Annotated in this window: 89 protein-coding genes, 6 tRNA genes and 1 riboswitch; of the genes, 24 read left to right on the forward strand and 71 right to left on the reverse strand. The window is 49.6% G+C overall.

Going from position 1 to position 106,624, the window contains the following annotated elements:
• Positions 1-435: 435 nt before the first annotated feature.
• The 4 genes from DW817_RS07300 to DW817_RS07315 form a co-directional block, all read right to left on the reverse strand.
• Entirely contained in the window at positions 436-1,119 is a 684-nt protein-coding gene (locus tag DW817_RS07300; RefSeq protein ID WP_207802113.1) for a ComF family protein, read from the reverse strand.
• An 83-nt stretch (positions 1,120-1,202) separates the two neighbouring features.
• The gene (locus DW817_RS07305) at positions 1,203-1,895 is read right to left on the reverse strand and encodes an FAD-dependent oxidoreductase (RefSeq protein WP_009014581.1); all 693 of its coding nucleotides are present in this window, start codon (positions 1,893-1,895) and stop codon (positions 1,203-1,205) included.
• 136 nt (positions 1,896-2,031) lie between these two features.
• Positions 2,032-4,200 carry an ATP-dependent RecD-like DNA helicase gene (locus DW817_RS07310; protein ID WP_022227459.1) on the reverse strand — a complete coding sequence of 723 codons (2,169 nt, stop codon included), beginning with the start codon at positions 4,198-4,200 and terminating at the stop codon, positions 2,032-2,034.
• Between the two features lie 87 nt (positions 4,201-4,287).
• Positions 4,288-4,632 (reverse strand): helix-turn-helix domain-containing protein, encoded by a 345-nt coding sequence (locus tag DW817_RS07315; protein ID WP_009014583.1) that lies wholly within the window; start codon positions 4,630-4,632, stop codon positions 4,288-4,290.
• A 146-nt stretch (positions 4,633-4,778) separates the two neighbouring features.
• Here DW817_RS07315 and DW817_RS07320 point away from each other — a divergent pair, with 146 nt between their 5' ends.
• Positions 4,779-5,408: an NAD(P)-dependent oxidoreductase gene (locus DW817_RS07320; RefSeq protein WP_021736605.1), complete on the forward strand. Its 630-nt coding sequence runs from the start codon at positions 4,779-4,781 to the stop codon at positions 5,406-5,408.
• A gap of 381 nt (positions 5,409-5,789) precedes the next feature.
• Here the strand turns inward: DW817_RS07320 and DW817_RS07325 are convergent, their stop codons facing one another.
• Positions 5,790-6,338, reverse strand: coding sequence for a hypothetical protein (locus DW817_RS07325; RefSeq protein ID WP_014128999.1), 549 nt, complete (start codon positions 6,336-6,338; stop codon positions 5,790-5,792).
• A gap of 123 nt (positions 6,339-6,461) precedes the next feature.
• Between DW817_RS07325 and DW817_RS07330 the strand changes: the two genes are divergently transcribed.
• Positions 6,462-7,130 carry an HAD family hydrolase gene (locus DW817_RS07330; RefSeq protein ID WP_009014586.1) on the forward strand — a complete coding sequence of 223 codons (669 nt, stop codon included), beginning with the start codon at positions 6,462-6,464 and terminating at the stop codon, positions 7,128-7,130.
• A 315-nt stretch (positions 7,131-7,445) separates the two neighbouring features.
• Here DW817_RS07330 and DW817_RS07335 read toward each other — a convergent pair whose 3' ends face one another.
• From DW817_RS07335 to DW817_RS07350, 4 genes are all read right to left on the reverse strand, one after another.
• Complete coding sequence (locus tag DW817_RS07335; protein ID WP_009014587.1) at positions 7,446-8,198, reverse strand: pentapeptide repeat-containing protein; 753 nt, start codon at positions 8,196-8,198, stop codon at positions 7,446-7,448.
• A gap of 5 nt (positions 8,199-8,203) precedes the next feature.
• A complete protein-coding gene (locus DW817_RS07340) occupies positions 8,204-8,890 on the reverse strand; it encodes an HAD family hydrolase (RefSeq protein WP_035224193.1) in 687 nt (228 codons plus the stop codon).
• 93 nt (positions 8,891-8,983) lie between these two features.
• Positions 8,984-9,436, reverse strand: a complete 453-nt coding sequence (locus DW817_RS07345; protein ID WP_120111890.1) for an S-adenosylmethionine decarboxylase family protein — start codon at positions 9,434-9,436, stop codon at positions 8,984-8,986.
• A gap of 196 nt (positions 9,437-9,632) precedes the next feature.
• Complete coding sequence (locus DW817_RS07350) at positions 9,633-10,592, reverse strand: tetratricopeptide repeat protein (protein ID WP_009014590.1); 960 nt, start codon at positions 10,590-10,592, stop codon at positions 9,633-9,635.
• A gap of 224 nt (positions 10,593-10,816) precedes the next feature.
• Here DW817_RS07350 and DW817_RS07355 point away from each other — a divergent pair, with 224 nt between their 5' ends.
• Positions 10,817-12,004 carry an iron-containing alcohol dehydrogenase gene (locus DW817_RS07355; RefSeq protein ID WP_026385733.1) on the forward strand — a complete coding sequence of 396 codons (1,188 nt, stop codon included), beginning with the start codon at positions 10,817-10,819 and terminating at the stop codon, positions 12,002-12,004.
• Positions 12,005-12,326: 322 nt separating this feature from the next.
• Here the strand turns inward: DW817_RS07355 and DW817_RS07360 are convergent, their stop codons facing one another.
• From DW817_RS07360 to DW817_RS07410, 11 genes are all read right to left on the reverse strand, one after another.
• Positions 12,327-14,054 (reverse strand): sigma-54-dependent Fis family transcriptional regulator, encoded by a 1,728-nt coding sequence (locus DW817_RS07360; RefSeq protein ID WP_016459408.1) that lies wholly within the window; start codon positions 14,052-14,054, stop codon positions 12,327-12,329.
• 169 nt (positions 14,055-14,223) lie between these two features.
• On the reverse strand, positions 14,224-15,168 hold the full coding sequence (locus DW817_RS07365) for a sugar phosphate isomerase/epimerase (protein ID WP_014129005.1): 945 nt from the start codon (positions 15,166-15,168) through the stop codon (positions 14,224-14,226).
• Positions 15,169-15,192: 24 nt separating this feature from the next.
• A complete protein-coding gene (locus DW817_RS07370; RefSeq protein WP_014129006.1) occupies positions 15,193-15,909 on the reverse strand; it encodes an AraC family transcriptional regulator in 717 nt (238 codons plus the stop codon).
• A gap of 23 nt (positions 15,910-15,932) precedes the next feature.
• Positions 15,933-17,570, reverse strand: coding sequence for a BCCT family transporter (locus DW817_RS07375; RefSeq protein ID WP_120111894.1), 1,638 nt, complete (start codon positions 17,568-17,570; stop codon positions 15,933-15,935).
• A gap of 29 nt (positions 17,571-17,599) precedes the next feature.
• The gene (locus DW817_RS07380) at positions 17,600-18,376 is read right to left on the reverse strand and encodes a glycyl-radical enzyme activating protein (protein ID WP_009014596.1); all 777 of its coding nucleotides are present in this window, start codon (positions 18,374-18,376) and stop codon (positions 17,600-17,602) included.
• Positions 18,377-18,416: 40 nt separating this feature from the next.
• Positions 18,417-20,810: a pyruvate formate lyase family protein gene (locus tag DW817_RS07385; RefSeq protein WP_016459407.1), complete on the reverse strand. Its 2,394-nt coding sequence runs from the start codon at positions 20,808-20,810 to the stop codon at positions 18,417-18,419.
• A 326-nt stretch (positions 20,811-21,136) separates the two neighbouring features.
• The gene (locus DW817_RS07390; RefSeq protein ID WP_120111898.1) at positions 21,137-21,745 is read right to left on the reverse strand and encodes a DUF4125 family protein; all 609 of its coding nucleotides are present in this window, start codon (positions 21,743-21,745) and stop codon (positions 21,137-21,139) included.
• Positions 21,733-22,677 (reverse strand): DUF4037 domain-containing protein, encoded by a 945-nt coding sequence (locus DW817_RS07395; protein WP_009014599.1) that lies wholly within the window; start codon positions 22,675-22,677, stop codon positions 21,733-21,735. The genes DW817_RS07390 and DW817_RS07395 overlap by 13 nt, the downstream gene beginning before the upstream one ends.
• Entirely contained in the window at positions 22,674-23,603 is a 930-nt protein-coding gene (locus tag DW817_RS07400) for a lipopolysaccharide assembly protein LapB (RefSeq protein ID WP_009014600.1), read from the reverse strand. The genes DW817_RS07395 and DW817_RS07400 overlap by 4 nt, the downstream gene beginning before the upstream one ends.
• Before the next feature lie 83 nt (positions 23,604-23,686).
• Positions 23,687-25,216 carry a sodium:alanine symporter family protein gene (locus tag DW817_RS07405; RefSeq protein ID WP_009014601.1) on the reverse strand — a complete coding sequence of 510 codons (1,530 nt, stop codon included), beginning with the start codon at positions 25,214-25,216 and terminating at the stop codon, positions 23,687-23,689.
• Between the two features lie 523 nt (positions 25,217-25,739).
• On the reverse strand, positions 25,740-27,008 hold the full coding sequence (locus tag DW817_RS07410; RefSeq protein ID WP_009014602.1) for an NAD/NADP-dependent octopine/nopaline dehydrogenase family protein: 1,269 nt from the start codon (positions 27,006-27,008) through the stop codon (positions 25,740-25,742).
• Positions 27,009-27,395: 387 nt separating this feature from the next.
• Here DW817_RS07410 and nifJ point away from each other — a divergent pair, with 387 nt between their 5' ends.
• The 4 genes from nifJ (at position 27,396) to gltA (ending at position 34,861) form a co-directional block, all read left to right on the forward strand.
• On the forward strand, positions 27,396-30,902 hold the full coding sequence (nifJ, locus tag DW817_RS07415) for a pyruvate:ferredoxin (flavodoxin) oxidoreductase (protein WP_016459405.1): 3,507 nt from the start codon (positions 27,396-27,398) through the stop codon (positions 30,900-30,902).
• Between the two features lie 81 nt (positions 30,903-30,983).
• Positions 30,984-32,468, forward strand: a complete 1,485-nt coding sequence (locus tag DW817_RS07420) for a 4-hydroxyphenylacetate 3-hydroxylase family protein (RefSeq protein ID WP_022227449.1) — start codon at positions 30,984-30,986, stop codon at positions 32,466-32,468.
• Positions 32,469-32,615: 147 nt separating this feature from the next.
• Positions 32,616-33,473, forward strand: coding sequence for a sulfide/dihydroorotate dehydrogenase-like FAD/NAD-binding protein (locus tag DW817_RS07425; RefSeq protein WP_009014605.1), 858 nt, complete (start codon positions 32,616-32,618; stop codon positions 33,471-33,473).
• Positions 33,470-34,861: an NADPH-dependent glutamate synthase gene (gltA, locus tag DW817_RS07430; RefSeq protein ID WP_009014606.1), complete on the forward strand. Its 1,392-nt coding sequence runs from the start codon at positions 33,470-33,472 to the stop codon at positions 34,859-34,861. The genes DW817_RS07425 and gltA overlap by 4 nt, the downstream gene beginning before the upstream one ends.
• A gap of 120 nt (positions 34,862-34,981) precedes the next feature.
• Here the strand turns inward: gltA and DW817_RS07435 are convergent, their stop codons facing one another.
• Both DW817_RS07435 and DW817_RS07440 read right to left on the reverse strand, forming a co-directional pair.
• The gene (locus DW817_RS07435; RefSeq protein WP_120111903.1) at positions 34,982-36,070 is read right to left on the reverse strand and encodes a PTS transporter subunit IIC; all 1,089 of its coding nucleotides are present in this window, start codon (positions 36,068-36,070) and stop codon (positions 34,982-34,984) included.
• 136 nt (positions 36,071-36,206) lie between these two features.
• Positions 36,207-36,506, reverse strand: a complete 300-nt coding sequence (locus tag DW817_RS07440; RefSeq protein WP_243634093.1) for a GNAT family N-acetyltransferase — start codon at positions 36,504-36,506, stop codon at positions 36,207-36,209.
• 275 nt (positions 36,507-36,781) lie between these two features.
• On the opposite strand from DW817_RS07440, the gene rpoN reads away from it, so the two are divergent.
• Complete coding sequence (gene rpoN / locus DW817_RS07445; RefSeq protein ID WP_243634094.1) at positions 36,782-38,140, forward strand: RNA polymerase factor sigma-54; 1,359 nt, start codon at positions 36,782-36,784, stop codon at positions 38,138-38,140.
• A gap of 171 nt (positions 38,141-38,311) precedes the next feature.
• A complete protein-coding gene (locus DW817_RS11085; RefSeq protein ID WP_367401162.1) occupies positions 38,312-38,515 on the forward strand; it encodes a hypothetical protein in 204 nt (67 codons plus the stop codon).
• Between the two features lie 66 nt (positions 38,516-38,581).
• On the opposite strand, the gene DW817_RS07450 is transcribed toward DW817_RS11085, so the two are convergent.
• The 11 genes from DW817_RS07450 to DW817_RS07500 all read right to left on the reverse strand — a co-directional run bounded on the left by DW817_RS07450 (position 38,582) and on the right by DW817_RS07500 (position 49,177).
• The gene (locus DW817_RS07450) at positions 38,582-40,045 is read right to left on the reverse strand and encodes a cell wall metabolism sensor histidine kinase WalK (RefSeq protein WP_120111914.1); all 1,464 of its coding nucleotides are present in this window, start codon (positions 40,043-40,045) and stop codon (positions 38,582-38,584) included.
• A complete protein-coding gene (locus DW817_RS07455; RefSeq protein WP_035224156.1) occupies positions 40,042-40,728 on the reverse strand; it encodes a response regulator transcription factor in 687 nt (228 codons plus the stop codon). Before DW817_RS07455 ends, DW817_RS07450 begins: the two co-directional genes overlap by 4 nt.
• 171 nt (positions 40,729-40,899) lie before the next feature.
• Positions 40,900-41,913 carry a phosphate acetyltransferase gene (gene pta / locus DW817_RS07460; RefSeq protein WP_009014612.1) on the reverse strand — a complete coding sequence of 338 codons (1,014 nt, stop codon included), beginning with the start codon at positions 41,911-41,913 and terminating at the stop codon, positions 40,900-40,902.
• A gap of 117 nt (positions 41,914-42,030) precedes the next feature.
• On the reverse strand, positions 42,031-42,555 hold the full coding sequence (locus DW817_RS07465) for a cysteine hydrolase family protein (protein WP_021736559.1): 525 nt from the start codon (positions 42,553-42,555) through the stop codon (positions 42,031-42,033).
• 85 nt (positions 42,556-42,640) lie between these two features.
• Positions 42,641-43,792 carry an aldo/keto reductase gene (locus DW817_RS07470; protein ID WP_120112005.1) on the reverse strand — a complete coding sequence of 384 codons (1,152 nt, stop codon included), beginning with the start codon at positions 43,790-43,792 and terminating at the stop codon, positions 42,641-42,643.
• 256 nt (positions 43,793-44,048) lie between these two features.
• Positions 44,049-44,537: a GNAT family N-acetyltransferase gene (locus tag DW817_RS07475; RefSeq protein WP_120111917.1), complete on the reverse strand. Its 489-nt coding sequence runs from the start codon at positions 44,535-44,537 to the stop codon at positions 44,049-44,051.
• Between the two features lie 23 nt (positions 44,538-44,560).
• On the reverse strand, positions 44,561-45,847 hold the full coding sequence (locus DW817_RS07480) for a serine dehydratase subunit alpha family protein (protein ID WP_120111921.1): 1,287 nt from the start codon (positions 45,845-45,847) through the stop codon (positions 44,561-44,563).
• Positions 45,848-45,952: 105 nt separating this feature from the next.
• On the reverse strand, positions 45,953-46,204 hold the full coding sequence (locus tag DW817_RS07485; RefSeq protein WP_009014617.1) for a glutaredoxin: 252 nt from the start codon (positions 46,202-46,204) through the stop codon (positions 45,953-45,955).
• A 30-nt stretch (positions 46,205-46,234) separates the two neighbouring features.
• Positions 46,235-47,488, reverse strand: a complete 1,254-nt coding sequence (locus DW817_RS07490; protein WP_009014618.1) for a dicarboxylate/amino acid:cation symporter — start codon at positions 47,486-47,488, stop codon at positions 46,235-46,237.
• A gap of 117 nt (positions 47,489-47,605) precedes the next feature.
• Positions 47,606-48,781, reverse strand: a complete 1,176-nt coding sequence (locus DW817_RS07495) for a MalY/PatB family protein (RefSeq protein ID WP_009014619.1) — start codon at positions 48,779-48,781, stop codon at positions 47,606-47,608.
• A 12-nt stretch (positions 48,782-48,793) separates the two neighbouring features.
• On the reverse strand, positions 48,794-49,177 hold the full coding sequence (locus DW817_RS07500) for a RidA family protein (RefSeq protein ID WP_009014620.1): 384 nt from the start codon (positions 49,175-49,177) through the stop codon (positions 48,794-48,796).
• Between the two features lie 203 nt (positions 49,178-49,380).
• Between DW817_RS07500 and DW817_RS07505 the strand changes: the two genes are divergently transcribed.
• A complete protein-coding gene (locus DW817_RS07505; RefSeq protein WP_120111924.1) occupies positions 49,381-50,130 on the forward strand; it encodes a helix-turn-helix domain-containing protein in 750 nt (249 codons plus the stop codon).
• Between the two features lie 142 nt (positions 50,131-50,272).
• On the opposite strand, the gene DW817_RS07510 is transcribed toward DW817_RS07505, so the two are convergent.
• The 5 genes from DW817_RS07510 to DW817_RS07530 all read right to left on the reverse strand — a co-directional run bounded on the left by DW817_RS07510 (position 50,273) and on the right by DW817_RS07530 (position 53,184).
• Positions 50,273-50,464 carry a helix-turn-helix domain-containing protein gene (locus DW817_RS07510; protein WP_021736523.1) on the reverse strand — a complete coding sequence of 64 codons (192 nt, stop codon included), beginning with the start codon at positions 50,462-50,464 and terminating at the stop codon, positions 50,273-50,275.
• Positions 50,465-51,087: 623 nt separating this feature from the next.
• Positions 51,088-51,279: a helix-turn-helix domain-containing protein gene (locus DW817_RS07515; RefSeq protein WP_009014623.1), complete on the reverse strand. Its 192-nt coding sequence runs from the start codon at positions 51,277-51,279 to the stop codon at positions 51,088-51,090.
• A gap of 484 nt (positions 51,280-51,763) precedes the next feature.
• Entirely contained in the window at positions 51,764-51,952 is a 189-nt protein-coding gene (locus tag DW817_RS07520; protein ID WP_009014624.1) for a helix-turn-helix domain-containing protein, read from the reverse strand.
• Positions 51,953-52,277: 325 nt separating this feature from the next.
• Positions 52,278-52,502 (reverse strand): excisionase family DNA-binding protein, encoded by a 225-nt coding sequence (locus DW817_RS07525; protein ID WP_120111928.1) that lies wholly within the window; start codon positions 52,500-52,502, stop codon positions 52,278-52,280.
• A 487-nt stretch (positions 52,503-52,989) separates the two neighbouring features.
• Entirely contained in the window at positions 52,990-53,184 is a 195-nt protein-coding gene (locus DW817_RS07530; protein WP_009014626.1) for a helix-turn-helix domain-containing protein, read from the reverse strand.
• Between the two features lie 427 nt (positions 53,185-53,611).
• On the opposite strand from DW817_RS07530, the gene DW817_RS07535 reads away from it, so the two are divergent.
• A tRNA-Leu gene (locus DW817_RS07535) sits at positions 53,612-53,695 on the forward strand.
• A 46-nt stretch (positions 53,696-53,741) separates the two neighbouring features.
• Here the strand turns inward: DW817_RS07535 and DW817_RS07540 are convergent.
• The 6 genes from DW817_RS07540 to DW817_RS07565 form a co-directional block, all read right to left on the reverse strand.
• A complete protein-coding gene (locus DW817_RS07540) occupies positions 53,742-54,218 on the reverse strand; it encodes an S-ribosylhomocysteine lyase (RefSeq protein ID WP_009014627.1) in 477 nt (158 codons plus the stop codon).
• A 94-nt stretch (positions 54,219-54,312) separates the two neighbouring features.
• A tRNA-Lys gene (locus DW817_RS07545) sits at positions 54,313-54,388 on the reverse strand.
• A 3-nt stretch (positions 54,389-54,391) separates the two neighbouring features.
• A tRNA-Gln gene (locus DW817_RS07550) sits at positions 54,392-54,467 on the reverse strand.
• Positions 54,468-54,483: 16 nt separating this feature from the next.
• Positions 54,484-54,559: transfer RNA gene (locus DW817_RS07555), tRNA-His, on the reverse strand.
• 127 nt (positions 54,560-54,686) lie between these two features.
• Complete coding sequence (locus DW817_RS07560) at positions 54,687-55,115, reverse strand: HutP family protein (protein WP_009014628.1); 429 nt, start codon at positions 55,113-55,115, stop codon at positions 54,687-54,689.
• Positions 55,116-55,143: 28 nt separating this feature from the next.
• Positions 55,144-55,374: a hypothetical protein gene (locus tag DW817_RS07565; RefSeq protein ID WP_009014629.1), complete on the reverse strand. Its 231-nt coding sequence runs from the start codon at positions 55,372-55,374 to the stop codon at positions 55,144-55,146.
• A gap of 156 nt (positions 55,375-55,530) precedes the next feature.
• Here DW817_RS07565 and DW817_RS07570 point away from each other — a divergent pair, with 156 nt between their 5' ends.
• Positions 55,531-58,722, forward strand: a complete 3,192-nt coding sequence (locus DW817_RS07570; protein ID WP_120111932.1) for a DUF3427 domain-containing protein — start codon at positions 55,531-55,533, stop codon at positions 58,720-58,722.
• Between the two features lie 68 nt (positions 58,723-58,790).
• On the opposite strand, the gene DW817_RS07575 is transcribed toward DW817_RS07570, so the two are convergent.
• From DW817_RS07575 to argB, 13 genes are all read right to left on the reverse strand, one after another.
• Positions 58,791-59,819 carry a ribonucleotide-diphosphate reductase subunit beta gene (locus DW817_RS07575; protein WP_120111936.1) on the reverse strand — a complete coding sequence of 343 codons (1,029 nt, stop codon included), beginning with the start codon at positions 59,817-59,819 and terminating at the stop codon, positions 58,791-58,793.
• Positions 59,820-59,840: 21 nt separating this feature from the next.
• Positions 59,841-62,123 (reverse strand): ribonucleoside-diphosphate reductase subunit alpha, encoded by a 2,283-nt coding sequence (locus DW817_RS07580; RefSeq protein ID WP_021736583.1) that lies wholly within the window; start codon positions 62,121-62,123, stop codon positions 59,841-59,843.
• Between the two features lie 159 nt (positions 62,124-62,282).
• Positions 62,283-63,383: a glycosyl hydrolase family 18 protein gene (locus DW817_RS07585; RefSeq protein WP_243634097.1), complete on the reverse strand. Its 1,101-nt coding sequence runs from the start codon at positions 63,381-63,383 to the stop codon at positions 62,283-62,285.
• A 105-nt stretch (positions 63,384-63,488) separates the two neighbouring features.
• Entirely contained in the window at positions 63,489-64,421 is a 933-nt protein-coding gene (locus DW817_RS07590) for a manganese-dependent inorganic pyrophosphatase (protein ID WP_009014634.1), read from the reverse strand.
• Between the two features lie 46 nt (positions 64,422-64,467).
• The gene (locus DW817_RS07595; RefSeq protein ID WP_120111943.1) at positions 64,468-66,066 is read right to left on the reverse strand and encodes an NAD(P)/FAD-dependent oxidoreductase; all 1,599 of its coding nucleotides are present in this window, start codon (positions 66,064-66,066) and stop codon (positions 64,468-64,470) included.
• 3 nt (positions 66,067-66,069) lie between these two features.
• Positions 66,070-67,002, reverse strand: a complete 933-nt coding sequence (locus DW817_RS07600; protein WP_016460014.1) for a YbbR-like domain-containing protein — start codon at positions 67,000-67,002, stop codon at positions 66,070-66,072.
• Complete coding sequence (gene cdaA / locus DW817_RS07605) at positions 66,989-67,849, reverse strand: diadenylate cyclase CdaA (RefSeq protein ID WP_014129023.1); 861 nt, start codon at positions 67,847-67,849, stop codon at positions 66,989-66,991. The genes DW817_RS07600 and cdaA overlap by 14 nt, the downstream gene beginning before the upstream one ends.
• A gap of 30 nt (positions 67,850-67,879) precedes the next feature.
• Positions 67,880-69,151 carry a M20 family metallopeptidase gene (locus tag DW817_RS07610; protein WP_243634098.1) on the reverse strand — a complete coding sequence of 424 codons (1,272 nt, stop codon included), beginning with the start codon at positions 69,149-69,151 and terminating at the stop codon, positions 67,880-67,882.
• A gap of 303 nt (positions 69,152-69,454) precedes the next feature.
• Positions 69,455-70,867, reverse strand: a complete 1,413-nt coding sequence (gene argH / locus DW817_RS07615; protein WP_120111947.1) for an argininosuccinate lyase — start codon at positions 70,865-70,867, stop codon at positions 69,455-69,457.
• A gap of 1 nt (position 70,868) precedes the next feature.
• On the reverse strand, positions 70,869-72,092 hold the full coding sequence (locus DW817_RS07620; RefSeq protein WP_009016377.1) for an argininosuccinate synthase: 1,224 nt from the start codon (positions 72,090-72,092) through the stop codon (positions 70,869-70,871).
• Positions 72,093-72,118: 26 nt separating this feature from the next.
• Complete coding sequence (gene argF / locus DW817_RS07625) at positions 72,119-73,060, reverse strand: ornithine carbamoyltransferase (RefSeq protein ID WP_009016376.1); 942 nt, start codon at positions 73,058-73,060, stop codon at positions 72,119-72,121.
• Positions 73,061-73,080: 20 nt separating this feature from the next.
• Complete coding sequence (locus DW817_RS07630; RefSeq protein ID WP_009016375.1) at positions 73,081-74,271, reverse strand: aspartate aminotransferase family protein; 1,191 nt, start codon at positions 74,269-74,271, stop codon at positions 73,081-73,083.
• 15 nt (positions 74,272-74,286) lie between these two features.
• Positions 74,287-75,174 carry an acetylglutamate kinase gene (gene argB, locus DW817_RS07635; RefSeq protein ID WP_009016374.1) on the reverse strand — a complete coding sequence of 296 codons (888 nt, stop codon included), beginning with the start codon at positions 75,172-75,174 and terminating at the stop codon, positions 74,287-74,289.
• Positions 75,175-75,573: 399 nt separating this feature from the next.
• Between argB and DW817_RS07640 the strand changes: the two genes are divergently transcribed.
• Positions 75,574-76,344 (forward strand): transglycosylase domain-containing protein, encoded by a 771-nt coding sequence (locus tag DW817_RS07640; RefSeq protein WP_120111951.1) that lies wholly within the window; start codon positions 75,574-75,576, stop codon positions 76,342-76,344.
• Between the two features lie 432 nt (positions 76,345-76,776).
• Here DW817_RS07640 and DW817_RS07645 read toward each other — a convergent pair whose 3' ends face one another.
• Positions 76,777-78,216 (reverse strand): glucose-6-phosphate isomerase, encoded by a 1,440-nt coding sequence (locus tag DW817_RS07645; protein ID WP_120111955.1) that lies wholly within the window; start codon positions 78,214-78,216, stop codon positions 76,777-76,779.
• Positions 78,217-78,701: 485 nt separating this feature from the next.
• On the opposite strand from DW817_RS07645, the gene DW817_RS07650 reads away from it, so the two are divergent.
• Positions 78,702-79,715, forward strand: coding sequence for a YafY family protein (locus DW817_RS07650; RefSeq protein WP_120111959.1), 1,014 nt, complete (start codon positions 78,702-78,704; stop codon positions 79,713-79,715).
• 44 nt (positions 79,716-79,759) lie between these two features.
• On the opposite strand, the gene DW817_RS07655 is transcribed toward DW817_RS07650, so the two are convergent.
• The 9 genes from DW817_RS07655 to polA form a co-directional block, all read right to left on the reverse strand.
• A complete protein-coding gene (locus tag DW817_RS07655; protein ID WP_014129030.1) occupies positions 79,760-80,065 on the reverse strand; it encodes an HIRAN domain-containing protein in 306 nt (101 codons plus the stop codon).
• An 80-nt stretch (positions 80,066-80,145) separates the two neighbouring features.
• The gene (locus DW817_RS07660) at positions 80,146-81,330 is read right to left on the reverse strand and encodes a Zn-dependent hydrolase (RefSeq protein ID WP_120111963.1); all 1,185 of its coding nucleotides are present in this window, start codon (positions 81,328-81,330) and stop codon (positions 80,146-80,148) included.
• A gap of 197 nt (positions 81,331-81,527) precedes the next feature.
• A complete protein-coding gene (locus DW817_RS07665) occupies positions 81,528-82,742 on the reverse strand; it encodes an NADP-dependent isocitrate dehydrogenase (protein WP_120111967.1) in 1,215 nt (404 codons plus the stop codon).
• A gap of 391 nt (positions 82,743-83,133) precedes the next feature.
• A tRNA-Leu gene (locus DW817_RS07670) sits at positions 83,134-83,219 on the reverse strand.
• Positions 83,220-83,235: 16 nt separating this feature from the next.
• Positions 83,236-83,322 (reverse strand) — tRNA-Leu (locus tag DW817_RS07675).
• 101 nt (positions 83,323-83,423) lie between these two features.
• Positions 83,424-84,020 (reverse strand): lytic transglycosylase domain-containing protein, encoded by a 597-nt coding sequence (locus tag DW817_RS07680; RefSeq protein ID WP_009014915.1) that lies wholly within the window; start codon positions 84,018-84,020, stop codon positions 83,424-83,426.
• A gap of 258 nt (positions 84,021-84,278) precedes the next feature.
• Entirely contained in the window at positions 84,279-84,896 is a 618-nt protein-coding gene (coaE, locus tag DW817_RS07685; protein ID WP_021736565.1) for a dephospho-CoA kinase, read from the reverse strand.
• Positions 84,897-84,905: 9 nt separating this feature from the next.
• Positions 84,906-85,730 (reverse strand): bifunctional DNA-formamidopyrimidine glycosylase/DNA-(apurinic or apyrimidinic site) lyase, encoded by an 825-nt coding sequence (mutM, locus tag DW817_RS07690; RefSeq protein WP_120111971.1) that lies wholly within the window; start codon positions 85,728-85,730, stop codon positions 84,906-84,908.
• A 50-nt stretch (positions 85,731-85,780) separates the two neighbouring features.
• Positions 85,781-88,402, reverse strand: a complete 2,622-nt coding sequence (gene polA / locus DW817_RS07695) for a DNA polymerase I (RefSeq protein WP_120111975.1) — start codon at positions 88,400-88,402, stop codon at positions 85,781-85,783.
• Positions 88,403-88,716: 314 nt separating this feature from the next.
• Here polA and DW817_RS07700 point away from each other — a divergent pair, with 314 nt between their 5' ends.
• On the forward strand, positions 88,717-89,910 hold the full coding sequence (locus tag DW817_RS07700) for a PLP-dependent aminotransferase family protein (RefSeq protein WP_009014919.1): 1,194 nt from the start codon (positions 88,717-88,719) through the stop codon (positions 89,908-89,910).
• A gap of 885 nt (positions 89,911-90,795) precedes the next feature.
• Here DW817_RS07700 and DW817_RS07710 read toward each other — a convergent pair.
• Together DW817_RS07710 and DW817_RS07715 are read right to left on the reverse strand one after the other, a co-directional pair.
• On the reverse strand, positions 90,796-91,551 hold the full coding sequence (locus DW817_RS07710) for a heparan-alpha-glucosaminide N-acetyltransferase domain-containing protein (protein ID WP_120111979.1): 756 nt from the start codon (positions 91,549-91,551) through the stop codon (positions 90,796-90,798).
• A gap of 11 nt (positions 91,552-91,562) precedes the next feature.
• Positions 91,563-93,095, reverse strand: a complete 1,533-nt coding sequence (locus tag DW817_RS07715) for a sodium:alanine symporter family protein (RefSeq protein ID WP_120111983.1) — start codon at positions 93,093-93,095, stop codon at positions 91,563-91,565.
• A 178-nt stretch (positions 93,096-93,273) separates the two neighbouring features.
• Here DW817_RS07715 and DW817_RS07720 point away from each other — a divergent pair, with 178 nt between their 5' ends.
• The gene (locus tag DW817_RS07720; protein WP_009014922.1) at positions 93,274-94,812 is read left to right on the forward strand and encodes a Na+/H+ antiporter NhaC family protein; all 1,539 of its coding nucleotides are present in this window, start codon (positions 93,274-93,276) and stop codon (positions 94,810-94,812) included.
• Between the two features lie 39 nt (positions 94,813-94,851).
• On the opposite strand, the gene arsB is transcribed toward DW817_RS07720, so the two are convergent.
• On the reverse strand, positions 94,852-95,886 hold the full coding sequence (gene arsB, locus DW817_RS07725; RefSeq protein WP_243634099.1) for an ACR3 family arsenite efflux transporter: 1,035 nt from the start codon (positions 95,884-95,886) through the stop codon (positions 94,852-94,854).
• 19 nt (positions 95,887-95,905) lie between these two features.
• Complete coding sequence (locus DW817_RS07730; RefSeq protein ID WP_009014924.1) at positions 95,906-96,238, reverse strand: helix-turn-helix transcriptional regulator; 333 nt, start codon at positions 96,236-96,238, stop codon at positions 95,906-95,908.
• A 155-nt stretch (positions 96,239-96,393) separates the two neighbouring features.
• On the opposite strand from DW817_RS07730, the gene DW817_RS07735 reads away from it, so the two are divergent.
• The 8 genes from DW817_RS07735 to DW817_RS07770 all read left to right on the forward strand — a co-directional run bounded on the left by DW817_RS07735 (position 96,394) and on the right by DW817_RS07770 (position 106,549).
• Entirely contained in the window at positions 96,394-97,314 is a 921-nt protein-coding gene (locus DW817_RS07735) for an AAA family ATPase (RefSeq protein ID WP_009014925.1), read from the forward strand.
• A gap of 11 nt (positions 97,315-97,325) precedes the next feature.
• Positions 97,326-99,056 carry a hypothetical protein gene (locus tag DW817_RS07740; RefSeq protein ID WP_009014926.1) on the forward strand — a complete coding sequence of 577 codons (1,731 nt, stop codon included), beginning with the start codon at positions 97,326-97,328 and terminating at the stop codon, positions 99,054-99,056.
• A 52-nt stretch (positions 99,057-99,108) separates the two neighbouring features.
• Positions 99,109-99,207: riboswitch (TPP riboswitch) on the forward strand.
• A 144-nt stretch (positions 99,208-99,351) separates the two neighbouring features.
• On the forward strand, positions 99,352-99,552 hold the full coding sequence (thiS, locus tag DW817_RS07745) for a sulfur carrier protein ThiS (protein ID WP_009014927.1): 201 nt from the start codon (positions 99,352-99,354) through the stop codon (positions 99,550-99,552).
• Positions 99,536-100,222: a sulfur carrier protein ThiS adenylyltransferase ThiF gene (gene thiF / locus DW817_RS07750; protein ID WP_120111990.1), complete on the forward strand. Its 687-nt coding sequence runs from the start codon at positions 99,536-99,538 to the stop codon at positions 100,220-100,222. The genes thiS and thiF overlap by 17 nt, the downstream gene beginning before the upstream one ends.
• Positions 100,223-100,259: 37 nt before the next feature.
• The gene (locus tag DW817_RS07755) at positions 100,260-101,039 is read left to right on the forward strand and encodes a thiazole synthase (protein WP_120111994.1); all 780 of its coding nucleotides are present in this window, start codon (positions 100,260-100,262) and stop codon (positions 101,037-101,039) included.
• Positions 101,040-101,045: 6 nt separating this feature from the next.
• Complete coding sequence (gene thiH / locus DW817_RS07760) at positions 101,046-102,263, forward strand: 2-iminoacetate synthase ThiH (protein ID WP_120111998.1); 1,218 nt, start codon at positions 101,046-101,048, stop codon at positions 102,261-102,263.
• Positions 102,260-102,877, forward strand: coding sequence for a thiamine phosphate synthase (locus DW817_RS07765; RefSeq protein WP_009014931.1), 618 nt, complete (start codon positions 102,260-102,262; stop codon positions 102,875-102,877). The genes thiH and DW817_RS07765 overlap by 4 nt, the downstream gene beginning before the upstream one ends.
• Before the next feature lie 180 nt (positions 102,878-103,057).
• Positions 103,058-106,549 (forward strand): autotransporter outer membrane beta-barrel domain-containing protein, encoded by a 3,492-nt coding sequence (locus DW817_RS07770; protein ID WP_120112002.1) that lies wholly within the window; start codon positions 103,058-103,060, stop codon positions 106,547-106,549.
• Positions 106,550-106,624: the final 75 nt, after the last annotated feature.

Genomic DNA, 106,624 nt, shown 5'->3' on the forward strand with positions numbered 1-106,624 from the left:
CCTAAAAGGCGATTTAGTTGTGGGGCACCCCAACATTTGACAAAGAACCAAAATTTGTCCCTTACAAAAACGATAAGAGCCAGCCTTAGAACTGCATTTCCTTCAGGAACTCGTCTTGTTTTTCAAAAATATCTTTCAAGGCAGCATCGCGCTTTTTGCATACCTCGTCTTCAGATAGAGTTTCTTCAACATGAACCCTTACAGCCCGAAGAATCGTCCTCCCCTCCCATTTATCGAAAGATGTTTCCGTGTTGGAAGATTGGATTGCCTTCCCATAAAAAATAGAGTCATATCAATCTGATAGGGTTCTATTTTTAAATGGATGACACGACGCCCTAGCGGAACGGACCCGTTTTGAAGAAATCGAGTTCCAAGGCAACGTGCGTAAAGGCGTAGCGAGAACTTAGAGACCCAATGATTTTAAATTCTTTCCCATCAGTCCAAATTGGAAACGGACGCCATGGGCGCATTACTGGCAAGGACGAGTCCCACCACCTTTTCCGCCCCGCCTTCTTTGAGGAGGCGGGCCGCTTCTTCAAGGGATGCGCCCGTCGTTGCAATATCATCGATGACGATAACCGTCCCATCAAGCTTCACCGGATGGAAGGCAAAGGAACCCAATAGATTTTCCCGCCGTTCCGCACGGCTGAGCCCATGCTGCGGTTTTGTGGCCTTCTGCCGCCAAAGGGCCTGCGTCAGGATCATCGCATGTTTTTTCAGGTAAGGTCCAAAAATAGCGGGCGGGATTTCATAACCCCGCGTCTTTCGGCGTTTGGGGTCTGTCGGAAGGGCTACGACAAAAGGATTTCCTGTAAATAAAGGCTCAAGATCCGCCTCGTGGTGCAGGACTTCCTCCCCCATGCGGTCCAGATAGTCCCGGCGCTTTTCATATTTGAGACCATGAAGGGCCCGTTTGACGCCCCCTTCATAGCGATAGAGACGGTAAACAGCGTCAAGGTGAGGCACCGTTTCTTTTTTAAGTTCCAAATAGCCTGGTGCATAGGTGCTGCGGCGGCAGGCCTCACATAAAAGGCCCGGGCCTTCTACTTCTTCATGGCAGGCAGGACAGTAATGGGGATAAAAAATAGCGAGAATGAGTTCTTTCAGTACTTGCCACATAGTCATCCTTTCAAAAAAGAGCGGGGGCAAAACATGCCCCCGCCCATGAAAAAGTGCCGCCCGAAGGCAGCACGCTTTTCTTTTTAGTAACCAATAAAGACGTCGGTCTTGATATTTTCCTTCTTGATGCCAAGGCCTTCGAGACGTTCCGTAAAGGCATTGTTCATCCCCGGGGACCCAGCGATGAGGTATTCGGCATCATTTTGTACGTCTTTGGCATAAGTGTCCGTATCCTTCATAAAGATTTCCCTGTCCGAAATGAGCCGCACTTCCACACCCGGAACCGTTTCAAGGTCTTTCCAGAAGTCCTTATAGCAAAATTCGCCGCGATCATCGGAATAAAGAACTGTAATGGCATGGCCTTCTACAGGGTGATCCTTGTAGGCCCGCAAGAGAGCACGGATCGGCGTAATGCCAATACCGCCGGCAACGATGAGGGTCTTCTTGAAGCCTTCCGCATCCAGGGCGAAGGTCCCCAAGGGGCGCGCGACACCAATCTTATCACCAGGTTTGATTTTACGGAGCAGGGCTTCCTTGAAACTTGTGTGCTTGTCGGCAATACGGGTCGTAAACATGAGATATCCGTCAGCCATGGTTGAGGCAATGGTAAAAACGCGTGTGTTGCGGTCCTCAGCATCAAGTTCAAAGCCGTTTATCTGCCAGGCAACATGCTGGCCAGCTTTCCACGTAAAGCCTTCGGGGATGGTCATGATAAAGCTGTAGGAATCACTGGTTTCTTGTACGATCTTGGTCAGGGTTGCTTCTAAAAATTCCATAGTACACCTCCACGTATTGAAAAACTGATATGATTTATTACAGGTTACTTACTTTATCTTATTCGCTGTAAAAGGCGGGATTCCTCTTTTTAATAATCATTTTCCATTATGAAATTTTTAAATTGATTTTTCCATGTCAATCAATACCAAGTTCCCCATGCAGCCGTTCGGCAAGAAGGGAATAGCGCTTGCGCGTCCGGTCGTTCGTGACGGCCATCTGCATCGCTTTCTTGCTGCCGGCAAGATAAACCTGTTTTTTGGCCCTTGTAATGGCCGTATAAAAAAGGTTCCGCTGAAGCATGATATAGTGTCCAGGCACTAGAGGCATGATGACAACAGCGTATTCACTGCCTTGGGCCTTATGGACACTCATCGCATAAGCAAGGCGTAAGTCGTCCACTTCGCCGCCTTCATAGGTCACATTGCCCCCTTCGGGACGGTCCGGAAAGGATACAAAGACCGTCTTGCCGCGAATGAGGTCAATTTGTCCGATGTCCCCATTAAAAACGTTCTTTTCATAGTTGTTGCGGATCTGCATGACCTTGTCCCCTTCACGATAGACCGTGTTCCCCGCCTTATGTTCTGCTTTATCGGGACTTGGCGGATTGACGCGGGCCTGGAGCAGGCGATTCAGGTTTTCTACACCGCAGGGATTGCGGTGCATGGGAGAAAGGACCTGTACATTCTGCCAGGAAAGGGTTCTAACCATACGGGCATACGTATCAACGACGTAACGCACGGTCTCTTCTTCGTTCATGAACTGGCGGAACGTAAAATCCGTTTCTCCATCAACAAGTGGCATAAGGCCTTGGTTGATGCGGTGGGCATTTCGCACAATGGGGCTTAGTTGGGCCTGCCGAAAAACATTTTCGAGCCGTACGACAGGCATGGCGCCGCTGCGGATAATATCCTTGAGGACACTGCCCGGACCTACGGACGGCAGCTGGTCAACGTCGCCAACAAGGACCAGGCGGCAGCCAATGGGCAGGGCCCGTAGGAGATGGTACATGAGGACAATATCCATCATGGACGCTTCATCGACGATAACGGCATCCGCTTCAAGGGGCGTATCCTCGTTGCGCCCCCACAAGGCCTCGTCGCCATTTGGCGTATATTCGAGCATGCGGTGAACCGTCAGGGCCGGCTCGCCGGCTGATTCAGCAAGGCGTTTGGCTGCCCGTCCTGTCGGTGCCGAAAGAAGGATCTTGCAGCCTGCTTCCTTAAGAACGGACAGGATGCCCTTGATGACGGTCGTTTTCCCTGTGCCCGGTCCGCCCGTAAGGACAAAGACGCCGTGATCAACGCTCGTCTTAATGGCTTCTATCTGTTCCGGTGCCAGCGTCAGGTTCTCATCTTTTTCCCACGCTTCGATGATCTTTTGGTAGTCCACCTGCCACAGTTGGTTCACACGGTCACGCAGGACCATGAGGCGTTTAGCAACGCCCACTTCGGCCTGGTAGAGATATTCTGCGTACACGCAGGTTTCCCCGCCCACTTCTTCCGTGCGCAGCCTATTTTCATCAATCAGATGCTGGAAAATCGTCCGCACGTCGACAGGGTCCACAGAAAGAAGGGACGCCGCGCTTTTTACAAGCCATTCATCAGGGACACAGGTATGCCCTTGAGTCCCGCTCTGCATGAGGGCAAACCGGATGCCTGCCTGGATGCGCTCCTCGCCGTCAAGGTCCACGCCTAGGCTGACGGCAAGCCGGTCCGCCGTTTTGAAACCGATTCCCTCTACATCTTCGGCAAGACAATAAGGATTATTGGCAATCCGCGTAAGCGCCGTTGACCCATACAGGGATTGGATACGGGGCGCATAGTTGCCGCTGATACCGTGACTTTCAAGGAAAAAGACCAGTTCCCGCGTATCCGTCATCTCACTGTAGGAACTGATGATATCCTCAGCCTTTTTCTTGCCAATACCGGGCACTTCCCGCAGTCGTTCAGGATGCTCATCAATGATGCGGAACGTATCCTCCCCAAAACAATCGACAATGCGCTGCGCCATGGCAGGCCCTACGCCCTTGATGGCGCCGCTGCCGAGCATTTTGACGATGGCGGCTTCTCCGGTAGGCTTGAGGGCTTCCCATGTGCGGCAGTCAAATTGGCGGCCAAAACGAGGATGTTCAGTCCACGACCCAGTAAGGCGCACTTTTTCGCCGGCAAAAGGAGCTATGCCCTTATAGACAACAGACACTGCACCGAGATCCCGATTTTCTCCTCGAAAAACGCAAAATGTCCCCTGATCGGATTGAAAGACAATATTTTGGATGGTGACTTCAAGGGTCTGTTCTTCTGCCATGGTCGCTGCTCCTTTTTCGCATCGCTTCAACAATGATTCGCTCTATTATAGCATAGAATAGAGGATGATTGGGGAGTTAGCATAAGGTCAGAGACTTTCCATTACTTTATGGGCCGCTTTTTGATACCCTCTGCCCCAATGATCAAGGGCGTCAAGGATGGGCTTTAGGCTCATGCCAAGGTCTGTCAGAGCATATTCAACGCGAGGCGGTACTTCAGCATAGACGGTACGGGTCAATAGTCCGCAGGCTTCCATGTCCCGAAGGTTTGAGGTCAGAACCTTTTGGGATATATGGCCAACAGAATGACGCAATTCACCAAAACGCTTTTTGCCAGGCAGGAGATCACGCAAAATGAGGACTTTCCATTTATCTCCAATCAGCATAAGGGTGGTTTCCACTGGACAGGCAGGCAGTGATTCAATGAATTTCATAGCATTCCTCCGCAATAGTTTCTTTTAGGTACTTATAGCACTTTATTGTGCCTACTTCACAAAAGTTACTTCTATGAAGTATGATAAATCCATCGAAAGAAAAACACAAGCCCCTAAAGGGCTCCATCTTAAAGGAGGATCTCATCATGAAAATTGCCGTTGTTGCCGCTAATGGAAAAGCCGGTCAGCTGATTGTAAAGGAAGCCCTTGCCCAGGGCCTTGACGTAACGGCCATCGTTCGTCACACCAATCATTCCCTTGCCCAAAGGGTCATTGAAAAGGACCTCTTCGACCTCACACGGGACGATCTTGCCGGGTTCGATGCTGTCGTCGACGCCTTTGGTGCCTGGACGCCGGAAACACTGCCGCTTCATAGCTCATCCTTGAAGCATCTCTGCGATACCTTGAGTGGTACGAAGGTCCGTCTCCTTGTTGTAGGCGGTGCTGGAAGCCTTTACACGGATAAGACCCATACCCTGCAGCTTGTTGATACGCCGGACTTTCCAAGCGCCTTTAAGCCCCTTGCAACGGCCATGGGAAAAGCCCTCACCGAGCTGCGCAGCCGCTCCGACGTCAATTGGACCTACATCAGCCCGGCCGCGGATTTTCAGGCAGATGGAGGGCGCACAGGAAGCTACATACTTGCTGGCGAAGAACTGACGCTAAATAGCCGCGGCGAAAGTGTCATCAGCTACGCTGACTTTGCCCTTGCCATGATTGATGAAATCGTCAAAGGCAGTCACATCAAGGAACGGATTTCTGTGGTTCGTAAGTAATGCTGCTGTCCTAGGTCAGGCATAAAAGTAAACTCATTTGAGGAAGAACGTGAACCCCTTGCTTTAATCTAAAGCAAGGGGTTCACGGCTTATTGTATGATACCTGTATCACGGTTGGGAATAGGGACTGTTGTGAATTGTGAGTTGTGGGTCTTGAGTTGTGTAACCGATACCCAAGGTCGTTGACACTCTGATTTTTTAAAACCCTTCATTTTTGACAACCTTTTTTGACTATACCCAGCGTTGTTGACACCTTAACTGATTGAAATCGCTGGGAGAAAACTTTATAAAGAGGTTTGCTCTAACGCAGGGAAAGCTAGAAAACATAAAAAGGAGACTGCGAAGAAATGAATGACTCATTTTCTCACAGTCTCTTTTTTATCATTTCAGCGATTCAAAATAGGAGAAGCGCCAGCCCTTGGCAGTCTTTACGTACGGGAAATCGACGGATTCCGTTTTGACAAGGGTCTTATGTTCCTTATCGGCATAGACCGGGGTCTTTGCCGTCACAACAATCCGGTCGCTTGACGGACGGCTCAAGCTGTAGGTCGGTGTACCCTTGAGAGGGTTTGCTTTTTTGGCGGCAGGTGCCACAAAAAGTTTGTTATCAGCCTGGCGATACATCTTATTGCCGCTGATGATGAAGCTTGCCAGGGAATCCGTAAAGATGTCATGGACGGCAGCTTTTAGATCCAACATGTTGTGAATGGTCGGGTCCGATACGGAATAATAGAGCATGTAGCCACTGTCAAAGCGTTCCTTTCCATCCGTCGGCAGGGGGTTATGTTCGAACCACTCAAAGACCGTCGTTGCACGTGTAAGGGCGGTCATCACTTCTTCATTGGTCGGATTTTCAGGGGAAGCAAAGGCCGTCATGGCACCCATGATCAGTGCGAGGGCCGTCAGCATCAAAGTGCGGATTTTTTTCATAACTAGCACTCTCCTTTGTTAGACTGCCTCCATTTTACCATATTCTGAAGTCATAGTATAATAAAAACCTGAAAAAGAATCGATTTCCTCTGGGAAATCAATACAATAAAGGATGGAGAAAATATGAAACCATACAAAGCGGTCATCTTTGACCTTGACGGAACGCTCCTTGATACCTTGGCGGACCTTGCGGCCTCCCTGAACGCCGTCCTCACGCGGCACGGTTACGGGCCCCAGCCCCTTCACGCGGTGCGGCGCTATTTAGGAAACGGAGCAGAACGCCTCTGCCGTCTGGCCCTGCCAAAAAGCGTCAAAGAGGAAGAATTCCAGACCATTTTCAATGAGTTCAAGGCCTACTACAAGGATCACTGCCACATCGCCACAAAACCATATGATGGCATTCTTGGCCTTCTTAAGGGCCTTCAGGCGCAAGGCATCAAGACGGCCATCGTCTCCAATAAACCCGATGAATCTGTCCGCGCCCTGCGGGATGATTTCTTTCCTGCCGTGACCCTTGCCGTGGGGCAAACGGAGGGCATTCCCCGCAAACCGTCCCCCACCATGGTAGAAAAAGCCCTGCATGACCTAGGCATCAAAAAGGATGACGCTGTCTACATTGGCGATTCAGAAGTTGATTTTGAAACCGCCCGGCGCGCCGCCATGGATGTCATCCTTGTAAGCTGGGGATTCCGGGACCGTGCCGAGCTGAAAGCCTTGGGAAAAGCGGTCATTGTCGATACACGGGAGGCATTATCTGCCTATCTTTTGGGATCAGTCCAAAAATCGGACTGATCTGATACAAGTAAGGGTCCCTTTGCTCTATGAAAAAGGGAGAAGAACCATGAGGCAGGCCTACCAGACAACAGCCCATTTGAAGATGGTTATCGTCTAGGCACTTTTAGAGGAGCTTTTGCCCTTTTCTGCCTGTATAGGCCCGCCGCCTTGTCCCCCACTCCTCAACTTTCTTTAGCATACACGAACGATTGCTCTGTCGCAGGTTCTATTCGGAGGACAAGAGGCCCCCATTGTTATAGCATGTTTCGTCTCTCAAAACGCAAAAAGGAGCTGTCAGGCAATGAACAAGCCATTGCTTTACAACTCCCTCTTTTATTTTTTATAGGCTTCTCGGATACTATCTGCAGTAAACTTAGCATCTTCCATATCTGTACCTGCAAGATTTGCATCGTCAAGATTGGCACTTGTTAGTTCCGCTTTTGTCAGGTTTGACCCCACGACCGTGGCGCTTGTCAAATTGGCGCTGCGCAGGAGGGCTTCTGAGAGGTTGGCTCTCCGGAAACGTGCATCATAGAGGTTTGCCGATGTAAAGTTGGCACTCATGAAGTTGGACCGGAAGAACCAGCTCCTAGCAAGGTTCGCCGAATAAAAATTGGCCATGGCCCCAGAAGCATAGTCAAAATTGCTTTCCCGCAGGTCTGCCGTATAAAGGTTTGCAAAAGTAAGCGATGCATGGGCAAAGCTCGTGCGATACGCCGTTACGCCGATCAGGGAGCCTCGGTTCAAGACCGCGTAAGAAAGGTTGGCGTGGGTAAGGTCTGCCCCATCCAGCTTTGCCTTCACAAGATAGGCTTTGCGCAAATTGGCCTTTTGAAGGTTTGCCTTAGAAAGGTCAGCGCCTTCCAGGACGGCACCGGAAAGATCAGCATAACTGAGATCGGCTCCCGTAAGATCTGCCCCTGTGAGGTCCTTGTTTTTAAGGGTCGCCCCCCGAAGGTCCCCGCCTGGACAGGATCGGGTCTCCACAAGACGCGCCACATCTCCCGCATCAAACGCAAGGACCGGCGACATCACAAGGCACGAAAGGGCCAGCAGGGCCGCGATTTTCCATTTTTTCTTACTCATTCCACTCATTCCTTTATTAGCTGCAGCAGCGTTTCCGGTGCTTTGGGCAAAGTCTCAATGATTTTCCAAGGCGTGTATTTTTTTAAATCTTCCGCCTTGTAGGTCGAACCGCCCTTTACAATCAAGGCCCGCACCCCGATGGCATCAGCGCAGGTGATATCATGGGGCGTATCGCCGATCACAACGGCATCACTCGGCGTTACCTCTGGATCAAGGGCTGTCAGTTTTTTCCACAGGGCCCTTGAAAGATCATCGCGAAGCTCACTGATTTCTCCAAAGGCACTGACACGGCGGTCAAAATAGTTATCAATCCCAAAATGGGCAAGTTTTGCCAAAGCGGCCTTTTCACAATTTCCTGTCAAAAGAAGGTTTGTTACATCCGGTGCGGCCTGCGTATAAGCAAGGGTTTCCTTGACAAAAGGCAACAAATGACCATGCCGTTCGGCAAGGGTTTCTGGCAAGCGCTTGGCATAAGCTTCGATGAAGGTCTCTACATCGGATTTTGTGCAGCTTCCTTTGATTTGTTCAATGGCCCGGCGCGCAATATAAGTATCGGTACGTCCGCTCATGCTGTAGGAAAAATTGAAACCATCGACGCCATACAGGTCGCGGATGGTCTCTTTCATAGCCGTAACCCCGGCAAAATTAGTCAGCATCAGCGTTCCATCAATATCCCAAAGTAAATAGTTCATCTTTTTTCCCCATGTCACAAAATCGAGGCGTTCCAGCAAGAAGCTTCTTGCTGGAAAAAAGGCACTGAGCCAATGATTCTTAGCATACTGGGATCATTTTTTCAGCATGAAATTCTTGAGTTTCACTCCAGCGTTTTTAGCCCGCCGCATAGGTTTTACCATCTTCTGGCGCCGCGGTTTCATATCCTCTATATTGCCAAAATCACCGCGTTTGATGACTGTCATCTTTGACTGATCCGGTCCCATTTCCTTACGGATGGCAATGCCCAGTTCCTCAGGAATGAAGTCCCCATTCATGTTCATGATATCGAGGCCAGCATAACCAAAGTCTTCGCAGACTCGCAGAATGACGTGCCCACCCTTTACGGGAACCGTAAAGATAAGACTGCCTTCGTCCGGATCTTCATCCAAATAAAAATGAAGGGCCTTGACGGAAAACCGTTCCATACATTCTTTCAAAATGGTTTCGATTTGAATGGGGTCCTGGATGACCGTTTCTAGGCAGCGATACATATCGAGCGCAATTTGTGTTCCTTCTCCAATCACAGGGTTCACATCCTTGTGGGTTTATTTTAAATCTCTTCATTATATCCCACGAATGGATGGACTGTCAAAAAATAAGGAACAGGGTTAGTCTGCTCTCAATAAAATCAAAGGGCCTGCAGCACAAAGCACGCGGCCTTTTACCGCAACATCTGTCAGCTATTGATGGCATTTTAGGAGCAGGAAGGGATACGTGGTCTCAAATCGGTGCGCTAGTTGCGCGTTCCCTATGTTCAGCAAGCTCTTTATCAATCATCGCCAGTTCATCATAAACGGCCCGCACTTTTTCGTTTTCCTTTCCGTATAGCCCTTTGCAAACTATTCCTGCTTCCAAAAGGGCTTCACGGGCGTCTTGGATCCTTCCCATGCCACGCAAGGCCCAAGCCTCATGCTGCCTGTTAATGGCATACTCATGAGTCTTGCCGTAAAATTTCAACAAATAGGCCGCTGCTTCATGATAGACCTGGGCGGCCTTTTCGTATGCCGCTTTTTGGTAGAGAATGCCTCCCAGCCCATTTAGTGCTGCCGCATAATAGGGATTTTTCCTATCTCCATGAAGTCGAAACTCTGATAAAGCCTTTTCGATGTACTGGTCTGTCTTATCCCCTTCATCCATACGGTAATAGAGAAAGGCAAGCTGGTAATAGACCCGGCCAACATCTTTTTGTCGGCCCGAAAGGAGAAAATAACGCAGGCTTTCTTCCAGCCGTTTCGCCGCTTTTTCAAGTTCTCCCTTTTCCTGATAGACCTGACTGAGATTGAGGTAAAGACTGGCACAGACGGAGACATTCAGCCGTGCTTGGGCCTTATAGATGGCAAGACTTTCTTCAAAAAGGGCAATGGCCGTGTCCTTATCACCCATCTTTCGATATGTTCCGCCCAAATTGTTCAGAAGGGATGCGTATTCCGGCGAATGCCGTCCCCGCTCCTTAAGAAGAGCCTTCCGAAGGCTTTCCATGACACTGATGGATTCTTCAAATAATCCGATTTTCCGATAAAACAGACCTTTTTCATTGGTCACACTGGCCCAATCCAAAAAATTTCCTTTTGTTTCCATCTTTTGCTGCCACTGCGTCAGGAACGTTTCCATTCGTTCCACTGATCCCGTTCTCATCAGGCGGTCCCGAGTTTCCCAAAACTGCTGCATTTCAGTTGTCATCAGGGATTCCTCCTTTACTTATTTCCTATTGTAGCAAAGGTTCAGGCCCCATACTTTGCCCGTTCTATCCCTTCCTGTGCTGGAGCTCTTCTTTTTTGCACAAAAGATGGTGAGATTCAGCAAAAGAATGATGAGAATAGGCACATCATGGAAGACAGCCTTTTTTTATAATAAAGTCAACAAGATAAGCCACGGCAAAGTGGAAATTCATAGGAGGTTACAACATGGATAACTTTACTTTTTACAGTCCGACCTACTTTGTTTTTGGGAAAGAAACGGAAAAGGAAACCGGCAAATACGTCAAAAAGTATGGCGGCACCAAAGTCCTGATCCACTATGGCGGCGGCAGTGCTGTCCGTTCCGGCCTCATTGCCCGCATTGAAGCATCCCTTGATGCAGAAGGCATTGGCTACGTGGAACTGGGCGGTGTCAAGGCATCCCCTCACGCCGACCTCATCTACAAAGGCATCGATCTTGCCAAGAAAGAAAAAGTGGACTTCATTCTTGCTGTTGGCGGCGGCTCCGTCATGGACTCGGCAAAAGGGATTGCTTTGGGCGTCCCCTATGATGGAGATTTCTGGGATTTTTACTGCGGCAAGAAGGGCCCTGTTACGGAAGCCCTTCCTGTTGGCTGCGTTGTGACCATCGCCGCTTCCGGGTCCGAAGGATCCACGGATTCCGTGGTCACCCTTGATACGGAAGATGGTCATGAATACAAACGCTGCGCTGACGGCGATATCCTGCGTCCGCTCTTTGCCATCATGAATCCAGAATTGATGATGACCCTGCCGCCTTATCAGACGGCAAGCGGCATTTCCGACATCATGGCCCACTGCATGGAACGGTATTTCTCCCACACCAAAGAATGTGAACTGACGGACCGTCTCCTTGAAGCCGTCATGCTCACCATGATCAAAGAAGCCCGCCGAGTCATGAAAGATCCGATGAACTACGACGCTCGTGCCAACATCATGTGGGCTGCCATGGTAGCCCAAAACAACTCCACCGGTGTCGGCCGCGCCCAGGATTGGGGCACCCACCACATGGACAACGAAATTGGCATCCTTTATGGAGCCAGCCACGGTGCCGGTCTTGCCCTTCTCTTCCCGTACTGGATGATGTATGCCATGAAGACCCAGGGGCCAACTCTCTTTGCCAAATACGCAAGCCGCGTCTGGGGCATTCCCATGGACTTCGAACATCCGGAACTGACTGCCATGGAAGGCATCAAAGCCTTCCAGCGCTTTGTCAAAGAAGACCTGGGCATGCCGACCACCATCAGTGAACTGGGCGGCAAAGAAGAAGACATTCCCAAGATGGTCGAAAATATGTTCTACGAAGCACCTAACCATGGGAACTTTGTCAAACTGACGCCGGAAATTGCAGCGGAAATCTACAAGATGGCCCTGTAAGAACGCGTCTCATTGCACTCTCGCGTAATACCTCCTTCTAGATAAGTCAACCCTTCTACGCAAAAATGCGGACCGTACTCCCCCTCTCACGGTTCGCATTTTTGTCATTTTTATTTGGTGCACAAATCGCGCCAATTTGATGTAGTTTCGCACCGTCATACGTCTCGTTTTGGTGCCCATTAAGCGGGGATGGCTGCAGCGCAGCAGCTATGTTGTCACAATGCCGTTTTTGTCCATGGATGAGCAAATGCATAAAGAAAGAGAGACTGTAAAAAAATTAAGAGGATTCATTTTTTCACAGTCTCTTTTTTGCGTACCCGCACTAGATTTTTTCCAGATCAATCTCATCCCGCTTGATATGGTACTGTAGGTTCTGCCGGCTCATGCCAAGTTCCCTGGCGGCGGCAGAAATATTGCCGCCCGTCCGTTTGAGGGCCTGCACAAGGGCGGCACGCTCCACATCGCGAAGGGTCTTGCGGCTCCGTCCCAGCTTTTTACCCATTCCTTGGGATAACGACTGCAGTGAGCTTACCGGTACTTCCATATTCACAAAATGCTCGGGCAGGCATTCCACCGTAAGGGTCGCCCGTTTTTCCGGCAGCATGTTCATAGCATATTCGATGGCGTGCTGCAATTCCCGCACATTGCCTGGCCAATCGTAATGGGTAAAGATATCAAGGACGTGGGGATCGACAGTCTGGACATTCCGTTCCAGCTGCTTATTGTAGCGGGCAATGAAACTTTGGACCAAAAGAGGAATATCTTCTTTACGTTCCCGCAGGGGCGGGATGCGGATTCCAACAACACCTAAGCGGAAATACAGGTCCTGCCGCAGCTTATGGGCGGCAAGAGCTTCTTCAGGAGGGATATTGATGTTTGATAGGACGCGGACATCCACTTTCCGTTCCCGCGTGCTTCCTACGCGCCGCACCGTACCTTCCTGGAGGACGCGCAGCAGCTTAGGCTGAAGATTGATGTTCATAGAGTTGATTTCATCAAGGAGCAGGCTGCCGCCATTTGCCTGTTCAAAGAGTCCTGGATGGGATTCGGCGCCTGTATAGGCACCCTTTTCTGTTCCAAAAAGCAGCCCTTCAAGAAGGTTTTCCGGGATGGCCGCACAGTTGATGGCAAGAAAGGGTCCCTGTGCCCGTCTGCTGGCGTTGTGGATACTCTGGGCAAAAAGTTCCTTGCCGGTTCCTGTTTCACCGTAGATCATGACAGATGAAGAGGACTTTGCTACCTGCTTGCAGCGGTCCACAAGAACGCGCATGGAATGGCTTGATGAAATGATATCTTCAAAATGGTATTTTGCATGGAGCACACTATCGTGACTTTTTTTCCCCTTGATCTGGGCATCCTGGCGGAGTAGTTCATCCTGCAATTCAAGGATCTTGCGGTGCAGGGAATCAAGCTGACTGAAGTCTTCCATGACGCTGTACGCGCCTAGGACCTGGCTGTTTTTAAAGATGGGATAGTTATCCGATACGATATCAACTTCTTTCCCATTGAAGGTCTCGTATTGCTGGCGCTGGTTAAGGTAAGGTTTTTCCGCTTTAAGGACTTTGGGAAGCAGGAGCGGCATATCACTTTCACTCTTATAGACTTCATCCATACTCTTACCAACAACAGTTTCATTGAGCAGACTATCCATGCGAACGGCAGCATCGTTCAAAAAGAGGATCTGTTCTTTTTCGTCGCATAAAATGACGGACTCGCTGATCCGGTTCAGGACGTTTTGAAACATCTCCCGGTACACGTCGCAGGCAGCATCCCGAAAGACGATGAGTTCCATGCCTTCCGGGATTCCCTGCACAAGCGGGCACTTGACGCGGCGCACCCATTTTTCAAAAGCAATATGAGCAATCTGTTTATCTTTCAAGGGAAGCAAAAGAGGCCGTGCATTATCGGGCACAGGCGTACCAACCCCTTCAGACATTGCTAAGAAAGATTTGCCCACTTCATTGATGGCCGCAATGATTCCATTTTTCTGGACCAGCATGGCTCCCATGCCAAGGCCTGACAAAAAAGTCATGACTTCCTGCCACTTCATGTTCTTCAACCACCCTATCCTAAACTACATTTTCTCTCGCACCCATAATAGCCTATTTATTTTATCATAGCCCAAATTTTTCCCTGCGTAAAGAATTTACTTAGGAATGAACGATTCGGGAAAACGCGAAAAGACCTGTCGAAGACAGGCCTTTTGCAAAAGAAATGATTTATGCGTCGGAACCGATTTTCAGGACTTCGCGCATGAACTTAATGCTCTTTCTCATGCCTTCCAGTTCCTTTTGGCGTCCTTCTTCGAGGCTGTATCCGCTCAGCGGCAGCTCGATTTCAAGGTCAATGGTATCAAGTTCTTCCGGCGCTTCAGCGCGCAGGATCTTCATGATTTCCACAACATCGACGTCACCGTCGCCAATGGCACAGCCCAAGGAGTGGGTCCCGTCAGGATCAGCAAAGATTTTGTTGTCGCAGAAGTGGACGCAGTAGCAGTAAGGCGCCATTTTCTTTACGCATTCAGCAATGCCTTCGCCGAGGATGAGAGAGTTGATCGTGTCGCAGCAGGCTCCGATCTGGGGATGGTTGAGTTTTTTCACCATCCAGACTACTTCATCAGCAAAGAGGTCACAGTGGTTTTCAATGGCAATCTTGAGACCATATTTTTCAATGGTAGGGATGTTCTTTTGGAACTCCATAACCACGCGGCTCATCTGTTCCATGGCTTCCGGTGACATGCATGCATGTGTGAAAGGGCGGGAATGACGGATATCCGTGCTGTATTTGACGAGTTTGGCCCCCATAGCATGGGCAATTTCCAAGGATTCCTCAATGGTCGAATTGACGCGGGGATCACTCGGAGCATCAAAGGAGATATTAAGTTCCAGGTCAAGGCCCCGTTTTTCTGCTTCCTTTTTCACCATTGCCAGGTGTTCCGGGCTCGTATCGTTGTCGAGGTCAACAAGGGTGATATGAAGCACTTCGATATGTTCCTTTTTGGCAAGGTCCATGAGGTCGATGAGGGAACCGGCCTTTTCAAAAGCATAGGTCTTGCCTTCGCTCTGGAAGCCCCAGCTTTCCCCGTAACCGCTCAGGTGAAGGGTATAACTGTGCATGCCGAGTTTGAACTTTCTGTTGCTGTTTTTTCCCGTAATCTTGTCCATTTTCAATTCTCCTTTGTTGTTAGTTTATCCAACAGCGTCGATGCCGTTAGCTTCCCGGAAAAGTTTGGGCGTCATTCCCGTAATGCTGTGAAAAGCCCGGGTAAAGGTGGAATTGCTGCTGTAGCCGACCATGATGGCAATGTCCATCATGGAATAATGGGTCTTTAAGAGCAGTTCTTTCGCCCGCTCGATGCGGATACGCCGCAGGTAAAGACTGGGTGAGCAGCCCGTCTGCTGCTTAAACCAATCGTTGTAGTAAGTCACATTGTAATTTTCCATTTCAGCCAGCTGGTTCACTGTAATGGGCAGGTCATAGTGTTCGCTCAGATAGCGGATACTTGGGGCTGCGCAGTTATCCATCAGTTTGCTGTAAAGGTAGCTATAAAGATAGGATACAGAATTGCTTTCTGGATTCTGCCGCAATTCGGCCTGGATGAGCTCCACGAGCTGGGCAATCTGCCCCACCATAGAAATGACGATGGGGTAGGAAAGCATGATGCCTTCCTTTTCATCGACGATTTCCTTTGATAGATTGATGGCAAGGAGTTTTCCTCGATAGCTGCACTGGTGATCCATCTTAGGCGGTACAAGGCACAGTTCCTGGGGTGTGACAGTATAGTCCGAATTGCCAATGGATAATTCCATCGTTTCTCCCATAGGCACGAGGATTTGGGGATATTCGTGATGATGGGCACCAAAACATTCCTGAAAGACCTCGATATCAAACTTTTGGCTTAACATACTCATTCCCCTCTCTCAAAGAATCAGTAATCCGCGTAAGGAAGGTTTTTGATGACAACGTCAAGGCCCTTGACCTTGGCCGAAATCCGGTCATCAGGGGCAGCCACTTCGTCTGTTTCGGGAGCCGCCTTAAGGCGATGGCTCTTTGAAGCAAGAAGGGGATTGCAGAGCTTCACATTCATCAAGAAGAGCCACAGCGTTGGCACGGTCATGATAAGACCGCCGATGTTAAGCAATCCCTTGACAGCATTCATGCCGCCTGAGACGACAAGAAGATAGGCGACAGCGGAAATGGCCACACCGAGGATGATTTTGAGGGTCTTCGGCGGTTCAGCGTCAATTTCCTGACCGTGGACGCAGAGCGTTGCAAGCGCTGCCGTATTAGGGTCTGCCAACGTGATGAAGGACAGGCACACCGTAATGAGAAAGGCGAGCTGTACGAGCTTCCCCCGCGGCATAGTGCCAAGGACCTGATAGAGAGCAGTCTGCATGCCTTCTTTTTGAATCATGGCCCACACATCAAAGGTTCCACTCGTCTGGACGGAGATGGTCTGGCCAGCGAAGATGGCGATGAAAAGGCAGCAGAAAAGGGACGGAACAAGGATTTCCACAAGAAGAAATTCCCGCACGGTGTGCCCCTTCCCCATGCGGGCAAGGAACATGCCGATAACGGGTGCATAGATAAAGAAAGAATTCCAGAAGGTGATTGGCCATTCGTTCGCCCACTGATCCATCGGGGCCAGCGTATTGTTGTACGTGATTTTGTGCCAGAAGTTATCCATAATGTCGCCAATGGCTTCTGTACCGATTTTTCCAATGAAGATGGAATCTCCCGTTACGACGACGTAGAGCATCAGACCAAAGAAGAAAAACATGCACGCCGTAGATACATAGGTAAGCCCCTTATTGATACCCGTCACGCAGGAAATGATGAAAAAGCCGGCCACAACAACGGTCAGGATGAAGTACATAAAGGGTCCCTGCGGGATGCCAAAGACGGCATTGATACCGCCGCTGATCTGCATAAGACCCGCTGCCATGGAGTTTGAGACGCCGCAGGCAACGGCATAGCCGCAGAACATGTGAAGCAGGCTCGTCAAGTGACGGTGCTTGCCACCTAGCGTGCGTTCCAGCATGGGCCCCATGGAAAGGGACTTTTGGTAGTTAAAGCAAAGGAGCGCAAAAGCGCAGGCCGGAATGGAATAAATGAAGTACTGGACAAAGGACCAATGAAACATGGCCTGACTGACAGCAAAAATCGCCGCGTCCCTGCTTTCCGGCAGGGCGTGGATGGCAGCCGGCGGCTGCATGAAATGATAGAGCGGTTCGCCCATGGCCCAATAAAGCAGACCGCAGCCAATACCGCCGCAGATGGAAATGGAGTACCACTGCCAGGTCGTAAAGTCCGGTTTGGCATCAATTCCGCCAATCTTGACATCACCCCATTTGAAGATGATGAGGACCATCCCCAAAATGACGGAAAAGACAGCAAGGAAGTTGATCCACCAGCCAAAGTAATCTCCTATGAGGTAGAGCATCTTTGACATGACAAAGCCAAACTTTTCCGTAAAGAAAATACCTAAAATGATTTCTATCGTAAGAAGAAGCCCAATGACGATGAGGACTTCTTTATATAATTTTCCTTTTAATTTTTCTTCCATCGATTCATGCCTCTCTTTTTAGGTTTCAATCATTGTACGGTAATATTGTAGGTACGAAGAATCTTGCGGCAGCGATCCATCATATCCAGCGTCGGGGTCTTGACGGATTTCATCATGTAGTCGCGGCCCAGTTTCTTATAGGTCACACTCCCCAGTGCGTGATACGGTAAAAGCTGCAGATAGACCAATCTGTCAAGATTTTGGCAGAATGTGCCAATCTTGTGGAGTTCTTCCTCCGAATCGTTGACTCCAGGAATGAGAGGGGTCCGGAGAATCATCTGAAACCCTCCCTTCTGGCGGTCCAAAAACTTAATATTATGAAGAATGATGCGATTATCAACACCGCAGTACTTTTTGTGAAGGCTCGGCGTGACCGCTTTGAGATCAACGTAAAACGTATCAACATAAGGAACCATAGCGGCAATAGTTTCTTCTTTTCCAAAGAAACTTGTTTCGACGGCTGTAGAAATGCCTTCCATCGAGGCCGCCTTCAAAAGAGCAAGAGAGAAATCAGGCTGGGCCAGGAGTTCCCCTCCGGAAAGGGTCATGCCCCCTCCGGAGATGAAGTAGAACGCGGTATCCTTGCGGACTTCCTTCATGACGTCCGTGACAGTCATTTCCGTTCCATAGGATTTACTGCCGTCCACCGTCGTTTCAACTTGAAACGCCTGACTTTCCGGCGTGGAACACCACTGACAGCGAAGCGGGCATCCTTTTAGGAAGACGACTGTCCTCATGCCATCACCATCATGGATGGAAGATCGCTCGATGCGAAGCACCATTCCTTTTGTCTGTTCCAGCGTCATTGCTCCTCATTCCTCTCTTGTCTTAGCCTATTGATTGTCCTTAACGGGCTGATTCGGTCCAGTGGTTGATTTCCGTACGTCCAATGATTTCATCCTGCGTTTCCTTGCCGAGTTCGACAAAGAAAGCTGTGTAGCCAGCCACACGGATGAGCAGGTCGCGGTGATCGTTCGGGTGTTTCTGGGCATCGATCAAGGTTTCGCGATCGACGCAGTTGATCTGGGCATGGTAAACACCAAGTACGCTCATGGTCTTTACCATGTTCATAGCATGAGTCATACCGTTTTCACCCTTGATGAGATCCGGTTCGAACTTCATATTGAGCTGCGTGCCCTGGGTAAAACGCGCATGCGGCAGGTGGCTGACTGATTTTAAAAGGGCCGTCGGGCCATTGACGTCCGTACCGCCCGTAGCACCGATGCCATCCGTGAGCGGTGTCGTTGCCTTGCGTCCGCTCGGCAGGGCCCCTACCCACTGGCCAATCGGCGTATTGCCTGATACAGGCAACATACCCAAGGTCATCTTGCCAAAAACCGTATCGTATTTTTCGAACTGGTCTGCCACATGGTTGAAAATTTCACCGACACAGAAGTCAGCCCGCGGATCATCATTGCCATATTTTGGGGCTTCAAGGCAAAGCTTCTGGATATCTTCATAACCTTCGAAGTTGGCATCGAGGGCCTTGATGAGAGTATCCATGGAGATCTTCTTTTCATCGAAGACAAGGTACTTCACATCAGCGATGGAGTTGATGATATCAGCCTGACCAACTGTAATGACACCGCCGCCAGCATTGTATTGGGCACCGCCTGGCTGGCTGTAGTCCTTGCCGACTTCCATACAGTGCTCATAGCTAAGAGACAGGGTCGGAACAGGGCGATAGTTCATGCTCAGGTAATCAAGGAGCTGGTTGCAGCTCACGATGACATCAACGGCATAGTCAATGTGCTTTTTCACGGCAGCAAAGAAATCGTCAAAGGTCTTGAAGTTTCTCGGATCCCCTGTGTGGATGGAGACCTGTTCGCCCGTAATGCGGCTTTTGCCGTCATTTAAAGCAAATTCAACCATGGCACCCATATTGATATCGGCAATGTCCGTATATTGCTTCATCTTCCCAGACAGGTTCGTTTCTACGCAACCGCAGGGGTTCCAGTTCCAAGCTTCACGAAGAGGAATGCCCTTGTTCTGGAGCATCTGGATACCTACATCGTTGGAGTAGATGGCCGGCATCGTAAGGCCCATGCCGATGGATTCGATGGCTTTACGGAGCAGGGAATCAGGGTTCTTGGAAATGCTGTAGGTCATGGCCATGTTCGGTTCCTTGAAACGAACATCTTCCGTGGCCTGAATCATCATGTAACTCAATTCGTTGCTGGCGTCGTTGCCATACTGGTCAATACCGCCGCAGCTCGTCTGGACCGTAATGCAGTAGCCGGCGGCATACTGAGCTGTAACTTCATCCTGGAAAAGGGACATTTCAGCCACTTTGATCCACAGGCAGTCAAGAAGTTCCTGAGCATCGTCATCCGTGAGGATTCCCGCTTCCTTGTCTTTCTTATAGTACGGATAAAGGTACTGATCGAGTCGGCCCAAGTTATAGCTCGAAGCATTCTGTTCCATGAAGCAGGCATATTCATAGGAAATGATGCTCTGGCAGGCTTCATAGAAGGTGCGGGCCGGATATTCCGGTACGTGACGGGTGACTTCAGCAATCTTTAAAAGTTCAGCCTTGCGAACGGGATCGTCGCATTCAGCGGCCATCTTTTCAGCAAGATCGGCATGACGGTGGGCCAGCAGGATGACAGCGTCAGCAGCTTTGATTTCTGCTTTATAGAAGAAGCTCTTTTCAAGGTCGCCCGGGTTGGCATCGTCCAGTTTAGCCAGGGCATCTTCTGCTTCCTTACGGATTGCAGCAAGACCCTTGGTGAGGATGCGCATCCAGCCCGGCGTGTTTTCGCCATAGCCGCGAACAGCTTTACGGTCGATGAAGATGGCGCCGTTGGCACGCAGCCGTTTGGCATCTTCTGGAAGCATGAGGTTCCAGCGGTCAAAGACGCATTTATTTTTCCAGTAATTCTGGACTTTTTCAGTGTAGACTTTCTTCCCTTCTTCACTCAGGTAGAAGGGGTCGAAAGGACGGGTGCTGATCGTGTCCAGTTCTTTTGCGATGACGCCAGAAGCGCTGTCCGGGTTCAGGATGCCGCAGCGAGGTTTAAAGCCAACACCTCCGACCAGCAGTTCATGAGGCTGGATATAGATGTTTTTCTTGGCGCATACATTGTAGTAGCCGTTGGCGCGCTGGATGATCCAGGGCTGCCCTTCCATCTCCTTGAACCCCTCTGTAAAGAACGCTGCGTCGTAAACGTCCATGTCAACGCGGGTTTGGAGGTACTGCTGACGCAATGCCTCAATTCGTTTCATGTACTCTTTTGCCATAATAATGCCTCCCTTTTCCTGCAATAACGTGATTTCCCAGGGAAATCTTTAAATGACTCCATTCATCTACCTTATTACGTAGCAAATCTTATGCCAATTCTCATATTTTTTATTCCGTTTCTAGGTGTAAGAGTCGGAATTATCAGTCTACTTGCGCCTTCTCGGTTTTTTATCTATATCATTTTGTGCAGTTTCTTTTCTTAAGGTTCTTTCTAAACAGCTCCCTATTATGCTAATTTTGCACTTTTTGCATGCAAACTATTTTGCGCTTCAGTTGGAGCAGCATATTCCCTGCCCATTTATTTGCACCCTTGGATTTATCAAGGCTAATGGGAGAGTTTTTCTTCAGCATCCCGCAGGGAATCATACCCATAAGCATGGACCGTTGCCCGCAGAATTTCTTCGTTCAGGTTGACGTCTTTTTCCAGGCAGCCCATGAGATAGGCCTCATAAAGGGCCAAGGTCGCTTCTGAATAAGTCAGGAGCTCTCCTTTGAGATAAGTCTCAAAGGCTGTATCAGCACTCCCGTCCTGGGTAATGCGCCTGCCTTTTTGGGAAAGGGCCGGGTATTTTTTAGCGATTTCTTTCTGCCAGTCCATATGGATGGCAGCAATGCGCAGGACGCGTCCTTTCTTTTCATCTGTAACTTGAGGCAGCAGATCCCGCACTTCCTTAAATTCCTTAGGCGAGGTCCACATCATCATATACCCGTATTTTTCGGCAAGAAGGTTACGTCCTTCTGCCTGAGCTGCCCTTAAATCGTTTTCATAACTTTCCAGAAGGGGCACATTCCAGGAAAGGAACTGGCTGCCCCTCATGATGAAGAAGGTTTTCCGATCATCCTGGCAGGACGCCCGTCCGCCGATATTATGGACCTTATCAAAAAGAGTCCATTCCCGCTCAATGAGGCGCTGAATGAGTTTCATTTTTTCCATAGTCTTGGTTCCTCCATGATATTGCGGCGGCGCAGCTCGTCGTCGTTGATCTTTGCCTGTACGTAAAGTGCATGCTCTGTAAGAAAAGTCCCCACGCCTTCCGGAACAAGTCCTGCATCCATCAAGGCGCGGGAAAGTCTTCCTGAAATTGCTTCCATGAGGGCCATGGACCGTTCTGTGTCCTGCGTCATAAGAAGGTCTTCAAATAAAGGCAGCGTGCCATACGTTTCGGAAAGGGTACCTACGCTCCGATAAAGCCATTTATAAAAAGGCGCATAGGCGTGGTTCAAATGATGGATCAGCTGCATAGCAGAAAAGAGGAATCCACTCTTGGAAAAAGTCATGGCTCCTAGGTCTTTCCGGGCAGTGCAGCGAGGATAGTTATACTGCCCCGCTTGAGCCATATAAAATAGGTCATGGGCCATCTTTGTCAACCACACATCGCGAGGGCAGGCGGTTTTGAGCCGGTGCCTTGTTTCTGTCATCGCTCCCGGTGCGTCATAAAACAGGGACCCGTTTACAGCCATGGAAAGACGCGCTTCATCGCAGTGCATCCAGTCCGCCAAGGTCTGGGGTCCTTTTTCAAATCCAGTTAAGCGCTGAAAAAAAACTTCTATAATAAGGACGCCAACTCTCTTAGGACCGTCCAATTCCCGCCGAGGCGGCATGCAAAGGAAGCTTTTGGGAAGGGATGCATAGAGCTGACGAAGCCGTTCTTCCCATTGGGGGGCGTCCTTTTTCTCAAGAAAGAGCATGACGCCGGGGCCCCAATCATGGTCCCGGGAAATGGCGTCATCAAAAGAAAAACATTCGGACCCTTCGCCGCAAAGGCCCGCCGCAAGGTGGGGCAGCACGTCAGGAAGATCCGTTTCGATTTTAGGACGAGCCACTTCTTCCCAAAAGCGGTGCGAAAGAGCAAGTCCCTGCATCATAGCATCTCTCCCGTAAGGCGTGACGCAAGGGTTTTCATTTTCTTCACCTTACGGTGATTTTTGCCCCATAGAGCTTCGTAAATAGCGCCTGCCATAAGGCAGCAGGCGGCTGCCTTTTCGCGTTCCCCCATTTTTTCGTAAAGGGTGCCCCGATTTTGAAAGGTAATGCCATATTCCTCATTTTCTCCGAAAAAGCGTTTGACCCAATCTGCTGCGTCTTCAAAGTGACGAAGAGCAAGGTCATACTGCCCTTTTTTGGTATAAAGGCTGCCTAAACCGTTAAGGACCGCTCCATAATGGACGCGACCTTCTTCCGGACAGGCTTCATAGGAGGATTTAGCCATCTTGTAAGCTCGCAGTGCCTCGTCGTCCTGGTCCATACCTGCATAAAGAATGCCCAGGTTGCAGCACGTAATGGCCCGTTCTTCAAAGCGATCACTTACTTTCATGAGCCGTGCCAAGGCCTCTTCAAGAGCAGCCGCGGCTTCTTTAGGGCGTTCCATTTCCTGATAAAGAATGGAAAGGTTATTGAGACAGGATAAATAGGCATAGGATTCCTTCTCCCCCGCCTCAGTCAGGATCTCCATGGCCTCGTCATAAAGGCTTTTGGCACCGCTGTAATCTTTGGCCAGCCGTTTTGTGCCCGCAAGATTAATGAGAAGCGTTGCATAAGGAACGCCCCTCGTCTCTCCCCGATCATCAAGGATTTCCTTTGCCTTCATAAAAGCGGCATAGGACGCTTCATAATAGCTGCGGCCGCGGTAAAAGGAGCCCAGTTCATTTAAGGCTGACAGCATAAGGTCAGATTCTCTCCCCTCTTCATAGGTGCTGTTTGCAATTCCCGTTAGATAGGCTTCCACACCTGCCGCGTCGCCCTTTTCGTAAAGAGCATCAAGGTGCTCATAGAATTCGTGGACCGTTGTCATTTTAAGTTTTTCCTTTCTGATGAAAAGAAGGACTTCCTTCACGCCCGTCCGGCATCAAGAAAGCCCTCCAAATGGTCAGTGCCTTATGGCTGGTTGATCACACATTCTTTTTTTGTGTCCGCGTCAATACGATCTTTATTGATATCCATCCAAAGGTCACAGTTCTCAATCCCCAGTTTTTCCGGATTGAAATAAGGCATTTCCACACCGGCATTACGCTGCGCAATATAGTCATCATAGGTTTTCTTGACAACAGGCAGGAGTAGGAGCAAGGCGATGAGATTGAACCAGGCCATGAGGCCAAACATGACTTCACTGATGGCCCACGCCGTCGTCGCCGTTACGTTAGCCCACACGAAGAAGAAAATCGGCATCAAGATACGAATGATCCAAATTCCTGTCTTACGCAGATGGGGATGAGTATCCTTCATCAAATAAGCAAGACCCGATTCGCCTTCATAGTAGTAAGCAATACAAGTGGAATAAGCAAAACAGGTAAGGGCAATGGCAACAAGGGAACCGCCAGCACCAAAAGCGGTCTTGGCCGCCTCCTGGACCCAGACAACACCCGCCGTATTGGTTGCTGCCTGTTCGGCCATGGCAGAAGACCCGGACCCAACATACATATAAGCCTTTCCATCAGGTCCAAGGACGTTGAAGCAGTCCGTAACAAGGGCCATCATGCCGGAACAGAAGCAGACAAGGACGTCAACATAAACGGAAAACGAGTTGACAAGGCCCTGGGTGGCAGGATGCGGCGTTTCTGCCGTTGCACCAGAAGGCGGCGTTTCACCAAAGCCAGCGCCGGAAGAATTGACAGCACGTTTGACGCCGTAGGAAAAAGCAGTTCCCATCATGCCACCGAAGACAGCACCCGAATCAAAAGCACTGTCAAGGACCATCCGAATGGTCGGCATAAAGGCATCAGCCTTTGCAACCATGACGTAGATGGCAAGGACCCAGTAACCAATGGTCATAAAGGGAACGATAATAGTCGAAATCTTGGCAATGCGGCGGATTCCGCCAGAAATAACAGCAAAAAGCAGGAGAGCAATGACGCCGCCTGTAACAGGCCGGGCAACGCCAAAGCTGTTTTCAAAAGCCATGGCAATATTGTTGGCGCTCGGTCCCGTTACAAGGATTGGTACGCCAATGCTGCAGAACAGGGCAAAAACAATGGCCATAAACTTACCCAAGGCCTTATGGCGGATGCCTCGCTCCATATAGAAATAGGGGCCGCCGCGGTACTGGCCATCCTGACGGATCTTGTAGATCTGACCTAAGCTGTTTTCCGTATAGGAGACAGCCGATGTAGCAAGGGCCGTTACGAGCATCCAGAAGACTGCACCCGGTCCGCCATAGAGGATAGCTACCATGACACCGCCGATGTTGCCGACGGCAACACTGTAGGCAACAACGGAACAGAACGTTTCAAAAGGAGACAGTCCTTCCATGGAACCTGAGCCCGAGCGGAGGAGCTTCCATTGAAGAGGGATCTTCGTAATATTGCCAAATTTCATGGCAAAGCAGAAAATCAAAGCCGAACCAAATGTCAAGATGATCAGAGGGGTGGACCAAATCAGGTTATCTAACCACATAATGAAATCAGACATAAACTTTCCTCATTTCTTTGACAGATAGGAAAGCCACATCTGGCAGCAAGTGGAACCTCTCGGTCCCAGGAAAGGGCGTCCTCAAGAAATTCCGTCAGCGAGTCGCTTCTTTCCCTTGTTACCAGTTAGGGCTTCCTAGGAGAACCATATTCAGTTAGTCAGGGTCCCTGTTGCGTACGGGGTGCATCTTTTTCTTTATTAAGGTAAAGTGAAGAGGCAATAGAAGAGGCCGCCTTCTCTATTTCTATAGAATCGCGCTCAATGCAGCAGGCCTTCTGAGAAGATTATTTACGGGTCTAGTGAAGAATTTTTCAGGTTTCTATTTGTATAATAATTGCTAATTTTCTGTATATTTTATAGTAAAAAGAAAGAGTGAAGGCTCCTTACGATGGAAGTCCCTTAGAATAATTGTGAAGGCAGGATTTTGGCTTCATTAAAAAGTGGGGAGAGCCTTTCCGTTAACAGCCCTCCCCATTTTTGCAACGCGCTAGAGGCAGCCCAAAGGGTGCACTGCAGTCATGGATTATGCTTTCGGCGTGAATTCACCTTCGCGCAGGTACTTCTGGAGCTGAGCATCCGTCATATGGCCAATGTCGAGGTAATCCAGCGTGTACTTGCTGCCGGCAGCCAGATCCCGTTTTAGCATGGTGCTTGCAAGAAGGATCATGGAGTCGATGATCGGGGTCGGTACATTGTATTTCTTGCCGAGCTGGCTCATGAGGTAGCAGCCAACTGGAACGTCTTCCGTGATGTACCGGTTTTCCAGGTCGAACGGACCATCGCCGAAGAAGTTTTCATATTTTTCTTCATACGGTACAGCGAAGTCAGGACCCATGTATTCTTTCCCATACATGGTGGTACGGGAGAAGAAGTCTTCATAGTTTACGGTGCAAAGGTCGATGCTCATGGCCTTGGCAAGGGCTTTTTCTTCTTCCCAGAAAGCAGCCTGGACTTCAGCAATAGCCGGGCAAGCACCGAACCCATAGAGGGAGTAGTTCTTCTTTTCCTGCCCCAGGACGGTGTCGAAGTTCTGCATGGTGGAAACGGCCAGAACCGTGCCAGGAACGTGGATAACAGGGTTGACGTTGGACAAGTTGATATCCATGACGGTGTTGCCTGTTACAAATCCGTGGTGGAATTCCTCCCCCTTCTTGGAGATGGTGACTTCGCCTTCTGCGTCGATGATGGCACCAAAAGCAGGAATGTAGTAAGCAGAAGCCATGAAAGCTTCGTTATCTTTGGTCGGCAGGGCGCAGCCGCGGATCGTGGTGATGCGGTCTTCAACCTTGCATTCGTTGGTCGTAACGCCGCCGCGTTTCACAACACGGATACCGTAAGGAGCGGTGTACCAAGAACCAACGATGACTTTCTTAGTGCATTTCAGTTCGCGCATTAGTTTGCGGAATACGAGGGTACCGCAGTTATCCGGCAGGATGTGAATGACTTGCCCATCTTCGAGAAGAGGAATCAATTCACGGAAGATGCCTTCGTGAGCGATAGCAACAGTTGCCACGATGATGATGCCAGCACCCTTGACAGCTTTTGCCATGTCATCGGTTGCAAGGGCAACTTTGGCCGTTCCTTTGCGAGTGTAACCAAAGAAGCTGAACTGGTTGCCCGAAAGGGTAATGCCCGTCTTTTCAATGTTCAGGAAATTCGTTTTAGCGAATCTCGGCTGATCCCAGATGCGGACTTCCTTTCCTGCAAGGGCACAGTCAGCAGCCATCGTCTTGCCGACAGCACCGCCACCCAGTACAGCAATTGGCATGTCTTTCAAATAGCTCATATCCATTTGTTCGTTCCTCCTTTATTTGGTACCGGCTCTCCGGTCCATTGGCTTGGATTTGTCTTCCTTGCCTTTTGTTGCCTTAATTATAGTGAACTTCTCTTTTGCACTCTTTGCGGAAACACGCAATTTATTTGCCAATTTTCAGGTATCGCAAAAATGGCCCTTCCCTTTTCAAAAAGCATCCAATATAAGACGGGGAAAGGATCTGTCAAATTTTTTGCATTTTCTTTCTTTGAAGAGAGGGTGAAAAAGTGCAAAAAATATGTGATGGGGTGCAAAGCATCAAAAGGACAAAACGGGTATAAATGAAGTAACAAGATACAAAGGTGGACTTTTCCGAAAGCGGCTTTCGCTTTTGCTATGAAATCCATTATTAAGGGAGGATGTATCATGACCAAGAAAATCGAAATCATGGATGGGAACCAGGCTGCGGCCTACATTTCCTACGCCTTCACAGAAGTGGCTGGGATCTACCCCATCACCCCGTCATCCCCGATGGCGGAACATGTCGATGAATGGGCGGCCAACGGTAAAAAGAACCTCTTCGGTCAGCCTGTCCACGTTGTTGAAATGCAGTCCGAAGGCGGTGCTTCCGGTACTGTTCACGGTTCCCTGCAGTCCGGCGCCCTGACGACAACCTACACGGCTTCCCAGGGGCTGCTCCTCATGATCCCGAACATGTATAAGATTGCCGGCGAAATGCTCCCTGGCGTCTTCCACGTATCGGCCCGTACCTTGAGTGCGCATGCTCTCTCCATCTTTGGAGACCACTCCGACGTCATGGCCGTACGCAATACGGGCTTTTCGATGCTGGCTTCAACGAGTCCGCAAGAAGTCATGGACCTCGGTGCTGTAGCACATTTAGCAGCCATCCACTGCCGGATGCCTTTCCTGCACTTCTTCGATGGCTTCCGTACGAGTCACGAAATCCAAAAGATTGACGCCCTCGATTACGAAGACCTGAGACCTTACGTTGATTACGATGCCATCAAGGCCTTTCGCAAAAACGCCCTCAATCCGGAACATCCAGCCACCCGCGGCTGCACCGTCAACCCGGATATCTTCTTCCAGTGCCGCGAAGCCTGCAATACGCGCTTTGCCGCCATTCCGGATGCTGTTGAGCACTACATGGATGTCATCAACAAACTGACGGGACGTGATTACCGTATCTTTAATTACTATGGTGCTCCTGACGCGGAACGGGTCATTGTCATCATGGGTTCCGGTGCGGAAACGGCCAAGGAAACGGTTGATTTTCTCACGGCCAAAGGCGAAAAGGTCGGTCTCCTCGTTGTCCACCTCTATCGTCCCTTCGCAGCAGACCGCTTCCTTGCAGCCATGCCGAAAACGGTCAAGAAGATTGCTGTTTTGGACCGCACGAAAGAACCGGGCGCCATGGGCGAACCGCTCTACCAAGATGTCAGCAGCCTCTACAAGGCAAAAGGCGCCGATGTCACCATCGTCGGCGGCCGTTATGGTCTTTCTTCCAAAGACACGACGCCGGATCAGATGCTTGCCGTCTATAAGAATCTTGCCCTTGACACACCAAAAAATGACTTCACCATTGGTATCGTCGATGATGTGACGAATACGAGCCTACCCAAGGCCGAGGCCATCCACACGGCACCGGAAGGTCAGATGAGCGCTGAATTCTGGGGCATGGGGTCTGACGGGACGGTCGGCGCCAATAAAAACTCCATCAAGATTATTGGCCACACGACGGACCTCTACTGCCAAGCCTACTTCGTCTATGATTCCAAGAAATCGGGCGGTCTTACTCAGAGTCACCTGCGTTTTGGCAGGAACCCCATCCGCAGCCCGTACCTCATCCAGGCCGCAGATTTTGTTGCCTGCCATACACCGAGCTACGTGACAAAATATGATATGGTGAAGAACCTCAAAGAAGGCGGCACATTCCTTCTTAACTGCGCCTGGAGCGATGAAGACCTTGACCGGCACCTGCCTGCTTCCATGAAGCGCGCCCTTTATGCCAAAAAAGCCAAATTCTATACCATCAACGCAACGGCCATTGCTCGTTCCATCGGCCTTGGCAACCGCACCAATACGATCCTTCAAGCTGCTTTCTTTAAGCTCCTTGGCATCATTCCTGTGGAAGAAGCCGTCAAGGCCATGAAGGAAGCCATCTATAAGACCTACTTTATCAAGAAGGGTCAGGCTGTTGTCGATAAGAACTATGCCTCCATCGATCACGGCATCAACGAGCTCCACAGCGTCACTATTCCCGAAAACTGGAAAGATGCTCAGGATGCTCCCAAGCAAGACAAAGCCCCAGCCTTTATCAAGGAAGTCGTCAACGTCATGAACCGTCAGGAAGGTGAAGTCCTCCCCGTTTCGACCATGACCAAGTACGGGCTCGAAGATGGGACCTGGCCTGCTGGCACGACGAAGTACGAAAAACGCGGAGCTGCCGTGGAAGTACCTGAATGGCAGACAGCAAACTGCATCCAGTGCAACCAGTGCGCCCTCGTCTGCCCGCACGCAGCCATTCGTCCGATCCTCGTTGATGCAAAGGAACTGGCCGCTGCTCCTGCCGGTTTTGCAACGAAGAAAGCCATCGGTCCAGCCCTTGCTGCCTACGAATATCGCATGCAGGTCTCTCCGCTTGACTGCACGGGCTGCGGGAGCTGCGTCAATGTCTGCCCAGCCAAGGAAAAAGCTCTCGTCATGAAGCCGCTTGAAACCCAGTTGCCTCAGGCTCCGCTGTGGGATTATGCCGTCGATACCGTTTCCATCAAGAAAGATGCCGTCAGCGATAAATCCATCAAGGCTTCCCAATTTGCCAAACCTTATTTCGAATTCTCCGGGGCCTGCGCTGGCTGCGGCGAAACGCCGTACATCAAGCTTGTAACCCAGCTGTTTGGTGACCACATGTACATCACGAACGCTTCGGGCTGTTCTTCTGCTTACGGCGGCTCCACGCCTAGCTCCCCATACTGCACGGATAAGAGAGGATTTGGACCAAGCTGGGCCATGTCCCTTTTCGAAGACAACGCCGAATATGCTTATGGCTATCTCCTCGGCCAGGATTCCATCCGCAACGAACTGAAAGATGCCGTCAAGGCACTCCTTGATAAGGGTGTTGCCACAAAAGCCTGCGAAGCCTACCTTAAGGATGCGGACAGCAAGGAACGGTCCCGCAAGGTCAGCGACGATCTTCTCGCTGCACTTGAAGGCGTCACCGAACCGGAAGCGGTCATGATCCGCGAAAACAAGGAATTTGTCGCTAAAAAGAGCGTCTGGGCCTTTGGCGGTGACGGCTGGGCCTACGATATCGGTTACGGCGGCTTGGACCACGTCCTTGCTTCCGGCAAAGACATCAACATTCTTGTCCTTGATACGGAAGTCTACTCCAACACGGGCGGTCAGTCCTCCAAGGCAACCGGTGCCGGTGCGGTCGCTAAATTCTCTGCCGGTGGTAAACCGACAGCGAAGAAGGACCTGGGCATGATGGCCATGAGCTATGGCTACGTTTATGTTGCCCAAGTGGCCATGGGCGCCGACCCGAACCAGACCCTCAAAGCCATCCGCGAAGCTGAAGCCTATAACGGTCCTTCCATCGTCATCTGCTACTGCCCTTGCATCGAGCATGGCATGAAGTGCGGCATGGGGCTCAGCCAAGCCGAAGAAAAGAAAGCCGTCGAAGCTGGTTACTGGCAGCTCTACCGCTACAATCCGGAAAAAGTCGGAACGGAAGAAAATGCCTTCACCCTCGATTCGAAAGCACCAAAAGGCGATTTCCGGGCCTTCCTCATGGGCCAGAACCGCTATGCTTCCCTAAAACTCGCCTTCCCGGATAAAGCAGAAGCCTTCTATGAAAAAGCTGAAGCTGATGCCAAGAAACGTCTTGCCCGCTACGAAATCCTTGCGGGCCGCTAACAAGCCGATTCCATAACTTTCTTATAGGCCTGCCACCTCCTTGGCGGCGGGCCCCCTTTTCCTAAAGGAGGAAAACCCATCATGACACTCATGACTGCCAGTGAATACATTGAAAGCCTACGCAAACTGAAGACTCGAGTCTATATGTTTGGGGAAAAAATCGACAACTGGGTCGACCATCCCATCATTCGTCCGTCCATCAACTGCGTTGCCATGACCTATGCCCTGGCCCAGGATCCAAAATATAAGGACCTCATGACAGCAACGAGCAACCTGACGGGCCACACCATCAACCGTTTCACCCATCTGCACCAGTCCCCGGAAGACCTCATCAAGAAAGTCAAGATGCAGCGACTTCTCGGTCAGAAAACAGCCAGCTGCTTCCAGCGCTGCGTCGGTATGGACTCCTTCAACGCCGTATACTCCACGACCTATGAAATCGACGAAAAATACGGCACCCATTACCACGAAAACTTCAAGAAGTTCCTCATCTACGTCCAGGATAATGACCTGACCGTAGACGGCGCCATGACGGATCCTAAAGGGGACCGCTCCAAGGCGCCTCATGAACAAAAAGACCCGGACGTCTTCGTCCATGTCGTGGAACGCCGTCCTGACGGCATTGTCGTCTGCGGCGCCAAGGTTCACCAGACAGGTTCCATCAATTCCCATTGGCACATCTTCATGCCCACCATCTCCATGAAGGAAGCCGATAAGGATTGGGCCGTCAGCTTTGCCTGCCCGACCGACGCCGAAGGCCTCTACATGGTCTATGGCCGTCAGTCCTGCGATACCCGCAAGATGGAAGACGGCGCCAACATCGATCTTGGAAACGCAAAATTTGGCGGTCAGGAAGCCCTGGTCGTCCTCGATCACGTCTTCATCCCTAATGACATGATCTTCCTCAATGGCGAAACAGAATTTGCCGGCATGATGGTTGAACGCTTTGCTGGCTACCACCGTCAGTCCTACGGTGGCTGCAAAGTCGGTGTCGGCGACGTCCTCATCGGTGCCGCTGCCCTTGCCGCTGAATATAACGGCGTTGAAAAGGCAAGCCATATCAAGGATAAACTCATTGAAATGACCCACCTCAACGAAACGCTCTTTAGCTGTGGTCTTGCCTGCTCCTGCGAAGGCTGCGCCACGAAGGCCGGGAACTACCAGATTGACCTGCTGCTTGCCAACGTCTGCAAGCAGAACGTCACCCGTTTCCCCTATGAAATCGTCCGTCTTGCCGAAGATATCGCCGGCGGTGTCATGGTCACCATGCCAAGCGAAAAGGACTTCAAGTCCGATATGGTTGTCGGCAAAAATGGGGAAACCATTGGAGAAATCTGCAAGAAGTTCTTTGTTGGCCGCGATGACATCCCAACGGAAAAACGGCAGCGCATCATGCGCTTCATCGAAAACATGTGTCTTGGCAGCGCCGCCGTAGGCTACCGCACGGAATCTCTCCACGGTGCCGGCTCTCCGCAGGCCCAGCGCATCATGATTGCGCGCCAGGGAAACATCGCCCAGAAGAAGGAATTTGCTAAAATCATTGCGGGAATCGTCGATAAGGATTAAAATAGTAAAATAAGCGTCGTGATACGTTTTAAATCCATCTTTAAAGCGTGACATGATCCTGCGCAAATAAGGCAGACCCGCGCCTACGCCTTTGTAGGTTGGGCCTGCCTTCCCGTTGCAGGCTGTACAGTCACAAAAGGAGAGATCATGCCTAAGAAGTTTGAAATCATCCACAAAAGGGTGCTGAACCCTGAAATGAGCTCGATTTCGGTCTATGCTCCCTGGATTGCTGCCAAAGCAAAACCGGGCCAATTCATCATTCTCCGTTCGAACGAAGAAGCAGAACGGATTCCTCTCACCATTTCCAGCCATGACGACGGACTCATTACGGTCATCTTCCAAAAAGCCGGTGCTGGCACGATGGAACTGGATCTTTTGAATGAAGGCGACTGTCTGGCCGATATGGCAGGTCCCCTTGGCAAACCGACCCCTGTTGAGGGCTATGGCCGTGTTGCCGTGTTAGGCGGCGGTCTTGGCTGCGCCATTGCCCTGCCGGTTGCCCGCGGTCTTCATGAGGCCGGCAACCAAGTTGATCTCATTGCTGGATTCAGAAATGAAGAACGTGTCATTCTCCAAGATGAAATGAAAGCAGCCTGTACCGATCTTCATACCTGTACCGATGATGGTTCCTTCGGCTACCATGGCTTTGTCACCAATAAGCTCGAAGAACTCATCAAAAGCGGCGTCAAGTTCAATCAGATCTTTGCCATTGGGCCCCTTCCCATGATGAAGTTTGCGACCCTCATGGCCAAGAAGTATGACATTCCTTGCATGATCAGCATGTGCCCCCTCATGATTGACGGAACGGGTATGTGCGGTTGCTGCCGCGTCACTGTTGGCGGTGAAACGAAGTTTGCCTGCGTCGATGGACCGGACTTTGACGGCTATCTGGTTGATTTTGATGAAGCCATCGAACGCAACCGCACCTACCAGGCCTTCGAAACGGAGCGTCGCGAGGAAGAAGCAGAACACATCTGCAATCTCACAGGGGAGGTCCGCAAATGAGTATCAACATGCAAGCTGAAAAGACGCCCATGCCGACCCAGGCACCGGACGTGAGAAACCATAATTTCAAGGAAGTAGCCCTGGGCTATACGGAAGAACAAGCCATCAACGAAGCAAAGCGCTGCCTGCAGTGCAAGAAGCCGTTGTGTGTCACGGGCTGTCCTGTCGGGATTCCTATCCCCCAGTTCATTGCCAAAGTCGCTGAAGGCGATTTCCGCGGTGCCTTTGACATCATCTCTTCGGCTAACGCCCTGCCCCGCATCTCGGGCCGCGTCTGCCCTCAGGAAACACAGTGCGAAGGCAAATGCGTCCGCGGCATCAAGAATGAACCGGTTGCCATCGGTCGCCTGGAACGTTTCGTTGCTGACTGGGCCGCTGAACATGCAGCCGATATCATCTGTGTAGATCCCCAAAATGGTCATAAAGCCGCGGTCATCGGCTCCGGCCCGGCGGGTCTTACCTGCGCCGGTGAACTTGCCCGCAAAGGATTTGACGTAACTGTCTTTGAAGCGTTCCACGTAGCGGGCGGTGTATTGAGCTACGGCATTCCTGAATTCCGTCTGCCAAAATCCATCGTGGCTTCCCAGGTTGAAAAACTGAAGGAACTGGGCGTCAAATTTGATACGGACATGGTCATCGGCAAAGTTCTCACCATTACGGAACTCATGAAGGAACATGGCTATGAAGCTGTCTTCATTGCTTCCGGTGCCGGCCTGCCCCAGTTTATGCATATTCCCGGTGAAGGCCATGTGGGCGTCTATTCCGCCAACGAATACCTCACCCGTATCAACCTCATGAAGGCCTATGATGAAAAGAGCAGCACACCGGTCTTAAAAAGTAAGTCCGCAGCAATTGTCGGCGGCGGCAACGTGGCTATGGACGCGGCTCGCTGCGCCAAACGTCTGGGGGCCGATGTCCACATCGTTTATCGCCGCGGTGAAGCTGAACTGCCAGCACGACTCGAAGAAATCCATCACGCCAAGGAAGAAGGAATCCACTTCAACTTCCTTACAAGCCCGGTTGAAATCCGCGCCGATGAAAAAGGCCGCGTTTCTTCCCTTGTCTGCCAGAAGATGGAACTGGGTGAACCGGATGCTTCGGGGCGCCGCCGTCCTGTACCCATCAAGGGCAGCGAATTTGAACTGCCGGTTGATATGGTCATCATGGCTATTGGGACGCGTCCCAACCCCATGAGCTATGACGATACACCGAATCTTGACCGCACGAAGAAAGGTACCGTTGCTGCAAGCGATGACACCTGTGCTACGTCTGTTCCCGGCGTTTACGCTGGCGGTGATGCCGCAACCGGCGCCGCTACAGTCATCCTTGCCATGGGTGCCGGAAAGAAAGCCGCAGCCGCCATGGCAGACTACATGCTAAAAAAATAAGCATCATCAACGCAACCGTTAACAGCTGCAGATAGTACTCTGCAGCTGTTTTTCTTCATTCAAAAAGGAGGCCCCCTCAGGGAGTCTCCTTTTTCCTTTATGGAAGGGAGCACCATAAGCTCAAAGTTTCATATCCCCGTTTTTGACCCAGCCCAGGCGGCAGCAGCCTTGATTGATGATGGGAGATAGGATGGCTGGCAGGACAAAGGAAATAAAAAGAAGACCCAGCCAGTCAAAGGACGTAATCGCCGCTTTGGTCCCCGCTGCCATATCAGAGATCCATCCTGTAAATACACCAATCTGTCCTACAAGACCACAGGTCCCCATGCCAGAAGAAACGGCCGCTCCATCCATTCGCAGCTTAAAGACACAGGTTGCCAGCGGTCCCGTTATGGCAGAAGCAAAGATGGGCCCAATCCAGATGCGCGGGTTCCTAACGATGTTGGGCATCTGCAGCATGGATGTGCCAAGACCTTGAGACAGCAGGCCGCCCACTCCATTTTCCCGGTAGGACTGGACGGCAAAGCCAATCATCTGAGCCGAGCAGCCTGCTACAGCAGCGCCGCCGGCAAGACCGGTGAGGCCCAAGGCCGCACAGATGGCAGCCGATGAAATCGGAAGGGTAAGGGCAATGCCAACAAAAACGGAAACAAGGATGCCCATAAGAAAGGGCTGCAATTCCGTAGCCCACATGATGACAGTCCCTGTCTGCATCGCAAGTTTCCCTAAGGGCGGCGCCCATAAAGCTGCGAGCGTAGCACCGACACCGATGGTCACAAGGGGCGTTACAAGGATATCGACTTTTGTTTCCCCAGCGGCCAGTTTCCCGATTTCACTTGTGGCTATGGCGACAAAAAGCACCGCCAAAGGCCCACCAGCGCCGCCCAGTGCATTGGTTGCAAACCCTACAGTGAGAAGCGAATAAAGGACCAAGGGCGGACAATGCAGCGCGCGGCCAATGGCAACTGCCATGGCAGGTCCGCTCATGGCCATAGCAAGGCCGCCAACCGTATACTTGATGCCGCCTACGGTCGCAACGACAATCTTTAAGGCATGGATATCAAAAAGAAGGCCCATGGCATTGATGATGGTCCCTATGAGCAAGGAACAAAAAAGACCTTGTGCCATGGCCCCCATGGCATCAATGAGATATCGTTTGGTTGAAATTTCTACGTCCTTCTTTTTTAAAAATGCCTGAATCGCTTCCATTTGTTTTCCTCCCTGATGCTCGTGCTCTCTTTCGCATCTTGTATACAAGATATATCAAGAAAAAGGATACGCTCTGGAAAATATCCTGTCAACTTATATGACAAGACAATTATGATTTCAAAAAAAAACACCCTTTTTATGCGTCCCCTACATCTTTTTTTCGCATAAAGAAAAAGATGAGGCTTTCTTTGCCTGTCCCACAGTTCTTTTTACGCCGCAAAAGAACGAATTCTTCCCGCTGATAGACCCAGATGACTCCCATCTTTTTGCTAAAAGCTGCAACGGTGAGTGCACTCCCTTCATTTTTGACAGCGTCGATCAGTGCCTTTCCCCTACCTTTTTTCCGATATGCTAGCCCAACAAAAAGACCCTCAATAGAGCTTTTTATAAGATCAATGAAGCCAAGGATGATTCCTGCATCTTTAGCTGCAATCATATGCGCCTCAGGGAAAGGGCTCTTGACACAGGTCAAATTGTCCTCAAAATAGAAAGCATCGATGAAGGGATAGGTGTCAAGATTTCCCTCCAGCCAAAATCCAAACACTGTATCAAGGCAGCGCTTTTCATGGTGCGCAGGTTCATAACAGCTCCTTTCTCCAATCTTTCCTTTGGTTTAGATGAAAGCCCTCTTTCTGTCAAAGAGGGAACGAAAAGAAAACAAAAATGCAAATGTCCACCCTCTCCCATGATATAATAAAAAGAAGAAAACCTATGAAAGGAGTCCTCGCCATGCCTTTATCCATGACCCTTGAACCGGTCCAAAAACAGCAGCTCACGCAGCACCTCATCCAGCAGATGAACCTCCTCCAAATGACGAGCGAGGAACTAGATGCCTTTGTGGCAAGGGAAGTGGAGCAAAATCCCCTCCTTGACTTCCCTGAAGAGCGGGAAACATGGCGGGAAGAAGGACCGGAATGGCGCCGCATGCACCTAAGGGCGCGAGATCCCAGCGATGATCCCCCTTCAAGCCCTGTGGAAAATGCCCACGCCCTTGAAATGACCTTGGAAGCCTTTTTGGATGACCAGATTGGTTGCCTTTCCCTCTCGCCTCTTGAAGCACGTCTTGCCTATTTCATTGCTGGCACCTTGGATCCCAGCGGATATTGGAGGGAAGATCCTGTCGCTGTTGCAGAACGCTTTGACGCAACGGAAGAAGTGGTCCTTGCCGTCCTTCAACAGGTGCAGCATCTCGAACCCTGCGGCGTTGCAGCCCGTTCCCTCAAAGAGTGTCTCCTCATGCAGCTTGCCCAGCAAAAAGGCGACACATCCCTTGCCCAAAAGATCATCGAAGAGGGGCTTGATGATCTTGCAAGGAATCGGATTCCCCAGCTTGCCTCCCGGTTTAACGTGACAAAAGAGGCAATTCTTGCGGCGCGGGACCTCATCCGCAGCCTGAATCCCAAGCCCGGCACCGCCTTTAGTGAAGCAGGCCCCGTGGAATTTCTCCACGAAGATGCCTTCGTCAAGACGACGGAAAAAGGGCTTAAAATCACCCTGTCAACATCCTATGGCAGGACGCTTGTCATCAACAAGGGATATCTGTCGATCTTAGACAACTCGAATCGGCCCAAAGTTAAGGAATACCTAAAAAAAGAGCTTAAAAGGGCCAAAGAGCTTCAAGCCCTCTTAAAAAGCCGCGAAGATACGCTCGCTGTTGTCCTCGATGCTCTTGCAACGCACCAGGAACGCTTTTTCCGCTATGGGCCGGGACATAAAGTGCCCTTAAAACTGGCGGATCTTGCGGATGATACGGGTTTTGCCATTTCCACAATCAGCCGCGCCCTCTCCCATAAGGTCATCGCCTGCCGTTGGGGCGCTTACCCAGCAGATGCCTTCCTTGTCGGGACGGCTGCCAAAGCCTCTGAGGAAAAAGGAACGGAAACAACGGATGAAGCCTTGGAACTTGCCCTGCAATCCCTCATTGATGACGAAGATAAGCACCATCCCTTGAGCGACCAAACCCTTTGCGACAAGCTCAACGCAATGGGCATTCCCGTAGCCCGCCGGACGGTCAATAAATACCGTACCAAACTTGGTATTCCCGGCAAAAGCGCCCGCAAAGTCTGGTAAAAAGGAATCGAACCAAAGAAAATGGACCCATTGGCTGCAACCTGCGTAGGGTCCATTTTTTACTGATGTGAAACCTCTTTTGAACAGACGGCTGAACACACTCTCAGCAAAGTAAAGGATATCCATTCTGTGAAAAAAAATGGCACAGGAAATCAAAAATGAGCCCCCCGCATCTCTTCCAAGGAATTGGTTGATTTTCTCTTTGAACAGCCTTACTGCAAGATTCGCTTTTTGGTCAGCCGTAACATGGCAAAAGCGCGGACTGCTTCAAAATACTCGTACCAACTTCACGAAAGAGGATTTTTAGATGTTCCGAGTATTGGCTGTAAAAAAAAGGTTATCAACCCACAATTGTGGGATATCCTGACTCGATAATGTAAAAAAGACACGATGAAAAAATGATTGTTTTCATTCTTTCATCGTGCCTTTTTCGACTTTTCCTTATTCTTTGGGATTATCTTCCTGGTACAGGGGCAGGGTCACGACAATCTTCGTGCCGAAATGTTCGCGGCTTGTGAGGGCGATCGTGCCATGATGCTGCTCAATGATATGCTTGACAATGGAAAGACCTAAGCCCGTACCGCCTATGCGCTTGCTGCGGCTTTCTTCAACGCGGTAGAAACGTTCAAAGACGCGGTCCTGTTTATCCTTGGGGATCCCGATGCCCGTATCTTCAACGGTAAAAAGAAGGTTCCTGCCGGTTTCTGCTTTTTCCATCGTTACGTAGACATGTCCACCAGGGCGATTGTACTTTACAGCATTATCGACAAGGTTCAGAACCACTTCGCGCAGCATATCGCTGTGCCCCATGACCTTATCCTCCGTGAGTGCAAGATGGAGCTGGATTTTCTTATCCGCAATCACGGGTTCCATAAAGCCTGCGACACTTTCCGTAATGGATTTGAGGCTTACGGCTACGGCCAGGTCCTGTGTTTCCGGTCCTTCAATCTTTGTGAGGAAAAGGATGCTGTTGATGAGTTCCAAAAGGCGCTTGGATTCCTTCACGATAAGGGCACCAAAACGCGTCACGTCTTCCTTTTTCCCCACCATACCTGCCGCCATCATTTCCGCAAACCCCTGGATGCTTGTAAGCGGCGTCTTCAGTTCATGGGTGACGTTCGCTGTAAACTCGCGTCGCAGCTTTTCCTGCTCCCGACTGATCCGCTTGATGGTCTTTTTATCTTCTTCCAAGGTATAAATATATTCCTGGATGGTACGGCTTTGTTCCGTGATCTTATCGACAAGGGGACTCAGCTCGGGATACGTGGCTGGAAGTTTCGGAATGTCCACTTCCTTATCCGTTGTCACAAGGGGTTTGGTCCCCATGACACGCATGTAATCGGCCGTCTCTGTAAGTGGCCGAAGAAGGCGCTTGGTCAGGTTCGTTGCAACGAAAAAGCAGCCGCTGCCTATGAGGACGAGAAAAATCAGGATATAGGGAATGAGACTGAAATAGGCCGCGTAAACCGTATCCTGACGAATGGCTACCCGCAGAACCGATCCGTTGGGCAGGCGCCGCGCCGCATAATACGTAATATGGTCCAAGGTAGCGGACTGACGCGTAGCAACGCCGTCTACTTCCTTAAGGGCTCGCACAACTTCCGGACGATTGCCATGATTTTCCATTTGGGCAGCGCTGTAATCCGTTTCATAAAGAACGCGCCCATCGTGACCAATCCACGTAAAGCGAAGGCGATGATTGGAAGCCTCAGCAGTTTCCTCAATAAACTCAATGATATCATCCGTACGGGTTGCCTTAGCGGCAATAACCGTGACGGTGTCTTGAAGGACAGTCATGGTCTGCGCCCTAAGGGTTCGCCAAAAGCCAACAGTCAGGAAAAGGAGCGTCAATAGGGCTGCACCGATTCCAATGCCAATAAGACTCAAAAAGATTTTCTTTTTCATGATTCTGGCTCATCAAGCCGGTATCCCACGCCGCGGATTGTCTTGATAATCTGTCCTCCCTCACCGAGCTTCTGACGCAGGCTCTTGATATGCATGTCTATGGTACGGCTTTCACCGGCGTAGGTAAAGCCCCATACAGATTCCATGATCTGTTCCCGTTGGAGCACGATGCCCACGTTCATCATAAGATAGTGGAGCAGTTCAAATTCCTTGGCCGTCAGCATTACCTCTTCCCCATAAGATGAGACGGCATGCTTTAAGGGGTCCAAGGTGACAGGCCCGCACACCAGCATCTCAGAAGGTTTCTCCACTCGGTGGGAACGGCGTAAAACGGCCCTGATCCTTGAAATCAATTCCAAGATGCCAAAAGGTTTGGTGACATAATCATCAGCCCCAATGGTGAGTCCTTTGACAACATCATATTCACTGGTTCGTGCCGTCAGCATGATGACCGGAAGGTCTGCCGTCCTCTCCTTATGCCGGATCTTTTTAAGGATTTCGATTCCACTTTCGCCCGGCAGCATGATATCAAGCAACACCAAATCAGGGATCTTTTTTTCGAGGACTTTATAAAAAGATTCCCCGTCAGCAAATGTCTGTGTCTCAAACTGCTGGCTTTCCAGGGCATAGGCCACAAGTTCACGGATGTTCTCATCATCTTCCACACAGTAGATACAAGGCATCATCACCCCTCCTTTTTTCTTTATTATAATACGAAGTTGGAGTGACGTCCCCTTTTTTGTGTAAAAATTGTGTAAGAATAGAGTACAATTTTTACACAAGGCGAAAAAATAAAAAGCTGCAGGAAAATGAAAATCCATTTTCTTGCAGCTTTTGCAACTTCTTAACCAGAATTACTTCAGGCTGTCAGCAAGGATAGCATCGCTTGCGCAGACAGCAACAACATCAACGATATCGCTGACAGAGCAACCGCGGGACAGGTCGAGGATCGGTTTAGCCAGACCCTGAACCAGAGGCCCAAGGCAGGTAGCGCCGCTGAAGCGTTCAACCAACTTGTAGCCAATGTTAGCGGCAGCAAGGTTCGGGAAAATGAGGACGTTGGCATGGCCAGCTACGCTGGAACCAGGAGCTTTTCTTTCGCCAACTTCAGGAACAAGGGCAGCGTCAGCCTGGAGTTCACCGTCGAAAGCAAAGTCGACATTTCTTTGTTTCAGGATTTCAACAGCCTGCTGAACCTTATCAACGGATTCACCAGTGCCGGATCCCTTCGTGGAATAGGTCAGGAGGGCAACGCGGACATCTTTGATACCCAGGGTATAACGGGCACGGATGGCGCAGCTCGTAGCAATATCAGCAAGCTGTTCAGCTGTCGGGTCAAGGATAACACCGCAGTCACCGAAGACCAGTTTACCGCCTTCACCAAGGTTGGTGTTGCTGAGGACGATAAAGCCGGAGCAAACAGTCTTGTTGCCAGGACGGACACCGATAACCTGGAGACCTGCCTTGATAACATCAGCAGAAGTACGGGTAGAACCAGAAACGCACCCGTCAGCATCGCCCATGGCAACCAAGCCAGCCCCAAAGAAGGTCGTGTCCTTGGTCATGATTTCGCGGGCTTTATCAACGGTCATGCCCTTCTTTTCACGGCGTTTTGCAAAATAAGCGCACAGCTCATCCATGCGTTCATAGGTTGCAGGATTGATGATTTCAATGCCTTCAAAGGAGACACCCAGTCTCTTGGCATCACGGTTCAGCTGTTCAGGATCCCCAACAAGGATGATCTTGGCAAATCCTTCACGAGCAACAATGGCAGCTGCTTTAAGGGCTCTGTCAGAGTTGTTTTCCGGAAGAACGATTCTCTTTTGAATCGGTTTGACGCGAGATTTCAGATGATCAATAAAAGGCATTCCTAACCACTCCTATTTGTTTTTTGAATGAAGAGCTGGGCGCTCCACTTCTAATTTGACATTATATCACGTTTTGTAGATTTGTGCTTGTCCTTGGGACAATTTTTTCTTGAGGGCTCATAAAATTTTCACTTGTGAGCTCCGCATCGTCTCCAGAGCCGCCTCATGGGAATGAGGCGTAACCCCAGCGCAGCAGTGACTGTCGACAAGGACGGGCACTTCGGGCAGGGCTGCCTTGATGATCAGGGCATTGGAAACAACGCAGATATCCGTGCAAAGGCCCACAAGTTCGACGCTCTCGATGGTATCCCGCACTTTTTCAAGCTTTCCAGCAAGAGCAAGGGAGCCAAAAGCTTCCTTTTCCACTTTTTCCGCGCCAAGCCGTTCCGCCAGATTCTCCAGTTCCGGCACAAGGCGATGACCAGCCGTTCCTTTGATGCAATGCGGCACAGGAAGGATCCTGCCTTCCTGCGTTTTGAGGTAATCAGCCCCATGGGTATCGAGGGTGAAAATGACCGTTCCATCAAAATGGGCGGCTTTTTCTGCCACGCGGGGCACAATGGCCTGGGCTTCCTTGGTACCAAGACTTCCTGAAACAAAATCTTCCTGCATATCGACAACAATCAAGACCTTTTTCTTCATGACCCGTCTCCTCCATGCTTTTGCGCCATTATACCATGGGAACTACAGGTCCTTATGCTGTCTGTCTTGTCACTGTGACGTTTTATTATCCTTTCTTTGGTTCTTCAAACGTCGCTGCCGCCTCCTTAAGGAATTTGCGAATCGTCAAATGCTGGGGACAGACATGCTCGCAGGCACCGCAGAGAATGCAGTCACTGGCCTTTCCTGCATTTGCTGTCACAACATTTTGATAGTAAAAATTGGCATTATGATTGTTGAAGACACGCATGGAATTGAGAAGGGAAAAAATATCTGGAATAGGAATCTTCTTCGGGCAGTGATTTTCTTCGATGCAGTAGCGGCACGCCGTACAAGGGACAGCGTCAAGCTGGCTGAAGACTTCGACAACGCCGTCTAGGGTTCTTTTTTCTTTATCCGTAAGAGGTTTGAAATCCTTCATGAAAGACGTATTGTCCGCCACCTGGGAAAGCGTGCTCATGCCCGATAAAACCATGAAAATTCCCTCATGACCTGCCACGAAACGAATGGCATAGCTTGCGTTTGACGCCTTGGGATAAGCGCCCTGCTGGAGGGTATCGAAAAGATGCTGCGCCTTTGGCGGCAGCTTTACAAGACTCCCGCCCTTAACGGGTTCCATGACAATCACGGGTTTATGAAGGCGGAGACATGTCTCATAAACCCGTCTTGCGTCAACGGCAGTGCTTTCCATATCAATATAGTTCATCTGGATCTGGACAAATTCAACATCCGGGTGATCTCCCAAAATCCGTTCCAAGACCTCTGCCTTATCATGGAAAGAAAGGCCCACATGGCGGATCTTGCCTTCTTTTTTAAGGGCAAAGGCGGCCTCATAAGCATGGCAGCGCTGGAACTTATCATAGTTGCCAAGATTCTGGGCATGCATCAGGTAAAAGTCAAAATAACTGACGCCGCACCATTGAAGCTGTTTTTCAAAAAAAGGCCGGATATCTGATTCTTGATCAAAATAAGGGGCCGTGAGCTTATTGGCAAGAAGGTAGGCTTCCCGCGGGTAGCGGCTCGTCAAGGCCTCGCGGAGCGCTAGTTCCGATTCACCATTAAGATAAGGATGAGCCGTATCAAAGTAATTGAAGCCTTCCGACAGAAAAAGATCCACCATCTTTGAAAAAGCTGCAAGATCAACTTTCTCCCCAATCATGGGAAGACGCATGGCTCCAAAACCAAGTTTTTTCTTCACTTCTGGAAATCCCGTCTGCATTGTCATCCCTCTCTTTCTAAAAGCGCCGTTTTCATAAAATAATGCGTCCTCGTTCTTTCTCATTATTTTACAATGGAGAAAATAGAAAAGAAAGAATAAAAAACATCGAAGGAATGCGAAAAAGGGTCTCTTCCGAAAGGTACCCCTTAAGGAAAAGACCCCCATGCCCCGCCTTAGGCGGAATAAGGAACGATATAACACCACGAGGTCACCAAGGGTGAACCCAAAAGGCTTTATGTTCTTTCAGGCCTTGATTCTAAACGGCAAAGGTGAGCCTCATCTGGTGCCACACGACATTTCCGTGTGTTGAGCCCGAAACCCCCTCATCGACAAAGCCAAAACGGGCATAGTAATGAATCAAGCGTTTCTTACAGGTAAGGACAAGACCTTTGCGGCCTTCCTTACGGGCCTGTTCAATAAAAGCCATAAGGACCTTAGCAGCAAGACCCTGACATTGATAATCTGGATCCGTATCAAGCCCAAAAATCATCTGCCAGGCCCCATTTTCATCATGCATACCTGCCTTTTCATACATTTCATCCGTAAGATCCCTTTCATCCGTCACAAATCCATTGACAAACGAAACCAGACGTGTCCCGTCAAATAAGAGCAGAAAATGATTCGGGTAGACCGCAACCCGGTCCCTTACAGAAGCTTCCGTCGCCGCCTCCAGTTTGGGAAAGCAGCGTGCTTCAAGGGCTGCAATGGCCGCAACATCTTCTTTTGTCGCCTTCTTCAGTTCCATATCCAAGTCCTTTCTTACGGGCGTTAGGCCCGTCCTTCTTCTTGTTTCTTCTTCAATATATCGATGATGGTCTTTTCCGTCTCCACCATTCCAGGGGAAGCGATGAGGCCCATATTGCGCAGGGTATCTTCTGCTGTTTTACCATTGATTCCATGGTTACTTAAGATATAGCGACCCCGCATGGCAAGTTCTGCCGATGTGAACGAAAGTTCTACTGCTGTAATGCCCTTCATGATACACCCTTGGTTGCCCCCATCGCAAATCATGCCGGTAATGGAACTTGCCATGTTGCTGATTGCTTTTTGGATTTCGTCATGGCCGCCGCCCATGAGATAGACAAGTCCGCAGGCCGCCCCCGTTCCCGCTGCAATGGCACAGCCGCAGAAGGCCGAGAGTTTCCCCGAATATTCCTTGATGTACATACAAACAAGATAACTAAGGCAAATCGAACGAAGAAGCGCCTCTTCCGTTAAATTCCACACTTGCTGATAGGCATATAGAGGCATAGTTGCCATGATTCCATGGGCCCCTGATCCAGTAATGCTCATAGCAGGAAGATTGAGTCCAATCACACGGGCTTCAATAGCTGCATTGCAAAACAAGTTGGCGGTTCGAATGGCATCCTCCGAAACTAGTTTATTATCATTCATGACTTTTAAAGTCCGTGCAAAAGTTGTCTGTTGATTCCGGAGAGCTTCCTCAGCCAAAGCCCGATTCATGATCACCGCCTCTTTCACAAAGGCGATTTCTTCATAGGGTACGGTCTTTATGTAGTCCAGTATGTCCTCTATGCTGCAGCGATGGATGAAGGGAATTTCATTTTCTTCTGCCTGAGCAAGATTATCCGCTGAATAAATGGTCTTTCCATCTTCTTTTATTTCTACCACATGAGTATGGGCATCGCGAATCACGACTTCCGCCTCATGTTTTTTCCCCATGACTACTGCGCGAATCTCAATACGACTTGTAATGCGATTCATAATGACATCGATGATCCCATTTTTGACAAGCCCTTCAGCTTTCTTGACATCTTCTTCCGTTACACCGTCAAGACAGAGGAGTTCCTTTTGCGGATCTGCCGCAACCAAACCAAGGGCCGCGGCAAAATCGTTTCCTACATGGGTCGTATTAGGGATACCACAAGTAAAAGCATTCTTATATAGCCCGCTCGTCAGGTGAAGGACTACCCTTGTCACTTCTTCAGGCAGATGGTTCCGCGCCAACGCTACAGCAAAGGCAATTGCTGCCGGTTCAGTTACACCTAAAGCAGGTTTCATATCTTCTTTGATCAGTCTCGTCAATGCATGCATAAGGCTTTGATCCTTTCTGAAAGTACAGCCATGATAATACCACAAGGTCATCACAGAAGAAACCCGCAAAAGAGAAATCTCACACTTTTGCGGGTAGGGGGTAAACTATTTGAGACAATCCTTGAGAGATAGGGTCTTGGTTCCATCCTCTAAAATCATGCAAGGAATGCCAAGACGCTGTGTTCCACAAATATCCTTATAAAGTGCATCTGTTTCACGAAGTGTCAAGTATTCCTTAAGTCCGGCATGACTTCCTAAAATGTCAACAAAATCAACTTCATACCCCTTTTCTGCAAGAACATGAAGCGCATAGAGGGTATCAGGACACTGATGACTTCCAATGATTTTGATCTGCATAAAAACATCTCCTTTCAAGGCTCAGCTTATCTATTCAGAACAGTTGCAGCTATGATCATGCTTTTTATCCATCCAATCTTTTCCTTCAACCATGCGGGTAATCATCATAGAAGCAACGGTATCACCACTGGCATTGAGGCAGGTTGCCATAGGATCAACGAGGTACCCAATCGTTGCAATGAGGGGAAAAGCTTCCTGAGGGAACCCGAACAGCGTTACAATAAGAAGTTCCCCAACAAGACCGCCGCCTGGTGCTCCTGATAGAACAAAGGCACTCAAAATGGAAACGATGATGGCTTTGATATAGACATCAACCCCAATAAAAGGAATGTTGAAGATACCAAAAAGGAAGGCAATCTTGACGATGGAGGAAAGAACCGAACCGTCCATGTGCATCGTTGCACCCATAGGCAGTACAATGCCGTAAATATCTTCTGGGACGCCGATTTCTTCACAGGCAATCATGCTTGTTGGAAGTGTTGCATTGGAACTTTGCGTACCAAAAGCCGTAATGGCAGGGTTCAATATATTGCTCCAAAATGCGCGGACACCTCGTTTGCCGCCCGCATAATAAGCATATCCACTGAAAAAGATGACAAAATAGAACACACACATGGGGTAGTAGATGAGCATCGTCCGCCCATAATGGCCAATAAGCTGGGGTCCATACTCTCCGACGAGATTGGCAAAGTAAGCGCCAAGACCAATTGGAGCAAGTTTCATGACCATATCAATGAGTGTCATGATAACACAATTGATGTTAGCAATGACTTTTCCCAGAGGAGAATCTTGCCCGCCATTCATGGAAACCGCGACACCTGTGAAAATGGCGGCAATAATGCAGGGGAGCATATTGGAACGGCTGAAAATTTTTGGAAAATCATCGACAGTGAGTGTTTTGACAAGCATTTCTCCAGCGGAAATCGGTTTTGCAAGTTCAACACCCTGCATGGAAACCTGAACTCCACTAGCTGGCGGGAAAATATTGACCACAATGAGAACAACAGCAGCTGCAAAAAGACCCGTTGTTACAAATGTGAGGATAAGGCTGCCCAAGATTTTCCCTAATCGTTTGAGATTCAGCATACTGCCGACGGCATTGGCAATAGAGAAAAAGACCATAGGGGCTACGATTGTAAACATCAGGTTAATAAAGATATCCCCCAAAGGTTTAAGGACTGCGGCCTGTTTTCCCCAGATGACACCAATGAGAGCTCCGAGAAAAATTCCTCCTAAAAGAATCAGAGGAAAGCGATAGGACTTCCAAATCTCATTCTTGTTCATTTTGTTCTCCCTTTCTCTTTCAGCGTTTCCGTCATCCTTCCCCTCGATTCAAAGACAACGAAAATAGGTCAGCATATAATTGGATTGAGTATATATAGATGAACAAATATTGGATACTTATTTACGGATTTTTTCCACAGCTCTTTTCAGCTGCCCCAACGCTTTTTCCAAGGTCTTCCGAGGACAAGCCACATTAAGACGCATATAACCACTTAAAGAGCGGCCAAAAGAATGACCAGGATTGAGTCCTAGTTTTGCCTGATGGATGAAGAAATCCACCAGTTCATCATTCGTCATATGAAGATCGCGGCAATCAAGCCACATAAGGTACGTTGCATCCGGAAGATTTGGTTTGATTTCAGGAATATATTCTTTACAATAAGAACGAACAAAATCAAAATTATCCGAAATGTAGGCAAGAAGCTGTTCCAACCACTCTTCCCCTTCACGATAAGCAGCTTCCATAGCCACAGAACTAAAAGCATTGTTACGGTGAATATCCATGCTGGACCAATAGGTGTCAAAGCGGGCTTTCATATCCTCATCAGGAAAAATTGTTGTTGACGCCTGAAGTCCTGCTAAATTGAAGGTTTTTGTCGCCGATACGCAGGTAATAATATGATCCTTATAAAAGGGAGCCGCAAGAACTGTCGGAGTATGTTTCTTACCATGGAAAATAAGGTCGGAATGAATTTCGTCAGAAACGACGAGAAGTCCGTATTTTTGGCAAATTTTCATCATCTTCTGGATGTCTTCCGCTGTCCAGACGATACCCAAAGGATTATGAGGATTGCAGAAAAGGAACACCTTAGCGTCTTTTGCCTTTTTTTCAAAATCCTCAAGATCAACGGTCCACCCTGTTTCAGTACGGGTCATCTGCGTTTCCGCTACAGTTCGTCCCGTATGTTCCGTAATATCATAGAACTCGGAATAAACAGGCGTCTGGAACAGAATACGGTCTCCTTTTTTTGTAAAAAGCTTGATCAGGGAAGCCATTGCGGGAACAACTCCGATGGCCCAACTCATAAGACGGGTATCAGGATTCCACTGATTGCGTTTTTCTTCCCATTCCCTAACAGCTTCAAAATAACTTGCGGGACGGGATGTATAGCCCCAAATTCCTTCTTCAGCCTTCTTTCTGCATGCGTCAATGATGGGCTGAGCCGTACGAAAATCCATATCCGCTACCCAAAGGGGGATTACATCCATAGTTCCAAAGACCTTTTCCCGCTCATCATACTTGGAAGAACGATTTTGACTCCGATCGATGACTTCATCAAAGTTGTATTTCATAAAAATGTCTCCTTATTCCTTTACTGCCACAACTTCAATCTCTACCCGCGCGCCTTTGGGAAGCGCTCCAACCTCAAACGCTGCCCGAGCAGGGAAAGGTTCCGCAAAATAAGTCCCATACACAGCGTTCATGGCACCAAAATCAGCTATATCCGCTAAGAGGACTGTTGTTTTCACAACATGTTCCATACCAAGATCGGCCCCTTGAAGAATTGCTTTGATGTTTTCAAGAGACTGACGGGTTTGTTGTTCTATGGATTCCGCGGGAAATTCTCCCGTTTGGGGATCAACGGGCAGTTGGCCCGAAACATAAAGAATGGATCCTTTTGAAAGGATTCCCTGACTGTAAGGCCCAATGGCTTTAGGTGCCTTTTCGGTTCTTATTTCTTGTTTCATGATAGCCTCCTTGGTCTTTCTTAGTTGGCCTCATTATAGCTATATTTGAATTATTTAGAAAATTTTATTTTTCTCATAAAATGATAAATAATGAATCATTTTACTTCTTTACATGAGAAAAAGGGTTGTTTTTTCCTTTGTTTCTCTTTAAAATGAAAAAGTCGATTGATTTCATTTTAAATTTGGATTTATAGGAGACAGCCATGGAACCTCTTAAAGAAATTGGAAGCAAGATCAAATTCTACCGTATCCAAAAACATATGACCATCAAGGATTTGGCTGAATCCATCTGCAAAAGTCAAGCAACACTCTATAAGTACGAAAAAGGGCAAATTGCACTCGACCTATCCGTTCTCTATGACATAGCATCGGCTCTTTCTATACCCGTGACAGCACTTCTTTATGAACCACCCCTTCCCAAAAAAGAAATGGCGGCAAGTATTGTGCCTGCTTTTTTTTCTGGCCTCACATCCTTTTATGCCTACACCTATGATGGACGACAGAAGAAAATTCGTGAAAGTCTTATTGAGTGCATTCAAAAGGCTGAAGAGACCGATTCTAGTAACGGTCTCATTCCTTCCCCTTTTTTAGGAGAAGGGAGCTATCTCGTTAAAATGTATATGAATCTTCTCCAAAACGATAATGAACATCTTTGTGAGGATTCTTACTTAGGTCATATGGTTCATTTTGGTGCCATCACAAACTTTATATTTCAAAATTGCAATGCCCGTCTGGATCAGTACATGATTTCTGTTCCCTCACCTTATATAGATAGTGAAACAAAATGGGGTCTGGCATTTGGGATTTCCTCCCGTCCGCTCATGCCCACCGCTGGCAAGGTCCTGCTTTCTAATGTAAGGATTCCCAAGACCAAGGAATTTGCCAAATCGCTAATCCTCACCAAGGAAGATTATCGCCTTATGAAACTCTATAACTATATGGTTGTTGTATAATAAAACCCAAAAAGGGCCCTTCGAGAAGCCGATGCTCTCTTAGGTCCTTTTTTCTTATCATATTCTTTTCAGCAATTCAGAGTCATCCCAGCTATGCTGGGATAAAGTTTTCTGCCTCATTTTTCCCAGGCATTTATATGCCTCAAGTAAAACTGCTTTTTCCTGAGCTAATCCATTCATCAATGGATGCTTTTTTGAAACGCCATTGCCGCCCAATTCGCACAGCCGGGATTCCCCTTCCCGACCGGATCCAAAAACGGACAGTTACGGAGCTTACCCCTAGATATTTTGCTACTTGTTCGATTGAAATCCATTGATCTTTAACATCTGCCATATGTACCAATCCTCCATATTCTCCAAATTCCTTTTCTGCATTGCATAGAACGTGCACCAGAATTCCACTATTACAGTACCATACCGACATCTATTTTTCACTTCTCAATTTCTTACATTATTTTGTAATAGTTTTTATTCAAAAAATTGATTTTCTCTATATCCTTGTCCAAATAAGAACGTTCTGGGCAATCAATTTCCGGTATGTTCATTTTTTCTTTATTTTTTACGGGATCTATCGTTTTTTATGCACGTTTTTTTCTTTTCCCCCATCAAGTGAATCTTTTTCCTATCTGGTTATACCTAATACATCTACTAGTTGATTTCTCTAATCGCAGCGCCTCTTTTCATGGAAACGCCAAAGCGCTTCGTAATTATCTCTTTATTTTACTAAACAAAGAGACTTTATTATTATACTATAGTTCGAATTGTATGGGACTTTAAAAAAATTGAAAAATACGCTATAACAAATAAATATTACTTGCAATAACTTTTTTATCAAAAAGTTAGGGTTAACCATTGGGTTCTCATAAGAAAAAACTCCCCACAGAAGACGTTACCATCCTTCTTTGGGGAGTTCCTACATGAGGGGACCGGCAGCAAACCAACATCCACCCATTCATTTCAACTGAAATTGCTTTTTCCCGATTTAATCCATTCATCAATATCCGAGATCCGAAAACGCCATTGACGGCCAATACGGACAGCAGGGATGTCCTTTCCCGAGCGGATCCAGAAACGTATGGTCACAGCGCTGATGCCAAGATATTCAGAAAGTTCCTCAATGGAGATCCACTGTTTCTCAATCTTTGACATAGAGCATCCTCCTTTCCGTGATTTGATGGGCCATGCCTTCGCAAAGTAAGCAGAAATCATTATAGCAGATTTATATTTCCTTTTCAATTGATTTTAATATATTATTTGATATTTATATTTATTTTATTATTAAATCAATTATCAATTATATAATTTTTTCTTTATACTGAAATTGTTTATTCTTATTCCATCTTTCACTATGATTCTTTTATTCTATTTGTAAAAGATGAAAATTTCATGAAGATTTTACTCTTGCCAATTCATCATCGCGATTTTCTTCTGTTTTCTCTAAATCTCTTTTGTTTTTACCTTTTTATTGTAGTGAATGCATCCTATCAAAACAACAAGTTCCAATCTATAGGAATAGCAAGATCTACAAAATCATAAGAAAAAAATTATTTATGAATGCATGAAAGAAGCGGGGCCTATTCTCTTATGCCCCGCATTTATCATCCGATACGAATCAGCAGCCATTTTCAGGCTGTCATACGAGTTCACTTCTTCCGGATTCAATCCATTCATCAATCTCTTCAATCCGAAAGCGCCATTGACGGCCAATCCGGACAGCCGGAATATCTTTTCCCGAACGGATCCAAGAGCGAATGGTCACGGCACTGATACCAAGATACTCAGACAGCTCTTCAATGGATATCCACTTATGGTCCACCATCATCCTCTCCCATCTCTTTCCGTATTGATAACCATGATACAGCTTCATGTTTATTACGGTTATTATGGTTATTATGGTATTTATTTTCTTTAGTTGGTATTATACTACAAAAAGAAATATAATAAAAGTTGCAATTTTCTTACTTATTATCAAAAAAAAAAAAAAAAACGCTAATATATTAAATTATATAAAATTATACGAAATTATATAGGATAATATATATATTTTCTTTTTCCTTATAGTTTTTATTATTCGCACAAAAAAGAGACCCCTAAGCTTCATGATGCTTACTGAACCAGCCTCAGGGTCCCTCACTTTTTACCCGATTCTATAAAAAGTCTTCCGATCCTGTAGACGGAGGAATATGTGCACACGCCTTTGTTCGAGCGCTGAAATTGCTTCTTCCTGATTGGGTCCATTCATCGACGTCCTCGATCTTGAAGCGCCACTGACTGCCAACCCGAACAGCTGGAATATCCTTTTTCGAACAGATCCAAGAGCGATTGGTCACGGTACTGACATCAGGATATTCAGAACGTTCTTCAATGGATATCCACTTTCTTTAAATTTGAGATATAGCCAGCCTCTCCTTACATGAAATCCATGAGTGACTGAGAAGAAGACGCATCTCGATTTCCTTGGCATCCTGAGAAAAGCCTGACGCGCATTTATGAGCAGATGGCAATCCTTTTGACCTCTTATTCATGGCGTATTCCGCAGCCCAGCAAATCGTATAAAAAGATGAAATCAGTCCCCACCTTTCGTCATCGTGTCCGAATCCCAAGTCCTCATCAAAAAGAAATCATCTTTCTTATGATTCTTCATATCTACTTTTTCTTATCATTCTATTCATCCTTTGATGATTTAGATTGTACTAAAATTTAAATTACATGTAAATTTAGTATTTTCTAATTATAGCGATATCCATAGTAGATAAGGATCCACCCGCAGGATACAAACACATTGTCTTCATCGCAAAAAAGACCCTGCCCTTTTTCAGGCAGAGCCTTCTTTCCCATGGAAAAAGAGGAAAAAATCGGTCAATCATCGAAATTGCTTTTTCCTGATTTGATCCATTCATCAATATCCTTGATTCGGAAACGCCACTGCCGCCCCACCCTTTTTCCAGGCAGGTTCTTTCCACTGCGCAGCCAGTAGCGAACCGTCACAGGACTGACACCGATATATTCGGCGACTTCTTCAATATTGATCCAACGCTCTTTATTTTCATTCATAAGCCCTCGCAATCTACGGCCGCCAGAAAAATCAATTCTGGCTCCTACCGCCCTGCACAGTTCATCCTTATGGAAGGTATGAACCCCTACGACGCTCACCGTATCTCTTTCAGGAATCGTGCTGCGATTTATTTTTTGAATGATGACGATTTATCTTTCATTGAATCATTCTTACATCAAATATATTATATAGTAAATATTTTATAACTTAAAGTTTTGTCCTTTATATCACGATGTTAAAGTAATATTAAGTACCAAGTTTTACAATTTATAAAAATCTACATCTTTTATTTATCAATTTGATAACAAACCCTCCAAATTGTAGACAACTCTTCTCCACGCCTTCCCAAAATCAACATTTGCAATTCTTGTCATTTTAGATTATAATCTTTCATATCCCTGTGTGGCTTGACGCGGGGATCTTTATGCGGATGTGGCGGAATTGGCAGACGCGCTAGACTTAGGATCTAGTGTCTTCGACGTGCAGGTTCAAGTCCTGTCATCCGCACCAAAAAAGGACCTATCGCTTTGAGCGACAGGTCCTTTTCCTTTTTCATTTACACCAAACGACGTTCATAGGGATCACTGCTGATTCCCTTTTTTAGGATTTGTTTGGCCCATTCCTGGGCGCAAAAGAGGGAATGGTCCTTATAGTTGCCGCATTCCTTTTCCTTTGTTCCCGGCACGTCTTCCCATTTTGTCGTTACAATAAGTTCCAACGCTTCCTTGAGGGCTTTTGCCACGTCCCTGGGATCATGGTGGCCCCAGCACAGGAGATGGAAACCTGTGCGGCAGCCAAAGGGAGAGCAGTCAAGATATCCTTTGATGCGAGGGCGTAGATAAAGGGCCAAAAGATGCTCTAAGGTATGCATGCCCCCTGTAGGGATTTCTTCTTTGTTTGGCTGGGCCAGGCGGACATCAAAATTGGAGACAATATCGCCGTGTTCCCCTTGTTCTTCCCCAATGAGACGTACATAGGGGGCAATGACCTTTGTATGGTCAAGGGTAAAGCTTTCGATGATAACTTTTTCCATGATTGTTCCTTTCCGCGTTATCGCATGACAGCAAAAGCCATACATAAATCAAAACTCCCCACCCTCTTTGAGGATAGGGAGCTTACAGTTGAAGTGGTGATCCACCCGGGATTCGAACCCGGGACACCCTGATTAAAAGTCAGGTGCTCTACCAACTGAGCTAGTGAATCAAATGGCTGGGGCAGCTGGACTCGAACCAACGCATGCGGGAGTCAAAGTCCCGTGCCTTACCGACTTGGCTATGCCCCAATAAGCACAAAAAAAGTGGGGTGGCTAGTGAGGATCGAACTCACGCGTGCCGGAGCCACAATCCGGTGTGTTAACCGCTTCACCATAGCCACCATGTCGTACTTATCAGCGACTTTGTCATTTTACCACATCTTATAGGGTGTGTCAACAAAATTGTAAAAGGAAAAACAGGGCGGCAAAGGGAGCCTTCCGGCAACAGCCCATCTTTTAGACTGCGGTTCAGTCCACACCGGCAAGGGTCCGATGAGCAAGGCCAACAGCCATTTCATTGAGGTTCAGAACGCCAACACTCATGAAGATGGCGACGCAGACGTGTTCCCCATAACGAGCAATGCCCACCTTGCCGCCGACATTAAAGCCCGAGGCTTTGGCAATAACCTGGCTTAGGGCTTCATGGGCAGCACCTGCCACAGTTCCAGCCCCGACGTGACTGTCTGAGACGATATGCTGCCGTTCGGCCGCCACCATGGCACGTTCCACAATCTTTGTGACGCTTGGCAAAAACTCACCGCCAAAATTAACGGCAGCCGTACGGAATCCTTCTTTGGCGTAATTTGCTTTCAGGCGGTCCTCATCGTCCCTTGTTTCAGACATGGCCATGCGCAGGGCCGCTCTCCCAACATCAATGCTGAAAATTTCTTTTTCCATTGTTTTGCTCCATTCCTACTTCGATTCATCAATAGGACCGATCACCCATGAGGGGATGATGGACCCGTTTAAGTGTCAGTTTCTTAGCAATCTCCACAGCTTCCTTGAGGTGAACATCGGTTTTAAAATCCTTGTCCTCAAAAATACACATGGGATCGTCCACACCAATCTCACTGCCCGGCATATATAGATATTGGTCATTATCTGGATCACCGAGGATGTACCCAGCTCTCAGTTCTTCTGCAATGATTACGGACACAGCGAGGCCTCCTTTGCTTTTTCTGTCCTACATACTGCATTTATTGTAACAGGTGCCGGCCATTCATGCAATGGATTTGCCACGCTCCCCCTCTTTCTTTTAGCTGCAGAAAAGGACGCGATCTGCTATACTGGAAAGCATAAAGGAGGATGCCCTATGGAACTTACGCTGCTGCCTGATGGAATCTATGAGCGCGTCATTTCAGACGAACTCGGGAAGGTGCTTGACGAGGCAAGCAAAGAAGAACAGATTTGGAAGGAGACGGAGACGGTCGATTCCCAGGAAGGGGCCCGTTATCTATCTGATTATGCCGGCCGCCTCATTCACTGTTGCCTAAAGGAAATCGCCGATCAGGATGAAGAAGGAAGTACGGCCCTTAGTAAGGAACTTCATCTTGTCAATGACCTCATCCGGCTTCTTTCAAAACGCATGGAAACCTTAGGCGAAGGCCACACCGTAAGCCGTGAGGATTTTCTTCTCACCCAGCTGAAACGGCGTCAGAATACCCTCAAGGAAATCATTCTGGAGCGGCCTTTATCGGGGCTTTCCCATTCCACGCTCTTTACCAACAGCAAAAAGGACGTTTCCCTTGTAACGGAACTGCAGCGGGAAATCCAATCCGCGGACCGCATCGACCTGCTCGTTTCCTTTATCAAATATTCAGGGTATATTATGATCCGCCCCTATCTCCAGGAATTCACCCGCCATGGAGGAAAGCTCCGCGTCCTTACGACAACCTATATGGGTGCGACCGATCCCAAGGCCGTAGCCGAGCTGGGAGCTCTTCCCAATACGGAGGTCCGGATTTCCTACAATGTCAAGGAAACGCGTCTTCATGCCAAGGCCTATATTTTTTACCGCAGCAGCGGCTTTTCCTCGGCTTATGTCGGATCATCAAATCTCTCCCATGCAGCCATCGCCGATGGACTTGAATGGAATATGAAGATCACCCAGCAGGATATGCCCCTTGTCATGGAAAAAATCCATACGACCTTTGATACATACTGGCATAGTGATGAATTTCAGGACTTTAGCGAAAAAGACCGTCCGTATCTTGAAGACGCCATTGATGCTGAACGGGGACGGGGCAAAAAGGAAGGTTCCGCCCTTTCCTATGCTTTCCGAATCCGTCCCTACCCGTATCAGGAACAGATCCTTGATGCCCTGCAGGCTGAGCGGCAAATCCATCACCGCACGCGCAATCTCGTTGTTGCCGCTACGGGTACAGGGAAAACCGCCATTGCAGCTTTTGATTACGCTCGCTTTGCCAAAAATAGAAACAAGGAAACCCGTCTTCTTTTTGTGGCCCACCGGGAGGAAATCCTCACCCAATCCCTTTCCGCCTTTCGTCAAGTCCTCCAAGATCCAGGCTTTGGGGAACTTTCCGTAGGGAGCTTCAAGGCCAAACGGGCGGACCATCTTTTTATCTCCATTCAAACCTTTCAGCACCAGCGTCTGTGGGAAAAACTTGATTCCCATTACTATGACATGATCATTGTTGACGAATTCCATCATGCAGCAGCACCGAGCTACCAGAAACTACTCTCCTATTTCAAGCCAAGGATCCTTCTGGGCCTTACGGCAACGCCAGAACGCATGGATGGGAAAGACATCCTCTCTTATTTTGATGGTCATATGGCAGCGGAAATCCGTCTTTCTGAAGCGATTGAAAGACGTCTCTTGGTTCCTTTCCATTATTTTGGCGTAGAGGACCCCATCGACTTGAGTCACGTTGCTTGGTCAAAGGGACAGTATGAAACAGATGAGCTTATCCATCTTTATGCTAGGGATCATACGGCAGAGATCAGGGCCAACGCCATCTTAAGGGCTCTCACTCGCTATACCAGTGATCTGCGGGATGTAAAAGGCATCGGTTTTTGCGTTGGAATCCAGCATGCCGAATTCATGGCCCGTTTCTTCACCAAGGCGGGGATTCCTTCCCTTGCCCTATCGGGGGATACACCTGATGAAGTGCGCCGGAAAGCAGCAGCTGACCTAGCTTCCGGCAGGCTGACCTTCCTTTTTGTTGTCGACATCTTTAATGAAGGCGTCGATATCCCCGCCGTCAATACGGTACTTTTCCTGCGTCCCACGAACAGTCTCACCATTTTTTTACAGCAGCTGGGACGCGGCCTGCGCCTTTTTGAAGGCAAGGACTGCCTTACGGTCCTTGATTTTGTCGCTCAGGCAAACCGAAAATACGACTTTGCTTCCCGTCTTTTTGCCCTCATGGGGACAAGGAACCTCTCCATTCGCCGTGAAGTTCAGCTAGGCTTTCCCCACGCACCCAAGGGCTGCTGCATTCAGCTGGAAAAAGTTGCCCAGCAAAGAATCCTTGAAAATATCAACAGCCAGCTAAAAGGACTTTCCTACTATCTGGAAACCATTCGTGAACTTTACGAGATAACAGGGAGCGTACCGACACTTGCGGAATTTTTCAAAGCTTCCGGCATCGATCCCCACCTTTTTTATAATGGGAAGCGAACCTACACAAGGCTGCTCATGAAGGCCGGCCTCATAGAAGAACGGGAAGAAAGCCTTGAGGAAAAAGTCCTCATGAGAGCTTATCCGGCGCTCCTTTCCCTGGATTCCCCGCACTGGATTTCCTATCTCAAGGAAAACCTGAAAGCTCCTCAACGGCCAACAACGATTCTTGATAGGGAATATGCGGCCATGCTGTACCACACTCTTCTTTCAAAGGATCTAGAAGCCCTTGGGATTATTTCCCCAGAAGCGCTCATCTTGAGCCTTAGCCACTGGCATCCCTTTATCAAGGAACTGGAGGCCTTTTTGACGATGCAGGAAAACGCCCTGTCCTTCCTGCCCCAGTCCCCCGGGGTCCTTTATCCCTGTGCCCTTGAAGTCTATTGTCACTACACAAGAAACCAAATCTTTGCCGCGCTTGGGTACGATCATCCCAGTTCCATCCGCGAGGGCGTCAAGTTCCTGACCCCAGAAAAGAGTTTTGCTGTCACCCATCCAACGGATGTCTTTCTTGTAACCCTGAATAAATCAGACCGCGACTTTTCGGAGACAACACGTTATGAAGACTATTCCATCGATCGGATGACCTTTCACTGGCAAAGCCAAAGTACGACGACACCCCATTCAAAGACGGGGCAGCGTTATGAAAGGCTGTGCAGGGAAAAGGAAAAAGCGGGTTATATTCTTCTTTTTGTTCGTGAAAATAAAAAAGATGCCTACGGCGGCACCCAAAGCTATACGTTTCTTGGCCGTGTAAGCATCGAGCGTCTTCAAGGCTCACAGCCCATGACCGCGATCTTGAAACTTGCCCTGCCCCTATCTGCCGGCCTCCTCACGGAAACCGACGCAAGCGGCGTCCTGTAAAGTCCTGTAAATGAAAGATCCCAACAAACGCGTCACATAGACCATTCGTTGGGATCTTTTGTGTTATGCTATACCAAATCGTCAAAGTCAAAAGCGGCGGCTTTCGTGTAGTTCGTTACTTTCGCTTCAAAAAAGTCCGTTTTCGTTCCATTGAGATTGGAGAAGCTTTCAATCCATTCCATGGGATTCTGACTGATTTCCGGGTAAAGGGGCACAAGTCCAATGGCTTCAAGGCGGATATTGGCCAAATACTTGATGTACTTTTCGATCAGGCCATTATTGAGCCCCAGAATCTTATCATCCGTAATATACTGGCCCCATTTGATTTCATTTTCCGCACCCTGACGGATCATGTCGGCAATATGGGCATCCTGCTCCTTTGTAAAAAGATCGGGCCGTTCATGACGCAGTTCGCGGAGGATATTCTGGAAGAGAATGAGGTGCGTCACTTCGTCACGGTTGATATATTTGAAGATGGTGCTCGTTGCGGTCATTTTCCCCTGGCGGGCCAAGGTGTAAAAGAAACTAAAACCTGAGTAGAAATAAATGCCTTCAAGGATATAGTTTGCCACAATGGTATGAAGGAAATTGCCTTCGTTCGGATCATCGCTGAAGCGCTGATACGCATCGGCAATAAACCGATTCCGTTCCAATAGCGTCGAATCCGTGCGCCATTCATCATAAATCTTATCCCGTGTAATGGGATTTGTCACCGTATCAAGGATATAGGAATAACTCTGCGCGTGAATTTCCTCTTGAAAAGCCTGGATGTTTAAGAGGGACGCCACTTCCGGTGCCGTGATATAACGGCTTATGTTTGGCAGGTTTTCGCTCTGGACGCTGTCAAGAAAGTTCAGGAAAGAAATAATCTTATCGAAGGCACGGCGCTCGCTGTCCGTAAGGTACGGGAACTGCTTGATATCTTCGTTCAAGGAAATTTCTTCGGGAATCCAGAAGTTATTGAGCATGGTCCGGTAAAGTGTATTGGCCCAATCATATTTGATTCGGTTCCATTCGCGCAGGTTTGTCGTATTACCGCCAATCATGGCCTGGGTCCCGCGCTGCCCATGTTCATTAAAAATAAGTTTCTTTTTCATCTTGCGCTCCTTCTCACACAGTCAGGATGAACAGCTTGTGCATTCATCCATTTCAAGGGACTGGTTCCGCACATAGTAAATGGTCTTGATGCCCTGTTTATAGGCTTCAATATAGAGGTTCAGTATTTCCGAGGCCTTCATGCGGGGCGTGATATAAAGATTAAAGGATTGGGCCTGATCGATGTGGCGCTGACGGGCTGCATTGGCACGAATGGACCACTGCTGGTCAATGGTATGAGCTTCCTTATAGAGCCAGAATGTCTTTGGGTTAAGGTCCGGTGCCGTTTTCGGGGTAAAGGATCCTTGTTTTTCCTCTATGAAGAATTTCTTGAAAATAGGATCGATGCCAGCCGTTGTATTGGCAATGTTGCTCGTTGAACCGGTTGGCGCCACAGCAAGGAGATACCCATTGCGCATACCGTACTTGTGGACGTCGGCAGCAAGACGCTGCCATTTTTCACTGGTATAGCCGCGCCGGGTAAAGTATTTGCCCGTATCCCATTCAGATCCCTTGAAGGCAGGATAAGCCCCCTTTTCTTTGGAAAGTTCCATGGACGCTTTGATGGCATAGTAGGCAATCTTTTCAAAAAGGGCATCAGCCGCGGCTATGTGTTCTTTTGATTCCCAGCGCAGGCCGTGCTTTACAAGATAATGGTGGTAGCCGCTCGTGCCAAGGCCAATGGCCCGGTATTTGTCACAAGTCAGCCGGGACTCCGGTACCGGCGTCTGGTTGATGGTAATGACATTATCGAGCATGCGCACCTGAAGGGCAATCTGTTCTTCCAGGAAATCCTCATCAATCTTGCCAAGGTTGATGGAATTCAAGTTGCAGGTGACCATATCGCCTGGCGCTGTCACTGTCGTAATGGTCCCATCGTCCTCAAGGATTTCTTTTTTGAGGTTCGTAAAGCCCACATTCTGTGCGATTTCATGACACAGGTTCGAAGCATAGATCATCCCCGCGTGCTTATTGGGATTGGCTTCATTGACCGTATCCCGGAAAAAGATGAAAGGGGTTCCCGTTTCAACGGCACTTTTCATGATTTTTTTCATCATCTCAAGGGCGGGGACGCTGATGCCATGGAGACGGGAATCCTTTTCACAAGCAAGGTAATGCTCCGTAAAGGCTTTATCTTCCTCCGTATCGTAGAAGTCTTCCAGAGCAAAGCCCATGACCGTATTCACTTCATGCGGATCAAAGAGGGTAAAATTTTCGCGTTTGATGAGGCGCTCCATGAAGAGGTTCGGAACGGAAATAGAGGGAAAGATATCATGGGCCTTGCGCCGATCATCGCCGTTATTGGTCCTCAGTTCAACAAATTCATAAAAATCCTTGTGCCAAATATCAAGGGTCACCGTCGCGCCGCCCTTGCGCTTACCAAGCTGGTCAACGGCAACAGCCGTATCGTTATAGAGCCGGACCCAGGGAATGACCCCTCCGGAAGAGTTCTTGAATCCCCGGATATCACTGTTGAGGGCCCGAACCTTCCCCAGATAGATGCCTAGGGCCCCTCCATGCTTGGAAACACGGGAGAACTTGCTGTTCACATCATAAATGGACCAAAGGTTGTCATCGACACCAGCCACAAAACAGCTGGACAGCTGATGAAATGGCGTGCCAGCATTAGCAAGGGTCGGCGTTGCCGTTGTCATCTTGAGCTCGCTCATAAGGTCATAGAACTTCTTGGCGTAGGCCACCTTGTTTTTCCCTTCAACGAGAGCAAGATGCATGGCAATGGCCATAAAGCGTTCCTGCGGCAGTTCATAGACTTCCTTGTTAAATCCCCGTACAAGATAACGGTCTGCCAGGAGTTTGAGTCCTTCATAGTTAAAAAGGTAGTCCCGTTTCGGTTTGATATAATCCCCCAATTCCTGGAGCTCATCTTCCGTATAGTCCGTCACAAAAAAATCAGCATATTTCTTCTTGTCAACCAGCATATGGATGAGATTGGAGAAATTCCCATAACCAAAGGCCTTATAACGGCGCTGGATGGCAGCCTCTTTATAGAGGTCAAAGAGGAACAGGCGGGCAGCCACAAACTGCCAATCCGGATTCATCTCCTGAAGGGGTACCCCGCCCCCTTCATGACGGGAGGGAATGACTTTTTCAATGGCCGTGCGGATCAAGGTCTGCTGGATCTGTTTCGTGGTCATACCATCGACAAACTGAAGCTTGGAATCCATTTCAAGCTCCATGGGATCGCATGAATCAAGTCCCAGACAGGCAAAAGCAATCATACGCTTGGTCTTTTCGACGGAAAGGGGTTCAAAATGCCCGTCCCGTTTGCGGATCATGATGTCCATAAGTGGCTTCCTTTCTTGTTCCTAAAAGTAAGAAAGACCACAAGATATAGTGGTCTTTGATTGTTTCTTTGGGTTCCTCATACATTATACGGGCTCATAGTCCATAAATCAAGTAAGAATTATTTTATGATTATTATTATAAAAATAGGAAACAGGACATTATTGTTGGGAAGCATGGGCTCCATTTTTCTGACTGATTTCAAGAAGGTGCCAGACATCGGGCGTTTCAAAGCCATATCGCCAGGCTGCCGTCCCTGCCAGCTGATACTGTATTGCGAGACGGGACTTATAGTAGAGGCTCAAGGCATCTTCCTGCCAAAAGACATAATCCCTGCCGCCTTCCGTATAGGAAACCCGAGTCATCTTTTCCTCTGGGAGCCAGGTCTTCCGGAAGGTCGGAAGGTTCTTTTTATCATGAATGAGCTGCTGGGCCTGCCACATACCAAGGGTTCTCGCCCGATACTCCTTGGTGCCTTCCGGGGCCTCCCATAGGCGCATATAAAGTGGGAGACCAAATAGAAGTTTTTCCGGGGGAACGCCCTGGGCAAGAGTCTCTTGGACCTTCTTTTCATCCCAATTGAAAGAAGCCGTCGGTCCCGGCACTTTACTCAGCCGAGAAAATTGATCATACGTCATGAGAACAAGATAATCCACGCTTTTCGTCAAGGCCTTCCGGTCGTAGCAGCGGGACCAATTGGGATTGCGGCTGGGAGCTGTGACATCCATACTGAGGATCAGTCCCTTCTTTTGGGATTGACGGCGCAGATAGGCCATGAAGCTTGTGAGGGCATCACGATCTTTTTCATAGATGTTCTCAAAATCGATATTGATTCCATCAAAACCGTGCGTTTCAGCCTCTTTCAGGAGCTGGTCAATGATAAAGCGCTGGGCATGGGGGTCTTGAAGGAATTTATGAGTAAGATCCGGATCAAAGGAATTGGTCACAAGCGGCCAGACCTGGTACCCTTTTTTGTGGGCCCGTTCCGTATACCCTGGCACAGCCACGCCTTCCACCTTTCCATATTCCCCCGTTACACGGTACCAACACGGCGAAACAACGGTCAGGCCTGGGACCTTGGGCAGCGATGAAAGATCCACGCTGGGATCATCCTTATGCTGCCAAACCATACTGATGGGATGCGTCAAGCTAGGCGCCGGTTGGGGCTTAGCTTGGCTGTCCTTTTTAGGGGTGGCGCAGCTTCCCATCCCTATGACAAAGGTGAGGAGTACAAGTCCCAACAAAAAAGAAATTTTTCGCATAGAAGCCTCCTGGATCATTGTTTGTCCTTATTGTATCAGGTACGAAAAAAGAGAGGCCATGAAGAAAATGAAATTCTCATTTTTTCACAGCCTCTCATACATTTTTTATTTTCTGAAAGCGTCCGTCAGAGGCGGAACAATCTGTTTCTTCCGGGACAGGACGCCGGGCATATGGAAGTGACCGTCAGCTTCAGGGTTGCCGAAGGCTTTTTCCAGGACGTCGCCGTTCTTGCCAGCCCAAAGAAGTTCCGTCACTTCCGTCATGATATCCGTGACCATGAGAAGGCTCGTGTCAGATTCACCAGAAGCCACCATTTTTTCCAGTGCGGCCTTCAATGCCGGCCATTTTTCCTTGGCTTTTTCGCCGTCCATGACGTTCACTTGGGCAACGGTGACTTTTCCTTGCGGGAAATCAAATTCCTTCATATCACCGTGGCAGATTTCATCAGGCGTGCTGCTGTTGATGGCAGAACCATGCTGCAGCATATCAAGGGCATAGGCTTTCGGATCCTTGATGCCGGCGATTTCAGCAAGTTCCAGACCGATCTTGCGGTCCGTTTCCGTTGTTGTCGGAGACTTGAAAAAGAGCGTATCAGAGCTAATGGCAGAAAAGAGCAGGCCTGCATACTGCGGCGGCAGGGCAATACCATTTTCCTTGGCCAGTTTGGCAATAATGGTAGAGCAGCAGCCCAGCGGTTCAACGCGCATATAAAGGGGTGCAGCCGTCTTCAGGCCGCCCAAGCGATGGTGATCGATGACTTCCTTTAGGTCCGCATCGGCAAGACCGTCTACAGCTTGGGATTCTTCGTTATGGTCGACGAGGATAAGCTTTTGGCCCGGTTCGACTTCTTCGATGAGTTTCGGTGCTTCCATCTTGAAGGCATCAAGAACGTATTGGGTTTCCTTGCTGACTTTGCCGGCTCTGCAAGCGACAGCCGGTACACCGAGCTGCTGTTTGACATAGGTATAGGTCAAAGCGCAGCAGATGGAATCCGTATCAGGGTTCTTATGACCCGTTACAATCGTCATGTTTTCCATGAATGAACTCTCCTTTTTACCTGTACAGAATTGTATATACACAAAATTATACCACAGTTGGCGCAAATCGTGCCATAAAATGCCGTGCCTCATGGAATCCGTCCATAGCGGCACTCGTGATGCCGCCGGCGTAGCCGGCTCCTTCACCGCAGGGGTAAAGGCCGCGGCAGTTCAGGGACTGTCCATTTTCTCCGCGTACAATGCGCAGGGGCGCGCTGGTTCTTGTTTCCACACCTATCATAAGACCTTCCCGGCTGAAACCGGGCAGACGGCGTTCAAAATCACGGAGCCCGTTTTCCAAGGGATCGGTGACAAAGTTTGGCAGGATCTTTCTCAAATCATAGGGGACAAGGCCGCGCCGATAGGTTGTCTTAAAAGGAACGGATAGATCCGGTGCCGTATGATCCACAAAGCTGCGGCTTGACTGGGCCGGAGCCCGGTAAGCGCCAGCAGCCCTGTAAGCAAGGGCCTCATAACGGCGCTGAAAGACCATCCCACCCAAAGGACCTTCGGGAAAATCGTCGGGTGTCACAGCAACAACAAGGGCACTGTTGGCCCGACCCGTATCCCTTTTGTAGGGGCTCATGCCATTTACGACAAGTCCTCCTGTCTCAGAGCTGGAGGCAACGACTTCGCCGCCCGGGCACATGCAGAAGGAATAAACAGCCCGGCCGGACGCGTCATGATAGATGAGGGCATAGTCAGCAGCCCCTAGCTTCGGATGCGCGGCAAATGGCCCGTATTGAGCCTTGTTGATGAGGGCCTGACTATGCTCAATGCGCACGCCGACAGCAAACGCCTTGGCTTCCATATGGACGCCGCGGGAATAAAGGGCGTCATACGTATCGCGGGCGCTGTGTCCGCAGCAAAGGATGACGCCGTTTGTTTCGAGGCGTTCCCGGCCGTTTAGGGTAACAGCCGTCAGCCCTTTTTTCGAATCCAGATGAAAATCCGTCACCTGTGTTTCATAACGGATTTCCCCACCCGCCTTTTTGATGCGATGGATCAAGCCCGTGACCATGATGCGGAGACGGTCCGTCCCAACATGGGGCTTTTGTTCATACAAGATTTCTTCCGGAGCACCGGCGGCAACAAAGGTTTCAAGGATATGGCCCACAATGGGGTCATTGACCCGCGTCGTGAGTTTTCCATCGGAAAAGGTGCCCGCCCCGCCAGCGCCAAACTGGACATTGCTGACAGGATCAAGTTGTCCCGTTTGCCAAAATGTTTCCACATCTTTTACGCGGTGGGCAAGATCCCGTCCCCGCTCCACTACAAGGGGATGGTAGCCGTTTTCCGCAAGTTCGAGGGCAGCCATCAGCCCGGCAGGGCCAAGTCCCACCACGAGGGGACGCCCGTGCAGCGTTTCGCTTCCAATCTGGGGCTTTGGGGTCTGTGCCCTTTTATAGGGCAGGATGAGCTGCTTTTTTTCAAGACGGCTGCGTTCCCCATTGGTTAGCTCCAGATCAAGGAGCAGATGATAGACAAAGGTGATACTCTTCTTGCGTCGGGCATCGATGGCCTTTTTAAGAAGTGTCACGCGGCGGATCTTTTGGGGAACAATCCCAAGCTGCCGTGCCGCCGCTTCCTCTAGGGTGCGGCGGCTTTCAAGACCGACGCGGAGGTTATTCATTCTAAAAAGCATGGTTTATTGGTCCTTTTCGTTTTTCACGGTGATTTCAACAATGACATTATGTGTATCGGCAAGGACCTTGTCAGGAATCTGGAGAGGCATATTGAGCTCCACATTGCTTGTGATATTGTCAAGGACAATGGGGGCCGTCTTGATTTCCTTCAGTTCTCCCAGGACCTTGGGATCTGCCGTCAGGCGCACGGTCTGGGGCGTGATCTTGGTTCCGACCAGCGTGATGCCACTTGGTAGTTTACCCGAAAGATCGGCTTTGATAGGAAAATCGTTGGTCCCTAGCTGACGCACGATGGTGACCGTCGTCGAAACCTTGCTGGGCGTCACCTTGACATCGTACATTTCGCGGCCCAACTGGTCAACGGCCACGGCGGTCGCATCTGTTTCAAAGTTCTTATCGTGGTTTGAGATATCGACCATGACAAGGACCTTGGCCACTTGATTGATGCGCTCTTCCGCCCCGCTGATTTTCACCTGTAGGGGATTGAGATCCATCCGGCTTACGGTGATGCCGCTATGAGGTACGCCCACAATGCGCGCTTCCAGTTTCATCTCTTTTGAGACCTGTGTATCGATTTCAAGCTGGAGCAGACTCGGCGTGATCTCGATGACCTCGCCGTTCTTGACTTGGGCCGTGACGCGGTAGGTATTGCGTCCTTTGCTGGCCCCCTCAAAATCGATAAAGGCTTTTACATCCGCTGTGCGAAGCGCCGCAATCTGGCTTCGCGTTCCGCTTACGCGCACGTTGACCGTTTCAGGCAAATCCTTGACGAGCATGTCATCCTGAAGATGCACCGTCTGCAGGGGTACGGTAAAGCTACGGGTGGTGATTGGATTCTGTTCATTCATGACATAGACCCAAAGGATGGACGCAACGATGACGCACATGATCCGGGCCAGCCACGAATTTCTTGTTGGGTGTTTACTGCTTAGCATCATCATCGCCTCCTTTGCTGCGATCCTTGAGGCTCAGAAGCTTTGCCTTGATGGAATCTTTCCAGTTGAGCATGGGTTCCTTCATGACAGGACGCAAAAGGTCCTTCACGTCGCGGTGGGTCAGATAGCGCTGGAGTGCGCCGCCGCGGGCAAGGGAAATTGCCCCTGTCTCTTCACTTACGACAAGGATCAGGGCATCAGTCTGTTCCGATAGACCAATGGCCGCACGGTGCCGCGTCCCCAGCTCCTGGCTGAGGTTCCTCGCTTCCGTCAAGGGCAACAGGCAGCTTGCAGCTGCAATGCGGTCGCCGCGGACAATGACAGCTCCGTCATGGAGCGGCGTATTCGGAATAAAGATATTTTCAAATAGGGCCGTGCTGATCAGTCCGTCAATGCGGACGCCCGTTTCAATATAATCGTCAAGGCCTGTTTCCCGTTCAAAGACAATCAGGGCCCCAATCTTGTTGCGGGACAGATCATCAGCCGTCAAAGCCACCGATTCAAGCATGTTTTCTACCTGCATCTCATTAAGGACCGTGCTGCGGCGGAACAGTTTGCCTCGGCCAATCTGCTCTAGGGCACGGCGCAGTTCGGGCTGGAAAACAATAGGCAGGGCAAACATGACAATGGTCATGAATTTTTCAAGGAGCCAGTTGATCACATACAGATTCAGCCATTTGCTGACGAGCATGACCAAAAGCAGCATCAAAAGGCCCTTGACAAGGGACGCCGCCCGTGTGTTTTTCAGCATTTGGTAGAGCTTATTGAGGAAATAAGCAACCACCAAGATATCGATGACATCCAGGAAAGTGATGGTATGGATGAGATCTAGGACATGGGATTCCAAGGGTTTCGCCTCCTCAAGGTTCTGGATTGGTTAAATATTCCGTTCGACCAGTTCTTCAACCGGTTCATCCGTCTTTTTAAAAGGAATGTCTCCTTCATAAGCAAGGAAGGCCAAGGCATAACTGACGGCCATGGCAGAGCCCATCATGAGGCCCCTTTCGTCCATATCAAATTCCGGCGTATGGTGATTGGCCCCGCATCCAAGGTCCGTATTTTGAATGCCTGTAAAGGAAAGGACCCCTGGATAGAGCTTTTGGAAAAGGGCGAAGCTTTCGGACGCCATCCAAGGCGCCGCGTCAACGACAGCGTCTTTTCCAAGATCCCGCACAAGAGCCTTTCGTCCCAGCGCCGCGCAGGTTTCATTATTGCGCACCTCATAAAGGGCCTTGGGCATGTGGGTGATTTTATAGGAACATTGATAAAGGGCCGTAAGATGATCCAAGGTCTTTTTTAGATAGGTCTCAAAAAGGGACCCCGCTTTTTCATAGCTGAAGAAACGAGCCGTACCGCCAAAGGTGAGGGTACCGGGAATGACGTTGTACTGGTCACCACTATGGACAAAACCCAAGGAAATGGTCAGGCATTCAAAGGGGTCGACACGGCGCATCCGGAAGCTTGAAAGCTCACTATAAATCGCGTGAAAACAGTCAATCGGGCTCCGGGCAAGATCGGGCCGGGCTCCGTGACCAAACTGACCAGAAAGCTCGACAACAAAAGCGCAGCCTCCACTCATGACAGGACCAGGACAAAGCGATACGGTTCCAGCGGCCATATCCCAGCGCACATGGGTCGCATAGCAGCCATCGATGGGAAGCTTCAGGTCATGAACGATGTAGGGCAGGAGATTCCTAATGTCTCCACTTGTTTCCTCACCGCGTTCAAAACAAAAGACAATCTTGCCGACAAATTCATCCTTATGGGCGGCAAGGATGCGTGCCGCCGTAAGGGTCATGGCCATATGGCCATCGTGCCCACAGGCGTGACTGACACCGGGGACCTTGGAAATACAGGCTTTGGGTTCTTGCAGGTTTTTCTCACTTTCCTTAATGGGAAGCGCGTCTGTATCACTGCGCATGAGGAGGGTTCTCCCCTTTTTCCCGCTGTCAAGGATGGCCAGAAGGCCCCCGTCAGGGACATTCACGGTTTCAAGGCCGAGGCCCTTGAGATACGATTCGAGGAAGGCAATGGTCTTTTCTTCTTCATTGCTTAGTTCCGGATATTCATGAAAATAACGGCGCAGACGGACCGTTTCCGCAAATTCCGCCTTTGCCTCGCTGAGGATGTTCATAGGCGTTCCTTTCATAATAAGACGCTGCTTGGCAGCTTATGAAGGTGCCCGTAGGGCCCTTCCGGAGACATAAAATTACAGTTTATTATACCATGAATTGCCGATTCTTCCATGCCTTTAGCCTCTTTGCCCCGCAAAAGTTCCATAAAAAGACACAACCTCCTTCCATAGGAAAAGAGACACTCACCGGTGCTTTTATTTTCCTACGGAAGGAGGCTCATGTGGACACGAGGAAATGGACACTCCCGGTCCCCTTTATTTCAAGGTGCCAGATGATTGTGTTTGCGGAAAAGGTAAGCCTTTTCCTATAACAAAAGCTCAGCGCTTTGTTACCAACTCATGAAGGGTCTTCTTCTGCCCATCAACAAGTGACCGGCCCAAGGTCAGTTGCTTAGCATTTTCCTTTGGTGCAGGGCCGCCGTAGGACGTACGGGCAGCCACGCAGTTTTCTGGACGCAGGGCTTCAAGGAGATCCTTTTCAAAAAGAGGCGAAAACTGTTTGTACTCGTCCAAGGTCAACTCTACAAGATACTTGCGGTGCTTGATGCCATAAGCCACGGCTTCGCCAACGACTTTATGGGCCTTACGGAAGGGCAGGCCTTTCTTGACAAGGTAATCAGCAAGGTCTGTCGCATTGGAATAATCCTTATGGACAGCTTCGGCCATGCGATCCTTGTTCACCGTCATAGTAAGGAGCATATCCCGAAAAACAGTGAGGGAAAACTTCACCGTATCAACCGCGTCAAAAAAACCTTCCTTATCTTCCTGCAGATCCTTGTTATAGGCAAGAGGCAGGCCCTTGAGCGTTGTCAAAAGGGCCATGAGGTGACCATAGGTCCGCCCCGTCTTGCCACGAACGAGTTCGGAAATATCGGGATTCTTTTTCTGGGGCATCATGGATGAACCCGTTGCAAAAGCATCATCAAGATCAATGAACCCAAATTCCGTCGATGACCAAAGACAGATTTCCTCACTGAGGCGGGACAGGTGCATCATGAGGATGGACGCGGCAGAAAGAAATTCCAAGAGGTAATCCCGGTCGCTTACAGCGTCCATGCTGTTGCCATAAACCGCGTCAAAATTGAGTTCCTCGGCCACCTGGAAGCGGTCAATGGGAAGCGTTGTCCCCGCCACGGCACCTGCCCCGAGGGGCATGATGTCCGCACCTTTCCACACCCCTTCAAGGCGGCGGAAATCGCGCAGGAACATATTGAAGTAGGCCAAGAGATGATGGCAGAAAGTAATGGGCTGCGCCCGCTGCAAATGGGTGTACCCGGGCATAAGCGTATCCTGGTTTTTATCTGCCACCATTAGAAGTGCTTCTTCAAAGCGGATGACAAGGTCCATGACTTCGGTCACAACCCGTTTCATGTACATATGCATGTCAAGGGCCACCTGGTCATTGCGGCTTCTGGCCGTATGGAGACGAGCACCGGCATCACCGATGCGTTCCGTAAGGGCCGCTTCCACATTCATGTGGATATCTTCCAGTTCGGTCTTGAATTCGAACGTTCCCTTTTCAATATCGTCAAGGATGCTCGTAAGCCCCTTCACGATCTTTTCGGCATCACTTTCCGAAATGATGCCCGTTTTGGCCAGCATATGCGTGTGGGCAATGCTGCCGCGGATATCTTCATGATAGAGGCGCTGATCATACTCAATGGATGCGTTGAAAACGTCTACCAAGGCATTTGTATCCTTACTGAATCTTCCACCCCATAACTTTGCCATCTTATTTCAGTTTCCCCTGTTTCATGAGGGCCCGAACCGTCAACGGCAGGCCAAAAAGGGTGATAAAGCCCTTGGCATCGGTCTGATCATATACATCGTCTTCGCCGAAGGTGACATATTCCTTGCTGTAAAGGGAATAAGGGCTCGTCGTGCCGGCAGAAATGATATTGCCTTTATAGAGCTTCAGACGGACCGTACCGGTCACCGTTTTCTGCGTTTCATCGACAAAGGCCTGGAGGGCTTCCCGCAGCTGGGAGAACCACATGCCGTCATAGACAAGTTCTGCATAACGAATGCCAATCTGTTCCTTATAATTGTAGGTGGCCCGATCAAGGCAAATATTTTCCAGTTCATTATGGGCATAATAGATGATGGTACCGCCCGGCGTTTCATAGACACCGCGGTCCTTCATGCCAACCAGCCGGTTTTCCACCATGTCAGCAATCCCAATGCCGTTGCGCTTGCCGATTTCGTTAAGGGTGGTGAGAAGTTCCACCGGTTCCATCTTCTTGCCATTGACGGCGACTGGAACCCCTTCAACAAATTCCAGTTCCACATATTCGTCCTTATCGGGAGCGCCTTCAGGGGTACCGGAGAAGATATAGATATCCGGATTGGGTTCATTGGCCGGATCTTCGAGGTCGCTGCCTTCATGGGAAAGATGCCAGATATTCCAGTCCATGCTATAGTCTTTTTTCTTCGTGACCGGAACCGGGATATTATGGGCGGAGGCAAAATCGATAGCATCTTCACGGGATTTGATGTTCCATTCCCGCCAAGGGGCGATGACCTGGAGCTGCGGAGCCAGCGCCTTGATGCCCAGTTCAAAACGAACCTGATCGTTGCCCTTACCTGTAGCACCATGGCAGATGGCATCGGCATTTTCCTTCAGGGCCACTTCAACAAGATGCTTTGCAATGACCGGACGGGCAATGGACGTTCCCAGGAGATATTTCTTTTCATAAACGGCGCCGGATTTGACCATGGGCCAAGCATAATCGCGAAGGAATTCATCCCGCAGATCAAGAACATAAGCCTTGGAAGCCCCGCTCTTTAACGCCTTATCATGAACAAAGCTCATATCATCGCCTTGTCCCAAATCGGCCGTTACGGTAATGACTTCACAGTTATTATAGTTTTCCTTCAGCCAAGGAATGATGACGGACGTATCGAGACCGCCGGAATAAGCAAGAACAACTTTTTTGATTTCGTCTTTTTTCTTCATGATCGGGTTCTCCTTCTTTCTAGGGATTAGAGGACTTCATCGCTCATCAGCAAAGCCATAATGGCCTTTTGGACGTGGAGCCTGTTTTCAGCTTCATCAAAGACAGCAGAGTGTGGTCCTTCAATGACATCATCGGTAATTTCTTCCCCCCTGTGGGCCGGCAGGCAGTGGAGCACCATGGCATCGGGGCGAGCCACATCAAGAAGGGCTTGATTGATCTGGTAACCCTGGAACTTCTTTACCCTTTCCTCGTGCTCTGCCTCCTCGCCCATGGAAGCCCACACATCCGTGTACAGGACGTCGGCCCCTTCAGCCGCTTTCATGACGTCTTCTTCGACAGTAATGGAAGCACCTGTCAGCGCGGCATCTTCCTGGGCCTGTTTCAGGACCTGCGGATCAGGGTAGTACCCCTTGGGGCTTGCACAGACCATGTTCATCCCCACCTTGGCGCAGGCATACATCAGGGAATGGGCCATGTTGTTGCCATCACCGACAAAGACAAGCTTGCGGCCTTTGAGGACTTCCTTGTACTCCATGATGGTAAATAGGTCCGTCAGGGCCTGACAGGGATGGAGCAAGTCCGTCAGTCCATTGATGACAGGAACAGAAGCATAAGCTGCCAGTTCCTTAACCGCTTCATGAGAATAGGTGCGGATCATGATGCCGTCGACAAAACGGGAAAGGACGCGGGCCGTGTCCTTGACGGGCTCGCCGCGGCCAATCTGGCTTGTGGCCTCACTCATATAGATTGGATGACCACCCAGCTGATGGAACCCCGTTTCAAAGGAAACCCGGGTTCGTGTGGACGCCTTGGAAAAAATCATGGCAAGGGTCTTCCCTTTCAGGTATTCATGAGGTTCGCCCATTTTCTGTTTTTTCTTCAGCTTGCGGCTCACATCAAGGATGGTTGCCACTTCCCCAACACTCAAATCATGGATGGAAATCAAATCTTTATTTTTTAAGGCCATTTTCTTCCCTCTTTTTCTTCTTAGAATTCCGCCAAAAGCTCGTCAAGACATTGAAGGAGCTGATCGATTTCCCCTTCCGTAATGATGAGGGGCGGAACAAAACGCAGAACATTTCCTGCCGTGCAGTTGATGATAAAGCCTTTTTCCAAGGCACGTCCAACAAGACAGGCCCCGGCTTTTGAAAGTTCAGCCCCAATCAGGAGCCCCTTGCCGCGCACATCGGCAATCTTGTCAGGATGCTTTTTTTGAAGTGCCTTAAGGCCCTTTTGGAAATAATCACCTTTCCTAGCAGCGGCTTCATCCATATGGAGTTCCTTTAATGTCTTGAGCGTGGCATAGCAGGAGGCACAGGAAATGGCATTGCCGCCAAAGGTAGAGCCATGATCGCCCGGCTTAAAGACATGGGCAAGACGCTCCGTCGTGACAAAGGCCCCCATGGGGAACCCGCCGCCAATGGCCTTGGCAAGGCTCATGGCATCAGGCTTGACGGTGCTGTGCATATAAGCAAACCATTTGCCCGTGCGGCAGACACCAGTCTGAACCTCATCGAGGAGGAAAAGGGCATCGTGCTTCTCGCACAAGGCCTTGACCCCTTCAAGATACCCCGGAGCTGGGACATGGACGCCGCCTTCGCCCTGGATCGGTTCGATGAGGACGCCGCATACATCATCGTCCATAACGGCTTCGATGGCCGCAAGGTCGCCGAAAGGCACATACGTAAAACCCTCAGGCAGAGGCGTCAGTCCTTCATGATAGTGGTCCTGACCGGTCGCGGTCAGCGTTTCCATGGTGCGGCCGTGAAAAGAATCCTTTGCCGTAATGATGCGAAATTTTGCCGGGTTCTTACGGCTGCCATATTTGCGGGCAAGCTTGATGATTCCTTCATTGGCTTCGGCCCCACTATTGGCAAAAAAAACCCGGTCCATGCCCGTTACTTCAGCAAGCTGCTGCGCCGCCTTGGCCTGGATTTCCGTATAAAACAGGTTTGACGTATGCATAACCTTTTGGGTCTGTTCGCATACCGCCTTGACAATTGCCGGATGATGATAGCCCAGGGCATTGGTTGCGATACCGGCAAGAAAGTCAATATAGGCCTTGCCGTCCGCATCATATAAGGTTGCTCCTTCGCCATGGTCAATGGCAATGGGAAAACGGCCGAAGACGGGAAGGTAATGTGCTTCCGTCATTGCAATGATTTCTTTTGTATTCATGCTTGCTCCCCCTCATCAGCCCTTAATGACTTCCGTACCAACACCCTCATCGGAGAAGATTTCCTGAAGGATGGAGTGTTCCCGGCGCCCATCGATGATGTGCGTCTTGTGTGCCCCGCCGGAAAGGGCCGTAATGCAGGCCTTGACCTTAGGGATCATGCCGCCGTCGATACTTCCCTTGATAATCAGTTCATGTGCCTTTTCGAAGGTCAGCGTAGAAAGGAAAGTACTTTCATCATGATGGTCTTCATAGATGCCGCGCACATCGGTGAGCATAAGAAGCTTTTCTGCTTTGAGGGCCCCTGCCACTTCACCGGCCACACTGTCGGCATTGATATTGTAGGTCTCACCATCGGCGCCAAGACCAATCGGCGCAATGACGGGAATATAGTCATTTTGGATCAGGAGATTCAAAAGATCCGTGTTAATCTTGTCCACGGTTCCCACAAATCCGATATCGACCAAGTTCACTTGCCCGTCTTCATAAACATCGGCCAAATGTTTCTTGGCTTCAAGGAGTTTGCCATCCTTGCCATTCAGTCCGATGGCGTTACCACCCAGGATGTTCAGTCTTCGGACAAGGTCCGTATTGGTGCGTCCTACAAGGGCCAATTCAGCAATAGCCACCGTTTCCGCGTCCGTAACGCGTAGGCCGCTTACAAATTCGCTCTTTTTGCCTGCTTGCTTCAGCATAGCCGTAATTTCTGGGCCGCCGCCATGAACGACAACGGGACGCATGCCTGCAAGGCGCAGGAACACAATGTCTTGGAGGACCTTGTTTTTGAGGTCATCACTTAGCATGGCGTTACCGCCATATTTGACAACAACGGTCTTTCCTTTGAAAGCACTCAGGTATGGCAGGGCTTCAACTAGGATATTCATTTCATCGCCTTTGATCTGCATCTTGTTTCCTCCTCATGTGCGGAACTCGCATCATCATTAATATTCATGCAATCTTGAATTCCAAGATTCCTCGGTAATTCAGCAGATGCATCGCTGCGGTACCGTCTGCCAAGCCTCTTCAAGGAAAAGGATGATTCCCCCGAAATTTTCCATAAAGCACTATCTCCTCCTTTATGTTGCAATATTATACGTCTTTATGTATAAGTTTGCAATACTTTTTTTCTTTTCTTTTTCCTCTTTTTTTAGGATGCCTACATTATAGTACTCAGGCCCTCATGGTACTAGTCATTTTGCAAAAATATTGCAAGTTTTTTCTCCCCTCTTCCCCATGGATTTTTAGGCCTCTTTCAGGTAGAATTAGAATAAAAAGAAATAAACATCCTTGGAAAGGAGCCATCCATGAAAAAATTACTCTTCATCCTCACCCTCATCCTCAGCGGGCTCCTCTGGTATGTCATGGTCCCTGCTGCACCAACACCCAGTGCGGGCCGGCCGTCCCTCATGGAATCTTTTTCGTATCCCTACCTAGGAAAGAAACTGCCCCGTCCCCTTCGACTCTGCTACCTTGCCTATCATATGAAGGACGTGGCAAAGGAACGGATTGATAAAAGCGACTGGGTCAGTCTTGATAACATGCCCGCCTATCTTCCTCAGGCCCTCATCGCAACAGAAGATCGGCGTTTTTATTCCCACATCGGCATCGATCCCAGTGCCATCATGCGAGCCGTGCTCGTCAATCTTCAGTACGACGAAGTCGCCCAAGGCGGCAGTACTCTAACGCAGCAGCTGGTAAAAAACAATCTCCTGTCGCCGGAACGCTCCTTGGAGCGAAAGCTATGGGAAGCTGGCCTCGCCCTCATCGTCGAAGCCAGGTATTCCAAAGAAGAGATTCTTGAGATGTATTTTAATACAACTTTTTTTGGTAACCACTCGACAGGCATCAGAAGAGCCGCGCGAAATTACTTCGGCATTGAACCTAAGCAGCTCTCCCTCATGGAGTGTGCCGTCCTTGCAGGCCTGCCCAACGCGCCGACGGACCTCAACCCCTATAACGATATGGAAGCCTGCCGCAGGCGGCGGGACCTGGTCCTTGAAAATATGCATGACCAAGGATTCATTACAGGAAACCAGCTGAACCACGCGAAGAAAGCGGACATTGTCCTGAGGTAGGGAAGATAGAAAAAGAAAGAAAGACTGAAAAGCAAGCCCTAAACCAAACGTAGACGCAGGTTTGGTTTAGGGCTCTTATCTTGTATAGAGATTCTCTAAAAGGCTGGTCTTTTAAAATATAGGGAAGACGGCAAGGGTGGGGACAGCCAACGTTCGTGATTTTATCAAGTGCTAAGCGAAAAAGCCTAACGGAAACGATTCAACCCATCCTGCAGCAAACTAAAAAAAAGAGCCTTACCCCAAATCAAGACCCAAATTCAGGGTAAGGCTTCAGCATGATTTATTTTCAATTGGCGGTCATAGGAAAGGTTCCCTATTACCCGAATTGAGCGGAGTAATGTGAGGAACCTTTAAGACCTTTTTTCTTGAATCTTTTTTTACTCATGGGCTCACGCCGTTCGTCAAAAGGGAGCGATTTTTGCTCCTGCGCCATTATTTTCCTAGTTTCCTTCTCATGATTTTTTTATAGACTTCCACGCCAGGCTGATCAAAAGCATCCACATTGGCCAGCTCACCTTCGTAGGCAATGCTCAGCATGAGGTAGTAGAACATTTGCCCGAGATAAAATTCATCAAGCTGGGGCAGCCGGTAAAGGGCACTCATGCGACCGTCGCTCATAAGGGCCTCTTCATTTGCTTCCATGGCAATTTCCAAGGCCCGCCCGACATCCATATTTTCATAAGGCCGAAGCGACTGGATTTCAGGGAAGGGATTATGAAGATGGATTTTTCCTTTTAGGCTATCAATAAAAAGGAACTGAACCACTTTATCCCTGATTCCATCCTGGTGGAGCTGGGTCTGGGCATGCATATCCGTCGTACCGATAGCAACAAGGGGCGTCCGGCCATAAAAGACGGTCTGGCCATTCCGATCCTCACGCTTGCCCAAGGATTCAGCAAGCAGCTGGACATACCATTCCCCGAGCGCCTTAAGCCGCATCGCATAAGGCATGAAGACTTCGATGGAAGCACCATGATCCCGGGCGGCCAGATATTTCACGGCCGCTCCAAAAAGGGCCGGATTGCGCCGCCAGTCACTGCCGCGGCAAACTTCGTCCATATTGGCAGCACCGGCAAGCAACTGAGAAAGATTCATTCCAAGAGTTGCAGCGACAATAAGTCCCGGAGTCGAAAGAACGCTGAACCGCCCGCCGATTCCATAAGGAACGGGGAACACTTCCCAGTCATAGGCCTTTGAAAGACGCATGAGCGGGCCGTCTTTTTGAGCCGGGTCGGTCACGACGGTAACGGAAAGCTCCATCTTATCCGCATGCTTTTGGCAGCGATCGTAAAAGAAGAGAAAACCTGTCGTCGGTTCCATGGTCGTTCCTGATTTGCTGATGGGAACGAGCATAACGCGAAGCTTGCGCCCTTCCTGTTCTTTGACAGCATTTGCCATGGCAAGAAGGGTAGCTTCAATATTCTTCATATCTTCCGTGTCCATATTGTTGCCCACGAAAAAGACCTTGGGTGCCGGCGTATCATGATGCGTCCAAAATTCGCTTTGGTAGCAGTCGTAAAGGACCTTACCACCTAAATAGGAACCGCCTACGCCACTGAAGAGCACCACATCAAACCCTTGGGATACTTTCTTGCCAAAAGCTTCCAGCTGCGCCATGAGCTGCGGCGTGTTGGGATAGTCTTCGGCGATATAGGGAAGACGAGTAAAATAAACTGCCTCAGGAACTCCATCTTTTGAAAGATGATGATAGGCCCTGCCTTCCCTGCGAATATAGGAAAGACCTTCTTCAGCCGCCTGCAGCTGAGGAAAAAGCGCATCCAGTTCCTCGTCCTTGAGGCCTCCTGGAGCAAACATATGAGTAAAGTCAAAACAAAATCCGGATAACAAGGTAATGAGATGGGTATCGTCCATGAAATTCCATCCTTTCGGAATGATGCAAATATAGTTTCATTATACCATAATGTCCTAAAAATAGGGGCTATCTAGTTGCTCGTTCATAAGGACAATCGTTTTTCCGTGGCACCTTTTTAGATTGGACACTTGTATCATGGGAATGGATAAGAGAAAAGATATGGCATCTCCCTTTCTCATCTTCCATAGAGGCATGAATAGGGTTTCTTTTTTTCATATCCATCCGGTCTAAATAAATAGTGTCCAAAAGAACGTCCATGTTTAAAGGAGTCCAGAAGTTAAGACTCCATGGATTAGTTGTAAACTTTCCTTTATTTCCCTGCTTTTCTTCCACATTTTGTTAGTTAATTGTGAATGATTCCTACTTGACAAGCTCAAGTATTTAGACTATTATTTATTTTTTTGAAATAATTGATGTTTTTCCTTTGTTTTGTGATATGATTATGGGAGAAAAAGTTGACAGGGATTTAAAGGAGGGGATCAGTGTGACAAAAGGAACCAACCAGAAGCTGAAAATGCTTTACCTCAAGCAGATCTTTGAAGAAGAAACTGACGATCAGCACAGCCTGACGCTCCAAAATATCACGGAACGCCTCAACAGTTTGGGGGTTAATGCCGACCGCAAGACGCTGTATCAGGACTTCAAGGAACTCAAACGCTACGGCATGGACATCATCGCCATGCAGGAAGGCCGCACGTGGAACTATCATTTGGGAAGCCGTTATTTTGAATTACCGGAAGTCAAGCTCCTCGTCGATTCCGTGCAGGCATCCAAATTCATCAACGAGCACAAATCGGACACCCTTATCCGCAAGCTCGAAAAGCTCGTCAGCCACTATGAAGGGCAGGAGCTGCAGCGCCAAGTCTACATTTTCGGCCGCATCAAGACAAGCAACAAACGTACGTACCTGACCATTGATACGATTTTCAAGGCCATCAATGAAAATTACCAGATTCAGTTCCACTACTGCAAATGGAACATCCACAAGGAACTGGAAAAACGCCGGGACGGCTCTTCCTACACCGTAAGTCCTTGGTGCCTTGTGTGGGACAACGAAAACTATTATCTTCTTGGTTATGATGCCCTTGATAAAAAGCTCAAGCACTATCGCGTGGACAAGATGATGGATATCAGCATCCTGCGGACCCGCCGACTGGGCCGAGATGCCTACCGCCGCATCGATATGCCGGAGTACACGCAGTATCATTTTGGAATGTATGACGGGGATGTGGAAAATGTCACCGTTGAACTCGAAAATGATTTGATTGGTGTCTTCATCGACCGTTTTGGCAAGAAGATCCCCGTCACCCCTGTCGATGATGACCACGTAGCCGTCACGATCACCGCGGCGGTCAGCCGCCAGTTCCTTGGCTGGATCTTTGCACTGGGGCCTGGGGTCAAGATCACCAGTCCTCAGTCCGTTGTCCTTGCCATGCGCCGCGAAGGCGAACGGATTGCCGATGCCTATACGGCAAAGCAGCAGGAACCAAAAGAATAAGCACAGAAAGAGAGACTGTCCTCGTAAGAAGGCAGCCTCTTTTTTTAGTCCTTGAAGGGGCCTTTAACCTTGCAGAGGACTCCTTTGTCCGTAATCACCTCGACGCGGGCCGTGGCTTTTTTGCCAATCTTGTCATAAAGGCGGCCAGCACTGTAGCTTTCGCCAAGAACGGTCTTGGGACTGTTGGCGACATAACCCACTTTGCCAAGGCCTTCCCGATAGACGGCAATGGCCTCGCGGTCCCATTCGTTTTTGGGTTCTTTTTTAAGGATAAGCGCATCGTGCCGGCGAAAGAAGTCCAATCCGCAGCAAAAGTCCGTTCCTGTAATCGTAACATAGATAGTTTTCATATTCTCCCCTCCTCTAGCATCATCATAACACAAATACTGTCCATTATAGGGGACTTTGAGGAGGAATTTAAGGACGTTGCTCAATCCTCCTTATCAAGGATTCGGAGAGCTTCATAAAGAAGGTTCCCAGCAGCGCGCACATCCTTTGCGTCCGTCCATTCCTTTCCATTATGACTGATGCCATCGCGGCTCGGGACAAAGATCATCCCCACTGGAACGCGGCGGGCCAGGGCGTGAGCGTCGTGGCTGGCACCGCTGGGCATGACAAAGTAAGGCAGATGAAGGCGGTCCGCGGCATTTTGAAAAACTTCCTGAAGTCCCTTGTCACAGTAGGTGCCGGGCTTTTCTTCCCGCGTTTCAAAGGAAAAGGTGACATCCGGGATTGTTTCGGCGTAGGTCTTGATGTCTGCAATGAGGGCATCTGTCAGGGTCCGATCCAAGTGGCGCATTTCGAACGTTGCTTCCACACGGTTTGGTACAACATTGGCTGAATTGGGCAAGCACTTGATGGTCCCTGCCGTAAAGACGAGATGATCGTCCAGTTCACGGCACCTCAGATCCCCGTAAACAATCAGTTTTGCCATGCCCACCATGGCGTCATGGCGCCGCTTCATCAGCGTCGTACCACTGTGATTAGCCATGCCGTGGCAGATGACGCGATACCGAAAGACGCCGGCAATGCCCGTAACAATACCCACAGGAAGCTTTCGGGCAGCAAGCTCAGGCCCCTGCTCGATATGGGCCTCGAGATAGCATTTGACGCCAGCAAAATCGCGCCGCGCCGCAGCCATCTCTTCCCCAGTTTTGCCAAAGGAATGCAGTGCATCTTTCATATGGGGCGCTTCGGAATCAAACCAGCCTGTGAGGACGCGGCTTCCAAAAAGCGCTCCCAAGGGGTTGAACTCCTCGCCGTTAAAGGCATAAATCTCCATTGGATGACGGAAAATCGCGCCCTCTTTTTGAGCACGGCTAAGCGCTGCAAGAGCCGCTGCGACACCCATGGCGCCGTCATAGAGACCGCCGGAAGGCACAGTGTCAAGATGGGATCCCAGGATAATCGCCGGAAGACCGGGAACGGAGCCTAGAAGAACACCGTGCTCATTTCCAGCGGCATCTCGGTCCGTCTTCATGGAAAGGGCCTTCATCTCGCTCCGGACAAGGTCTGCCGCACGCTCCCATTCAGGGCTAAAAATATGCCGTGTATAGGAGCCATCAGGATTTTTCCCGAACTGGCCAATTTTACGTAAATAACCCATCGTATCCATGGTATCCCTCCTTTTGGATTCAGTTTCATCATAGCAAACGGGGACCGGATTGAAAAAACTCGGTGTAAAAAATCACTCCGACACAGTGATGCTATGCTACTGTGAATGCGAAAACCATTGTGATCTGATTATACCCCGTATTTGTAAAAAATCCCCCATGGCAGGGGACAAACGTCCATCGCCACGAGGGATCCCAATCAAGCGAGAAGTTTTTCGAGACGACCTGCAATGGCGTTCAGGAATTCCTCGCTGTTTACTTTTACTTTTTCCGGAAGGCTCGACATGCTGTAAAGATCACCTGTCATGGTGCCACTTTCAATGGTATCGATAGTGGCTTTTTCAAGGGCGTCGGCGTACGTTTGGAGCTCAGGGAGACCATCGAGCTCACCGCGTTTTCTAAGAGCGCCGGACCAAGCAAAGATAGTTGCCACAGGATTCGTGGAAGTTTTCTCGCCCTTGAGATATTTATAGTAATGACGCTGCACCGTCCCGTGAGCAGCTTCATACTCATAGTTTCCATCAGGAGAAACAAGAACGGAAGTCATCATGGCAAGGGAACCAAAGGCGGTTGCCATCATGTCGCTCATGACGTCGCCATCGTAGTTCTTGCAGGCCCAGACCATTCCACCGCGGGAACGGATGATACGGGCGACAACATCGTCGATGAGCGTATAGAAATATTCAATCCCGCACGCTTCATACCGCGTTTTATATTCCTTGTCATAGATTTCCTGGAAAATGTCCTTGAAGCGATGATCATAGATTTTAGAGACCGTGTCCTTCGTGGCAAACCAGAGGTCTTCCTTGACAGATAGCGCATAGTCAAAGCAGGCATGAGCGTAGCTGCGAATGGATTCATCCGTATTGAAGATGCCCTGCGTGATGCCTTCTCCTTTAAATTCATGAATGGTACGGCGCGTCTGTCTACCTTGCGCATCCGTCACGACAAGCTCCGCTTTGCCGCCAGCAGGAATACGCAGTTCCGTATTCTTATAGATGTCACCAAAAGCATGACGCGCTATGGTGATGGGCTTTTCCCAGTTACGGACGAGCGGGGCAATCCCCTTGACCATAATGGGTTTACGGAATACGGTTCCATCCAAGATGGCACGGATCGTTCCGTTCGGGCTGGGCCACATTTTCTTAAGGTCATATTCCTTTACACGGGCCGCATTTGCCGTAATGGTGGCGCATTTGACAGCGACTCCGTATTTTTTTGTGGCAAGCGCCGACTCAATGGTGACCTCGTCATCCGTATCATCACGGTGTTTCATCCCCAGGTCATAGTATTCACTCTTGAGGTCGATATAGGGAAGAATCAGGATATCTTTGATCATCTTCCAGAGGATGCGGGTCATTTCATCGCCATCCATTTCAACAAGGGGCGTTTTCATCTGAATTGTTTGGGTCATAGGGTCCACTTCCTTTTTCAAGATTTCGGTTCTTTCATCATACCCATATTGTAGCATGGTTCGCCACGTTCTCCCATGGCAGAAAAAAGCCCTATCAGAAAAACTGATGGGCTAAGTAAACAGGAAAAGACCGTAGCAGCTTTGGTAAAACAAGAAAAAAAGACACTTCTTAAAATGAATAAAGAGTGAATTTTATCCCTTAATAAGAAATTTCCAGCAAAAAGGAAAGAAAGGCGATTTTCCATCCATCGAAAAATACTATAGAAACGGGAAGTCATCCCGCAATCCTTCAAAAAAAGAGAAACGACCTCCTTTTTTTGTTACGAGGCTGAAAGTTTTACAACAAAAAAATCGTATCGGGCATTTGCTCGATACGATTCATCCTTTGATTTGGTGCGGTTGGTGGGACTTGAACCCACACGAGATTGCTCTCACCAGCCCCTCAAGCTGACGCGTCTGCCGTTCCGCCACAACCGCGTGCACCAGATAAAATTGGTGCGGCCAAGAGGAATTGAACCTCCACGGGGTTGCCCCCACTAGCTCCTGAAGCTAGCGCGTCTGCCTGTTCCGCCATGGCCGCGTTGTCATCAACAACAATGCTATTCTAGCAGAAATCAAAAAGAGAGTCAAGAAGTTTTTTAGGAAATTTCATCAAGCTGCAGTTCGCCCTTTTTCCCATCATCAGTTGCTCACGGTGTGGTAGAGTTCGGCATAACGCTGACGGTCATAAAGGACCTTTCGCACATATTCCCGCGTATCGGAAAAAGGAATGGCGGAAATATCACTGAAGCCAAATCCCCACCCGTTTTCAGCCATCCATTCCTTGACCGTGCCGCGACCTGCATTATAAGCGGCAAGCATGAGGATCTCATTGCCTTGGAACTCTGATTCCAGTTCACTGAGGTACCAACACCCAAATTTGATATTCAGTTCAGGCAGCATCAGCATCTTGGCCTTGAAATTAGGAAAATCCGTACTCTTGGCAATCCAGCTTCCCGTCTCTGGCATAATCTGCATGAGGCCCAAGGCCCCTGTTTTTGATTCCGCATCTGGGTTGAAACCGCTTTCATTTTTGATCACGGCAACGGCAAGAAAGGGATCTACGCGGTACTGCGCACTATATTGATGAATTTCCTTTCCATAAGGCCACTGATAGACCGCACGGCGCTGGAAAAAATCCGTGCGCCATATAAGAAACCCCGCCACAGCCACTAGGATAAGGGCCAAAAGGCCATGGAAGTGTCTTGAAGATTGCTTCTTTTGTTCTTTTTTCTTCAATGAAATCCCTCTCTATGGATCATGGTGCTGCCCTAGCAGACACCCACTTGACAGCTGCATCACGATTAACTTCAGGCGTGCTTTTTGAAGCGGTCCCCCGTAGAGGATGGTCACGACAAAAAGCCTGCTTATTCATTGTAACAAATTGGAAGAGGGTATGACAACTCTCCTTATTTACGGAAGACCAAAGCAAAAAAGCCTTTTGACACGGAAAGATGCCCAAAGTTCCCTTTTAGATACAGAGGAAAAAAGTAAAGTTCATGAAAATTTTTCATTTTCCATAGTGCTGGCTCTTTCCAGCGCCTTCATAAGGGCCTGGTCAACTTGCTCATAAAGGGCTTCCAGCGTTTGACTATTATCAATGATGACATCGGCCATTTTGCGTTTTTCAACAAGGGGCATCTGACGCCTGATGCGCATGAGAACTTCTTTCCGCGTGATTCCAGAGCGTTTCATGGCGCGGCGGACCTGTTCTTCTTCAGGAATAAAAACAAGCCAAACTTCATCACATACGCTTTCCCAGTGTCCTTCAAGAAGGAGGGGGGCGTCAATGACCACGAGGCTGTCGTCCTTATGAAGGCGTAAAAACGCATCCCTTTCTTCTTTGATTGCGCCATGGACGATTGCATTAAGATCCTGTGTGGCCTCTTTTGACGAAAAAGCCAGCGCCGCCAAACGGGTTCGGTCCAAGCGCCCATCTGCCATCAGGATTTCCTCTCCAAACCGCTTGGCAAGCCTTGCTAAACAAGGCGATCCCTTTTCTTCCACATGCCAGCCCGAGCGATCAGCATCGAAAACGGGGATGCCCTTTTGGGCCAAATAAGCGCTCACCGTACTTTTTCCGGACGCAATACCGCCGGTCAGTCCAATGATCATATGAACCTCCTATTTCTGGCAGTGGGCACAGTACACGGTGCCCCGTCCCGCCACTTTCGTTTTCGTGAGCGTTTTCCCACACAATGGACAGGGCTTCCCACCGCGATGATACACCTTGAGGTACCGGAAGTTATCCCCCATTTTTCCGTTTGCATCCTGGTAATTGCGGAACGTTGTTCCATGATGGCGCAAGGCACTTTGAATGACTTCCTTGATGGCAATGGCAAGTCGCTCCCATTCCTTTTTGGTCATTCGGCTAACCCTTTTCGTAGGCCGGATGCCAGCCGCAAAAAGGGATTCATCGGCATAAATATTGCCAAGTCCCGCGATGATGGACTGATCAAGGATAAAGGGTTTAACTTGGGTTTTCTTATGACGCGCCCTTTCTTTAAGATAGGTGCCGGTCATTGCGCCATCAAGCGGTTCCGGTCCCAGCGCTTCAAAGCCCTTATCAAGGGGCTCCCCTTCTTGATAAAGGGCCGCTGTACCAAAAGTCCGGATATCTGTCATCCACAAATCATAAGCTCCGGAAAGAATCAGGCCCCAGCGCGCAAATGGCGGCAGGGGCTCTCCTTTTTTTACAGCGAGGAAGGCACCGGTCATCCGCAGATGCACCATAAGCCTTTCACCGCCTTTGAGCATGAGGGACAAATATTTTCCTCGGCGGAGGACAGCCGTCACGACAGCGTCCCTAAGGCCCTTCCTGAACCCTTCAGGCGAAGGGTGGACAATCATGCGGGGCAATAAGATTCTCACGTCTTCAATTTTCTGTTCCAATACGTACGGCTCCAGGGAGATCCGTACCTGTTCGACTTCTGGAAGTTCCGGCATCATTTCTCCTTTACCTTGAGAGAAAAGGCGCGGGTCCCCCCACACCTTCCCTCTTATTTTGCGTCAGCCCAGGTCTTACCGAAGGCAATATCAGCCACAAGGGGCACCTTCAGGGTGACAGCGCGCTCCATAGCGTTTTTCACGATGGCACTGACTTTATCTTTTTCTTCTTCCACCACTTCAAGGACCAGTTCGTCATGGACCTGGAGAAGGACGCGGCTTTTTACGCCGGCTTCCTTGAGTTCTTTAGCCACATGGAGCATGGCAATCTTGATGATATCCGCTGCCGTCCCTTGGATAGGTGTATTGATGGCCGTCCGTTCCGCAAAACTGCGGCGGTTGAAGTTCTTTGCATGGATGTCCGGCAAATAACGGCGCCGGCCAAAAAGGGTCTCGACATATCCCATTTCACGGGCTTTCTTCTTTTCCCCTTCCATGTATTCCTTAACGCCCGTATAGCGGGCAAAGTAGCTGTCAATATACTGAGCGGCTTCGCTTCTGGGCACACCAAGCTGCCGGCCAAGGCCGAAATCGCTGATGCCATAGATGATGCCAAAATTTACGGTCTTTGCTTTGCTGCGCATGAAAGGCGTTACGTCCTCAATGGGCACGCCAAAGATTTCCGAGGCCGTCCTGCTATGGATATCCTGGCCATGACGGAAGGCGTCAATGAGGCGTTCATCGCCGGCAATGCTTGCCATGACGCGCAGTTCAACCTGGGAATAATCACAGCTCATGAGGAGGTCATACCCTTTGCCGGGTACAAACATCCGGCGCATTTGCTTGCCTACTTCCGTCCGGGTAGGGATGTTCTGCAGATTTGGATCCGTACTGGAAAGCCGTCCGGTCACGGTCGCCATCTGATTGAAATGGGTATGGATGCGGCCCGTATTGGGATTGATGAGGGGATGGAGCGCCACTAAGTACGTGGATAAAAGCTTTGACAGCGTACGGTACTCCATGATGGTCTCGATGATGGGATGTTCTCCCTGCAGCTGTTCCAGGACGCTCACATCCGTGGAATAGCCTGATTTTGTCTTTTTGATGATGGGAAGGCCCAATTTTTCAAAAAGGATAACGCCCAGCTGTTTGGGTGAATTGACATTGAAGTCCTCACCAGCCTCTTCCTTCGCCTTTTGCTCAAGGTCAGCCACCTGTTTTGTCATGCTCTTTGTCACTTCATCAAGCATGCCCTTATCCAGGGTGATACCATTTACTTCCATATTAGCAAGAACCTTCGTAAGGGGAAGCTCAATGTCCCGATAAAGTTCCGTAAGACCGCGTTCAGCCATGAGGCCTTCAAGTACGGGCATAAGGGCTTCCACATCTTGGGCCGTACCGCCGCAGCTGGCAGGAAGATACGTTTCAGCAAGGCTCTTTACGTCATAATGGGTTTCACCCGGCTCATAAAGATAGGCCGCTAGAGACGGATCTCCGATAACGCCTTGCAGGCTAACACCCTTTCCCTGCATGAATTTATACAGTTCTTTTGGGTTTGGGACGATCTTTTTGATCGCGCCATCGCACAAAAGGGCGAGCATATTTGCATCATTCAAAAGGGCCTTATCCCAAACATAGACCTTGTGATCATGGGCACCGGAAAGACTGGTAAGGGTAAGGTGCGGCAAGAGGCCTTCTGTTTCATACATAAGGGACAGGGGCGCACTGCCTTCTTTTACACGCGTCAAAAAGGCTGTGGCAGCTTCTAACGAAGCAAGCGGGACTGTTTCATAGGCATCTTCGGCAATGACCTCGCCAAACATGCTCATTTCACCGCCATCCTGAGCTTTACTCACTCCATCGGCAAGTCCGAGGACCGGGGAAAACCGGTTCCACATATTCTTGAATTGGAGGTCATCCATGAGGACACGGCTTTTTTCTGTAAGGCCCGTCAGTCGATACGACGCAGGATCCGTATCCATGGGAACAGTGAGGCAAATAGTGGCAAGTTCCTTGGAAAGGAGGGCTTGATTCCTAAAGGTGACGAGCTTTTCCTTTAGGCTCTTGCCCTTGACCTCTTCGGCATGATCCAAAACGGCTTCCACGGACTGGTACTCCTTGATGAGCTTGAGGGCCGTCTTGGGGCCGACACCGGGCACACCGGGGATATTGTCGCTCGTGTCGCCCATAAGGCCCTTAAGATCGATGATCTGGCGGGGGCTAAGGCCTTCGTATTCTTTCTGGAAGGCCGCTTCGTCGTAATTACCAATTTGGGTGATGCCTTTTTTAGTGAAGTAGACATGGACATTTTCCTTGATGAGCTGGAATTCATCACGGTCGCCCGTTACAATGATGACCTTCATTTCTTTTGGAGCTGTTGCGGAAAGGGTCCCAATCAGATCGTCTGCTTCGTAATTATCCATTTCCAGGGTCGGAATGCCCATGCTCGTTAAGAGCTCAATGGCAAGAGGAAACTGTTCCTTAAGTTCCGGCGGGGTTGCCTTGCGCTGCCCCTTGTAATCGGCAAATTTTTCCGTCCGGAAGCTATGCCGCGATTTATCAAAGGCAACGGCCATATAGCTTGGCTTCACTTCTTCAAGAAGTTTTAGGAGCATATTGCATAATCCATAGACAGCACCTGTATTGACGCCTTTTTTATTGGTAAAGGAAGGCAGGGCAAAGAACGCGCGATGGATCAAGCTGCTGCCATCGATGATAAGGAAGGTCTCGTTCATGAAAATCTCCTTTCAGGATTGAAAAGATGGAAAAAGTCGCTTTTTCCCACCCGTAACTGGATCCCTGTCATTATACCATATTGGACGAAGCGTGAAAAAAGGGTTTATCCCACTAAAAATTGTCCTTTTAGCGACGACGAAACTCCGTATTTAGATACGTTTTTTTCTTTATTTTACATTATAGGTAGATTGCTATATTTTCAATTGACTATTGTAATGATGAGGAATAAAATAGAGTCATTCATAACATACCAATGGATTGTATACAAAGTGCAATCACCGTTACCATGTATTCGAGAGGGGTTTGAAAAATTATGAAGTACCAATTAGCAAGCCGCATGGCCGGCATGAAAGCATCGGCCGTCCGTGAGATCCTGAAAGTAACCCAGCGCCCGGAAGTCATCTCCTTTGCCGGCGGTCTGCCCGCACCGGAACTTTTCCCTGTCGATGAAATCAGTAAGGTTGCCCAGGAAGTCTGCGCCGAAGAAGGCCGCAAAGTTCTCCAGTACGCAACGACCGAAGGCCGACCCACCCTGCGACAAAAGATTGCTGACCGCATGAACAAAATCTACAACTCCGATCTCAAGATGGAAAACATCTTGATTACAACGGGTTCCCAACAGAACCTCGATATGGCCGGCAAGATTTTCCTGAACCCCGGCGACGTGGTCCTCATGGAGGCTCCGACCTACCTTGCTGCCATCAACGCTTTCAAGGCGTACGAATGCACGTTCAAGGAAGTCCCGACCGATGATAAGGGCATGATTCCGGAAGCCCTCGAAAAAATCCTTGAAACGACGGAAAATGTCAAGCTTGTTTATGTCATTACCGACTTCCAAAACCCGACAGGCATCTGCTGGCCTATGGAACGCCGTAAAGCCTTTATGGAAATCATGGCAAAGTATGATATCCCCGTTCTGGAAGATAACCCCTATGGGGAACTGCGCTATGAAGGGACAACAAATCCCTCGCTCCTTAGCATGGATCAGCGCGGTCAGGTCATGGGCATGGGCACCTTCTCCAAGACATTCTGCCCAGGCCTGCGTATCGGCTGGCTGGCCTGCTCCCCGGATATCATGCCTCAGTTCGTCAAGGTCAAGCAAAGTGCGGACCTTCATTCGTCCGCTTTTGATCAGGCCATCATTGACCGCTATATGGACGAATTCAGCCTTGATGAACATGTAAAAGAAATCAACGCCCTTTATGGCCATCGCCGCGACCTCATCATCCAGTGCATGGAAAAGGAATTTACTGACGGCACGACCTGGACCCATCCTGAAGGCGGGCTCTTCCTGTGGCTCACCTTCCCCGAAGGTGTCTCGGCCCGCAAGGTCTTCGATAAATGCATTGAAAAAAATGTAGCTGGCGTCCTCGGGGAATTCTTCTACCCGACAACAAAGAGCGACCGTCATATGCGCATCAACTACTCCAATATGCCTGATGACCGCATCAAAGAAGGCATCCGCCGCATGGGTGAAGCCCTGCGCGAAGTGGCAGCTGGAAAGTAAGGAAAAGAAAGAAATCCCCTAGAAAACGAATTGTTTTCTAGGGGATTTTTTGTAGGCTAATGCGGAAAGCATATAGATACGGGGCCTTCTTTGGCTGAGGCGAGCCAACTTCAACATTCATCATGCCCTTGGCTAAGACGCTGCCAGTGGCAGCCTGACTGAGGCCGCCTGCGGCGGCTGGCTCATAAGGCCGACCCCAAACCACCTTCTTTATTTTTACTTGAAGCAAAAAATCGCTCCGATTCGATGTAATTACGTGCCCCATTACAGAAAACAGAGCTATTTGATGGTAATGGGGCATGCCCCGTCGTAACAAGTTACGTAACACAAATTCAGCTTAAATTCGCCCGAAAAAATGCAGTCGTCGGTCGAACCGCTCCTAGGATTTTTTTCTGATTGCAACGGAAAACGATTTCGTCTACGGTCCATATCGGTCCATCTGCGTTGTTAAACGCGGAACAAGTGACTGCTAAATTTGTAATGGACGTCTGCCATATTTACTCAAATACAGATCCGGAACTTTGGAAGCCGCCCGGTCCTATAAAAGGCGGCTGCAGAAGTAAAGGAACCGTTTTCGTGTAAGAAGGTGTCGCTTACAAAATTCATTAGCACTACTATTTTGTGGAAATTTCAGCAAGTTTATTATGATCAGAATTTCCCGGGTTTGGAGGTAGATGAGGAACGACAGTGACGTCCCTATACGAACGGTAGTGAGGCATATTCGCCCGGAGTTTCAAAGGACGCTTTTGAAACGAAGCGGAAGTCCGAGAAACATGTTTGAGGGTGAATGTAATTCGGCCCCCACCCTTCGAAGAAGGGACGGTTTGGGGCCAGCCTTAGCATCACAGCATCAAAACAAAAACTCGGAGTCATTTATACTCCGAGTTAAATCTTTATCATTCCCATCCCCCACAACACCCCCATGATCACGGGCTGATGCAGCAGGTAGATCCATAGGGACTTTCTGCCTAATGTGCGCAGAAAAGGGACGTCTTTTTTTAGGAGGTCAGGTACAGAGCCTTTTTTGAGCCACAGGGCACCCAGAGCAGCAGCAAACCCAAAAAGGCCCCACCATGGAATCAGGGGAAAATAATCCGCTGAATAAAAGTCCCTTGGTGGGAACCCCCAAAAAGCACTGAAAAGACCGAAATGGGTGAGCATCTCCGGTAAGGCCGGTCCCACCATCCGTTCAAAGCCCCAAAAGCCCCTCGGTGCGTTGCGCAAAAAGAAAAAAAGGGTGCCGCAGAAAAGGGCTGCTCCTTTTGGCTTTTTCTCCATGACAGGCCAGAAGCAAATCGTCAGCAAGGACACTGCACCAAGAAAAAAAATGACGCCAAAATAAATAGGTTCCTGGGGCATGGCCTGCCGCGTCACAAAGGTGATGGCCGTCCCCCACCCCACAAGGACGAGTCGGCTTTTCGCTGCCCTTTTCCGTCCTTTCTTTTTAACTTCAAAGGCAAGGGACACCCCGCTCACAGCAATGAAGGTCCAACAGATGCTCTGCTGCCAAAGATACCCCGCCATTCCATCATACCAAGGAAGGCTGCGGCCACTCAAGTAGACGATATCCCACAGGAGATGGTAGAGCGTCATGGAACAGAGGGAAAACCCGCGCAGGGCGTCAAGGAAGGGATAACGCATGAACACCTGCCTTACCCTTTATGGGAATCGCGGGGCCAGCATGGCGTATGGATACCAATGATACTGCCGTCAAAAGGCTCCGTACTGCCGCTTACAAAGTGTTCCTTGCTCTTTAGGACGTAGGCAAAACCTCGATAAAGAAGTGGCACGTTGACGTAGCAAAGGATGATATTGGCAAGGTCCGAAAACGCCCAGAGATTTCCCAGATCATAGCCCGCAATATTGACCAGAACACCGAAAAGGGCAACACCTAGGGCAAGGACGCGCACCGTTATGAAAAGGTTCTGACTTTTTCCCATACGGGCAGCGGCAATTTCCGAAAAGGAAATCATGCCCACAAGGCAGGTATAGGCAAACAGACAGAAGCAAAGCGTCAGGGCAAAATTGACCGCGGCGTGGAAGGACGCTGTCGGGACCAGTTCCGAAACAGAAAGAAGGTATTTCGGGAGCTTTCCGGCATCCTGCCAAAGAGCAGGATCCTTGTCCCAAGCGTGGGCCATAATAACGATAAACCCCGTCATGGTGCAGATGATATGCGTATCAAGAAAGACGCCGAGGGCAGAAAGCAGTCCTTGTTCACAGGGATGATTGTCGTCTGCTGCGGCGGCACTCATGGTGATGGTCCCCTGGCCGGCTTCGTTTGACATGAGGCCGCGTTTGACGCCTTGAACGAGAACGGTACCGAAGGTTCCGCCAAAAATTGCCGCCGGCGTAAAGGCGCCTTCTAATACAGAACGAAAGAAATAGGGTACGCTGTCAAGGTTTACGGCAATGAGAATCAGTGTCGTTCCCACATAGATTACGGCCATGACAGGAACCATACGATCCGTTACTTTCGTGACTTTCCGGATGCCGCCAAAAGTCAGGATGGCCGTAAGCCCAATGACAATGGCTGCCGCCGCATAATAGAAGGTCGATTGCGTATCGATGGAGCTTTCTGTCACGATTTCGGCCATGGTGCCAAGGGAAGAGACAACATTATACCCTTGGGCGGGCAGGCAGCCCAAGGCGTAGAAAATATAAAGGCCTGAAAGGAAGATTCCTATCGCAGAGCTTCCATTAAGGAGGGCACTGCCGTAAAAAGGAAGACCACCGACAAATTCCCGTCCTTTCTGTTCCTTGAAAAGCTGAGCCAGTGTTCCTTCAACAAAAGCCGTAGCCATGCCAAAAAAGCCGGATACCCACATCCAAAAGATGGCCCCCGGCCCCCCAACAGAAATAGCCCCCGTCACGCCAAGGATGTTACCCGGACCAACGCGCATGGCAGAGCTCAGCATAAAGGCAGCAACAGGAGAAATACCCATATCGGCTTTATTATGCGCCATGAGGCGAATGGCGCGCGGCAGGCCTTTTACTTGGATAAAGCCAAGACGCAGGGTAAAGTAGATTCCGCTTCCCATCAGCAGCACGATAGCAAGGGAAAAAGAGCCCAAGATAGGCAAGGACTTATAGGCATGGAACATAGTCGGCACGTCCCAGAAAAAGTCACTGAGGGGGCCGACAAACTTAAGGACCGAATTGATCCACTGAAAAAGGTTCTCCATCTGCATCGCTCCCTTTTCTGCAACAAAATTGATAGAATTATTTTCAGATAGTTCCATTTTACAGCAAAATGGAGAATTTTTATAGATTTTTGATGTCGAATCCGTGAAATATGGTAAAATAGTAAGGCTTTGTAACAAGCAAATCAATTCACGTAAACAAAAAGGAGACAAAGATTTTATGGAACCCATTGACGTTGGCATATATTCCCTGCTCCCACCCCTCATTGCCATCACCCTTGCCCTCATCACAAAAGAAGTCATTTCTTCCCTCATGCTGGGGATCCTTTCCGGCGGCGTAATCTATTGTGCCTTTACGGGCGCCGGCTTCATGGATATGGTGGCCTTTCCCTTTGAGGTCATGGCAAAGACTGTCGGCACACCGGATAAATTTAACATCATCCTCTTTTTAGCCCTTCTGGGTGCCCTCGTCTGTGTCGTTACCAAAGCGGGCGGCTCCCAAGCGTATGGAGCCTGGGCCACGCAAAAAATCCGCAGCAAACGGTCCGCAGAACTTGCCACCAGTTTTCTCGGTGTGCTCATCTTCATCGATGACTATTTCAACTGCCTCACAGTCGGAACGGTTATGAAGCCAGTTACGGACAAGTACCATATTTCCCGTGCAAAATTAGCCTACATCATTGATACGACGGCCGCTCCGGTCTGCATCATCGCACCGGTTTCGAGCTGGGCTGCCGCCGTAGGCTCCACCCTTTTTGAAACAGGCTCTTTTACCAATGAACTGTCCGCATTCTTTGCCACTATTCCTTTCAATATGTACGCCATCCTGTCCATCCTCATGGTCCTCACCCTTTCCTTTACGGATCTTGAATTTGGTCCCATGGCGGACGCGGAATGGAAGGCAGAGACCCAAGGAGACCTGGGCGCTATTGACCAAAAGGTCAGCCCCACTGACAAAGGGAACCTTCCTAAAGGAACAGTCTGGGACCTCATCATCCCCATTGGAGGCCTCATCATCTTTACCATTCTTGCCATGATCTACAACGGCGGCTACTGGACCAAACCTATGACCATCCAAGAAGCCATCGGCAACTGCAACTCTTCAGCGGCCCTTGTTCTTGGCGGTTTTATGGCCCTTATCCTTGCCTTTATCATGTTTGTTCCTAGAAAGCTCCTGTCTTTCAAGGATTTCATGAGCAACATTGCAACTGGCATCAACACCATGGTACCCGCCTACATCATCCTGACCCTCGCTTGGACCATTGGAACGCTCTGTCAAAGCTATCTTGGCACAGGAAAATTCATCGGCATGCTCGTTGAGCAAAGCCATCTGCCTGTGGAACTGATTCCAGCCATCGTCTTTCTCGTATCCGCAGGATTGTCCTTTTCCATCGGAACGGCATGGGGTACTTTTGGGATCTTTATTCCCATTGTCGTCTTCATCTGCCAGGCTGCTCCCAGTGAGATCATGACCGTGACCTTGGCGGCCACCCTTGCGGGTTCCGTCTTCGGCGATCACTGCTCCCCGATTTCCGATACGACAATCCTGTCATCGTCCGGTGCAGGCTGCAACCACATGCAGCATGTCGCGACCCAGATTCCTTATGCAACGGTCGTTGCCATTTCCTGCTTCATCAGCTACATTGTTGCCGGCGTAACAGGCGGCAGCGCACCCCTGACACTTCTTACCGGTGTCGGCATGCTCTACCTACTGCTTTTTGTGCTCCATCGACGGGCAAAAAAACGGCACGCAAAATAAAAATGACCTGCTGTCCATATTGAGGCAGCAGGTTTTTTGTTACCATCTAAGCCGATTGGCAACGTTTACTAAAAAAAGCATGACCGGCACTTCCGTAAGGACCCCCACCGTCGTTGCAAGAGCCGCCGGGCTTGAAGTCCCGAAAAGGGCAATGGCAACAGCAACAGCCAGTTCGAAGAAATTTGACGCCCCAATCATGCCCGCCGGTGCAGCAATGGCAAAAGGCAGGTGCAGGAGCCGACAGGTGCCAAAACTGACAGTAAAGATGAAGAGGGTCTGCAGCACCAAGGGAAGCGCAATCAGGACGATATGGAACGGATTACGAAGGATAAGTTCCGCCTGAGAGGCAAAAATGATGACGAGCGTCAAGAGGAGCCCCACCATGGTCACATGGTCAAATCGCGGCAAAAAGACGGATTCAAAATAGGCTATGCCCTTTCGCCGCGTGACCATAAGGCGCGTCAGCGTGCCGACTACAAGGGGGATGAGGACAAAGAGAATGACGCTCAAAAAGAGGGTTCCGTAAGGCACCGCCACTTGGGAAACGCCCAAAAGAAAACGCACGATGGGGATAAATGCCACAAGAATAATGAGATCATTCGTAGCAACCTGCACCACTGTATAGGCGGGGTCCCCCTTTGTGAGCGTGCTCCAGACAAAAACCATGGCCGTGCAGGGCGCCGCCCCTAACAAAACGGCTCCGACAAGATACTGACGGGCAAGGTCCGTGCTGATCAAGGAGCGGAACAGGACCATCAGGAAAAAGGAGGCCACAAGATACATGGAAAAGGGCTTCACAAGCCAGTTGACAATCCACGTGACAAAAAGACCTTTAGGATTTTTTCCTACGCTGCGGATGCTCTCAAAATCCACCTTCATCATCATAGGAAAAATCATGATCCAAATAAGGACTGTAATGGGAAGAGAAATCCCGCTCACTGTAAGACCATTCAGCAAGGTAACAAGGCCCGACATAAAATGGCCTACAGCAATGCCTGCAGCCATGCATAAAAGGACCCAAAGGGTCAAATAGCGCTGAAAAAAACTGATACCCGATGCAGGTTCAAAGTTCAAGATGGATTCCTTCTTTCTGTTAGGATTCACAGGTACATTTCCCCTTTTTCTGCAAAAAGCAAATACAGTCTTTTTTGGGTGACAGGATATGATGGAGAACCCCTTCGAACTTTTCAAGGGTGTCACCACACAGGGCATAATAGGTATTTTTCCCTGACTTCCGGCTTGTGCAGATACCGCACGCAAGAAGTACCTTCATATCGTGGGACAAGGTGGGCTGGGTAACGGAAAAATAATCAAGCAGGTCGCAGGCACAGCGCTCGCCGCAGGAAAGCATATCGACAATGGCAAGGCGTTTGGGATCGGACAGGGCTTTCAAAAAGCGGGCCAAGTCTTGGTAGCTGTCATTCATTTGCAGCCTCCTACATATAGAATTTTTTCTATATGATTCTACAACCGCTTTTCTTTCCTGTCAACAGAAAAACAGGGAGATTTTATCAGCACCATCAAGTCCCCGTGGTATAATATGAAATAGCAGTGACATTTACTTGATAAGGACTGATCACTATGTTATCACTTGATTTTTTGCGCAGTGAAGGCGTCGAGGAAAGCCTCATCAAAGACCTTGAAGCCTATCGCGGCAAGTTTCCTGTAACAGAAGCGGATAAGGACCGTGTGCCCATGCCCCATTTTCCTTTTTTTGGCAAGGAAGTCTGGGAAGACGCCCTTTCTGCCCTCTTATGTGGGCAGAATTTGCTCCTTGTAGGCCCCAAGGCAACGGGCAAAAACGTTCTTGCTGAAAATCTGGCCCAAGTATTTTCCCGCCCCATGTGGAACATTTCCTTCCATATCAACATGGACGCATCAGCCATGCTGGGCACCGATACCTTTAAAAACGGGGAAGTCCAGTTCCGTCCCGGTCCGGTCTATGAATGCGCTACGAGGGGCGGCTTCGGCGTTTTTGACGAAATCAATATGGCCCGCAACGAAGCCATGGCAGTACTTCATTCCCTCCTCGACTACCGCCGCCGCATCGACATTCCGGGCTATCGCATGATTGAAGTCGACCCGGCGTGCCGCTTCATTGCCACCATGAACTACGGATACTCAGGCACGCGGGAAATGAACGAGGCCCTCATGAGCCGTTTTACGGTCATCCAGCTGCCGCCCATCAAGGAAAAGCCGCTGGCCCGTCTCTTACGGACAGAATTCCCGACCATGAAGGATACGGCCTGCGATGCCTTTGTGCAGATTTTCCTTGATTTGGAGAAAAAATGCAGTGAAGCGGAAATTTCCGATAAGGCCCTTGACCTGCGCGGTCTCCTTGACGCCCTCCATCTCATGAAACGAGGTCTTGAAGCTCACCGGGCCCTCAAAATGGGTATCATCAACAAATCCTTTGACGAATATGAGCCAGCCCTCATCCTCGATGTAATCAACCTCCACATTCCAGGATCCTATGGCAGACGTGATATTTTCAGTGACTAAGAAGGTTCACGATGGCAAAGAAAAGATATGACTACCGGCGGAGACGGGCTCTCAACATCGTCTGGGACGTATCCGGAGACTACACTTACGATCCGGATTTTCTTTCTTTTGTCCCTGACACGCACGAACCGAACCTCTACCTCAATGCCGTCATTGGCATTATTCGAAAATATTATGACATGAAGGTCCTGCAAGCACTTTTTGACGAGATGAAGACCGCCGCCCTTGCCGATCTATTCAGTGACCTTTTGTGGCTGGGGCTAGAAGGCTGCGCCTATGTCAAGGAACTCCCCCAGCGCCCTGTCCTTGCCTATCTTCGCAGGCAGCAGGCCCAAAACTATTTTAACGGGCCCCTTTCCATCCGTCATGGCGTGGCCCAAGAAATGCAAGCGGCCCGCTGGCATGAAGTTCTTGGTGAAAAAACCGGCCTTGTGGATCCTTGGGCCAAGGGGCTTTATGAAGGGCTGCGGTTTGACCCGTCATGGACAGCAGAAGAAATTTGCGACCATTTTCGCAAGCTGACAAAAAAGTACTTTGTTTCCCGCTTCCTTGTTCGAGAAAGCTTGGAAAAGGTCATCATCTCAAGCCCTGTAGCCGCCATCTTGAACTTTCTCGTGCCGCAGTTTAAGACGCGACATGAATCCATCCTGAACTTCCAGGTCGTGCGTCATGATGAGGAAGAAATCGTAAACGGCAAGAAGGAGCGTAATGGCCTCATGGCCCTGATTACCGGCCAAACTGCCGTAAAAAACCACGATTATATTGTCACCTGCTTTGGGGCCTCCCTTTACAGTGCCGATAAGGTCCTTGCGATTGAACGGCAATACTGCACCGGCCCCCATCGGGGCGCCCACCTGCATTTTACGCGGGGGCGCCTCGGGAGCAAAGGAGCAACGGGAGATGCTTCCCAGTGGCTTTTAAATGCCCGCAGACAGCGCGCCCGCAACATCACCTACTACAAAGAAAATAACGAAAAATATCGCAAGAGCATCACCCGTCTTACGGGGCAGCTGCGCACGGCGCTCCAGATGACGCGCATGAAGCTGCCCATTCCAGCAAAAAGCGGAGACCTTGTGCCAGGGCTCATCTGGCGGGGACTCTATTTGGACGACAACAGGGTCTTTTATGGTCAGGAAGATGTCTATACCCCAAACTTTACGGTTGACATTATGCTCGACGCCTCAGCGTCGCGCGGCGAATACCAGCGGGTCATTGCAGCCCAGGCCTACGTCATTGCAGAGGCCCTGCGCGCCTGCGGCATTCCTTACCAAATTTATTCCTTCTGTACCCTCCGAGGCTATACAGTCATGACGCTCTACCAAAGCTATGAAGAAAAGAAAAAAAGCACGAGTGTTTTTAGCTATTGTGCCACGGGCTGGAACCGGGACGGTCTTGCCCTGCGCGGCGCCCGCGTCCTCATGGGGGACCTGACAGATGCCAAAAAAATCCTTGTCATGCTGACGGACGCGTCTCCGAATGATGACCATCCCCTTTATACTGGCAAAGGAGCCCTTAGCCAGCACGAATACCGGGACGAGCGGGCCGTTGATGACACGGCGGCCGAAGCCGCGTCCCTGCGCCGCGACGGCGTGCGCATCGTGGGCCTCATCAACGATGAAATTGCAGGCTCCATGGAAGATGCCCAAAAAATCTTTGGTAAGGACCTGGTGCGCGTAAAGACCCTTGACAAGATGGCAGAAAGCGTGGGGAAGGCCCTGTGCCACCAGATTTCGACTTTCTAAAGGGGCGCCTGACTTGACAATGTTATGTAAAAGGACTATGCTTACAAGGTAAACAGAATATTTGGGGAGCTTTTTGCTGAGAGGAAGTTCGACTTCGACCCACAACCTGATTTGGATAATGCCAACGTAGGGATGACGCAATTGACAGGCGGGGATCGAAAAGGTCCCCGCTATTTTGTTTGAAAAAATTCATAGGCTGAGACTGAACCAAAAGGTTCACGAAGGGGGGCACCACCTCGGGTGCCAACTTTCGTGGACCTTTTTTGCCGTTTCAGCAAAAAGGAGGAAGGAAGAAATGGAAATCATGGTAAATGGCAAGGCCTGCACCCTAAAAGAAGGCGCCACTGTTACGGACGCCTTGAAGGCCCTAGGTGCCGTACCTATCTACACGGCCGTAGAAGTGGACGGCAGACTTGTGCCAAAAGAAGATTGGGACGCCATGGCGCTCAAAAAGGACATGCGACTGGAGGTGGTGAGCTTTGTTGGCGGCGGCTGAAAAAACGGCAGTTCTCACCCCTTGGAATACATCGGATCCAGTGGCAGGCGCCATTTATAGCGCCCTTTGCGAGCGCCATGGGAAAAAGGTCCAGGAAAAACTGGACGCTGGCTTTGTCACCATCTGCGGTCTCGGTGGCCTTGGCTCCAATATCGCCGTGAGTCTTGCCCGCATCGGGGTAGGCCATCTGCGCCTTGTCGATTTTGATAACGTGGACTGGACAAACCTCAACCGCCAGTCTTATTTTGTGGAGCACGTGGGCGTCAAAAAAACGGACGCCCTCAAAGGATTCCTCATGAAGATCAATCCTTTCCTTACCTATGAAACCGTCACGGCCCGCGTCACCCCGAAAAACCTTGCATCCTGCGTCGGGGACGCGACCATCATCTGTGAAGCCTTTGATAAGGCGGACCAAAAGGCCATGCTGGCCCGTGAAGTGCGCTGCCAAAAACCGGACGCTTATCTTGTAAGCGGCTCCGGCATGGCGGGCTTTGGGAAAACAGGACTCATGAAGGTGCGGGAAGTGAGCCCCCTTTTTTATCTTTGCGGCGACAGTGTCTCGGCCCCTAAACCCGGTGCTGGACTCATGGCGCCCCGCGTTGCCATCTGCAGTGCCATGATGGCAAACGTCGTCACGTGGCTGCTGCTTGGAAAAAACGGCGCCTATTAAGCGCCGCACCTTTTAAAAGAATACGGAGGAATTTAGCATGAAAGAAAACGATACTTGGACCTTGGATGGACACACCTTTTCGTCCCGCTTTATTCTAGGGTCGGGAAAATTTTCCCTGCCCCTTATCGAAGCGGCCATCAAAGGGGCCGGTGCGGAAATGGTGACCCTTGCCCTGCGCCGCGTCAATACAGGCGGCAAGGCCAACATCATGGACTATATTTCCAAATCGGTGACAGTCCTTCCCAACACATCAGGTGCCCGAAACGCTGACGAAGCCGTACGCATCGCCCGTCTTTCCCGAGAAATCTGCCATACGCCCTTTATCAAGATCGAGATCATGAAGGATTCGCGTTACCTCCTTCCTGACAACGCAGAAACCATCAAGGCCACGGAGACTCTTGCAAAGGAGGATTTTGTCGTCATGCCCTATATGTTCCCGGACCTTACAGCGGCCCGCGCCATGAAAGATGCCGGCGCAAGCTGCATCATGCCCCTTGCCGCCCCCATTGGGTCCAATAAAGGCCTTGTCAATAAGGAATGGATTAACATCCTGCTTGATGAAATTGACCTTCCCATCATCGTTGATGCCGGCATCGGAAAGCCGTCCGAAGCCTGCGCCGCCATGGAAATGGGCGTAACAGCCATCATGGCCAATACGGCCATTGCCACAAGCGGAAACCTCGTCCAAATGGCAGAAGCCTTCCGCCTTGCCATTGAAGCGGGCCGCACAGCCTATCTTGCGGGGCTTGGCCGCGTCCTTCAAAAAGGGGCCGACCCCTCGAGTCCCTTGACGGGATTTTTGCGGGACGAAGACTAGGAGGCGATGACCATGACAGAAGAAAAGATCAACCCCACCATTGTGACGGAAGAAGCCAAAAAGACCATTGCCTCCTCTATCAAGGACCCCATGACCTACGAGCCCGGCATGGACCAGCTGCCATCCACCATGCTGGAAGATGTGGAGCGCCTCATGAAAGAATTTGAAGAGCAGACCTACTCGGCAAGTGACGTCAAAGCGGCCCTTAGAAATGACGTCCTTTCGCCCCATGATTTCGGAGCCCTCCTCTCGCCTGCGGCAAGGCCCTACCTTGAAGCCATGGCGCAAAAGGCCAAAGCCGTTAGGGACCGCTATTTCGGCAATAGTGTTGCTCTTTTTACGCCCCTATATCTAGCAAACTACTGCGAAAATTACTGCATCTACTGCGGCTTCAACTGCCACAACAAGATTCACCGGGCCCGTCTTGACCTTGCCCAGATGGAAGAAGAAATGAAGGCCATTGCCGCCACAGGTCTTGAGGAAATCCTCATGCTCACAGGCGAAAGCAGCCACATGTCCCCCGTTTCCTATATTGGAGAAGCGTGCAAGATGGCACGCCGCTACTTCCGCGTTGTCGGTCTTGAAATCTATCCCGTGAACCAAAAAGACTATGAATACCTGCACCAATGCGGCTGCGACTTTGTGACCGTTTTCCAGGAAACCTACGACCATGACCTTTATGGCAAGCTGCACCTTGCGGGCAATAAACGGGTCTTCCCCTACCGCTTCTATACGCAGGAACGGGCCCTTTTAGGCGGCATGCGCGGCGTTGGTCTCGGCGCGCTCCTGGGTCTTTCAGACTTTCGCCGCGACGCCTTTGCTACAGGCCTTCATGGCTACCTCCTTCAGCGCAAGTATCCCCATGCGGAAATCGCCTTTTCCTGCCCTCGCCTGCGCCCCATCAAGGGCAATACGACCATTTACCCCATGGGCGTCGGCGAAGCGGAACTCCTCCAGATTTGCTGTGCCTACCGTCTCTTGATGCCGAGTTCGGCCCTCACGGTCTCAACGCGTGAAGTGCCCCGCGTCAGGGATCACCTCATGCAGATTGCGGCCACAAAGATTTCCGCCGGCGTGAGCACGGGCATTGGTGCCCACAGCCACCAAAAAGAAGAAGGGGACGACCAGTTTGAGATTGCCGACCACCGCTCCGTAGACGCCGTCTTTAACGACCTTGTATCAGAAGGGATGCAGCCCGTCATGGCGGACGCGATTTTCCTATGAACGCGTCCTTTCCCTACGTCCTTGTGACGGACCGCACGATTTATCCCGAGCCCTTGATTCCTTATCTAAAAAAACGCATCCCTGACCTTTCACCATTCCCGTCGGCCCTCATCCTTCGCGAAAAAGATCTATCAAAAGAGGCGTACGAGGACCTATTTAAGGAAACGGCTCATCTCTGCAAAGCCTGGAAGCTTCCGCTCCTTGCGCATAATCATCCGGATCTGGCCCTTGATGATGCAATTGCTGGAGTTCATATGCCCTTACGCAGTTGGACTGCATGGTCAAAGATGCATCCTCAAGAAGCAGGATGCCTATTGGAAAAGGGCAAAACGAAGCTGCCCTATCCCCACGGCGTGGGAATTTCCATACACTTTCTAAGTGAAGTTGAAACAGCCCTTCAATCAGGAGCCTCCTACTTGATTGTAAGCCCCCTCTTTCCGACCTCCTGCAAACCCAACAATCTTCCCCTCGGATTAACGCCTCTCCCCAACTTCATACACTCTTCCCCCCTGCCTATCTATGTCTTAGGAGGCCTTTCCTGGCCCGATCCAAGGGCATCCCTTCTGGAGGCTCTTGGCGTCCGTGGAGCCGTGATTCGAAGTGCCATTGTTTAACAGGAATCCGTCCCAATGTTTCATTTTAATCCTCATTTTATGGTAAATACTCATTATTTTATTTACATTCAATAATAATTATCTTTTAAATTATTTTTTTCATTTATCTGTGGTATAATGAACGACATATACGATTTCATCAAATATTCACATTATTAAATAGAAAAGAGAGGAAGTAACATGAAACATCGCGGTTCTTTTCAATCTGCAGCAAGTGCGCTAGGCGTGCTGCTCTATGTGCTATCGTTATCACCGGCAGCATCAGCTGAAGTGCTTACCATAGGATCTGATCCGGAGATGACCTTTGCGGAAGATACAGTCTTCGAAAATGCTTCCAGCGAATCGACTCTTTCCATGGGGAGCGGGAACACATGGGATAATGATAGCTCGGAGCAAGTGACCATTACAAATGCGGACGGAAGCTTTGCTGTTAAGGGTCCGCGGGCTGGGATTTATGTGCCAAGCGGCAAGACGCTCACCATGAAAGCCCAGGAACTGACCCTTTCTTCCACCACCGACACTCAGCTCATCGATGATTCTAATTGGTTTTTCACCCCTCTCCAAGCAGCCGGCCTTTACGCGGAAGGGGGAAACGTGACTCTGGAAGGAGAAAAAGGGATTACCCTGCAAGGATTCAACCATGGCCTTTATGCGAGTGGACCCAGCGACAATAACGATACAGGATTTTTTCCCGATGCGAGCGATGATTCTGATGGCTTTTGGGAAAGCGAACTTCCTTATGACCCAACCAATCCGGATATGCCACCCAGTGGAATCAATACGGATGAACGCACCCAGATTACCCTTACAACAAAGGGCAGCAACACAATCACAGCCACGGCAGGCAATACTCTGCAGAATCAAAACCCTTACGGCATTTCAGGCATCCAGACCCTCCTCGGTGCTGATGTAACGCTTTCGGCAGGAAAAGACAATCTCATTTCTGTCAATTCAAACGATGCCTACAGCAGCGGCATCAGTGTCGGGACAATAGCAAGTGGGGGAGAAGCCGGCCCGGCCTTTGGGACCGTCACCCTCACAGCTGGTGGCAATAACCAAGTCACCGGAGCTACCTATGGCATCCGCGGGAGTGGCTATAGCAGCATCGATGTGACGGCGGAAGGCAGCCCTATCACATCTTACCTTGCCGGGAAAGTCATTCTTAAAGCAGAGGGCGACAATATCATTGATGCGAAACAGACGGCTGTCAACCTATGGAATGGCATGGAAGCCAGTCTATCCGCAAAAGGGACCAACGTCATCTCCGCTGAAAATAGCACAGGGGCCCAGCTGAGCACAGACGCCAAGCTGACCCTCACGGGAAGCACAAAAATTACAGCCCCTCTCTATGGCATCATGACGCGGAACGCGTCCCAAACAAGCGTTGATGCTCAGGGCGGCACCCTTACAATTGCGACGGGCACAGAGCCTATCATGGCTAAGATGACAGATGATGCCACAGGTGAGGAATTTGAGGCCGTGGTGGCGCGTCCTATTGCGGCGGCGTCCCTTACGGGCAGTCAGACAGAAATCAAGAATGCCTCCCTTTCCGTAAAAAGTAGTATTGCCTTCCTGGCAGCCCATGCCGTGGATACGTCCAATGTAGACCCAGGTGTGCCCGATCCCTTTCAGGAAGGAGATGCCAGTGGCTCCGGTCAGTCAGTTCCCGGATGGGACGGAACTGGAGATGATTCCACGGGCGGATTTCCTTCGTCTAGTGAAAATTTGTTTGTCGCAGAAAATGAGACGGCCTCCGAATCAGCTAAATCAAGCGATGGGAGCACCCTTTCTGTAACCTACGGAAAAGGGAGTTCTGTAGAGGGCAATCTTCTCGCCTACGACAAGGGCACCATCATGATGGCACCCACAGATGATGCAACCCTCACCCTTACGGGCAACTTGTATGCCTATGGAGAGGATGCCTCCGTTGGCAGCGACTTTGGAAATATAACACGGATTTTCCCGACGGACCCTGAGGCAGCCCTTCCGGGGGGGACAATTTCCCTTACGCTCAGTGACGGCTCCCTTTTTACGGGGCAAGCCGATACGGGGCTTCTAAATGAGCGCATCATGGCGGCCTCCATGTCAGAAGAAAGCCTCCTTTCAGGAGAAGATATCATTCATCCTCCCCTGCCGGGAATAGGAGCCATTGATCTCACCCTTGACGCCGGCAGTACATGGAACATGACGGAGGCTTCTGCCGTAACGACCCTTTCGGGCGACGGCGGGGCCGTGCAGTATCAAAGCGGTGGAGATTCCCTTGAAATCGGAACCCTTTCGGGGAGTCACACCTTTGCCATGGACCTTGATGCCGATGACGGCAGTCAAAGCGATATGCTCTACGTCGAGAACGGAACCAGTGATAAACAGACCCTCGCCATTAAAAACATCAGCACCTTGGATAAGGAGATGGAACCGGGTGACGCCGTTCGTTTTGCAACAGTAAAGAATCCGGGCTTTGGTTTTGGCAGCGGCACACTCGTCTCCGCCCTTTCTTCCGGCATTTATAACAACCTCTACAAGACGGAATACCGTTCCCTTTCGTCCGACGCCTTGAATACGGCTGCCTACAATAACGACCGAAACGGCGGTTCGACCTACTCTGTTTCTCAGGAAGTCGGTCCTCTAAATTTCGCAAAACCCGGTACGGAAAATGTGGAAGCCCTCTATAATGGGGACAGCGCCGTCAATATCTATGTCGTCAAGAGCCGCGAGCACAATGAAGGCGCAAAGACACCCTCCCGTCTAGCAGATCTTTCTTGGCGCTACCTCACCGACCTGGATACCTTTACCAATCGAAGCGGTCACACGCAGTACTTCACGCCGGACGCTCACGAAGGGGCTTGGATTCGTTTCCGTTACCGCAATCTTGGCATTGATGGGACGGGCGAACTTGACGGCAACACCTATGAACTTGGCTATACAACAGTCTTACGGAACCAGGAGCCTCATAAGCATCATTTGAGTACCTCTGTGGCCTGCACCAAAAATGAAGGTCACTTTGAAGGAACCAGCGGAAACCTAGGGCTTCGTGATACCGCCATCAGCGTTTATGATACCCATGTGTACACCCCGACAGAGCTCACCAGGAAAGCCGACTGGAAAAAAGGCACCTACAGTTACTGGGACAGCTATCTCAAATACCATTATGGCAAGGAAGACTACAGTGTCACTGATGCAATAACAGGCACAGGCTATGCAGCCGATTACACCAGACATTCAGTCAATCTTTCTACCGAATACGGGCGGGTCAACAAGCTCTCAAAAGACTGGAGCGTCGTTCCGCAAGCCCAGGTCCAGGTTTCTTACCTCGGAGGGGTTGATACCGTGGATTCCCAAGGGATTTCCCTCTCCGCGGACCACAGCTGGAGCCTCGTGGGGCGCCTCGGCTTTGACCTCGTAAAGCACCTTGACCCGAAACTTGACAGCAAATGCTATTTCAAGGCGTCCCTGCTCCACGAATTCCTCGATGGAGATGATGTAACAGCGGCATATGGCACCGACCGCTATATCACAACAAATGATCAAAAAGGAACCTGGGGCGTTATCGGCCTTGGCTACAGCGTCAAGACCGGAGATAAACAGTCCATGTACTTTGATATGGAACGCTACGTTGGTCATGACTTTCATCGCACCTACAGCCTGCGAGCTGGATTCAATTGGAAGTTCTGACCACTTCCTTACAAGAAATCTTTCGGTTCTATAATAAATGTTGGGGTGAGGAAATATTCTTTCCTCACCCCATTT

Origin of the sequence: Acidaminococcus sp. AM33-14BH, from assembly GCF_003603525.1 — a bacterium.
GTDB classification, from domain to species: Bacteria; Bacillota; Negativicutes; order Acidaminococcales; family Acidaminococcaceae; genus Acidaminococcus; species Acidaminococcus intestini.

Coding starts and splice junctions, on each gene's coding strand:
- DW817_RS07300 (WP_207802113.1), bottom strand. CDS start 1,119: ATGTGGCAAGTACTGAAAGAACTCATTCTCGCTATTTTTTATCCCCAT.
- DW817_RS07305 (WP_009014581.1), bottom strand. CDS start 1,895: ATGGAATTTTTAGAAGCAACCCTGACCAAGATCGTACAAGAAACCAGT.
- DW817_RS07310 (WP_022227459.1), bottom strand. CDS start 4,200: ATGGCAGAAGAACAGACCCTTGAAGTCACCATCCAAAATATTGTCTTT.
- DW817_RS07315 (WP_009014583.1), bottom strand. CDS start 4,632: ATGAAATTCATTGAATCACTGCCTGCCTGTCCAGTGGAAACCACCCTT.
- DW817_RS07320 (WP_021736605.1), top strand. CDS start 4,779: ATGAAAATTGCCGTTGTTGCCGCTAATGGAAAAGCCGGTCAGCTGATT.
- DW817_RS07325 (WP_014128999.1), bottom strand. CDS start 6,338: ATGAAAAAAATCCGCACTTTGATGCTGACGGCCCTCGCACTGATCATG.
- DW817_RS07330 (WP_009014586.1), top strand. CDS start 6,462: ATGAAACCATACAAAGCGGTCATCTTTGACCTTGACGGAACGCTCCTT.
- DW817_RS07335 (WP_009014587.1), bottom strand. CDS start 8,198: ATGAGTAAGAAAAAATGGAAAATCGCGGCCCTGCTGGCCCTTTCGTGC.
- DW817_RS07340 (WP_035224193.1), bottom strand. CDS start 8,890: ATGAACTATTTACTTTGGGATATTGATGGAACGCTGATGCTGACTAAT.
- DW817_RS07350 (WP_009014590.1), bottom strand. CDS start 10,592: ATGACAACTGAAATGCAGCAGTTTTGGGAAACTCGGGACCGCCTGATG.
- DW817_RS07355 (WP_026385733.1), top strand. CDS start 10,817: ATGGATAACTTTACTTTTTACAGTCCGACCTACTTTGTTTTTGGGAAA.
- DW817_RS07360 (WP_016459408.1), bottom strand. CDS start 14,054: ATGAAGTGGCAGGAAGTCATGACTTTTTTGTCAGGCCTTGGCATGGGA.
- DW817_RS07365 (WP_014129005.1), bottom strand. CDS start 15,168: ATGGACAAGATTACGGGAAAAAACAGCAACAGAAAGTTCAAACTCGGC.
- DW817_RS07370 (WP_014129006.1), bottom strand. CDS start 15,909: ATGTTAAGCCAAAAGTTTGATATCGAGGTCTTTCAGGAATGTTTTGGT.
- DW817_RS07375 (WP_120111894.1), bottom strand. CDS start 17,570: ATGGAAGAAAAATTAAAAGGAAAATTATATAAAGAAGTCCTCATCGTC.
- DW817_RS07380 (WP_009014596.1), bottom strand. CDS start 18,376: ATGACGCTGGAACAGACAAAAGGAATGGTGCTTCGCATCGAGCGATCT.
- DW817_RS07385 (WP_016459407.1), bottom strand. CDS start 20,810: ATGGCAAAAGAGTACATGAAACGAATTGAGGCATTGCGTCAGCAGTAC.
- DW817_RS07390 (WP_120111898.1), bottom strand. CDS start 21,745: ATGGAAAAAATGAAACTCATTCAGCGCCTCATTGAGCGGGAATGGACT.
- DW817_RS07395 (WP_009014599.1), bottom strand. CDS start 22,677: ATGATGCAGGGACTTGCTCTTTCGCACCGCTTTTGGGAAGAAGTGGCT.
- DW817_RS07400 (WP_009014600.1), bottom strand. CDS start 23,603: ATGACAACGGTCCACGAATTCTATGAGCACCTTGATGCTCTTTACGAA.
- DW817_RS07405 (WP_009014601.1), bottom strand. CDS start 25,216: ATGTCTGATTTCATTATGTGGTTAGATAACCTGATTTGGTCCACCCCT.
- DW817_RS07410 (WP_009014602.1), bottom strand. CDS start 27,008: ATGGATATGAGCTATTTGAAAGACATGCCAATTGCTGTACTGGGTGGC.
- nifJ (WP_016459405.1), top strand. CDS start 27,396: ATGACCAAGAAAATCGAAATCATGGATGGGAACCAGGCTGCGGCCTAC.
- DW817_RS07420 (WP_022227449.1), top strand. CDS start 30,984: ATGACACTCATGACTGCCAGTGAATACATTGAAAGCCTACGCAAACTG.
- DW817_RS07425 (WP_009014605.1), top strand. CDS start 32,616: ATGCCTAAGAAGTTTGAAATCATCCACAAAAGGGTGCTGAACCCTGAA.
- gltA (WP_009014606.1), top strand. CDS start 33,470: ATGAGTATCAACATGCAAGCTGAAAAGACGCCCATGCCGACCCAGGCA.
- DW817_RS07435 (WP_120111903.1), bottom strand. CDS start 36,070: ATGGAAGCGATTCAGGCATTTTTAAAAAAGAAGGACGTAGAAATTTCA.
- DW817_RS07440 (WP_243634093.1), bottom strand. CDS start 36,506: ATGATTGCAGCTAAAGATGCAGGAATCATCCTTGGCTTCATTGATCTT.
- rpoN (WP_243634094.1), top strand. CDS start 36,782: ATGAAAGGAGTCCTCGCCATGCCTTTATCCATGACCCTTGAACCGGTC.
- DW817_RS07450 (WP_120111914.1), bottom strand. CDS start 40,045: ATGAAAAAGAAAATCTTTTTGAGTCTTATTGGCATTGGAATCGGTGCA.
- DW817_RS07455 (WP_035224156.1), bottom strand. CDS start 40,728: ATGCCTTGTATCTACTGTGTGGAAGATGATGAGAACATCCGTGAACTT.
- pta (WP_009014612.1), bottom strand. CDS start 41,913: ATGCCTTTTATTGATCATCTGAAATCTCGCGTCAAACCGATTCAAAAG.
- DW817_RS07465 (WP_021736559.1), bottom strand. CDS start 42,555: ATGAAGAAAAAGGTCTTGATTGTTGTCGATATGCAGGAAGATTTTGTT.
- DW817_RS07470 (WP_120112005.1), bottom strand. CDS start 43,792: ATGCAGACGGGATTTCCAGAAGTGAAGAAAAAACTTGGTTTTGGAGCC.
- DW817_RS07475 (WP_120111917.1), bottom strand. CDS start 44,537: ATGGAACTGAAGAAGGCGACAAAAGAAGATGTTGCGGCCATTGCAGCC.
- DW817_RS07480 (WP_120111921.1), bottom strand. CDS start 45,847: ATGCATGCATTGACGAGACTGATCAAAGAAGATATGAAACCTGCTTTA.
- DW817_RS07485 (WP_009014617.1), bottom strand. CDS start 46,204: ATGCAGATCAAAATCATTGGAAGTCATCAGTGTCCTGATACCCTCTAT.
- DW817_RS07490 (WP_009014618.1), bottom strand. CDS start 47,488: ATGAACAAGAATGAGATTTGGAAGTCCTATCGCTTTCCTCTGATTCTT.
- DW817_RS07495 (WP_009014619.1), bottom strand. CDS start 48,781: ATGAAATACAACTTTGATGAAGTCATCGATCGGAGTCAAAATCGTTCT.
- DW817_RS07500 (WP_009014620.1), bottom strand. CDS start 49,177: ATGAAACAAGAAATAAGAACCGAAAAGGCACCTAAAGCCATTGGGCCT.
- DW817_RS07505 (WP_120111924.1), top strand. CDS start 49,381: ATGGAACCTCTTAAAGAAATTGGAAGCAAGATCAAATTCTACCGTATC.
- DW817_RS07510 (WP_021736523.1), bottom strand. CDS start 50,464: ATGGCAGATGTTAAAGATCAATGGATTTCAATCGAACAAGTAGCAAAA.
- DW817_RS07515 (WP_009014623.1), bottom strand. CDS start 51,279: ATGTCAAAGATTGAGAAACAGTGGATCTCCATTGAGGAACTTTCTGAA.
- DW817_RS07520 (WP_009014624.1), bottom strand. CDS start 51,952: ATGATGGTGGACCATAAGTGGATATCCATTGAAGAGCTGTCTGAGTAT.
- DW817_RS07530 (WP_009014626.1), bottom strand. CDS start 53,184: ATGAATGAAAATAAAGAGCGTTGGATCAATATTGAAGAAGTCGCCGAA.
- DW817_RS07540 (WP_009014627.1), bottom strand. CDS start 54,218: ATGGAAAAAGTTATCATCGAAAGCTTTACCCTTGACCATACAAAGGTC.
- DW817_RS07560 (WP_009014628.1), bottom strand. CDS start 55,115: ATGGAAAAAGAAATTTTCAGCATTGATGTTGGGAGAGCGGCCCTGCGC.
- DW817_RS07570 (WP_120111932.1), top strand. CDS start 55,531: ATGGAACTTACGCTGCTGCCTGATGGAATCTATGAGCGCGTCATTTCA.
- DW817_RS07575 (WP_120111936.1), bottom strand. CDS start 59,819: ATGAAAAAGAAACTTATTTTTAATGAACATGGGCAGCGCGGGACCCAG.
- DW817_RS07580 (WP_021736583.1), bottom strand. CDS start 62,123: ATGGACATCATGATCCGCAAACGGGACGGGCATTTTGAACCCCTTTCC.
- DW817_RS07585 (WP_243634097.1), bottom strand. CDS start 63,383: ATGCGAAAAATTTCTTTTTTGTTGGGACTTGTACTCCTCACCTTTGTC.
- DW817_RS07590 (WP_009014634.1), bottom strand. CDS start 64,421: ATGGAAAACATGACGATTGTAACGGGTCATAAGAACCCTGATACGGAT.
- DW817_RS07595 (WP_120111943.1), bottom strand. CDS start 66,066: ATGCTTTTTAGAATGAATAACCTCCGCGTCGGTCTTGAAAGCCGCCGC.
- DW817_RS07600 (WP_016460014.1), bottom strand. CDS start 67,002: ATGCTAAGCAGTAAACACCCAACAAGAAATTCGTGGCTGGCCCGGATC.
- DW817_RS07610 (WP_243634098.1), bottom strand. CDS start 69,151: ATGAAAGGAACGCCTATGAACATCCTCAGCGAGGCAAAGGCGGAATTT.
- argH (WP_120111947.1), bottom strand. CDS start 70,867: ATGGCAAAGTTATGGGGTGGAAGATTCAGTAAGGATACAAATGCCTTG.
- DW817_RS07620 (WP_009016377.1), bottom strand. CDS start 72,092: ATGAAGAAAAAAGACGAAATCAAAAAAGTTGTTCTTGCTTATTCCGGC.
- argF (WP_009016376.1), bottom strand. CDS start 73,060: ATGGCCTTAAAAAATAAAGATTTGATTTCCATCCATGATTTGAGTGTT.
- DW817_RS07630 (WP_009016375.1), bottom strand. CDS start 74,271: ATGAATACAAAAGAAATCATTGCAATGACGGAAGCACATTACCTTCCC.
- argB (WP_009016374.1), bottom strand. CDS start 75,174: ATGCAGATCAAAGGCGATGAAATGAATATCCTAGTTGAAGCCCTGCCA.
- DW817_RS07640 (WP_120111951.1), top strand. CDS start 75,574: ATGAAAAAATTACTCTTCATCCTCACCCTCATCCTCAGCGGGCTCCTC.
- DW817_RS07645 (WP_120111955.1), bottom strand. CDS start 78,216: ATGGACGATACCCATCTCATTACCTTGTTATCCGGATTTTGTTTTGAC.
- DW817_RS07655 (WP_014129030.1), bottom strand. CDS start 80,065: ATGAAAACTATCTATGTTACGATTACAGGAACGGACTTTTGCTGCGGA.
- DW817_RS07660 (WP_120111963.1), bottom strand. CDS start 81,330: ATGGATACGATGGGTTATTTACGTAAAATTGGCCAGTTCGGGAAAAAT.
- DW817_RS07665 (WP_120111967.1), bottom strand. CDS start 82,742: ATGACCCAAACAATTCAGATGAAAACGCCCCTTGTTGAAATGGATGGC.
- coaE (WP_021736565.1), bottom strand. CDS start 84,896: ATGATCATTGGACTGACCGGCGGTATTGCGTCCGGAAAAAGTACGGTG.
- mutM (WP_120111971.1), bottom strand. CDS start 85,730: ATGATGCCGGAACTTCCAGAAGTCGAACAGGTACGGATCTCCCTGGAG.
- polA (WP_120111975.1), bottom strand. CDS start 88,402: ATGAACGAGACCTTCCTTATCATCGATGGCAGCAGCTTGATCCATCGC.
- DW817_RS07700 (WP_009014919.1), top strand. CDS start 88,717: ATGAAGTACCAATTAGCAAGCCGCATGGCCGGCATGAAAGCATCGGCC.
- DW817_RS07710 (WP_120111979.1), bottom strand. CDS start 91,551: ATGCGTTATCCCTTCCTTGACGCCCTGCGCGGGTTTTCCCTCTGTTCC.
- DW817_RS07715 (WP_120111983.1), bottom strand. CDS start 93,095: ATGGAGAACCTTTTTCAGTGGATCAATTCGGTCCTTAAGTTTGTCGGC.
- DW817_RS07720 (WP_009014922.1), top strand. CDS start 93,274: ATGGAACCCATTGACGTTGGCATATATTCCCTGCTCCCACCCCTCATT.
- DW817_RS07730 (WP_009014924.1), bottom strand. CDS start 96,238: ATGAATGACAGCTACCAAGACTTGGCCCGCTTTTTGAAAGCCCTGTCC.
- DW817_RS07735 (WP_009014925.1), top strand. CDS start 96,394: ATGTTATCACTTGATTTTTTGCGCAGTGAAGGCGTCGAGGAAAGCCTC.
- DW817_RS07740 (WP_009014926.1), top strand. CDS start 97,326: ATGGCAAAGAAAAGATATGACTACCGGCGGAGACGGGCTCTCAACATC.
- thiS (WP_009014927.1), top strand. CDS start 99,352: ATGGAAATCATGGTAAATGGCAAGGCCTGCACCCTAAAAGAAGGCGCC.
- DW817_RS07755 (WP_120111994.1), top strand. CDS start 100,260: ATGAAAGAAAACGATACTTGGACCTTGGATGGACACACCTTTTCGTCC.
- thiH (WP_120111998.1), top strand. CDS start 101,046: ATGACCATGACAGAAGAAAAGATCAACCCCACCATTGTGACGGAAGAA.
- DW817_RS07765 (WP_009014931.1), top strand. CDS start 102,260: ATGAACGCGTCCTTTCCCTACGTCCTTGTGACGGACCGCACGATTTAT.
- DW817_RS07770 (WP_120112002.1), top strand. CDS start 103,058: ATGAAACATCGCGGTTCTTTTCAATCTGCAGCAAGTGCGCTAGGCGTG.